The organism is Micromonospora sp. DT63 (genome assembly GCF_049841615.1).
In the GTDB taxonomy this organism is placed as follows: domain Bacteria; phylum Actinomycetota; class Actinomycetes; order Mycobacteriales; family Micromonosporaceae; genus Micromonospora.
Genome location: NZ_JBNCKQ010000002.1, coordinates 990,994 through 1,105,485, shown reverse-complemented (window position 1 = coordinate 1,105,485; position 114,492 = coordinate 990,994). Strand labels below are relative to the sequence as shown.

Here is a 114,492-nt window from a genome sequence, read left to right as displayed (position 1 = left end):
CCGTGGGCGCAGCCGACCCGCTGCGCCACCGATCGGCCCGAACTGCGCGACGTGGTCGGCGGCCACCGGGTGGCCTGCCACTTCGCCGAGGACATCGCCGCCGGCCGGATCCGGCCGCACGAGGTCGAGGTGGAGCTGGTGCGCCCGACCGATGGCACCGGTCCCGTCGACCCACCGGGCGAACTGATCCCCACCCCGTGACGCGGTCCGGGGCCGTCCGCGACGGACGGCCCCGGATCTGCGTACGGGGCCTCAGCCCTCGGGACGGTTCAGCAGGGCCACCGCGACGGCGTGCACGGCGTCCAGCCCCGCCGGATCGGCCAGCGCGACCGATCCGCCGGTCACCGCGTACCACTCGTCCGCGTCCTTGTACTGCACCCGCAGCGTGACCTTGCCGTCCGCGTACTCGGTGCGCAGGGTCAGCTCACCGGTGACGACGCCGACCTCGTCGGTCATCACCCCGCCCGGTCCGGGCACGATGTCGGCGGTCCGGCTCTGCGGCGCGCTCGCGCCGGTCGAGTCCGCGACCATGCCGGCGCCCGGCACCGCGGCCGGCGTGTCGCCGGTGCCGTCGGCGGTCATCCCGGCGGCGGACGGGGCCGTGTCCGCCGCCGTCTTGGCGTCTGTCGCCGGTTCCTCGCTCATCAACAGCCCTCCAGCATGTCGGTCAGGGCGCTCTTCTCGGCGCTCGTCACCGTCAGCTTCCAGTAGTGCTTCACCGTCACCCAGTCCTTGGCGTACTGACACCAGTACGACCGGTTTGCCGGCTTCCACTGGGACGGATCCTGGTCACCCTTTGCCCGATTGGAGGACGCGGAAACCGCGATGAGCTGCGGACGTGTCGTGTCGTTGGCGAAGTCACCCCGCTTGGCGTTGTCCCACTCGTCGGCGCCCGAGCGCCACGCGTTGGCCAACGGCACCGTGTGGTCGATGTCCACGTCGGAGGGATCGGTCGCGCTGCGGCCGTCGTACACGCTCTCCCAGCGGCCGCCGACGACGTTGCAGCCGGACAGCTTCACGTCCTTGCCGTCGCGTTGCAGGATGCTGTCCCGCACGTCGCAGTTCTTGCCGGTGTCCCGCCAGTGCGGGAAGCGCTCCCGGCTGTAACCCTTCATCGAGCCGGCGGTGGCGACGGTCAGCTGGCCCAACTGCTCGACGGCGTTGCCGCCGCCACCCGGTGCCGGCGTTCCCTCCGGCTCCTCGGGCGGGACGCAACCGGCTACGCCGAGCGCCAGCGCCGCGACGAGCGCGGTCACCGCCGCGCGCTGTCCTGATCTGGTACGCACAGACGACACCTCTCCAGCTTGCGGGCTCCCGGCGATTGCGCACAGTACCCGGGCATGGTTTCGGCGTTTCGTGGCGTCTCCCACATCCTGCAAGGCAGATTGGTGAGATGACCACTGCCGTACCATCGCCCGCTCTGCGGATGGGCACCGCCGCCGGCCGGGGGACGCTGCTCGCCGCGGTGCTCGCCTCCGGCATGGTCTTCCTCGACAGCACCGTCGTCAACGTCGCGCTGCCGAAACTCGGTCAGGATCTCGGGGCCAACGTGGCCGATCTCCAGTGGACCGTGAACGGCTACCTGCTGATGCTGGCGGCGTTCGTGCTGCTCGGTGGGGCTCTCGGGGACCGCTTCGGCCGGCGACGGGTCTTCCTGATCGGGGTGGTGTGGTTCACCGTGGCCTCGGTGCTGTGCGGGCTGTCCCAGGGCACCGGCACCCTGATCGCCGCCCGGTTCCTCCAGGGCGCCGGCGGGGCGCTGCTCACCCCCGGCTCCCTGTCGGTGCTCCAGGCCAGCTTCCACCCGGACGACCGGGGCAAGGCGATCGGCGCCTGGGCCGGGCTGTCCGGTGTGTCCACCGCGCTGGGCCCGTTCCTCGGTGGCTGGCTGATCGACGCGCTGTCGTGGCGATGGATCTTCTTCCTGAACCTGCCGCTCGCGGTGCTGGTGGTGTTGGCCACCGTCCGCTGGGTGCCGGAGAGCCGGGACGAGAACGCCTCCCGGACGCAGGGGCCGGACCGGACGCGACGCCGGTTCGATGTGGCCGGGGCGCTGCTCGGCGCACTCGCGCTCGCCGGCGTCACGTACGCATTGATCGACGCGCCCGCCCGGGGCTTCACCTCGGCGTCGGTGCTGATCGCCGCGCTGGTCGGGGTGGTGGCCGCGGTGACCTTCGTGCTGCTGGAACGGCGGCGCGGTGACACGGCGATGCTGCCCACCGGGCTGTTCAGCAGCCGACTCTTCTCCGTCCTGAACATCTTCACCGTGGTGGTCTACGCGGCGCTCGGCGGGTTCACCTTCTTCTTCGCGGTCTACCTGCAGAACGTCGTCGAGTGGTCGGCCTTTCGCACCGGGATCGCGCTGCTGCCGATGACGGTGCTGCTGCTCATCGGGTCGGCCCGGGCGGGCGCGCTGTCGGCGCGGATCGGCCCCCGGCTGCCGCTTGCCGTCGGGCCGGTGATCGCCGCCATCGGTCTGCTGCTGCTGCGCGGCGTCAGCCCCGGCGCGTCGTACTGGACCGACGTGCTGCCCGGGGTGCTGCTCTTCGGTCTCGGGCTGACCCTGGTGGTGGCGCCGCTGACCGCGTCGGTGCTCGCGGCGGTGCAGGACCGTTTCTCCGGGGTGGCCAGCGGCTTCAACAACGCCGCGTCCCGCGCGGGCGGTCTGCTCGCGGTGGCCGCGCTGCCGCTGCTGGTCGGCCTCTCCGGCGGGGGCTACGAGCAGAAGGCCGAGCTGACCGACGCGTTCCGGGGAGCGCTGGCCTGGTGTGCGGGGCTGCTGCTGGTCGGGGCGGTGCTGGCCCTCGTGCTGGTGCACCGGCCCCCGCGCGCGGCGCCGCCGTCGCAGCCCTGCCACCAGATGCCCGCCGCCACGCCCCCGAAGTAGACCGACTTCGGGGGCGTGGCGGGAACGTCAGCCGCGGGCGCGGTTGACGGCGCTGGTGACCGCCTTGATCGACGCGGTGACGATGTTGGCGTCGGTGCCGACACCCCAGACCGTCCGACCGTCCACCTCGCACTCCACATAGGCGGCGGCCTGCGCGTCGCCACCGGAGGACAGCGCGTGCTCGTGGTAGTCGAGCACCCGGACGCCCACCCCCACCGAACCGAGCGCGTTGACGTACGCGTCGATCGGGCCGTTGCCGACTGCGGCGAGCGAGCGCTGCTCGCCGCCCACGCCGACCTGTGCCTCGATCTCGACCTTGCCGTCGGTGGTGCCGATCGTGTAGCCGCCGAACCGGATCGCCGGGTCGGGCTGGTGGTCGAGCAGGTAGTGCGTCGCGAAGATCTCCCACATGGCGCGCGGGTCGACCTCGCCGCCGTCGTGGTCGGTGACCTGCTGCACGACCCCGGAGAACTCGATCTGGAGGCGGCGGGGCAGGTCCAGCTGGTGCTCGCTCTTCATGATGTACGCGACGCCGCCCTTGCCGGACTGCGAGTTGACCCGGATGACCGCCTCGTAGGTGCGGCCCAGGTCCTTCGGGTCGATCGGCAGGTACGGCACCGCCCAGGTGTGCTCGTCCATCGGCACGCCGGCCGCCTTCGCGTCGGCGGCGAGGGCGTCGAAGCCCTTCTTGATGGCGTCCTGGTGGGAGCCGGAGAAGGCGGTGTAGACCAGGTCGCCCGCGTACGGGTGGCGCTCGTGCACCGGCAGCTGGTTGCAGTACTCGACGGCCCGCCGGATCTCGTCGATGTTCGAGAAGTCGATCATCGGGTCGATGCCCTGGGAGAAGAGGTTGAGCCCCAGGGTCACCAGGTCGACGTTGCCGGTGCGCTCGCCGTTGCCGAACAGGCAGCCCTCGATCCGGTCCGCGCCGGCCAGCAGGCCCAGCTCGGCGGCGGCGACCCCGGTGCCCCGGTCGTTGTGCGGGTGCAGGCTCAGCACCACGCTGTCGCGACGCGGCAGGTGCCGGTGCATCCACTCGATCGAGTCCGCGTACACGTTGGGGGTGGCCATCTCGACCGTGGCCGGCAGGTTGATGATCAGCGGCCGGTCGGGCGTCGGGTCGATCACGTCGATCACCCGGGAGCAGACCTCCAGCGCGTACTCCAGCTCGGTGCCCGTGTACGACTCCGGCGAGTACTCGTAGAAGATCTCCGTGTCCGGGGTGTGGATCTCCGCGTACTTCTGGCAGAGCCGCGCGCCGGTGGTGGCGATGTCGGCGATGCCGTCCTTGTCCAGGCCGAAGACCACCCGCCGCTGGAGGGTGGAGGTCGAGTTGTAGAAGTGCACGATCGCCCGCTTGGCGCCGCGCAGCGACTCGAACGTCCGGTCGATCAGGTGCTCCCGGCACTGGGTGAGCACCTGGATGGTGACGTCCTCCGGGATCATGTCCTGCTCGATGAGCTGCCGGACGAAGTCGAAGTCGGTCTGGCTGGCCGACGGGAAGCCGACCTCGATCTCCTTGTAGCCCATCTGGACCAGCAGCTGGAACATCCGCCGCTTGCGCTCGGGCGACATCGGGTCGATCAGCGCCTGGTTGCCGTCCCGGAGATCCACCGCGCACCAGCGCGGAGCGGCCTCGACGGTACGGGTGGGCCAGGTGCGGTCCGGCAGGTCGATCCGGAACTGCTCCCGGTACGGCTGGTAGCGGTGGTACGGCATCCGGCTCGGGCGTTGCCGGGCGATCGGATCGGTATCGGTATCGGTATCGGCGTCGGTGACAGGTTGAGCCATCTCAGAGTGCTCCCTGGAACATGTGGCGTCAGCAGATCGGAAGGTGTCGGCGAGGTGCCGGGCGACGGTGCGCGGCGGTGCCGAGAGGAAACTCAGATGTGCTGGACGGCGCGATGCGACTCCGCGACGAGGTGCCGGCCGGTCAGGCCTCGTCGCGGCGGCTAAGGAGAAGAAGCGCCCGCCACATGACCAGGTCACCCTACGTGATGGAACGGAGGGTGGAAAGGTCGGTCCGGATTATGGGACCGGAGTCATGGCCGGCTCCGGGACCTCGGCGCCCAGCCTCGGCGTCCGTAGAGCCCAGGCCACCGCGGGCACGATCGCCACTCCGACCAGCACGAAGATCGCTGCCGTCGGTAACCATCCCCAGCCGCCGGTGGTCACGCCGAGCGCGGTCAGCCCCGCCGGGGCGATCAGGTACTGCACCTGCTCGCCGAGCCGGAACGCCCCCACGTACGCGCCGCGTTGGCCGGCCGGCGGCAGGGTGGCGGTGAGCCCCCAGGTGCCCGCCGACTCGATCAGCTCGGCCAGGATCAGCACCGTCGCGGCGGCCACCAGCACCACGATGGTGAGCCAGCCCCGGGTGAACCCGGAGATCGGCAGGACCAGACAGAACGAGGCGATCAACAGCGCGCCCCGGCGGGAGGCCTTCGCCGCGTCCGCGGCGGTGTCGGCGCCCCGGCTCACGCGCACCTGGAGCAGCACGATCAGGACAGTGTTGAGCAGCACCAGGGCGGCGATCACCGTCTTCGGGGCGTCCGTGTGGGTGAGGATCCAGAGCGGCATGACCGTCAGGTAGAGCGCCTGGTGCGCGGTGAGCAGCCCGGAGAGCAGGGACACCGCCATGAACGGGCGGTCCCGCAGCACGGCGAGCCGACTCATCGGCTCCACCGGCCGGGTCACCTGCGGCAGCCGGGGCAGCCGCCGTACGAACAGGGCCGTCACCAGGATCACCGCCGCGATGAACCAGACCATCGCGCGGTACGCCTCGATCGTGTCCACCGCCAGCACCACGCCGCTGATCACCGCGCCCAGCCCGAAGCCGACGTTCAGCGACGAACGCTGGTACGCCATCGCGGTGACCCGCTCGGCCGGGGGGAGTGCGTTGATCGAGTAGACCTGCCGGGCCACGCCTGTCGACGCATCCACGGCCGCCAGTGCCACCACCACGGCGAGGAAGCTGGCGAAGCCGCCCACGAACGGGTACGTGGCGAAGAGCGCCGCGTCCAGCACCAGCCCGACGATCCAGACCCGCTGCGGTCCGTACCGGTCGGTGAGCCCGCCCAGCGGCACCGTGCCCAGCAGCGACACCCCCGCCGCGATGGACAGCCCCAGCCCGACCTGGGCGGCGCTGAGCCCGAGCGCCCGGGTGAAGAAGACGGCGCTGCCGGCATGGAACAGGCCGCTGCCGACGGCGTAGACCGTGGCCTGCACGGCCAGCGCGCGGATCAACCCGGCCGGCGGTACGACGTTTCGGACGGCAGTGCGGATGGTTTCTCTGGCCCCCATGGCCGGGAGTGAACCGTGCCCCCATGACGACGGTCGAGCCTTTTAGGCTGGACCGAATCCTGCTCCCGAGGGGGGTGTCAGTGTCCGAGTTGCGGTTCAGCCTGGCCGACGTCGCGGGGGTGCGGCTCGCCGTGTCGCCGGTCAACGAGACGGTCATGAGCATGTGGGCGATGGCCAGCCCGGTCCGCTACGCGGTGCACCTGCCCTGGATCGACCGGGCCCGGGTGACCCTGCGTCGCCCCGAGGTGGCCGCCCGGGTCGGCCCGCTGACGCAGCTGGTCGGGCGGGGGCGCTGGTTGCCCGACTTCCTCACCCCGGCGGCCCGGCCGAACGTGGAGATGGCCGAGCAGCTTGAGCAGATCGCCGCGACACCGCCGAGCGTGGTGGTCCAGGATCTGCTGGCGACCGTCCCGAGCCGGCCGCTCAATCCGTTCGGGCAGGCGCTGCTCGCCGACCCCCGTGGACTGCTGCCGCAGCTCGTCGACGCGGTGCGGGTCTGGTACGACGAGGCGATCGCCCCGGACTGGCCGCGGATGCGGGCGCTGCTCGACGCCGACGTGGCGTACCGCGCCGCCCAGCTCGCCGAGAACGGCGCCGGTCGGTTCTTCGAGCAGCTCCACCCGAGCCTGCACTGGCACGGGGACCGGGTGATCAGCGACGACACGTTCGGGCGGGACTTCGACCTGCGCGGTCGCGGGCTGGCGCTGAACCCGACGGTGTTCAGCGGGCGGCAGGTGCTGTGGAACCTGCTGGAGGATTCGCTGCCGGCCGGCGCGTACCCGGTCCGGGCGGTCGGGACGCTCTGGGAGGCGACCGCGCCACCGCCCGGCGACCCGCTGGCACGGGTGATCGGCCCCGGCCGCGCCGCGCTGCTGCACCTGCTCGACACGGCCACCACCACCACCGACCTGGCCCGCCGCACCGGGATGTCCGCGGGGAACGTCTCGCAGCACCTGGCCGCGTTGCATGCCGCCGGCCTGGTCAGCCGGTCTCGACAGGGTCGGCACGTCCTCTACCGCAACACCGACGCCGCAGAGGTTCTGCTGCGGGCCAGCGGGGCGGCCGACCCGGTCGGGTGATCAGGCGAGCAGCAGGTCGGCGACCGGCCGACGGTGCCGCAGGCCGGTCTCCCGGGCGCGCAGCTCGGCCGGGAGGGCGAACGGGTCGCCGAGCCGGCCGACGGCGGCGACCACCAGCGGTCGGACGCCGCCGGGCAGGTCGAGTTCGATGGCGAGGCCGGCCCGGTCGAAGCGGACGAGCTGGCGGACGTGCAGACCGAGCGCGGTGGCCTGGAGCGTGAGGTGGGCCATCGCCTGACCGAGGTCGTACGCGGCCCGCTCGGCGTCGCCGCCGGTGTGCGCGCCGACCACCAGGGTCGCGGCGTGCCGGGCCCAGCCCTGGTCGTCGGCGGGCAGGTTGATCAGGATCCGTTTCCAGTTCTGGTCGTCCCGGTGGCCGAGGGCGAACCGCCAGGGCTGCCCGTTGTCCGCCGACGGCGCCCACCGCGCGGCCTCCAGCAGCGAGGCCGCCTCGTCCGAGGTCAGGGTGGCGCCCGGGTCGAACGCCCGAGGGCTCCAGCGGAAGGCGAGCAGCGGGGTCAGGTCAGCCATGCCGAGAATTGTCCTGTATGGGTGATTCGCCACTCAACATGGGCTCGCCGGATGTGGGCAAAAGCACCCGTAACGGTATGAAGATCAGGGCGTTCCCGCGCTCGGGCTGAGTGTCGGATCGGGCGTCGGAGGGGCGGCGGTGTCGAGGGGCTCCGCGTCCACCACCACCGGCCCGGCGAGCTGCACGGTGGCGGGCGCCGGGCCGGGCGGGGCCGCCAACCGCAGCGTGCCGGCCTCGGTCCGGACGCCGGTAGGCGTGCCGTCGGTGTCGTAGCAGTAGATGCCGACGTCCAACGGCGCGTTCAGCGAGGCGGAGGTGGACTCCACCGAGTAGCAGGTCCCGGTCAACCCCTTGGGCGTGGCGGCCAGGGCCACCGCGAGCGGCGCACGCCGGTCGGTCAGCACGTCCAGCCAATCGGTGAGTGGATGCTGGATCCGGGGGTCCAGCCGGCGCGGGAGCGCGTCGTCCCGTTCGCCGAGGCGTACGCAGCGCGCCGGCTCCGGATGGCCGGTCGAGGGCAGCGCGCACTGGAACAGCCCGTCGCCGGTGGCGGCCAGCGAGACGTCGGCGGTGCCACCCAGCGCCCCGCCCGGCACGTCGACCCGCCAACTGCCGTCGTTCGCGCTGGTGAACACGATGCTGCGGTCCGGTTGGCCGGTCCGGCCGAACACGTACCGCGCCACCAGGTGGCGATCCTGTGCGGCGGCGGCCAGGGCGGCCAGCTCGTCCCGGGCGCCGTCCACCTCGACCGGCCCGGGATCGGCCGGCGGCGGAGGCGGCGGAGGTTGCTCGCTGGTGCAGGAGACCAGGACTACCGGCAGGGCGAACACGAGCGGCCCGAGCACGCGGCTGGCCGAGCGGTGAAGGACGGGCACCGGCCCATTCTGGTGGGTGCGGGCCAGGTGTGGGCAGCGGCGGGCAGCCGTCCGCCCGGCGTGTCGGGCACGGACTTTCGGCGTACCGCCCGAACTCGCGGACCTGGCCACCCGCGTTGCCCGGACGGCCGCGCGGGCCGGATGGTGGGATCACCCGACCCGCCGCCGTGACCCGCCGGATACCCTCATGGGGTCTGACACGCGCCGCCGGCCCCGGTTCCGGCGGCGTCGGCACGCTCAGGGTCACTGGGAGGGAGTGCACCGTCGTGGCACTCGTTGTGCAGAAGTACGGCGGGTCCTCCGTCGCCAACGCCGAGCGGATCAAGCGGGTGGCCGAGCGCATCGTCGCCGCCCGCAAGGCCGGCGACGACGTGGTGGTGGTGGTCTCCGCGATGGGGGACACCACCGACGAGCTGCTCGACCTGGCCAACCAGGTCAGCCCGCTGCCGCCGGGCCGCGAGCTGGACATGCTGCTCACCGCCGGGGAGCGGATCTCGATGGCCCTGCTGGCCATGGCGATTCACAACCTGGGGTACGAGGCCCGCTCGTTCACCGGCTCGCAGGCCGGTGTGATCACCACCTCGGTGCACGGCCGGGCGCGGATCATCGATGTCACCCCGGGGCGGCTCAAGGGCGCGCTCGACGAGGGCTCGGTGGTCATCGTGGCCGGCTTCCAGGGCGTCTCGCAGGACACCAAGGACGTCACCACGCTGGGCCGCGGCGGCTCGGACACCACGGCCGTGGCGCTCGCCGCCGCGCTGCACGCCGACGTCTGCGAGATCTACACCGACGTGGACGGCATCTTCACCGCCGACCCGCGGATCGTGCCCAACGCCCGCCACATCCGGGACATCACCTACGAGGAGATGCTGGAGCTGGCCGCGTGCGGCGCGAAGGTGCTGCACCTGCGTAGCGTGGAGTACGCCCGCCGGGCGGGGTTGCCGATCCACGTCCGTTCGTCATACTCGACCAACACCGGCACGATGGTCACCGGATCGATGGAGGACCTTTCCGTGGAGCAGGCACTGATCACCGGGGTCGCGCACGACCGCAGCGAGGCCAAGATCACGATCGTCGGCGTGCCCGACGAGCCGGGTGCCGCCGCGCGGATCTTCGACACCGTCGCCGGCGCCGAGATCAACATCGACATGATCGTGCAGAACGTCTCCACCGAGGGCACCGGCCGGACGGACATCTCGTTCACGCTGCCCAAGGCCGACGGCCCGACCGCGATGGCCGCCCTCAGCAAGATCCAGGAGCCGGTCAAGTTCAAGGGCCTGCTCTACGACGACCACGTCGGCAAGGTGTCCCTGATCGGCGCCGGCATGCGCTCGCACCCCGGCGTGGCCGCCGGCTTCTTCGCCGCGCTCGGCGCTGCCGGGGTCAACATCGAGATGATCTCCACCTCCGAGATCCGCGTGTCCGTCGTCTGCCGGGACACCGACCTCGACGCCGCGGTCCGCGCCATCCACGACCAGTTCGAGCTGGGCGGCGACACCGAAGCCGTGGTCTACGCCGGGACGGGTAGGTAGCGCCGATGACGGCGCTGCCCACCCTCGCCGTGGTCGGAGCGACAGGTGCCGTCGGCACCGTGATGTGTGAGCTGCTCAGCGGGCGTCGCAACGTCTGGGGTGAGATCCGGCTCCTCGCCTCCGAGCGTTCGGTCGGCAGGCGGGTGCGCTGCCGGGGCGAGGACATCGTCGTCCAGGCGCTGACCCCGGAGGCGTTCGACGGGGTCGACGTGGCGATGTTCGACGTGCCCGACGAGGTCTCCGCCGAGTGGGCGCCCATCGCCGTCGCCCGGGGCGCGATCGCCGTGGACAACTCCGGCGCCTTCCGGATGGACCGGGACGTCCCACTTGTCGTCCCGGAGATCAATCCCGAGCAGGTCCGCAACCGGCCCCGGGGCATCATCGCGAACGCCAACTGCACCACCCTCGCGATGATCGTCGCGGTCGCGCCCCTGCACCGCGAGTACGGCCTGCGGGAGCTGGTGCTCGCCTCCTACCAGGCGGTCTCCGGCGCCGGTAAGGCCGGCGTGGACATCCTGCACGACCAGCTCACCAAGGTCGCCGGGGATCGAGCGCTCGGCTCGCGTACCGGCGACGTCCGCCAGGCGGTCGGCGACGACCTCGGCCCGTTCCCGGCGCCGCTGGCGCTCAACGTGGTGCCCTGGGCGGGCTCGCCGGCCGACGGCGGCTGGTCGTCGGAGGAGATGAAGATCCGCAACGAGTCGCGGAAGATCCTCGGCCTGCCCGACCTCAAGGTGAGCGCCACCTGCGTGCGCGTGCCGGTGGTGACCGGCCACTCGGTGGCCGTGCACGCGGTCTTCGCCACCGAGGTCGACGCCGAGGGCGCCCGCGAGGCACTGCGCAACGCCCCCGGCGTGATCCTCGTCGACGACCCCGCCGCCGGTGAGTTCCCGATGCCGATCGACGCGGTCGGCACCGACCCGAGCTGGGTCGGCCGCATCCGCCGCGCCCTGGACGACCCGCGCGCCCTCGACTTCTTCGTCACCGGCGACAACCTCCGCAAGGGCGCCGCCCTCAACACGGCCCAGATCGCCGAACTCCTGGCCAAGGAACTCCGCACCCCCTAGCCCCGCCCCACCCGCACCCTCGCCCCCCGCCCCTCTCCGCGCCGATCTTGCACTTTCTGTCCCCGCATAAGGCGTGAAGGTGACGAAACGACGACCGAAAGTGCAAGATCGGCGGGGAGGTTCACGCCGCGGCCAGGTGGACTCCGTCTCGGCCCTGGCGTTTTACCGCGTAGAGGGCCTGGTCGGCCCTTCGTAGGGTGCGGTCGGGGGACTCGCCGGGGCGGGGGAGGGCGACGCCCACGCTGATCGTGCGACCGGTCCGGCGAGCAGCCTCGGTCAACCGCTCGGCGATCCGGACCGCCTCCTCCGGACGGCTCACCTCGATCACCGCCACGAACTCGTCGCCGCCGATCCGGTACAGCTCGTCGCCGTGGCGCAACGCCCCCTCCAGCGCCCGCGCCAACCCGACGAGCACCTGGTCGCCGGCCTGATGGCCGTACGTGTCGTTGACCGTCTTGAAGCCGTCCACGTCGATCGCCAGCAGAGCCGTACGCCCCGGGGTGGCCGCCGCGATCCGCTGCCCGAACGGGCCGGTGTGCCGCAGCCCCGTCAGCGGGTCCGAGCTGGCCTGCTCCCGCAGCCGGGCGAGCGTACGCAGCCGGTCCAGGCTGGTCCACACCTGCCCGGCGAGCAGCTCCATCAGGCTGACCGTGGTCGGGTCCGGCCGCAGCGCCCGCTCGTCGGCGACGAGCAGCGCCCCACCGACGTCCGATGGACCCACCGGAACGGCGATCAGCGTGCGTACCCCGGCCCGGGTCAGCGGCCGGTAGTCCTCGGTCGGCGGGTGGCCCGCCTCGCCCAGTGTGTAGCCGGCGCCGTACCGGTGCGCCCGGTCGATCATCCGGCCGAGAGCCTCCGGCCCCGCCTCGGCCAACTCGGCCCGGATGCGGGTCTCCAACTCGCACCCCGCCAGCGGCGGCGGCCCGAGCTGGGCGCCCTCCGGGCCGCCGATCAGCAGCACCGCGGTGGAGAGGGTGGACACCTCCCGGGCGGCCGAGGTCGCCGCGCTGATCACGGACTCCTCGGTCGGCGCGGCGGAGAGCGCGGCGGCGTGCCGGAGCAGCTTCTCGCTCCGGCTCTCCGACGGCGGGCCGCCCAGCGCGGCGATGCGCGCGCCGAGCCGGGCCGCCAGCCGCTGCGCGGTCTCCTGCCACGGCTCCAGGTCGACCGGCCCACTCCACTGCAGGTCCAGTACGCCGAAGACCCGGCCCGCCGGGTCGCGCACCGGCACGCACAGCTCAGCGGTCACGTCCGGGCGTACCGGAAGGTAGTCGGGGTCGGCGGTGACGTCCGGGACGACCGCCGCGACGTCGGTGGCGTACACCCGGCCGACGATCCCGGTGCGGGCCGGGACGGTCGCGAAGACCTGCCACGCGCCGGTCGCCGCCACGCACCGCAGCCGGTCGTGGGCCTCGAGCAGCACCGAGATGGTGGCCGGGGTGTGGCGCGACAGCGCGGCGACCGTCCGCCGGCAGGCCTCCGGCGCGGTCGACGCCATCGACAGGCCGACGGTGACGTCACGGATGACTCGCTGATGATCCACTCGCACGTCGTTCCAGGTAGGGGAGGGTTCTGCGCGATCAAGCGTACCCACGCCGACGGGACCGCCCCGAGCTTCGTACACATGTGCTATCCACAGGCTGTGGACGCAGCCTGTGGGAAGAAGCGGCGGGCGATAGCGTGGAACTCCCGTCGCCGAGGAGGCGAGCACTCATGCTCATCGCCCAGCTCAGTGATCCGCACGTGACCACCGGCCTGCTCGCCGCCGAGCCCGCCGCCGGGCTGCACCGGGCGCTCGGCCGGGTGCTGGCCCTACGCCCGCGACCCGACTGCGTGGTCATCACCGGCGACCTGGTCGACCACGGCCGACCCGACGAGTACGCGGCGCTGCGCGAGCTGATCGGCCGATTCCCGCTGCCGGTGTACCTGGCCGCCGGCAACCACGACGACCGGGAGTCGCTGCTCGACGCGTTCGGCGGCACACCCTGGCTCGGCGGCGGGTTCTCCGCCTACTACCACGTCGACCACGAGGCGGCGACTGTCGTCGTGCTCGACTCGCTCACCCCCGGCAGCGGCGGCGGCAACCTGGGCGAGGAGCAGCTCGCCTGGCTCGACGGCGTGCTCTCCGGTCGGCCCGACGTTCCCGCCGCGATCTTCCTGCACCACCCGCCGGTCGCGGTCGGCATCCCGGCGGCGGACGCCATCCGGCTCGCCGACGGGCCCGCGCTGGCCGAGGTGATCGGCCGGCACCGGCACGTCGTGCGGGTCGCCACCGGGCACCTGCACCGTCCGGTCACCATTGGGTACGCCGGCACGGTGCTCACCGTGGCACCCAGCACCTGGAAGCAGAGCACCCTCACGATGGCCGCCGACGAGGTGATCGGCTGGGTCGCCGAGCCGACCGCCTTCCTGCTGCACCGCATCGAGCCAGACGGCTGCACGACCCACGTCGTACAGGTCAGCCACTCGGCCGGCCAGACCTGCGGCTTCTGAGCCCGCCGCCCATGCCCGGCACCGTCTGGTACGTCGCGTACGGCTCGAACATGCACGCCGCCCGGCTGGCCTGGTACATCGTCGGCGGCTGCCCGCCCGGCGGTCGGCGGACGTACCCGGGTTGCCGCGACCCCCGCCCGCCGAGCCGGTCGGCGCCGGTGTGGCTGCCGGGCGGGATCTACTTCGCCGGCGAGTCCGGCGCGTGGACCGGCGGGATGGCGTTCTACGACCCGCAGCTGCCGGGCGAGGCCGCCGCGCGGGCCTACCTGGTCACCATCGAGCAGTTCACCGACATCGCCGCCCAGGAGATGTACCGCCCGACGGGCGACACCGCCGACCTCATTCCGGCGACCGGCGCGGCTGTCGACACCGCCGTCGCGAAGGGGCGGGCGACGCTCGGCCCGGGCCGCTACGAGACCCTGATCTGCCCCGGGCTGCGCGCCGGCGTTCCGATGCTCACCTTCACCGCCCCCGAGCCGGCGTCGGCCGTGCGCTGCCGGCCACCGGCACCGACCTACCTGCGCATGATCGCCCGAGGGCTGCGCGAGTCACACGGCTGGCCCGCCGAGCGGATCGTCGACTACCTGGCACAGCGTCCCGGAGTCGCGGGCGGCTGGCCGCCCGACGCGGTGACGACTCTGGTCCGCGACGCGCTCACCACCGGCTGATCGGCCAAGTCCAGCTTCCGCCCGGATCGGCGGCGATGATCCACCGGCCGGATCGACCGGTGGGATCATCGGACCGGATGGACCGGCCGGTGAGAGTCCGGACGCGTCCGAAGGTCGACCGGTCCGAACTGCCGGGCGGCGTCGCCGCGCACCGACCGGCGCACCACGCTCCACCGCCCGGATCGAGTTGGCGACGCGTCCTCTTCGCTGGCCACGCCCGCCCCGTCCCGCCGCTAGCGTCAGCGCTCCACGTCACACGTGGAACGACCGCGTCGGCGCTCGTCGGCCGGCGCACGGAGTGAGGAGACGGAATGACGAAGAAGATGATCGGTCTCGCGCTCGCGCTCGCCGGGACGCTCGCTGCCACGCTGGCCACCGCCGGACCGGCGCAGGCCGCGACTCCGTCGGTGCAGATCACCAAGGTCTACTACAACTCGCCCGGCAGCGACAACCGCTCCAACTCCAGCCTGAACGCGGAGTACGTCCGCCTCACCAACCGGCGGTCGAGCACCATCAACCTGAAGTCCTGGACGCTGCGGGACAAGGCGCGCCATGTCTACACCTTCAGTGGCGACGTCCGCCTCGCCGCCGGAGCGAGTGTCTACATCCACACTGGAAAGGGCCGGAACACCTCGACCCACCGCTACTGGGGATCCGGCGCGTACATCTGGAACAACACCGGCGACAGCGCGTACCTGCGCGACTCCGCCGGGAAGCAGATCGACTCCTGCTCCTGGGGCAGCAAGGGCAGTTACACCGCCTGCTGAGCAAGCGGACGCCGCCGACCGACCGGCCGGCGGCGTCCGCCGCGGACGTCGATCGAGGAGATCTGGTCGGTGACCGATGGTGGACCAATCGGTGTATTCGCAGCTCTGCTGTGCTCCTCGGCTCGACGGGTGAGCGTCCGGATGAGAGGCTGGCCGGGCGGGCGACGACCCAACCGCCGCCAAGCGTGATCGATCCTTCCGACGGCGTCGACAGCGGCCGCTCGACCCACAGGCCGGCCACCGCACGCGCCGATTCTCACGAGGAGTTCCATGTCCATACCCGGGATGCGTCGGGCCGCTGTCGGCCTGACCGCGCTCGCGGTGGCAGCGCTCGGCGCGGTCGCCACCACTCCCGAGCAGGCCGACGCGCGACCGAAGCCGGTCGACGTCACCCTGCTGGCCCTCAACGACTTCCACGGCAACCTCGAACCGCCGAGCGGGTCCAGCGGCACCATCGCCGGGCAGACCGCCGGAGGCGTCGAATATCTCGCGACCCACCTGGCCGAGCTGCGCGCCGCCGCCAAGAAGCAGAACACCATCACCGTCGCCGCCGGTGACCTGATCGGCGCGTCCCCCCTGCTCTCCGCGGCGTTCCACGACGAGCCGACAATCGAGGCGCTGAGCATGGCCGGGCTGGACTACGCCAGCGTCGGCAACCACGAGTTCGACGAGGGCGCCGCCGAGCTGCTGCGGATCCAGAACGGCGGCTGCCACCCGGTGGACGGCTGCGCCGACGGCACCCCGTACCGAGGCGCCGGCTTCCAGTACCTGTCCGCCAACGCCTTCAAGACCGCCACCGGCAAGCCGCTGATGGCGCCGTACGCGATCCACAAGGTGCAGGGCGTCAAGGTCGGCTTCATCGGGATGACCCTGGAGGGGACCCCGCAGATCGTCAGCCAGCAGGGCGTCGCGGGCCTCACCTTCGCCGACGAGGCGGAGACCGCCAACCGGTACGCCCGTGAGCTGCGCCGCAAGGGCGTGGAGACGATCGTCGTGCTGCTGCACGAGGGTGGTGCCCAGGCGGCGACCGGTGGCATCAACGACTGCGTCGGCATGACCGGGCCCATCGTGGACATCGCCAACCGGATGGACCCGTCGATCGACGTGGTCGTCAGCGGCCACACCCACCAGGCGTACAACTGCAACATCAACGGCAAGCTGGTCACCAGCGCCAGCTCGTTCGGCCGCCTGGTCACCGACATCGACCTGAAGATCGACCGCCGGTCCGGGGACGTGCTCTCGGCCGCCGCGAACAACGTGGTGGTCACCCGGGACGTCGCCAAGGACCCGAAGCAGACCGCGTTGATCGACAGGTACAAGACGGTGCTCGGCCCGGTCGCCGACCGCCAGGTCGGCGAGACCACCACCGCGATCACCAAGACCCAGGAAACCCTCTTCGGTACGACAGTGGGCGAGTCGCCACTGGGCAACCTGATCGCCGACGCGCAGCTCGCCGCCACCGACGACGAGCAGAACGCGGTCGCCGCCTTCATGAACCCGGGTGGGGTCCGGGCCGACCTCAACGCCGGCCCGGTCACCTACGAGGAGGCGTTCACGGTGCAGCCGTTCGCCAACAACCTCGTGACGCTGGACCTGACCGGCGCGCAGCTCTACTGCGTACTGGAGCAGCAGTTCGTCACCGGTCGGGTGCTGTACCCGTCGTCGACCGTCGGCTACGTGGTCGACCCGGCTGGCACCACCGGCACCGCCGCCGACCCGTGCGCCGGCACCCGCGTGGTCCGGGGCAGCCTCACCATCGGCGGCACCGCCGTCGACACCGCCGCCACCTACCGGGTGACGGTGAACAACTTCCTGGCCGGCGGCGGCGACGGCTTCAGCGCCCTCACCGCCGGGACCAACCTGGTCACCGGCCAGATCGACCTCGACGCGTTCGTGGCGTACCTGACCGCGCAGTCGCCGGTCTCCGCCCCGACGCTCGACCGCATCCGCACCACTGCCGAGGTCCCCGCCGCCTGACGGCGTACCCCGCAACGATCGGGCCCCGGAGCACCCGCTCCGGGGCCCGACCCGTCCCCGGGCACCGGCGACCGCCGCGCCCGCTTCCGCCCTGCGCGTTACCCGCGCCTGGCGGCCTGCCCACCCCGGCCCGCGCCTGGCGGCCTGCCCACCCCGGCCCGGGCAGCGCCGGCCTGCCCGGCCCGGGCAGCGCCGGCCTGCCCGGCCCGGGCAGCGCCGGCCGGCCCGCCTCCGCAAGATCGCGCTCGATCCTGGTTGTAGTGGCCTTCGGGCGCAGGGATGCCACTACATCCAGGTTCGAGCATGATCTTGCGGACGCGCGCGACGCCGCCCTGCCCGCGGTCCGGGCTGCCCGCGCCTTCGAACGTGGCTACCGCGTCGGGTCAGACGGAGGCGGGCGCCGGGGCGGGCGCGGTGATCGTCGGGCGGCCGTCCTGATCGGTGGTGAGGAGTCGGCGCAGGGAGCGCGCGATGAGCGAGGCGACCAGGCAGCCGCCCACCACCACCGCGACCCAGACCATGCCGTTGGCCGCGCCGATGAGCGGGCCGGCGGTCACCGGACCGATCACACCGCTGATCCCGAAGATCATCGAACTCATGGCGTTGTACCTGCCGCGCAGCTCGTCGGTGGCGAGCGCGTTGGTCAGCGCCGGCATCACCGGCGACAGCAGCGTCTCGCCGAGGCCGAAGATCGCCGAGCAGGCCACCACGCACAGGGCGGCCACCAGGGCGTTGCCGGTGCTGACCACACCGGCGACACCGAGGACCAGCCAGGCGGCGGCGAATACCGCCCCGACCACGGCGAGCGCGCCGGTGCGGCTACGCCCCTCGATCCGGCGGATCACCAGCAGTTGGGCGAGCACGATCATCACCGTGTTGGCCGCAAGCGCCCAGGCCACCACCCGGGGGTTCACCTCGGCGACGCGTACCGCGAACGCGGCGAAGCCGACCTCGACCTGGGCGTACCCGCAGGTGGTGAGGACCAGACCGAAGATCACCAGCCGGCGGAACGGACGATCCCGGAGCACTGTCAGGTAGCCGCCGCTCGACGGCCCGTCGCCGGCGGAGCGGTGGCCGAGTCGGTGGCCGACGCCGGGCAGGGTCAACAGGATCAGAGCCGGCATCAGGTAGCTGACCGAATCCAGCAGGTAGATCGTCTGGAAGGTGGCGGGTCGCGCCGTGTCGACGATCGCGCCGGACGTCATGCCGCCGATACCGATGCCGAGGTTGAGCAGCGCGAAGTTCAGCCCGAAGACCCGTTGCCGCTCACCGTCGTCGGTGAGCGAGGCGAGGATGGTGTTCTGCCCGGACCAGATCGCCGAGCTGCCGACGGCGATCACGGTCATCACGAGCAGGGCCGAGCCGGTCGAGTGGACCAGCGCCAGCGAACCGGTGCCGATCGCCTCGATCACGAGACACGGCACCACCACCCGGCGCGCGCCGAACCGGTCGATGAGCGTCCCGCCCAGCGGCGACAACGCCAGCGTGACGACGCCGTACCAGCCGATCACCAGACCGGCGCGGGTGTCGGTGAGCCCGCGTACGTCGGTGAGGTAGATGAACAGGAACGGCAGGGTCAGACCCCGCCCGATCGCCGACAGCAGGGTGCCGAGGAGGATCCGGCGGGCTTCCGGACGGCGGGGCAGGGATCGACGCAGCATGTCCGGCATTCTGTTCGGTGGGTGTGACGCCCCGCGAACCGTTTTGCAGCGGCGACGCTGTTCCCGGGCCGCCGCGTGACCAACCCCACGGCGATCGTCGGTGTCCGCCGGGTCTGCGATGCTGGCCCGATGACCGGCACCTGGCGCCACCTGCCCGCTACCGCCCGCGCCATCGCGGTGACCGCCACGGCGGCCGTCGCCGCCGCCCAGGCCCGCGACGATCAGGCGTACGACGAGGCGGTCGTTGATCTCGCGGCCGACGAGCGGTCCGGTCTGGTGCTCGGAACTGTGGTGCGGCTCCTGCTGGAGGAGGGCCACCCGGAAGGGCTGGCCGGCGACGACATCCGTCAGGTGCTGACCCGCTGCGTGCAGGACGCGACGCGGTGGCGTCGCGAGGTGGACCCGCACGTGGTGCTCGTCCTGCTCGCCGGAGCGCTCGGTGTGTACGACCCCGAGGGCGACGAGTCGCGGCCGGACGCGGCGGCCCTGGCCCGGCATGCTCCGCTGCTCGTGGCCGACCTGTTGGCGGTGACGGGCGTGCCGTTGGACGACTATCTGGCTGCCGCGTTCACCGAGATCGAGCGCACCGAACGGCAGGACTGACGGCACGGGTTGCCGTGGGCGGTGACCGTCGCCGACAGACACAAGAGGGCACATCCATTGATCGGATGTGCCCTCTTACCTCTGGTCGGGGTGGCCGGATTCGAACCGACGACCTCTTCGTCCCGAACGAAGCGCGCTACCAAGCTGCGCCACACCCCGAGGCGTGCCGACAAATAGTAGCCCACCCGCTCCGATGGTCAAACTCGGTACCCCCGCCGCCCGACCCGGCCGAATCACGCCCGCAGCCGCCAAGATCCGCGCAACTTCCCCGATGTTGCTGCCTCCCGGCACGGCGAGGCAGCAACATCCCCGATACTGCGCGGATCTTGGGGCGCGGCGGGGCGACGGCGGGGACGAGGGCGGGGCGACGGCGGGGCGGGCGGTCGGGGGCGGTCGGGGAGGCGCGGCGGGACAGGTCAGCGGGGGATGAGGGTCAGGATGCTCGCCTCCGGGGGGCAGGCGAAGCGGATCGGTGCGGTCGGGTGGGTGCCGAGGCCGGCGGAGACGTGCAGCCAGGAGTCCGATCCCGGCCACCGGTGCAGGCCACGTGCCATCGAGCGGGGCAGGCCGCAGTTGGTCACGAGCGCCCCGTACCCCGGGACGCAGACCTGGCCGCCGTGGGTGTGCCCGGCCAGCAGCAGGCCGAAGCCGTCGGCGGCCATCTGGTCGAGCACCCGTGGCTCGGGGGAGTGTGTCACGGCGATCGACAGGTCGGCGGAGGACGAGGCGCGGCCGGAGACGGCAGGGTAGTCGTCCCGGTCGATGTGCGGGTCGTCGACGCCCACGAGGTCCACTTCCCGGCCGCCGGCCTTGAGGGTGGTCCGGGCGTTGTTGACGTCGGCCCAGCCGGCGCCGGTGAACACCTGGCGCAGTTCCTCGTAGGGCAGGTTGACGCCCTCGGTGTACTCCCGGTCGGGCAGGAAGTAGGTGAACGGGTTCTTCAGCACCGGCCCGGTGTAGTCGTTGGAGCCGAACACGAACGCGCCCGGGTAGTCGAGCAGCGGTTGCAGCGCCCGCAGCACGCCCGGCACCGCGCCCGGGTGCGCCATGTTGTCGCCGGTGACCACGACCAGGTCCGGGTCGAGGGCGGCCAGCGACGCCACCCAGCGCTGCTTGCGCGCCTGGTCGGGCATCATGTGCAGGTCCGACAGGTGCAGCACGCGCAGCGGCTCCGCGTCGGCCGGCAGCGTCGGCACGTCGTACCGCCGGAGGGTGAACATGTTGCGCTCGACGAGCGACGCGTACGCGAGTGTGGTCGCGCCGACCGCTGCGGTTCCGGCGGCGAGGCGGAATAGTGTGCGCTTTCGCATGGCGTTCAGGGTAGTTTGACCGTCCATGAGCACGCTGAAGGACCGCCTCACCGCCGACATGCGTTCCGCGCTCAAGGCGCGCGACGAGCTGACCACCTCCACGCTGCGGATGGCCCTGGCCGCCGTGGGCAATGCCGAGGTCGCCGGCAAGGCCAAGCGCGAGCTCACCGATGACGAGGTGCTCGCGGTGCTGACCAAGGAGGCCAAGAAGCGTCGGGAGGCGGCCACCGCCTTCGCCGACGCGGGCCGCGCCGAGCAGGCCGCGAAGGAGACCGCCGAGGGTGAGGTGCTGGACCGCTACCTGCCCAAGCAGCTCTCGGACGCCGAGCTGACCGAGCTGGTCGCGGGGGCGCTCGCCGCGGGCGGCTTCACCGGCAAGGCCCAGATGGGCCCGGCCATGAAGGCGGCCCAGGCCGCGGTGGCCGGCCAGGCCGAGGGTGGTCGGGTCGCCGCCGAGGTACGCCGACAGCTCGGGCTCTGATCCCCAGCGCCCAGTCCGGACATGCGAACGGGCGGTCACCCCCACAGAGGGTGCCCGCCCGTTCGTGCGTACTGCTGCTGATCAGCCGCCCGGGCGGCCTGGCGGGTTGCCGGGCTGCCCCGGCTTCTTGGCCGGCGGCGTGCCGGCGGCGCCGCCGCCGGTGCTGATCTCGATGGTGACGGGGCCGCCCTTGATGGTGCGCCCGTCCGGGTTGGTACCGGCGGCGGTGCCCGCCGGGCAGGGGGAGGTCACCTTCGTCTGGGAGACGATCGGCTCGAAGCCCGCGCCCTTGATCCGGGACTTGGCGGTCTCCACCGGCTGGCACTTCACGTCCGGGATGCTGCGCTGGTCACCCTCGGAGATCTTCTGGCCCGGGGGCTCGAAGTTGATCCGCGGCTTGCCCTTCATGGCGTCGCGCAGCGTCTCGTACACCGGCGGGTTGATGCCGTCCTTCTCGGCGTGCTTCATCTTGACGTTGGTCTGCGGCCAGTCCGGGTCGGCCATGATGCCGGCCACCGCGTACTGCTTGGTCATCGCGACCAGGGCGGCGGTCTTCTCGGAGTCGGTGGTGCCGGACTTGCCGGCCACCGGCGCGTCGACGATGCCCTTCACGACGCCGGCCGTACGGCTGCTGCCGCACTTGCTGGTCTTGGAGTTGTCGCCGACCGGGCAGCGGGCGGCGTCCACGGCGGCGCGGGCCACGTCGGTGCTGAACCGCTTCTCGCAGCGCGGGTTGGCGATGTCCAGCTTCTTGCCCTCGGGGTCGCGGATCTCCTGCACCGGGATCGGCTCGCAGTACTTGCCGTCCGCCGCGAGCGTCGCGTACGCGTTGGCCAGGTCCAGCGGAGTGGTGGAGGAGACGCCTAGGGTGAAGGCGCCCCACTGGTGGGCCGAGTCCTTGGTGGCGGCGAACTTGGCGTCGTTGCTGGCCCGGAACTGGATGCCGGCCCGCTTGGCGACGTCGACCACGTTCTCCGCGCCGACCTGCTGCTGAAGCGGCACGAAGTAGGTGTTGATCGACTGGGCGAAGGCGCTCCACATGTTCTGCACGCCGCCGGCCTTCTTGCCCGAGTTGGTCGGGCAGTAGAAGTGGGTGCCGGAGCAGGCGGCAGGGCTGTTGCTGTCGATGATGTATTCCGACTTGAACTGCTGCGGCGCGTTGAACGAATAACTGAGGGGGATGCCCTTCTCCAGGGCGGCGACGATCGTGAAGATCTTGAACGTCGAGCCGGCCTGGTAGCCGGCGATGCCGTCGCCGCCGGTGAGCAGCGGGTTGACCGTCGCCGGGTAGTTGCCCTTGATGCCGCGCTTGCTCTTCGCCGGGTCGCTGGAGATCTTGTTCTTCGGGCTCTTCGGATCGTCCAACTTGAACTGCCGGTTGACCGCGAGCGCCCGCACCCGGCCGGTGCCCGGCTCCACCACGGCGACCATGGCGGCTTCCTTGCTGGTCTCCTTCTTGGCCCGGCGGACCGCCGCGTCGGCGCCCTTCTGTGCCTGGACGTCGATCGAGGTCACGACGGTGTAGCCGCCGCTCTTCAGGCGCCGCTCACGGTCGTACGAGGTCGAACCGAACGTCTCCTGCTGCATCCACCAGCGGTAGAAGTAGTCGCAGAAGAAGCCCCAGCTGTTGACGTTGGTGGCGACGCAGCCGTTCGGGGTGCGCTTGTCCTGCACCTTCAGCTTGACCGCCTTGGCGGCGTCGGCCTCCTGCTGGGTGATGGCCTTGGTGTCGACCATGTTCTGGATGACGTAGTTACGACGGTCCAGCGCCAGCGGGTAGCCGCTCTTGGTGGTCGGGTCGTTCGTCGTCGGGGCCTTCACCATGCCGGCCAGCAGCGCGGCTTCCTCGATCTTCAGCTTGCTCGGCGGCTTGCCGAAGTAGACCTGGCTGGCGGCGTAGATGCCGTACGCGCCGTTGCCGAACGAGGCGAGGTTGAGATAGCGGGTCAGGATCTCGTCCTTGGAGAACTCCTTGTCGACCTGCAGGGCCAGCCGCATCTCGCGGAGCTTGCGGGCGCTGGTGTCCTCGGTCGCGGCGACCACGTCGGCCGGGTGGGTGGCCGAGTAGGCGATGGCCAGCCGGACGTACTGCATGGTCAGCGTCGAGGCGCCCTGGCGCCCGGAGCCCTCGCTCTGGTTGTTGACGAACGCGCGGGCGACACCGTTGATGTCGACGCCGTTGTGCTTGTAGAAGTCGTGGTCCTCGGCCGCGATGATGGCCTTGATCATGTACGGCGAGATGTCGGCGAGCTTCACGTCGCGACGGTTCTCGTCGTACATCGTCGCGAGCGGCGTCTTGCCGTCCGACGCCAGCAGATAGCTGATCTGTGGCGCGCGGGCCACCGTCAGCTCTGTCGGCAGGTTGCCGAATGTCTCTGCCCCGGCCTTGGCGGCCAAGCCGGACATCGCCACCGCGGGGAAGGCCGCCGCAGCGACCACCACGCCAGCCAACAGGCCACATATGAGCAGCGATGCGGCGTTGGTCAGCACATTGTGGTCACGTTTCCGCATCCAGGTCACCTCGGCATGGTACGCGAGTAGGGAACGAGGGCCGCCTGGGCGTCTTTCCCCATTTCCTGCGTGCGCTGCCCTCGTTGTGCTAAACGCATGACCCCCCGTACGAGGTTGCGTGTGACCTGGCGCGAGTCTCCACCGTTTGGCGGAGGCTCCGCAGCGTTTTCGCCGACCTCGGCGGGGTAACCGGCGGTCGAGAGCCCGGGAAGCCGGGAGTGTCCGGAATGATGGATTTCGCCGACAACGTTGCGTAATCAGTCGACTACAGAGCATGATGATGGCGGCGACAGCGCCACATGTCGTCCGCACCGCCTTGGGGAAGGCGGCCGGGCGACCGGGGGGAAATTGCCGGCTGCCGTGCAACGAGGTCGGTAGGTACTGCAAGGGGGGACGTGTACACATGGGCATGATCACTGACTGGCCGTCGCTGGCGGCGTGTCAGAACGGGGACCCGGACGCGTTGTTCGTACAGGGCGCCGAACAGAACGTGGCGAAGCGGATCTGCCGGAGCTGCCCAGTTCGGTACGAGTGCCTGGCCGACGCGCTGGACAACCGGATCGAGTTCGGTGTGTGGGGCGGTATGACCGAACGCGAACGCCGGGCGTTGCTGCGTCGTCACCCCCAGGTGACGAGCTGGCGCAAGATGTTCGAGGCAGCGATGAAGAAGAACAGCAAGGACAAGGCTGGCAAGGACAAGATCCTCGTCAGCGCGGCCACCTGACGCCGGTCACGACCGGCTGATCGCCGCGCCGATCGTCCGCAGCCCGTCGACGTCGTGCACGTCGGCGGGCTGCGCCGTCACCGACACCGCCGGCACCGCCGGGAACGCCTCGGTGAACCGCGCGGCGACCTGCTGCTCGCGTACCGCCTGACGGGCCAGCGCGGCGTGCGCCCGCAGCACGTCGGCGGTGGCCTCGTGCCCACCCAGCTCGGCCAGCCGCTCCGCGGCGGCCCGACTCTGCTCGGCGTCCAGCTCCGGGACCGCCGGCCGGTGCACGCGGTTGAGCACCAGGCCGGCCAGGGGCATCTTCTCCTCCCGCAGCCGGCCCGCGAAATAGGCGGCCTCCCGGACCGCGTCCGGCTCCGGCGCCGCGACCAGCACGAAGGCCGTCTCCCGCGCCTGCAGGATGCGGTACGTCTGCTCCGCCCGTTGCCGGAAACCCCCGAACATCGAGTCGAGCGCGGCCACGAAGCCGGACAGGTCGGTGAGCAGCTGCGCGCCGAGCACCTTCTGCACCACCTTCGAGAACATCCCGAACGAGGCTGTGACGAGGTTGAACATGCTCCGTCCGCCGCTGCGCGCCGGTGCCAGCAGCAGGCGCAGCATCCGGCCGTCGAGGAAGCGGGACAGCCGGGCCGGCGCGTCCAGGAAGTCCAGCGCGGAGCGGGACGGCGGCGTGTCCACCACGATGAGGTCCCACTCGCCCCGGGCGTGCAGCTGGCCCAGCTTCTCCATCGCCATGTATTCCTGCGTGCCGGCGAACGTCGAACTCATCGCCTGGTAGAACGGGTTCGCGAAGATCTCCGCGGCCTTCGCCGGGTCGGTGTGCTGGAGCACCACGTCGTCGAAGGTGCGCTTCATGTCCAGCATCATGGCGTGCAGCTCACCGCCGCTGGCTTCGACGTCGATGCCCTTGACCTGGCGGGGTGTGTTGTCCAGCTCGGTCAGTCCCAGTGACTGGGCCAGCCGGCGGGCCGGGTCGATGGTGAGCACCACCGTGCGCCGGCCGTGGTGTTCGGCGGCCCGCAGCGCCAGCGCCGCGGCCGTGGTCGTCTTACCCACCCCGCCGGCACCGCAGCACACGACGATCCGCACGCCCGGGTCGGCGAGGATCTGGTCGACGTCCAGCTGCGGCGCCGCGTCTTCGGAAGGCACCAATCGAGCGTATCGGGCCGCGTCGGTCCATGCGCCCGTGCTGAGCTCAGGTGTGAGTCAATCGGCGCTGACGAGGGCACGGGCCAGTGCCGTGAGGCCCGCCCGGTCCACCCCGTCGGGCAGCAACGGCAGCTCGATCATCGGCAGCCCCAACTCCACCAGGTCGGCGCGCAGCGAATCCTCCAGTTCGCGCCGGATGAGCTGGTCTCGCGCCTCGTCGTGCAACCCGGCCACGATGTCCTGATCGGCAGGCAGCCCGGCGGCGACCAGACCGCGCCGGAGTTCCGCGGCGGTGACCGCCGGGCCGGCCGGCAGTGGAGGCCGGGCGCCGTTGACGATCACCTTCCCGATGCCGAAGCCGAGCGCGGTCAGGTCGGCGATGGCGTCCACCGTCTCCTGCACCGGCATCTCCTCCAGCAGCGTGACCACGTGGACGGCGGTCATCGGGGAGCGCAGCAGCGCGGACACCCCCTCGCTCTGGGTCTTGATCGGGCCGACCTTGGCGAGCCGCGCCGTCTCCGCAGTGACGTTGAGGAAGCGGCCGATCCGACCGGTGGGCGGCGCGTCCAGCACTACCGCGTCGTACGCGCGTCGCTGCCCCGTGGTGCGGGTGGTGGCCTCCTTCACCTTGCCGGTGAGCAGCACGTCACGCAGGCCCGGGGCGATGGTCGTGGCGAAGTCGATGGCGCCGAGCTTGCGCAGGGCCCGGCCCGCGGCGCCCAGCTTGTAGAACATGTCCAGGTATTCGAGCAACGCCTCCTCGGCGTCCACCGCGAGCGCGCGCACCTCACCGCCGTCCGGCGCGTCGGCGAGGCGACGCTCCTCGTACGGCAGCGGGTCGATGCCGAAGAGCTGGGCGATGCCCTGCCGGCCCTCCACCTCCACCAGCAGGGTGCGCCGGCCACCGGCGGCCAGCGCCAGGGCCAGCGCCGCGGCCACGCTGGTCTTGCCGGTGCCGCCCTTGCCGGTCACCACGTGGAGGCGGGCCGACCATCCGGTACCGGCCGGGTCGGACGGCCGCTCAGCTGCACGCACCCGTCGAGCCTATCCAGGCTCGCCGGTCAGGCGACCTCGCAGACCCACCAACCCGTCTTCTGCACCACAGTGAAGCGCAGGTCCTGGTCGGCCACCTTCTCGTCGGCGGTGGTCATGGTGATGCGGGTGGAGACGGTGGCCCGGTCGCCGGTCTGGTTGTCGACCTTCGGGGTGGCCCACTTGAACCGGGGGTTCTGGTACTCGGACGCGTACTTCTGCACCTCGGCCACCTTCGCCGCGATCTTCTTGTCGTCCCGGGAGGCGGCGCAGACGTGCTTGGCGGCCTTGGTCGCGTCCCGGTCCTTGTACACGGCCGTGAGGAACTCGTCGACGGCGACCGCCGGCTCCTTCGCGCCCTCGCCGGACTCGGCGTTGCGCAGGGTCAGGAACGCCACGACGCCGCCGCCCACGCAGAGCACCATGATCACGACCAGCGCGATTGCCGCGATCAGCAGACCGCGCTTCTTCTTCGGCTCGGCAGTGCCCTGGTACGGCGGGTAGCCGGGCGGGGGCGGCGGGAACGCGCCCGGGGCGCCGGGAGACTGCGGCGTGCCGGTCGGAACATCGGTCTGCGGAAGGCCAGCGGGCGGGCCGGGCTGGGTCGGCACGCCCGGCTGCGCGTGGAATCCCCCCGGCGCGGGCTGCCCGGGCAGAGCGGGCTGCCCCGGAAGGGCGAGCTGGCCTGGCTGGGCGGACGGGCCGGACGGGACCGCCGAGCCGGAAGGGGCGGCCGGGGCGGGAAGTGCGGGCTGGGCGACCGGGCCGGGTGAAGTGACTGTCGCCGCTTCGGGCTCGCCCACGGGGGTGCGCGGGTCGGGTTGCCCGGGGATCGGCTGGCCGGCGGACGTCGGATCCGGCTGGCCGGAAGCCGTCGGGTCGGGCTGTGCGGGGATGGCCGTCTTCTCGGGTTGACCGGTGGAATCCGGGGTCGCCGACGGAAGAGCGCGCGGGCCGGCCTGGTCGCCGCTGGGCGGTTGGGTCATCTCGTTCCCCCGGGGGTGCGGCGCCCGGCCGCCACCCCTGGCGCCGAGCGAGATCGAGCGGGCGGCCGGGCGCTGTGCGACCGTCCGACCGGAAGGGTAGCGGCCAGCCGACGGTTCGGTGTCGCCCCTATCGCGCGGTGTGTGGGCATGGCGTGCATCACGCAGACCGTGAGATCACTCGCAGTCGGGATTCCTGCCCGACATCTGTCACATATGTGACTCTCGGTGACTGATCGTGCGCGTCCTGTTGGCGGGACCGCCGCCGGAGACCTACCTTCGTCCGGGCGGGGGGGCCGGAACGGATGAATGGTCCGGGCCGGAAGCGTGGTCCGAGAGGTACGACCGGAGGCAGTTCATGCGCGACGCGGACAACATCCCTCGCACCCAGTTCCCGACGAACGAACGGCAACGCCGGCCCGCATCCGTGGGCGAGGTGGCCGGCGGGCCGTTGGGCAGCCTGCCCATCAACGAGCGGTCGTACCGTCGGGTTCCGGAGCCCCCGGAAGTGATCCGGATGTCGAGCCAGCCCGTCGAGCGGCTGCGGGACGACGACGAGCCCGGGTTCGTCATCCACCTGCCGATCCGGGTGCCCGACCTGGCCTCGGCGACCGTGCTGGCCGGTCGCGTCGCGGAGTCGCTGGGCTTCCTGCCGGAGCTGGACGCCGGCGAGACCACCGTGTCCAACGCCGACGACCAGAACAACCGCCACCGGGTTTTCTGCGACCTGCTGCTGCCCGACCGGTCGCGCTGCCCCCAGGGGTACGAGCACGAGGGCCCCTGTGGAGAGCTGCCGACCGCGCCGGAGCAGCGTCCCGCGCCTCGTCCGGCCAGCGGACCGTAGGCTGTGCCCGACGAAGTCCGCACCACGAGGGAGCCCTCCAGCGATGCAGAAGTGGGAATACTCCACGGTCCCTCTGCTGGTCCACGCGACCAAGCAGATCCTCGACAACTGGGGTGAGGACGGGTGGGAACTCGTCGCCGTGGTCCCCGGCCCCAACCCCGACCAGCTGGTGGCGTACCTGAAGCGGCCCAAGGCGTGAGCGCGGCGCGGCGCGGCACCGCGGTCGCGGGCCACGGGGTGACGCGATGAGCAACGGTCCCCACGCGAAGCTCGCCGAGCTGGGCCTCGAACTGCCCGACGTGGTGCCGCCGGTGGCCAGCTACGTGCCGGCAGTGCAGTCCGGGCAGCACGTGTACGTCTCCGGCCAGCTGCCGATCGCCGAGGGCAAGCTGCTGGCGACCGGCAAGGTCGGCGCCGGCATCTCCGCCGAGCAGGCGAAGGACCTGGCCCAGCGGTGCGCGCTCAACGCGCTGGCCGCCGTCGACTCGTTGGTCGGCCTGGAGAACGTGGTCAAGGTGGTCAAGCTGACCGGGTTCGTGGCGTCGGCCCCCGGCTTCATCGGTCAGCCCGCCGTGATCAACGGCGCCTCCGACCTGTTCGGCACCGTCTTCGGCGAGGCCGGTCGCCACGCCCGCAGCGCCGTCGGGGTGGCCGAGCTGCCCCTGGACGCCCCGGTGGAGATCGAACTGATCGTCGAGGTCGCCTGACCTGACCGCACCGCCACCGTCCCGCGATCATGCGCCGCTGGCCCGGAGGAAAGCCCTGAACAGGGACGAATCAGGGGCCGGACGTGCATGATCGCGGGACGTGGCGGGCAGGGTCGTACGATCGCAGCCATGAGCGGGCACGTGACGGGGGCGACTGCGGCGCTGGCCGACAGGCTGCCGAGCTGGGTGACACTGCTGCGCGCGCCGAACCCCGGCCCGATGACCCTCGACGGCACCAACACCTGGCTGCTGCGCGCGGCACCGGGTGACCCGGCGGTGGTCGTCGACCCCGGGCCGGCCGACGAGGGACACCTGGCGGCGATCGCCGCACACGGCCCGATCGGGCTGATCCTGATCACGCACGGCCACCCCGACCACACCGAGGGCGCCGCCCGGCTCAGCGAACTGCTCGGCGGGGTGCACGTCCTCGCCGTCGACCCGGCGCACGCCATCGGCGGCACGCCCCTGACCGACGCGCACCTGGGCGGCTTCGGCCTGGGCATCCGGCTGCTGGCCACCCCGGGGCACACCGCCGACTCGGTCTGCTTCCTGGTCGAGCACGGCGACGAACGCGCGGTGCTCACCGGTGACACCATCCTCGGCCGCGGCACCACAGTGGTGGCCCATCCCGACGGGCACCTCGGCGACTATCTGAGCAGCCTGGAGCTGCTGTCCGCGTACGCCGGAATCCCGGCGCTGCCCGGGCACGGCCCGGCGCTGGCCGACTGCGCTGCCGCAGCCACCTTCTATCTTGCCCACCGCCGGGCCCGGCTCGACCAGGTCCGCGCGGCGGTCGCCGCCGGCGCGCGGACACCCGCGGACGTGGTCGCGGCGGTCTACGCCGACGTGGACCGCTCGCTCTGGTGGGCTGCGGAATGGTCGGTCCGTGCCCAGTTGGAGTATCTGGGCGTCGACACCGGGGAATCTGCGCCTGGGGTCAGTGGGTTGGAGCACATGTGACCTGCCCGGTGTGCGGAACTGTCGCTGTCCCCGGCGCACGGTTCTGCCACAACTGCGGTGCCGCGCTGCCGGCCGCCGCCACGTTGCCGGCGGCCGAGCGTCGGGTCGTCACCGTGCTCTTCGGTGACCTCTCGGAATTCACGTCCTGGTCGGAGGACCTCGACCCGGAACGGGTCGGCGCGGTCACCGACCGGGTGCTCGCCTCCCTCGCGGGGGCGGTGAAGACGTTCGGCGGGCACGTCGACAAGCTGACCGGCGACGGGATCATGGCGGTCTTCGGGGCGCCGGTGGCGCACGAGGACGACGCCGAGCGGGCCATGCGGGCCGCCCTGTCCATGCAGCGGGCCGTCCGCCGGGTGCTCGACGACGAGCGCGGCGGCGGCGCACCGCTCGGCCTGCGGGTCGGCCTGAACACCGGCGACGTCATCGCCGGCATCCAGGCGGCCATCGAATACACGGTCATCGGCGACACGGTGAACACCGCCGCCCGGTTGGCCGACGCCGCCGCTGTCGGCGCGGTCTACGCCGGCGGGCGGACCGCCGCAGCGACCCGGCACGTCGCCTCCTGGCGGGCGCTGCGCCCGCTCCGGCTCAAGGGCAAGCGCGAGCCGGTCGAGGCGTACGAGCTGCTGGGCCTGCTGGACGCGCCGGGCACCCGGTCGGGTCTCGGCGACGAGGCGCCCTACGTGGGCCGGGAGACCGAGATCGGTCGGGTCGCCGGCCGACTCGCCGAGGTGATCGACCAAGGCGACCCGCGGGTGCTGCTGATGACCGCCGAGGCGGGCATCGGCAAGTCCCGGTTCGCCGCCGAGGTCGAGCGTCTCGCCGCCGGGTACGACGTGGGCGCCGGCCGGTACGCCGCGCACACCGGCGCCCGGGTGCTCTCGGTGCGTTGCGCCGCCTTCGGTGAGCGACGCAGGCTCGCGCCGTTGGCAGACCTGGTCCGCGCCGCGGTCGGTCTGCCCAGTGATGCGGCAACCGCGCTGACCCGGCCGGCTGTGGAGGAGCGGCTGCGCCGGCTCGGTCAGCGGCTCGCCCGCTCCGGCGGCGAGTCGCCCCCGATCGCCACCGACCAGCTGCTCGCCCTGCTCGGTTACGCCGAACTGCCCGCGCACGGCGGTGCCGACAACGGCGAGTGGGGCAGCTCCACCGCCTCGCCCGCCGATGCCGAGGCGGTGCCGAACGCGGTCGCCGACCTGCTCAGCGGGCTCGCCTCGGAGGCGCCCCTGGTCATCGTGGTGGACGACCTGCACGACGCCACCCCCGAGACCATCCGCGCTCTCGGGTTGGCGCTCTCCCGACTCACCGGTCCGGTGCTCGTGCTGCTGCTCGGCCGCCCCGAGCTGGTCCGTACCGCCGGCGCGCTGACCCGCGTCGCGGACGCCGAGGTGCACTCCCTGCCGCCGCTGCGCGGCGCCGACGCCGCCCGGCTGCTCACCAGCTACCTCGGCGGAGGGAAGCTGCCACCGGCCGACGCCGACCGGCTGCTCGCCACCGCCCAGGGCAACCCGTTCTACCTGGCGGAGCTGGTCACCCTGCTGATCGAACGCGGCGCGCTGACCGCGGAGCGGCAGGCGTCCGGTGACGGTGACCCGGCCACGCCGGCCGGCTGGCGCCTCGTGCCCGGTTCGCTGGGCAGCCGGCTGCTCTCCCGGGACCTCGCGGCAGTCCTCGCCGCCCGCATCGACGCGCTGCCACCGGACGCCCGTTCCGTCCTGCGGGACGCGGCGGTGGTCGGTGACACAGTGCCGACCGGCGCGCTGGAGGCGCTGCGCGAGCAGCGGGCCGGCCGCGACGGGAGGCCCTCGGCGGTGGTCGCCGTGGAGTTCGACCGGGCCGTCGAGGAGCTGCTGCAACGCCGCATGCTGCACCGCACCCGAGCCGGCTACGCGTTCGCCACCCCGCTCATGCGGGAGGCCGCGTACGCCGGGGTGAGCAAGGCGGAACTGGCCGAGCGGCACGCCGCGCTGGCCCGCTGGGCGGCGCCCGTCGACGGGGCCACGGCCGGTGCGGTGGGCGGGTTCACCGAAGAGGCACGCGACGACTTCGTCGCCGTGCACGTCCAGCGGGCCGCCACGCTCGCCGACGCGGTGAAACTGCGACCGGACGCGCCGGCCCGCGCCGTGGTCCCGCTCGGGATCGCCGCGCTCGGCCGGGCCGCCCGCCGGTCGCTGTCCGCCGGGGAGCCCGCGCTCGCCGTCGAGTACGCCGAACGCGCCAGCGAACTGGCCCGCGACGGGATACCGGCGATCGACCGGGTGGTGCACGCCCGTGCGCTGCTGCAGATCGGCCGGGTCGCCGACGCGCTCGCCTTCGCCGAGAAGATCGCCGCGAACGCGGGGGACGAAGCCACCCGTGCCAGCGCCCTGCTGCTCGCCGGGCAGGCCCAGCAGACCCTCGGCGACCAGGGTCGGGCGGAGGCCGCCTGGCAGGAGGCGTTGCAGGTGGCCACGGCCGGCGGGCTGCCCACGCTGCGCGCGTCCGCCATGCGTCGGCTCGGCATGGGCGACTTCGTGGCCGGCCGGCTCAGCCAGGCGAGCAGCCGGTTGGCCGCCGCGTACCAGGTCAGCCTCGGCGCGCAGGACCGGCGTGGGCAGGCCTGGTCGCTGCAGAACCTGGCCTGGGTGACCACGACCCGGGGTGACTTCGCCGGCACCGATGCCGTCCTCGGCCGGGCCGCGCGGCTCTTCGCCGAGCTGAAGGACCCGTACGGGCGGGCCTGGCTGCGGGGCACCACCGCGTTCGCCCGGCTGCTCGCCGGTCGGCTGCGGGAGGCGTGCCGGATGGCGCAGGTCTTCCTGCCCTTCGGCGAGCGGGTCGGCGAGGCGTGGGCGGTGGGCACGCTGCGCGCGGTCGCCGCGTTCGCCACCGCCGAGTTGGGCGACCTGGCCGAGGCCGACCGGGAGGCCCGCCGGGCGTACCGCGAATTCGCCGCCGCGTCCGACGACTGGGGTCGCGGGTTCGCGCTCGTCGTCCGGGCCGTCGTCGCTCGTGGACTGGGCGAGCCGGAGCACGCGGCCGACCTGCTCACCGACGCCCTGGTGTACGCCGACCAGACCTCGCACCCGCTGCTCACCGGAATGGCGGGCACGCTGCGCGGCTTCGTGGCGCTGGACATGGGCGACCACGAGACCGCCGAGCAGGCCGCCCGGGCGGTGCTGACGGCCGTCGAACCGCACAACCCGCAGGCGCCCGCGCAGGTCGCGCCCCGGGTGCTGCTGGCCACCGCCCGGCTGGCCGCCGGTGACCCGGCGACCGCGGTCGGGCTGCTCGCCCCGGTGGCGACGGCCGCCGCCAACGCGCCCTCGCTGCTCTTCTCCCGCCGCCAGACCATGGCCCGGTACGCGTCGGCGCTGCTCGCGCACGGTCAGCGGGAGCAGGCGCTGGACTGGGCGAGACGGGCGGTCACCGCGCCCGCCGAGGACGTACGCAGTCAGGTGATCGCGGCGAGCGTGCTCGCCGAGGCGCTGGCGGCCTGCGGCCACTCGGCGGAGGCCCGGTCCTGCGCCGACGAGGCGGTCCGCCTCGCGTACGCCACCGAACAACGCAGCGAACGAGCAGCCGCAAAGTCCCTACAAGCCCGCCTGACCCTCCCCTAACCCCACTCCACCCACCCGGCCCCTACCCGGGCCTCCCGCGGTTGATCATGAAGTTGTTGCGCCGACACGCCGGCGTTGGTGGCAACAACTTCATGATCACCGTGCGGTGAGGGTGGGGCCGCAAGGGGTGGGGTGGGGCGGTTTTGGCGGTTCTGGGGATGTGGTGGTCGGGGCGAGGGGCTAGCGTGTCACCACCGTGCGGTGGTCCACAGTGGCGACCGTCGCCGTGCCTGGGGAGGCCATCATGAAGCTGCCGCGTTCCGTCGCGGGCTGGACCATCGCGGTCTTCGGCGTACTGGCGCTGGTGATGGGCGCGGTCGGGTTGCTGTGGCCGGAGGCGCAGCTGCGTCTGCTCGGGTTCGAGGTGCCGGCGACTCGTGGCGCTGGCGACTACACCGGCACGTTCCTGCTGGCGTCCTCGATGGCGTCGTTCAACATGGGCGTCTACTACCTGCTCGCGACGGTCACCGAGTGGCGGGCGTTCTACCGTTTCACGGTGGTCTTCCGGCTGGTGACCTTCACCGTGTTCAGCATCGCCGTGCTGGCCGACATCGCCCCCGACCGGTTCTTCGGCGTGGCCGCGTGGGAGGGGTTGGGCGCGGTTGCCACGGCGATCGGACTGCGGATGGACGCCCGTCGGGGCACGCCGGCCGCCGTCGACACCGCTGCCGTGTCTCCCACTCCCGCCGCGTCTCCCGCCGCGGCGTCCGCTCCGCCTGCTCCCGCTCCCGCCTCCGCGCCCGCTGCGCCCGCCGCCTCCACGTCGGCCGATGCCGACGCGCCGGAAGGCACCGGAGAGGCGCCCGGCGCGGCCGGTGCCGCTCCGGCGGACGCGGCGCGCTGAGCCGCCGGCCGGGTTGGGTATTTTCGAGCGGTGACCGACACCCCGACCGGCGGCTTGCCGGTGCCGATCGTGCCCGGTCTGACTGATTTGCGGGTCTTTGCCCGAGGCGGCTACGCCACCGTCTACCAGGCCACCCAGATCTCGGTCGGTCGAGAGGTCGCCGTCAAGGTCGAGAACCGCACGCTGGACAGCGAACGCGATCAGGCCCGTTTCCTGCGCGAGGCGCGTGCCGCCGGGCGGATGTCGTCGCACCCGCACGTGGTGGACCTCTTCGACGTGGGCGTCACCGTCGACCAGCACCCCTACCTGATCATGGAACTCTGTGACGGGTCGTACGCCGAGCGGATGCGCAGCTCGCCGCTCGGCCCGGTGGAGGCCCGCGATCTCGGCATCAAGATCGCGGATGCGTTGGCGCACTCACACGGAGCCGGGGTGCTGCACCGGGACGTGAAGCCCGCGAACATCCTCTACTCGCACTTCAACTCGGCGGTGCTCGCCGACTTCGGGCTGGCCGTGCTGGCCGAGGCGCGCGACGCCTCGGTCACCCTGGAGGTGCTCACCCCGGCGTACGCGCCGCCGGAGATGTTCAGCCACAGCCCACCGTCGCCTGCCGTCGACGTGTACGCGCTCTGCGCCACCCTCTACGCGGTGATGCACGGCCGGCCGCCCCGCTGGCAGTCCGAGCGCAACCCCAGCCTGGTCACCGTGCTGGAGATGTTCAACCAGCCGCTTCCCGGCCTCCCGGGCGTACCGGACGAGCTCATCGACGTGCTGCGTCTCGGCATGGCCAACGACCCGGCCGAGCGGCCGTCCGCCCTCGAACTGCACGACCTGCTCGCCAACCTGCCGTTCGGCTCACCGTCCGCCCCGGTGAGCGGCGTCCCGACCAGCGGCTCACCGATCAGCGGAGCCCCGGTCAGTGGTGGCCCGAGCCGGTCCGGCCTGTACGGCACCGGCCAGCCAGCGCCCCGGCCGCCGGTCGAGGACTCCCGCCCCAGCGTTCCCGGCGGCCGGCGGTGGCGACGACGCTGGTTCCTCGGCGGCGCCGGGGTGCTGGCGCTCGCCGCCTCGGCCACCACCGGGGCCTGGCTGGCGAGCGGTGGCCCGCCGCCCGGCCCGTCCCCCTCGGTGACCCAGGTCGCGGCACCGGCGACCGGGCCGCTGCCCGGCTGCGCGTCAGGTGCCGGGGCGCCGACCGCGCTGCCCAGCGGCGCCCGTTGCCTGCCCGAGCTGGAGTGCTTCGGTCCGGTGCGCATCCGCGGTGCCCGCGCCGAGGCGGCCCGCGTCCCGTGCGACGGCCGGCACACCTGGGAGACGTACGCCGAGGGCATCCTGCCGGTGCCACTCGTCGGCGCGGCCTACGACGAGGTGATCGCCGCCGAGCCGGTACGACAGGTGTGCAGCGCCACGACGTTCCGACTGACCACGGAGATCGCCGAGCCGGTCGGCTGGCACCTGGAGGTGTTGCCGCCGGTGGACGGCAACGTCGACCGGGTCTACCGGTGCCTGGCGGGGCGGGGCGTCGACGCGCTCACCGCGCCCACGCTCACCGGTCGCTGAACCCGCCGCGCGCCCGTCCCCGGTCACGCACCGCACGCAACGCGTCCCGGCTGTCCAGGGCGTCGAGCGTGTCGGCGTCGATCCCGTACGGCATCAACTCCGGCGGTGCGGTGGCGTGTGGCTGGTCCGCCGGCTCCGGTTCGGCGCGCTGGCGGACGGCGGACACGGCGACCGCGGCGACCATGGCCAGCAGCACGCAGAGCAGTGCGAGAACCACGCCGAGAAGGTCCTGCCGGCGCAGAACGACCAGCAGGGCCAGCAGCGCGACGGCACCCGGCGCCGCGACCGCCGCCACCATCCGCGCATCGATCCTGGACAGTCGACTCACCCCTCCAGCATGTCGCGGCCTGGCCCGCTGTCAACCGGAGAGGCGATCCGCCGCGCCGATCAGTGTTGATCGAACGGACCATCCGACCTGACCGGTCGGCGTGCACACGCAGTGGACTCGTCTCGCTACTCTCGGTGTTCCGCAGGCTGCTCCGTCAGCGAGGTCGCCCATGAACGTACGCAGTTCCCAGTCCCGGCTCCGCTCGGTCGCGTCGACACTGGCGGTCGCCCTGACCCTCACCCTCTCCGCCGCCGCCGGCTGCGAGAGCCGCAAGGAACCGGACCTGCCGTCGGTGCAGGAGAAGTTGCGCGAGTCGCACATCTACGGGCAGTCGAAGCTGCGTATCGGCGTCGCCACCAACGAGCCGTTGATGGGCGACCTCCGCAACGGCCAGCACGTCGGCTTCGACGTCGAGATCGGCAGGTACATCGCCGCGTCCCTCGGTTACCAGGGCGAGCAGCAGTTGGAGTTCGTGTCGGCGGCCACCGAGGACCGGATCCCGTACCTGCAGGGCGGCACCGTCGACCTGGTGATCTCCAGCTTCTCGATGACCGAGGAGCGCAAGAAGCTGGTCAGCTTCGCCGGGCCGTACTTCGTCACCACGCAGGAGGTGTTGGTGCCGGTCCGGCTCAAGGACAGGATCCGCACCATCGAGGACCTGCGCGACCCGGCATACAAGGTCTGCACCACCGGCGGCTCCACCACCGAGGCCGAGCTGGAGAAGCGCCAGGTCAAGGCGCTTGTGGTGAAGGACGTCTGGGACTGCGTGACAGGCATCCGCGCCGGCCGGTACGACGTGGTCAGCTCGGACGAGACGATCCTCGCGGGCTTCCTGGCCACGTACCCCAAGGAGTTCGAGATCGTCGACCTGCCCTTCGGCACGAGCGAGCTGTTGGGCATCGGCGTGCCGATCGGCGATCCGGCGCTGCGTGACCTGGTCGCCTTTTTCCTCCAAAAGAGCTACCAGCAGGGCCGCAACGGGCAGGCCAGCCCGTGGCTGACGGCGTACAACCGGACCCTGGGCCCGTGGCTGCGCGTCGAGAAGACTCAGCCGCAGCCACTGGAGGTACCGAAGCTTGTCGACTTCGACGACAAGGCGCCCCGGCGGTGAGCACGGTGCCGACCACCACCGGTGACGCGAGCGCCGGCGGCTTGGTGCCGCCGCCCCGGCCCGCCGTGCCGACCGACCACGTCGAGGTGGACCCCGGCGGGTGGCCGGCCGGTGTGCCGCGGGCCGAACCCGCAGTGCCGGTCGCCGACGTCGAGCAGGTGCCGGTGCGGTGGGATCCGGCGGAGCGGCGGGCGCGGGCCAGCCAGTCGTTCTGGACGGCGGTCGTGGGCGTACCGGCGATCTTCTCGGTGCTCCGGCTCGGCGTCGAGGCGGGTGGGGAGCTGCAGACCACGCTGCTGCTGGTCGCCAACGTCGGGCCGGTCAACCTGCTCGCCGGGTTCCTGACCACCGCGGCCCGGCTGCTCTCCACCGGACTGGTCGCCGTCTTCGCGCTCGGCGCGGTGCTGGCCGTGAGCGTGGACCGACTGCCGCCGGGCACCCGCCGCCGCCCGCTCTTCGCCCGCTGGGCGGACCTCACCCCGGCCTGGGTCGTGGTGGCGAGCTTCCTGCTCGCCCTGCTCACCTGGCCGCTGCTCTACCTGCCGCTGCTGCTGCCGGCGTTCGCTGCCGCCTTCCAGCTTCGTCCGGACCGGCTGCACGAGTGGGTCGTACCCCGGTTGGCGGCGATCGTCGCGCTGCTCGCCGGGTACGGCTGGCTGCTGCTGCCGACGCTGCGCGACGCGGCCGGGCAGCGCGAGCTGCTGGTGCTCGCACTTCTCGTGGTGCCGCCGGTGTTGGCGCTGTTCATCGCCGGGCCGCTGCCCGGCATGGTGATCCGGCCGCTGGCGTCGCTGACCGAGGTGGCGGTGCTGGCCATGCTGGTCTGGGCCGCGCTGCCGGTGATCAGCACACCGGTGCTCCCGCTCACCGTCACCACCGTGGGCGTCGAGAACGGCCCGACCGAGGACGTCCGGGGGCACGTGGTGACCACCGACGACGTCAACATGGTGATCCTGCAGGAACGGGGCGGAGTCCGGTACGTGCCGGTAGACCTCGTCCGCGCGCAGGTGCTCTGCCCGAGCGAGGAGGAGTTGCCCCGGCACCGGCTGCGGATCCACGACTTCCACATCGAGGACTCGCTGCTGGAGGGGTTGGGCCGCCGCGTCCGCCCGGTGCACCGCATCGACGCGGCCTGCCGCGCCCCCGGCTGAGGTCAGTAGGACTTGTCCTGGCCGAGGACGTGCTGGGCGACGAAGTTCAGGATCATCTCGCGGCTGACCGGGGCGATCCGCCCGGCCCGGACCGCGCCGAGCAGGGTGGCCACCCCGTATTCCGTGGTCATGCCCGCCCCGCCGAGGGCCTGCACTGCGGTGTCCACGGCGAGGGCGGCGGCCTCCCCGGCCGCGTACTTGGCCATGTTGCCGGCCACCCCGGCCTCCAGGTCGCGGCCGGCGTCGTACAGGGTGGCCGCCTTCTGGATCATCAGGCGGGCCAGCTCCACCTGCACCGCCGCGTGGGCGAGCGGATGCGCCACCCCCTGGTGCGAGCCGATGCTCCGGCCACCCCACACCTTGCGGGTGGCGGTGTACTCGCTGGCCCGCTCGATGGCGTACCGACCGGTGCCGGCGCCCATCGCGGCCACCGTGATCCGCTCCGGGTTGAGCCCGGCGAAGAGCGCCGGCAGCCCGGCGTCCAGGGATTCGCCGACCAGCGCGTCGGCGGGCACCCGCACGTCGTCGAGGTAGAGCAGGAACTGGTTCTCCGGAGAGACGATCTCCATGTCCAGCTTGGACCGGGTCAGCCCCGCCGCGTCGGTAGGCACCAGGAACAGCGCGGGCTTGAGCTTGCCGGTGGAGGAGTCCTCGGTCCGGGCCACCACCAGGACGTGCCCGGCCTCGTCGACCCCGGAGATGTAGCACTTGCGGCCGTTGAGCAGCCAGTCGTCGCCGTCGCGGCGGGCCACCGTGCCGAGCCGGTGGAAGTTGGAACCGGCCTCCGGCTCGGTGATCGCGAAGACGATCTTCGCCGAGCCGTCCGCGAGGCCGGGCAGGTGCCGTTTGCGCTGCTCCTCGGTGCCGTGCCGGGCGAGCACCGTCGCCGCGATGGCGGGGGAGACCACCAGTAGCAGCAGCGGGCACCCCGCCGCCGCCAGTTCCTCGCAGACGATGGCCAGCTCGGTGATGCCGCCGCCCCCGCCGCCGTACTCGGTGGGGATGTTGACCCCCAGATAGCCGAGCCGTCCCGCCTCGGCCCACAACTCGGTGGTGTGCTCACCGGCCTTCGCCTTCTCGACGAAGTAGCCGTGGCCGTACCGGCGGCCCAGCGCCCGCACGGCGTCGCGGAGCTGGTCCTGCTCGGGGGTGAGGTCGAAGGTCATCGGGGGTCCTCCTCGGGGTTCGACGGCGTCGGGTCGTCGCTTGCGGGGGAGCCGTCGATGACGGCCAGGACGGTGCCGGTGCGCACCTGAGCGCCGGCCGGCACCGGGAGTTCGATGACCACCCCGTCGGTCGGGGCCAGCACCTGATGTTCCAGCTTCATCGCTTCCAGCGTGAGCAGTGGATCGCCGGCCGTGACCCGCTGGCCGACCTGGACGTGCACCCGGGTCACCGCGCCGGGCAGCGGCGCGAGCAGCGACCCGGCCGCCACCGCCGCCGTGGGCAGCGGGAGGCGCGGCAGCTCGACGAGGCTCGCCGCCCCGTCCGGGCCATCCACGAAGATCTCCGACCCCACCCGGTGTACGCGGTACGCGCGCCGAACGCCGTCGACGTCGAGCGCCACCCGGTCCGGGGTGACCTCCGCCAGCGCTACCGTCGGCGGCTTCCCCTCCAACGCCACCGTGTCGCCGGGCGGCGCTGCGGACCAGTCGGCGAGTCGGCCGGTGCGGTCCAGCCGGTAGCGGACCTCAATCTCGCCGTCCGGGCCGGTGAAGCGGCTGACCTGCGGTACGGCGGGCACGTTGCGCCAGCCGGAGGGCAGCCTGCCGAGCACCGGCGCGGTCGTTCGGCGTTGGGCCGCACCCGCCAGCGCGGCCGCCAGGGCGGTCAGCGGAAGCTGATCGGCGGGCAGCAGCGGCGCGAAGACCTCGGGGTGCCGGTCCAGGAAACCGGTGTCGATCTCCGCGGCCGCGAACGCCGGGCTGCGCAGCACCCGGACCAGCAGATCGCGGTTGGTGGCCACCCCGTGCAGCTCGGCCCGGGTCAGCGCGCCGGCCAGTGCGCGGGTCGCCTCGGCCCGGGTCGGCGCCCAGGCGATCAGCTTGGCGAGCATGGAGTCGTAGTGCACGCTCACCTCGGAGCCCGTCCCGACGCCGGAGTCCAGCCGCAGGCCGGCGTGCTGGAGGCCACCGAACTCCCGGTCCACCCCCGGCACCGCGAACCGGCGCAGCACACCTGTCGCGGGCCGCCAGCCCTGCGCCGGGTCCTCGGCGCACAACCGCACCTCGATCGCGTAGCCGCGTACACCCGGCTCGTGCAGGTGCTCCGGCAGCGGCACGCCCTCGGCGACGAGCAGTTGCCACCGGACCAGGTCGAGCCCGACGGGCACGGTCAGCTCGGTGACCGGGTGCTCCACCTGCAAGCGGGTGTTCATCTCCAGGAAGAAGAACTCACCGGTCGGAGCCAGCAGGAACTCCACAGTGCCGGCGCCCACGTAGTCGACGGCACGTCCGGCGGACACCGCCGCCTTGTGCAGCGCCGGACGCAACTCCTCCGGGAGCACCCCGGGGGCCTCCTCGATGATCTTCTGGTGTCGGCGCTGGATCGAGCACTCGCGCACCCCGAGGGCGGCCACCGTGCCGTGCGAGTCGCCGAAGATCTGCACCTCGACGTGCCGACCACGCTCGACGTACCGCTCGATGAAGACCGTGCCGTCGCCGAACGCGGCAGCCGCCTCCCGGCTGGCGCCGGCGACGGCCTCCGCCAGCTCGTCCGCGGACCGCACGATCCGCATGCCCCGGCCGCCGCCGCCAGCGGACGCCTTCACCAGCACCGGGAAGTCGGTGACCTCGTCGGCGTCGGTCCAGCTCGGCAGCATCGGCACGCCCGCCTCGGCGAGCAGCGCCTTCGCCGCCAACTTGTCGCCCATCGCGGCGATCACCTTGGCCGGCGGCCCGATCCAGGTCAGCCCCGCGTCGGTCACCGCCGCCGCGAACTCGGCGTTCTCGGCGAGGAAGCCGTAGCCGGGGTGGACGGCGTCCGCGCCGGCCTTGCGGGCCGCGTCCAGGATCAGATCCACCCGCAGGTACGTCTCGGTCGGTGAGCTTCCCGGCAGGCGTACGGCCAGGTCGGCCTCGGCGACGAACGGCGCGTCGGCGTCCGCGTCGGAGTACACGGCGACGGTCTGCACGCCCATCGCGCGGCAGGTGGCGAAGACCCGGCGGGCGATCTCGCCCCGGTTGGCCACGAGCAGTCTGTTGATCATGAGTGGCCTCTCTACATCCGGAAGACGCCGAAGCCGTCGGCGCCCTTCACCGGTCCGTTGTGGATCGCCGAGAGGCAGAGACCGAGAACGGTGCGGGTGTCCCGCGGGTCGATCACCCCGTCGTCGTAGAGCCGGCCGGAGAGGAACAGCGCCCCGGACTGCGACTCGATCTGCTGCTCGACCATCATCCGCATCGCCGCGTCGGAGTCCTCGTCGTAGTCGCGCCCCCGGGCGGCGGCGGCCTGCCGGGCCACGATCGACAGCACGCCGGCGAGCTGCGCCGGGCCCATCACCGCCGACTTGGCGTTCGGCCAGGTGAACAGGAACCTCGGCTCGTACGCCCGGCCGCACATGCCGTAGTTGCCGGCCCCGTACGAGGCGCCCAGGTTCACCGTCAGGTGCGGCACCGTCGAGTTCGACACCGCGTTGATCATCAACGCGCCGTGCTTGATGATGCCGCGCTGCTCGTACTCGGTGCCGACCATGTAGCCGGTGGTGTTCTGCAGGAAGATCAACGGGGTGTCCGAGGCGTTCGCGAGCTGGATGAACTGGGCCGCCTTCTGCGCCTCCGCGCTGAACAGCACCCCCCGGGCGTTCGCCAGCACCCCCACCGGGTACCCGTGCAGCTCCCCCCAGCCGGTGACCAGCGCGTCCCCGTACGCCGGCTTGAACTCGTCGAAGTCGCTGCCGTCCAGGATCCGGGCCAGGACCTCGCGCGGGTCGAACGGCACCTTCAGATCGGAGCTGACGATGCCCAGCAGCTCCTCCGGGTCGTACTTCGGCGGCTGCGGCACCGCAGTACGCGGCGACGGCCCCTGCTTGCGCCAGTTGAGCCGGCGGACGCACTGCCGGGCCAGCCGGATGCCGTCGCGCTCGTCCTCGGCCAGGTGGTCGGCGAGCCCGGACGTGCCGGCGTGCATCGCCGCGCCACCCAGCGACTCGTCGTCGGTGACCTCACCGGTCGCCATCTTCACCAGCGGCGGCCCGGCCAGGTAGACCTGCGACCGGTCCCGGATCATGATCACGTGGTCGGACATCCCCGGCACGTACGCGCCACCGGCAGTGGCGTTGCCGAAGACCACGCTGACCGTGGGGATGCCCGCCGCCGAGAGCCGCGTCAGGTCCCGGAACACCCGGCCACCCGGGATGAAGATCTCCGCCTGGGTGGGCAGGTCCGCCCCGGCCGACTCGACCAGGTTCACCATCGGCAGCCGGTTGGCCAGGGCGATCTCACCGGCCCGTCGGGTCTTCGCGAGCGACCACGGGTTGACCGCGCCGCCGCGTACCGTCGGATCGTTGGCGACGATCAGGCACTCCACGCCCTCGACCACGCCGATGCCGGTGACCACGCTGGCCCCGACCGGGAAGTCCGTGCCGTACGCGGCGACCGGCGACAGCTCCAGGAACGGGCTGTCGGCGTCCACCAGCAGCTCGATCCGCTCGCGGGGGAGCAGCTTGCCGCGCTTGTGGTGCCGGGACACGTACTTCTCGCCGCCGCCCGCCCGGGCCTGGTCCAGCGTGGCGTCCAGCTCGGCCAGCCGCTCCAGCAACGCCGTCCGGTTCGCGGCGTACCCCGGTGCGGCGGGGTCCACCCTGCTGTCCAGTGTGGTCACAGGCCCATGCCCTTCGCGATGATCTCGTTCATGATCTCGGTGGTGCCGCCGCCGATGCCGAGGATCCGGGCGTCGCGGTAGTGCCGCTCCACCTCGGCGTCCCGCAGGTAGCCGAAGCCGCCGTGCAGTTGCAGCGCCTGGTCGACGACCTGGTCGCAGGCGGCCACCGCGACGTTCTTCGCCATCGCCACCTCCGTCACCACCGGCTCGCCGGCCGCCACACGGACGGCCACCTCGTGCACGTACGACCGGGCCGCCTCGGCCCGCGTGTGCATCTCGGCCAGCCGGTGCCGGACCAGCTGCCGGCTGGCCAGCGGACGCCCGAAGGTCTCCCGGTCCCGGCACCAGCGCACCGCCAGCTCGACACAGCGCTGCGCGGTCGCGTACGCCTGGGTCGCCAGAGACAGTCGCTCGGCGGCGAAGTGCTGCATGATCGCCAGGAAGCCGGTGTTCTCCGCGCCGATCCGGTTGGCCACCGGCACCCGCACGTCCACGAACGACAGCTCCGCCGTGTCCGAGCAGTGCCAGCCCAGCTTCTCCAGTCGGCGCCCCACCGTGAACCCGGGCGACCCCTTGTCGATGACGAGCAGGGTCAGTTCACCGCTGCCGGGAAAGTCGGTGCACACCGCGGTGGTCACGAAGTCCGCCCGATGACCGCTGGTGATGTACGTCTTCGACCCGTTCACCACGTAGTGCTCGCCGTCGCGGCGGGCGGTCGTACGGATGCCGGCGACGTCGGAGCCGCCGTCCGGCTCGGTGATCGCCAACGCGCCGATCATCGTGCCGGCCAGGGTGGGCCGGACGTACCGTTCGATCAGGCCGCCGTCGGCCGGCGACGGGGTGCCGCCGAGCCGGCCGCCCAGCGACCCGCCGGTGCGGGCGCCGGCCGCGGCGACCATGTGCGGCAATGCGATGCCGTGCGTGAACAGGGCCGCCACCAGGCCGGACGAGCCGCCAGCGCGGATCAGCTCCTCCGTCACGATGATCGAGTCGAGCAGGTCACCGCCGCTGCCGCCCACCGACTCGGGAAAGCCGATGCCGAGCAGGCCGAGCTTCGCGGCGGTCGCGTGCAGGGCCCGGGGGACCTCGCCGGCCCGCTCCCAGTCGTCCAGGTGCGGCAGCACCTCCCGGGTCACGAAGGCCCTGGTCAGCTCGCGCAGCTGCCGCCGTTCGGGGGTGTCCACGATGCTCATCGCGCCGCCCCCGTCAGCACCTCGGCGGGCAGGTCGACGATCCGGGCGCGCAGCAGCTCGCCGAGCGCCTTGGCCTGCGGGTCGAACCGGGTGGACGCGGCCACCCCGGCCCCCAGCAGGCCCTCGATCACGAAGTTGACCGCCCGCAGGTTCGGCAGCTCGTAGCGCCGCACCGACAGCGACGCCGTCTCCGGCAGCAGCTCGGCCAGCCGCTCGACTGTCAACCAGGCGCGCAGCCACGCGTACCCGGCGTCGGTCCGGGCCCAGACGCCGAGGTTGGCGTCACCGCCCTTGTCGCCCGAGCGCGCGCCGACCAGTTCGCCGAGCGCCCCGCGCCGGGTCGGACCGTCGACCGCCGCACCGCCGCACGGCACGGTCTCGTCCCGCACCGTGGGGGCGGTACGGACCGGCGGGGCGATCGGCACCCGTTCACCGCCGGGCCGGACCGCGACGTGCGCCACCGCGTCCTGCGGCACGGTGTCGGCGGTGAAGACGCCGTACGGTGTCGCGTCGCCCGGGAGGGTGGTCAGCGTGCAGCCCGGGTAGGAGGCCAGGGCCAGCTCCACCGCGGCGGCCGAGAAGGCCCGCCCGGCCCGTGCCTTGTCGCCGTCGCGCAGGTGTACGTGCAGCAGGGCGCTCGCGACCTCGGTGTCGGCCGCGTCCGGGTGGTCGGTGCGGGCGAGCGTGAACTCCAGCCCGTCCTTGCCCACCGCCTCCTCGATCTGCCCCCGCACCAGGGCCGCCTTCGCCTCGATGTCCAACCCGCAGAGGACGAACGTCATCGAGTTCCGGAAGCCGCCGAGGTTGTTGACGCCGACCTTGAGCGTCGCCGGCGGCGGGGTGCCCCGGACGCCGGAGATCCGGACCCGGTCCGGCCCGTCGGGACGCAGCGTCACGGAGTCCAGCCGGGTGACCACGTCCGGTCCCAGGTACGCCGGCCCGCCGATCTCGTAGAGCAGCTGTGCGGTGACTGTCTCCACGGTGACCGCACCGCCGGTGCCGGGATGCTTGGTGACCACGGATGAGCCGTCGGAGTGCACCTCGGCGATCGGGAAGCCGGGGCGGTGCCCGCCGTCGGGCAGTTCGGTGAAGAAGCTGAAGTTGCCGCCGGTGACCTGGGCGCCGCACTCCAGGAGGTGCCCGGCGACTGTCGCCCCGGCCAGCTCGTCGAGATCGTCGCGACCCCACCCGTACCTGGCGATGGCCGGGCCGACCACCAACGACGCGTCGGTGACCCGGCCGGTGACCACCACGTCCGCGCCGGCGTCGAGGCAGGCGGCGATCCCGAACGCGCCCAGGTACGCGTTCGCGGTGAGCGCGTCGGGCCGCCGGAGCGCGTCGCCCTCGACGTACCCCACCTGGGCCGACAGGCCCAGACGGCCGGCGAGCGCCTCGATGGCGGCGGCCAGGCCGGCCGGATTCAGCCCGCCGGCGTTGGTCACGATCCGCACCCCCCGGTCGAGGGCCGTGCCCAGGCACGTCTCCAGCTGACGCAGGAACGTCTTCGCGTAGCCGAGGTCGGGGTCGCGCAGCCGGTCCCGACCGAGGATCAGCATGGTCAGCTCGGCCAGGTAGTCACCGGTCAGCACGTCCAGTTCGCCGCCGTCGAGCATCTCCCGCCAGGCCGTGAACCGGTCGCCGTAGAAACCGGAAGCGTTGCCGATGCGGATCACGCCGTGACTCCGCGTCGGCTCGACGGTTCGCGCCCGGTGCCCGGCGGGCCGGCGAACGCCTGCGCCACGTCGAGCCACTCGTCGGCGACGGGGCCGCTGGCCAGCAGGGCGAGGTCCGCGCGGTGGCGGCGGCGGGTGACGAGCAGGCAGAAGTCCAGGAGGGGACCGCTCAGGCGGTCGGCGGCGTCCGCCGGGCCCCAGGCCCACGTCTCCCCGCCGGGTCCGGTCAACTCGACCCGGACCGGTGCCGCCGGTGCCGGTCGGCCGTGGGCGGCGAAACCGTGCCCGAGAGTACGCACACCGAGGTGCGCCACGTGCCGGAGGCGGTCGGTGGCGGGGCGGACGACACCGAGGGCGTCGGCCACGTCTTCACCGTGCGCCCAGGTCTCCATGATCCGGGCGGTCGCCATCGACGCGGCCGACATCCGGGTGCCGTACCAGGGCAGCTTCTCGCCGGCCGGGACCGCGAGGAGCGCGTCGTTGAGCGCCGCCCGTCCGGCCCGCCAGCGGGCGAGCAGGTCGGCGGGCGGGGCGAGGAACGCCTCGGCGCCCGCGTCGACCATCCGGTTCGGGTCCGGCGCGGCCGTCACCGTCGCGTAGAAGGCGTCGGCGTCGGTGGCGGCCAGCAGGGCCACGTGGTCGGTCCAGGCGAGGTGGGCGATCTGGTGCCCGATGCTCCAGCCCGCCGCCGGGGTCGGGCGGGCCCAGTCGGCCGCCGGCAGGGGCGCCACCAACGCGTCCAGGTCGGCGGACTCGGCGGCCAGATCCGCGAGCAGGTCACTGAGGTCGACCATGATGCCTCCGGTCGGTGCTGGGCCGGTGTGGCCGGGGTCAGGGCGTGAGGAGGGTGGCGAGCTGGCGTTTCCAGGTGGCGAGCAGGGCGGCGCGGCGGGCCGAGTCGTCGCTGAGCAGGTTGGCCACCCCGAGCCCGCGCAGCAGGTCGAGGGTGGCCTGCACGGCTTCGCGGACGCCGGGACGGCGCTCGTCGACCCCGAGCAGGGCGACGGTGAGGCGGTGCATCTCCCGGCCGACCGTCGCCTCCAGCGGGACCAGGGCGTCGCGCAGCTCCTGGTCGGTGCGGGCGGCCACCCACAGTTCGAGCGCGGCGACGAAGAGCGGCCCGGTGAAGGCCACCCCGAGCAGGTCGATCACGCGGTCGAGCCGCTGCGGGCCGGCCGGCAACGCCTCGGCCTCGGTGCGCAGCTCGTTGGCCCGGCGCTCGGCCAGATGAGCGACGGCGGCCGTGACCAGCGCGGCCTTGGTCGGGTAGTGGTGCAGCTGCGCACCCCGTGAGACACCGGCCCGCGCCGCCACGACTGTGGTCGTGGTGCCCGACCAGCCGTGATCGATCAGGCAGTCAACTGTCGCCTCCAGCAGGCGGGCCTGGGTGGCACGACTGCGTTCCTGCTGAGGAACACGCGTCGCGCCGGCAGATGTCGATGCGGCGGACGTTGATGTGGCGGACGTTGATGTGGCGGACACGGCAACAGCCTGCGGCCTCCGAAACAAACAGTCAAGACTGACTTTTTATGGCGGAGTCGGCGGCCGTGCTCCGGTCGAGCCGACCTCGACTGCCCTACCCGTGCCCTGTCGAGCTGCCCCACGAGTGGGACGGCGGCGGTGCGCCATCTGCCCCTTCCCGTGCCCTGTCGAGCTGCCCCACGAGTGGGACGGCGGCGATGTGCCATCTGCCCCTCCCGTGCCCTGTCGAGCTGCCTCACGAGTGGGGCGGCAGTGACGCCCAGGTCTGCCCCACTCCTGGGGCAGCTCGACAGGTAGGAGAGCGGGTCCACGGGCCTCAGCTGACTCGCCGGATCAGCGGCTATCTGCGCGGCGAGGGATGCGCCGCGTTGAGGGGACGTGCGGGGTCGAGGACACGTGCACGGCCGAGGAAACGTGCGGGGTCGAGGGGATGTGCGGCGTCGGATCGGTGGGGGTCAGCGGCCGTCGCGCGGGCCGAAGACGGCGAGGGCGTCGGCGTCGCTGTGCTGGGAGCGCAGGTACTCGTCGGCCCAGGCGGCGGCGTCCGGGTACGTCGACTCCGCCGCCACCCGGGCGCAGGCCGCGTCCACGTCGAAGGCGGTGCGGCGCAGCTGTACGCCCGGCCCGAGCAGCGCCCACCACGCGCCCGCACCCCCGTACGGCATGCCGATGCTGCCCGGGTTGACCACCAGGCGCCGGTCGACCAGCCGGGTGAACGGCATGTGGGTGTGGCCGCAGACCACAGTCCCGACCTCGGCGGGCAGGCCCGCGAACACCTCCTCCCAGCGCGCCATCCGGGAGTCGACGAGCACCACCTCCTCGTCGTCGCGGGGTGTTGCGTGGCAGAACAGTGTCGGCCCGAGGCCGTCGATCTCCACCGTCACGGTCGCCGGCAGCGCGGCGAGCCGGGCCACCTGATCGTCGCGGAGCTGCCCGGCCGCCCAGTTGGACACCTCGAAAGCGGCGGGCCGTCCGGCCCGCGCGTCAACCAGCTCACGTTCGCAGTTGCCGCCCACCCAGCAGACCCGGTCACCCAGGTCGGCGAGCACGTCCAGCACCTCGACCGGCTGCGGGCCGGACGCGATGTCGCCGGTCAGCACGATGAGGTCGGCGGCGGCGACGTCCGGCTCGGCCAGGACGGCCTCCAGCGCGGGCAGTACGCCGTGGATGTCGGAGAGCACCGCAACTCTGTTCACCATGGCCCCACCCTCACCACTTCGGCCGCCCCGAGCCAGCATTTCTGCGCCGGGCAGACGAAACGTCCCCGCCTCCCGTCGATGAGGGAAGGCGGGGACGGGACGTACCGCTCAGACGCGGGCGCGGCGGGCCAGGCGCTCCGGGTCCAGGATGATGATGCTCTTGCCGTCCAGCCGCAGCCAGCCGCGCGAGGCGAAGTCGGCGAGCGCCTTGTTCACCGTCTCCCGGGAGGCGCCGACGAGCTGGGCGATCTCCTCCTGGGTGAGGTCGTGCGTCACGCGCAGCACGCCGCCGTCGCGCGTGCCGAACCGGCCGGCCATCTGGAGCAGGTTCTTCGCGACCCGGCCCGGCACGTCCGTGAAGATCAGGTCGGCGAGCGAGTCGTTGGTCCGGCGCAGTCGCCGGGCGAGCACCCGGAGCAGCTGCTCGGCGATCTCCGGGCGGTTGTTGAGCCACGGCCGCAGTGCCTGCTTGCGCAGCCGCACCAGCCGGGTGTCGGTCACCGCGGTGGCGGTCGCCGTACGCGGACCCGGGTCGAAGAGCGACAGCTCACCGACCATGTCCGACGGCCCCATCACCGCGATCAGGTTCTGCCGGCCGTCCGCCGCCCGGCGGCCGACCTTGATCTTCCCGGACAGCAGGATATAGAGGCTGTCGCCGGGCTCGCCCTCATTGAAGACGATCTCGCCCTTGCGGACCTCGATCGTCTCCATCTCCTTGGCGAGCGCCTCGGCAGCTTCCGGGTCGACACCCTGGAAGATCCCGCTGCGGGCCAGTACCTCATCCATCGCGCACCTCCGGTTACGCGTGCCGTCCGTCGGCCGGGGCCGCCGTCCGCTGATCCCCTCGCGCGCCGCCAAGTCTAGGCGCATGTGAGCACGAATCAGAGGTCGGCCCTGGAATCTTGATCGGTGGGCGTAACCTGCCCGACGTGCTGAGCGACCCGACCCTGACCAGCCGCGCCGAAGACGGGCGGCACATTCCGCTGCTCGTCTGGCGGCCCGACAGGCCCCTGCGAGCGGTCAGCAGCGGCCCGCTCGGCGGTGGCGTCGGCGTCCGGCACTGGGTGCTGAACGCGACAGTGCCCATGTCGTACGACCGGGACGACCCCGCCGCCCACCTGACCGCGCTCGCCGCGGACCTGGCCCTCGACGGGCCCGGGGTGGGCCTGCTGACCGGCGTCGACGTGACCGAGGTGGTCGCCCGGACCGACAGCGGCGTGCGGGTCTGGGCGACGGTCGGGCTCGGCACCCCGGTGCCCGCCGCCGCGCCGGAACCGGCCGCCCTCGCCCAGCGGGTGGGCACGGTGAACATCGTGGTGTACGTGCCGGTCCGGCTCGCCGACTCGGCCCTGGTCAACGCCGTCGCCACCGCCACCGAGGCGAAGACCCAGGCGATCGTCGAGCTGGGCTTGCCCGGGACCGGCACCCCCACCGACTCGGTCACCGTGCTCTGTCCGGTGGACGGCCCCCCGGCCGCGTACGGCGGGCCGCGCTCCACCTGGGGCGCCCCGCTGGCCCGAGCCGTGCACGCCGCCGTACGCGCGGGCGGGGACCGGCCGGTGGTGCCCTGGTCGGACCGGGTGACCGGCTGAACTTCCGACCGATCGGCCCTCGTCGGCGCGTTGAGCGGCCGGTAGGGTCGCGGACGATGTACGCTTCCGCCCCCCTCGCGTCCCGCCCGTTCCGCCGCGTCGCCATCGGCCTCGCGGCGCTGCTGGCCGCCCTGCTCGTCGCCGGCTGTGCCGACAGCGGGGAGGCCCCGGTGTGGCAGCCCGGCGCCGGTGGTGGTGGCACCGGAGCGCCGGTGAGCACGGCCGGCCCCAAGGCCAGCGGCGGTGCCTCGGCGTCGGGCGGGGGCGGCGCCATCTCGCTCTCCGCGACCGGCGACATCATCATGGGCAACGCGCCGAGCCGGCTGCCCGCCGCCGGCGGCAAGGGCTTCTTCGACTCGGTCAAGCAGGCGCTCAAGGCCGACCTGGTGATGGGCAACCTGGAGGAGCCGCTGACGGTGGACACCGGCACCGGCAAGTGCGGGGCCAACTCGACCCGCTGCTACCAGTTCCGGGCCCCGCCGGAGTACGCCGCGCACCTGCGCGACGCCGGCTTCGAGGTGCTCAACCAGGCCAACAACCACGGCTACGACTACGGGCCGAAGGGCTACGAGAATACGCAGAAGGCGCTGGAGAAGTACGACCTGAAGCACACCGGCGCCCCGGACGAGACCACCGTGGTCGACGTCAAGGGCGTCAAGGTGGCCGTGGTGGGTTTCTCGTCGTACGTCTGGTCCAACAGCCTGGTCGACATCGCCAAGGCCAAGACGGTGGTCGCCAAGGCGGCCACCATGGCCGACCTGGTCGTGGTGCAGGTGCACATGGGCGGCGAGGGCGCGGACAAGACCCGGGTGAAGCCGGGCACCGAGATCTTCCTGGGTGAGAACCGGGGGGACCCGGTCAAGTTCTCGCACGCCATGATCGACGCAGGCGCGGACCTGATCGTCGGGCACGGGCCACACGTGCTGCGCGGCATGGAGTTCTACCAGGGCCGCCTGATCGCGTACAGCCTGGGCAACTTCGCCGGCGGTAGCAACACGTTGATCAATACCGGCCGGCTCGGCTGGGGCGGGGTGCTGAAGGTGTCGCTCAAGCCCGACGGGAGCTGGGCCGGCGGCTCGTTCACCTCGACGTACATGAACTCCGCAGGCAAGCCGACGATGGACCCGGACGACCGCGGCCTGGGCCTGGTCACCGAGCTGAGCCGCGCCGACTTCCCCAAGGGTGGGGCCCGGTTCGACGGGCAGGGCAGGATCACCGCGCCGACGGCGGGTTGACCCGAGGAGGAACGTCCGGGGCGCGACGTAGGCTGACCGTCGTGACCAGTAGCTCTCCCGGTGCCAGCGAGACCGACCTCGGGCGCACACGTCGTGCCCGCAAGATCGGCCGGGTGCTGGCCGAGACGCACCCCGACGCGCACTGTGAACTGGACCACTCCAACGCCCTGGAGCTGGCCGTCGCCACCATCCTCTCGGCGCAGTGCACCGACAAGAAGGTCAACGAGGTCACCCCGAAGCTCTTCGCCCGCTACCCGAGCGCCCCCGCGTACGCCGGGGCCGACCGGGGCGAGATGGAGGAGCTGATCCGGCCCACCGGCTTCTACCGCAACAAGACCGACTCGCTGCTCAAGCTGGGGCAGGCCCTCGTCGACAGGTACGACGGTCAGGTCCCCGGCCGGCTCGTCGACCTGGTGACGCTTCCCGGGATCGGCCGCAAGACCGCCAACGTCATTCTCGGCAACGCCTTCGACGTCCCCGGCATCACTGTCGACACGCACTTCCAGCGGCTGGCGCACCGGTGGCAGCTGACCACCGAGACCGACCCGGTCAAGATCGAGCACGCGATCGGCGCGCTCTACCCGAAGCGCGACTGGACCATGCTGTCGCACCGGATCATCTTCCACGGGCGACGGGTCTGCCACGCCCGCAAGCCCGCCTGCGGGGCGTGCACGCTCGCGAAGCTGTGCCCCTCGTACGGCACCGGCCCGACCGAGCCGGCCGCCGCCGCCAAGCTGCTCAAGGGCCCCCGCGCGCGTGACCTCGCGGTGGCCGCCGGGGTCGACCCGGAGCTGGTGCCGGCGCAGGCGGTCGCCGCGGAGGTGCCGTGAACCGCCGCCTCGCCCTCGCCGTCCTGCCGCTGCTGCTGGCCGTTGCCGGCTGCACGGGCAACCCGGCCGACGACGCACCAGCGACCCGCCCGGCCGCGGCCGAGCGGCCATCCCCGTTCCGGGACTGCGCCGCCCTGAACACGGCACCCACGGCCGGGGCACCCGGCTCCGGCCCGGCGACCCCTGCGTCGCCCGGTTCGGGCACAGCGGCCTCTGGCACGTCCGGCACGCCGACCCCCACCGCCGGTGGGCAGCAGCTGCCGGAGCTGACGCTCTCCTGCTTCACCGGCGGGGCGCCCGTCGCGCTGCGCGACGTGGCCGGGCCGGCCGTGATCAACGTGTGGGCCTCCTGGTGCCCGCCGTGCCGCAAGGAGTTGCCCGCTTTCCAACGCCTCAGCGAACGGGCCGCCGGTCAGCTCCAGGTGGTCGGGGTCAACAGCCGGGACAGCCGCAGCGGCGCCCAGTCCATCGGTGAGGACTTCGGCGTCCGGTTCCCGATCCTGGTCGACCAGGGCGAGGCGCTACAGCGCGAACTGAAGCGCAACGCCATTCCGCTGACCCTCTTCGTCGACGCGCAGGGCCGCATCCGGCACATCGACGCCACCGGGGCCCTCGATGACGTCCAGATCGCCAAGCTGGTCCGCCAGCATCTCGGCCTGACGGTGCCGGCATGACCCGCCGACCGCCGGAATGGATCGAGCCGTTGCTGACCCGGCTGGGCACCGCCCGCGCCGAGGACTTCACCCGGCTGACCACCCCCGCCGAGGGCGGCCGGGAGAGCGCCGTGCTGGTGCTTCTCGGTGAGCAGCCCGACCTCGGCCCCGACGTGCTGGTCCTGCAACGGGCCGCCACCCTGCGCAACCACGCCGGTCAGCCGGCCTTCCCCGGCGGGGCGGCCGACCCGGAGGACGCCGACGTCCGGGCCACCGCGCTGCGCGAGGCGAACGAGGAGGTCGGCCTCGACCCGGCCAGCGTCACCGTGCTTGCCGAGCTGCCGAAGTTGTGGATCCCGGTCAGCGACTTCGTGGTCACCCCGGTGCTGGCCTGGTGGCACGACCCGCACCCGGTGCACCCGGCCGAGCCCGCCGAGGTGGCGCACGTGGCGCGACTGCCGGTCCGCGAGCTGGTCGACCCCGCCAACCGGCTGCGGGTCCGCCATCCCAGCGGCTGGGTGGGGCCGGCGTTCTCGGCGCGCGGCATGCTCGTCTGGGGCTTCACCGCCGGGGTGCTGGCGACCCTGCTGGACATGGGTGGTTGGGCCCGCCCGTGGTCGCCCGGCCGGCTGGTCGATCTGCCGCCCACGGGGGCCACTCCCGCGCCGTCGGCCGGCACCGAAGACGTCGACGAGACCGCCCTGCGCTGACCACGCGGTCACCTTCCGCAAGCGGTGGTCATCCGGCGGGCGCACTGCCCGTACGCTGGACCCCGTGTCCGTCGTGGATCTCGTCCTGCTGCTGCTCATGCTCGTGTTCGCGATCAGCGGATACCGCCAGGGTTTCGTCATCGGCATCACGTCGCTGTCCGGCTTCTTTCTGGGGCTGCTGCTCGGCCTGCAACTCGGGCCGCTGTTCGCCCGGCAGTTCGTCGACGCCGGCACCCGGGTGCTGATCTCACTGGTGGCGATCTTCGGGTTGGCAGTGATCGGGCAGGCGCTCGCCGGCTGGCTCGGCTCGCACCTGCGCAAGACGATCACCAGCGACGTGGGTCGGCGGATCGACGACATCGGCGGGGCGTTCGTCTCACTGTTCGCGGTGCTCCTGCTGGCCTGGCTGGTCGCCGTGCCGCTCGGGTCGTCGTCGGTGCCCTGGCTCGCCTCCGCGGTGCGCAACAGCGCGCTGATCGGCGTGGTGAACGGGGTCCTGCCGGAGGAGGCGCACCGCCTCTCCACCGCCCTGGAGGACACCGTCGACACCGACGGGTTCCCGGACGTCTTCGGTGGTCTCACGCCCACCCGGGCCCGCCAGGTCGACCCGCCCGACCCGGCGCTGGCCGGCTCGCAGGTGGTGGTCAACGGTCAGCGTTCGGTGGTCAAGGTGCTCGGCTCCGCGCCCAGCTGCTCGCGCCGCATCGAGGGCTCCGGCTTCGTGTACGCCGACGACCGGGTCATGACCAACGCCCACGTGGTCGCCGGCACCCGTTCGGTGGCGGTGGAGCTGGGCGGGGAGCGGTACGACGGTCAGGTGGTGGTCTACGACCCGAACCGCGACCTGGCGGTGCTGCTCGTGCCGGGGCTGCCCGGCCCGTCGCTGCGGTTCGCCGCCGGCAACGCGGGCAGCGGCTCGGACGCCATCGTGCTCGGCTTCCCGCTGGATGGCCCGTACAACGCGCAGTCGGCCCGCGTTCGTGACGTCGACAAAATCAAGGGGCCGGACATCTACTCCTCCGGCGACGTCACCCGGGAGATCTACACCATTCGTGCGCTGGTGCGCAGCGGCAACTCCGGTGGACCGCTGCTCTCGGCCAACGGTCTGGTGCTCGGCGTGATCTTCGCGGCGGCGGCGGACGACCCCAACACCGGGTTCGCCGTGACCGCCGCCGAGGCCAGGCCGGTGGCGCTGGCCGGGGCCGAACGCAACCGGGCCGTCGCCACCGGCGAGTGCACCTGAGCGGTCCGCCGGATCAGGTCCGGGCCGTGGCGGCCATCGGCAGCTTGGCGCGTCCCCAGCGCAGTCCCCGGTCCAGCACCGCCCGGGCCATGATCGCGACGCAGGTGCCGCCGTTGATGAAGGACGCCACCACGTCGCTCGGGTGGTGCATCCCCCGGTACATGCGGGTCAGCGCCACACCCACCGGCACCAGCAGCAGCGTCCACCAGGCGACCTTCGCTCCCGTGCTGCGTGCCCGTAGGGCCATCAGCACCGCGATACCGACGTAGAGGGCCACCGCCGCCGAGGTGTGCCCGGACGGAAAACTCGACGTGGGCGGCGAGGTGTCCATGTGCTCCACCGCCGGCCGCTGCCGGTCGATCACCATCGTGGTGAACAGGAACACCAACGCCTGGGCGGTCACCGCCGCGCACAGGAACAGCGGCTCCCGCCAGCGCTTGAGCCAGAGTCGCAGCACCAGGGCCACCAGCACGGTGACCACGACGATCATCTGGGTGCTGGCCAGCGTGCTGAACACCAGCGAGACGTCGTTCCAGCCGCCGGTGCGGTCACCCGCGAACTCCCGATTCACCGAGTCCTCGACGGTGAACGGCCAGGTCCGTTCGAACACGCGGGTGATCAGCACCCCGAGCAGCACCATGAAACCGAACAGGAGGGACACCGGCAGCAGCACCCGCCGGAGGATCTGGACCACGGTGTCGGACATGAGCCGGCCAATACCCGATCGACGTCGTCGTCACGCCTCAGGTCTTGTCCGGCTGCCGCTCGACCTCGGGCGCGACGCCGTCGCGCACCGGCCGGACCGGTCGGAGGCCGGTGTGCGCCCGCCAACTGGTGAACGCGGCGGTGGTCGCCGCGATCACCGCCACGCCGAGCAGCCAACCGCCGAGCACGTCACTGGTGAAGTGCACACCGAGCGAGACCCTGCTCAGCCCGGTCACCAGGGTGAGCAGCAGTGCGGCGATCCAGAGCGCGACCCGCGCGGCCCAGCGCCGGACGTACGGCAGGAACACCAGCAGCAGCACCCCGGCGGCCAGGGTGGCGTTCAGGGCGTGCCCGGAGGGGAACGAGTAGCCGGCGGCCCGCGCCACCGGGTCGAGCAGTTCCGGCCGGTCCCGGCCGACGAGCAACTTGAGCAGCGGACCCATCAACCCGCCGACCACCATCGTCGTGGCCACCCAGAGGGCCAGCCGGCGGGCCCGGCGGCGCAGCAGCCAAATCACCACGAGCAGGGCCACGACCCGCAGCGGCAGGGGCGCGAACACCGCACTCCAGACGTCCATCAGCGCGACCCAGGCCGGGTGGCGCACCGCATGGTCGTGCAGCGCGTCGGTGATCGTCGTGTCCAGCCGGTGCAGCGGCCCCCACGCACCGAGCACCAGCAGTGCGAGCAGGGCGAACGGCACCAGCACCAGGAACGTCGCCGTCGCCGCCAGGGTCAGCCGCAGACCCAACGAGTGGTCCGGGTCGAGGCGGCGACGCCGCCAGGACGGGCGCCGGTCGGTGTCGAGGGTTCGTGCGGCGGGCGTGCTCATGCGGACGGTTCTACCCCACCCGCCGGGCCTTCAGGCCTGCCGTCCGCGACGCTCAGCGACTGCGCTGGCGGAACCGGCGCACCATCAGCGCCGCACCGGTCACCAGGGCGGCGAGGAGCGCGACACCGGTCCACAGTTGCTCCGGCACCGATTCGGCCGGAGCGCCCGCCGGTCGGGCCGTCCACCCGGTCTGCTGTCGTCCGGCGGTGAAACCGAGCGGGTCGCTGCCGGCGCCGCTGACCGGGCCGTTGTCCTCCGAACCGGGGGCCGGACCGAAGCCGACCACGCCCGGCGAGGTCAGATCGTCCAGCGGGTTGACGGTGACCGGGGGAACGTCCGCGGTCAGCGCCGCCACCGGGTCGACCACCCCGTACCCGAAGCGGTCGTCCCGGCCGGTCGGGCCGAGGTCACGGGCGGTGGCCAGCAGCCGGTTGACCACCTCGCCGGCGGGCATGTCCGGAAAACGGGACCGGACCAGCGCGGCGGTCGCGGCCACCAACGGCGCGGCGAAGCTGGTGCCCTGCACCCGCCAGTACCCGTCCGCCGGGCGGGCGCCGACCAGGCCGGTGGCGGGGGCGGTGAGCACCGTCGCCCGGCCGGTGATCGAGCCGGACCACAGGTTGTCGCTGCTGCGCTCCAGCCCGGCGACCGCGATCACGCCCGGCTCGCGAGCCGGGTACCAGACCTTGGAGTCGGTCGACGTGGCCAGGTTGCCGGTGCAGGCGACCACGACCACGTCCCGGGCGAACGCGTAGTCCAGAGCCGCGGCCAGGGCCGGGCTGTCCCCGCTGCCGCCCAGCGACAGGTTGATCACCCGGGCGCCGTTGTCGACCGCCCAGCGGACACCCTTCGCGACGATCAGGGCGTCGTCGTACTTGTTGCGCTCGTCCAGCACGCGGACCGGGAGGATCCGGGAATCCGGCGCCAGGCCGACCACGCCCCGCTTGTCGTCGTTACGCCCGGCGATCAGGCCGGCGACAGTGGTGCCGTGACCGACCGGATCCGGACCGGCGCCGCCAGCGGGCCCGACCAGGTCGAGGCCGGGCAGCACCTGGCCGGCCAGGTCGGGATGGTTGGCGTCCACACCGGAGTCGACCACCGCCACTGTCACGCCCCGGCCGGTCGAGCTGCGCCACGCCGTGTCGGCCCGCAATTCGTCGAGCTGCCACTGCTCGTCACGGACCTGGTCGGTGCGGGCCACGCTGTCACCGGGGGCGAGCGCCACCGGTGCGCCGGCGAGTTGCCCGCCGCTGCTGGGCGCGGCGACAGGTGCGGCGGCCGGGACCGCGACGGCGAGCATCGCCGCCACACCGAGCAGCGCCCGGCCGGCCCGTCGGGCCACTGCAGGACCGCTGTGCCGAACCCCTGTCACATCCTCAGCCATTCATCCCGACGGAACCACGACGATCGGAGATTACCGGTTTCCCCACCCGTCACGGGAGGAACTACGGAGACAGGTCATGGTGGCGGCAGATGTGCGAGCTGCACGAGGCGTACGCCCTCCCGTCGGGTGACCAGCCGACCACGGCCCGCCGGCAGCGGTCCGGGCCGCACCGGGCCGACCAGCGCACCCTCCTCGGGGCTGCCCGCCATCACCAGCCCGGCGGTGGAGAGCTCCCGCAGCCGCTGCACGATCGGCTCGTACTGGGAACGTCCCGCGCCTCCGGAGCGGCGGGCCAGCACCAGGTGCAGCCCGACGTCGCGGGCGTGCGGCAGATGCTCCTCCAGGGCCCGCAACGGGTTCGCCGGCCCCGCCGCCACCAGGTCGTAGTCGTCGACGAGCACGAACAGTTCCGGTCCCGACCACCAGGACCGGTCCCGCAACTGGGCCGGAGTGACCTCCGGCCCCGGAGCCCGCCGCTCCAGGTATCCGACGGCCGACTCGACCAGGTCGGCGGTGTGCGCGGCGGCCGTGCCGTACCCGATGAGGTGCGGCGTCTCGATGGCGCCGAGCAGACTGCGCCGGTAGTCGACCAGGATCACCCGGGCCTCCTCCGGCGCGAACCGGGTGGTGATCGAGGTGGCCAGCGCCCGCAGGAACGTCGACTTGCCGCACTCCGCGTCCCCGAAGACCACGAAGTGGGGCTCACTCGCGAAGTCGAGCAGCACCGGCCGCAGGTCCGCCTCGGCGATCCCGATCGGAAGCTGCAGCCCGGTCGTCGCGGCCAGATCCAGGTCGGCGTACGGCAGCACCGGCGGGAGGAGCCGGACCCGGGGGGCCACCGGCCCGGCCCAGCAGTCGGCGATCCGTTTGACGAGGTCGGTGGTGCCCCCGCCCGGGGCGGCGAGCTGCGGGAGCGCGGTGAGGAAGTGCAGGCTCTCCGCCGTCACCCCCCGGCCGGGGCGCTCCGGCACGTTCGCCGCCGCCCGCCGGGCCACCAGGGAGTCGGCCGGATCGCCGAGGCGCAGCTCCAACCGGGAGCCGAACAGGTCCCGGATCGCCGGGCGGAAGTCCAGCCAGCGCAGCGCCGTGGCGACCACGTGCACCCCGTACGACAGGCCCCGGGTGGCCAGGTCCGTGACCAGCGGTTCCAGGTCGTCGTACTCGCCGCGGACGGTGCTCCAGCCGTCGATCACCAGAAAGACGTCGCCGAACGGGTCGGTGCCCGGCTGGCTGGTCGTACCTGCCGCGGCGCGACGCTGCCGGTACGCGGCCATCGACTCCACGCCCAGCTCGGCGAACCGGCGCTCCCGCTCGGCCAGCACTGTCGTCATCTCGCCGACCGTGCGCCGCACGGCGGTCGGATCGGCGCGGCCGGCCACCCCGCCCACGTGCGGCAGGTCGCGCAACGCCGCGAGGCCACCGCCGCCGAAGTCGAGACAGTAGACCTGCGCCTCGGCCGGAGTGTGGGTGAGCGCCAACGCGCAGATCAGCGTGCGCAGCACGGTGGACTTTCCGCTCTGCGGCGCACCGACGACCGCGACGTGTCCGGCCGCGCCGTCCAGGGTCAGCCAGAGCAGGTCCCGGCGCTGCTCCAACGGCCGGTCCACCACCGCCACCGGCACCCCCAGCGCGCCGTGCAGCTCGGGGTTGCCCACGGTGAGTCCGCGCGCCTGGTCCACCTCGACGGGGCCCACCAGCTCATCCAGGGCCGGTGGCTCGCCGAGCGGCGGAAGCCACACCTGGTGGGCGGGCGGGCCCTGCCCGACGAGCCGGTCGACCAGCAGGTCGAGCAGGGTCTCCCGATCGCCCTCGTCCTCGGCGACCATGGTCAGGGCCGGGGTGGCCGGCTCGGGCAGCGGCACGGCGTGGGTGGTGAACGTGAGCAGGCGGGCGCCGCCGCCGGCCGAGGCCCCCGCCGTCGCGGCGCGGCGGCGCACCGTTCCGGAGACGTACGCGGCCTTGAAACGGGCCAGCGGATCGGTGCCGGCCCGTAGGTAGCCGTGGCCCGGCGAGCGGGGCAGCTCGTGCGCGTCCGGCACACCGAGCACCGTCCGGGACTCCAGCGCGGAGAAGGTGCGCAACCCGATCCGGTACGACAGGTGGGTGTCGAGCCCGCGCAGCCGGCCCTCCTCCAGGCGTTGGCTGGCGAGCAGCAGGTGCACGCCCAGCGACCGGCCCAGTCGGCCGATCTGCACGAACAGGTCGATGAAGTCCGGCTTGGCGGAGAGCAGTTCGGAGAACTCGTCGCAGATCAGCAGCAGCGACGGCAGCGGCGCGAGTGGACTGCCGGCCGCGCGGGCCCGCTCGTAGTCGCGCACGCTGGCGAAGTTGCCGGCACGGCGCAGCAGCTCCTGCCGGCGGACCAGCTCCCCGTTGATCGCGTCGACCATCCGGTCGACCAGGGGCAGCGCGTCGGCCAGGTTGGTGATCACGGCGGCGGTGTGCGGCAGCCGGTCGAACGGCGCGAAGGTGGCGCCGCCCTTGAAGTCAACCAGGACGAAGTTGAGCTGCTCGCTGCTGTGCGTCGCCGCCAACCCCAGCACCAGCGTGCGGAGCAGCTCGGACTTGCCGGACCCGGTGGCCCCGATGAGCAGGCCGTGCGGGCCCATCCCGTCCTGGGCGGACTCCTTGAGGTCCAGCTCGATGGCGCCGCCGTCGACACCCACCCCGATCGGCACCCGCAGTCGGTCCCGGGCCGAGCGCGGCGCCCAGCCCTGCTCGGCGGTGAAGCTCTCCGGATCGCCGAGGCCGAGCAGCTCCGGCAGGCCCAGCTCGACCTGGAGCGGGGCGTCCGGGCCGCGGGCCGCGCCGGCCAGCCGCAGCGGCGCCAACCGCCGGGCGACCGCCTCGGCGTCGGCGAGGTCGAGGTGGTCGGCGGTGCCGACCTCCGCGTGCCCCTCCACCGACCACGAGTGCAGCCGCCGACCGCGCAGCTCCAACAGCAGCGCGTACCGGTCGAGCAGGCGGGGCGGCGGAGTGTCCAGGTCCAGCACGGTGACCGCGTCGATGCCGCCGTCGCCGGTCAGGTCGGTTGCGCCGGTCAGGTCACCGCCGTCGAGGACCACCACCACGTGCGGGCCGTCGGTGGCCGGTCCGGCAGGGCTGAACCGGGACCGGCTGGCCAGCACGTCGCCGAGCAGCCGTTCCAGCTCCGCGCCCGACGAGGTCACCAGCCGCACCGGCCCGAGCGCGTCCGTACGAGAGGGATGGTGCGCGTGCGGGAGCCACTTCACCCACTCCCAGTCGGCCCGGCGTTCCGGGCCGGCGCAGACCGCGATCAGCAGCTCGTCGGGGGCGTGGAACACGGCCAGCTGGGTCAGCACCGCCCGGGCCAGGGCCTGGGCGGCCCGGTCGCCGATGGGCGGCTCACCGCCGGCCGGACCACCGGCGGCGGTCCGCACGTGCACCCGGGCGAAGCTGCGCAGCGACAGGGCCACCGGCAGCTCCGGCACCACGGAGTACGCGTCCAGGAAGCGGCGCAGCGCGCCGGCGGTCATCGGCTCCAGCTCCTCGAGCGGCCGGGTGACCGGTCCGACGAGCGGGGTGGCCAGGGTCTGCGGCCCGACGGCGACGCGTACGACCGCGAAGTCCGGGTCGGCGGGACGGCGTTCCCAGACCCGGCGGCTGTCCACCGTCGACCACAGCCGACCCGGGTCGGGGTGTCGATAGTAGAGGCCGGCCCGCTGCTGCCCGGCGGTCTGCCGGACCCGGCGACGCAGTGTGGCCAGGTGGCGCAGGTACTCCCGGCGGGCCGCCATCATCTCGGACTTCTTCGGGGTGCCCGAGGCGCTGCCCCACGAGGTGACCAGCATCGCCAGCGACGAGAGCCCGAACATCCCGCCCACCACGTACGAGTAGGCGCCGCCGCCCCGGCCGAACATCATCGCCATCGCCACCGTGCCGCCGAGCATGGGCAGCACCATCAGCATCTGCTGCCACCGGCCGCCGGCCACCGCGGGGATCTCCGGCGGCGCCTCGACGGGCAGCTCGCCGACGGGGATCTCCGGCGCCGGCCGGCGCGGCGGACGCTTGATGACGACTGTGGACACTCGGCCTCCTGACAGCGCTGGGTAACCCGAGCCTGGCTCATCGTAGGTAAAGTCCTGTCGTCCGCGCAGCCTCCGATCCCCGTCGATATGGAGATCCCTCGATGACAACCGGGCTGGCCCGCGTCACCATCAGCGCGCCGCAACGGCGGGTCGACGTCGCACTGCCGGAGCAGGTGCCCCTGGCCGAGCTGCTGCCCGACGTACTGCGACACGCCGGCGAGGGCCTGGCCGACGACGGCGAGCGGCACGGCGGCTGGGTGCTGCGTCGTACCGACGGGGCGCTGCTGGCGACGGCGCAGGCGCTGCTGCCGCAGGGGGTCCGCGACGGCGAGGTGCTGCACCTGGTGCCGGCCCGCGCCCACTGGCCCGAGTTGGAGTACGACGACGTGGTGGAGGCGATCGCCGACGGCGCCCGCCGCCGGGGTGGGGCGTGGTCACCGGACGCCACCCGGGTGGCCGGTCTGGCCGGTGCCGCCGTGCCGCTCGCCGTCGGGCTGTTCGCGCTGCTCGCGGGCGGTCCGACGCTGCCCAGCGGCTGGTTCGCGGCGGCGGTGGTGGCGCTGCTGCTCACGGTTGCCGGCGCGGTCGCCTCCCGCGCCAACGGCGACGGCGCCGCGGGAGCGACGCTCGGCGGCTACGCCCTGCCGTACGCCTTCGTCGCCGGCGCCCTGGCGATCGGCTCCGGTGATCCGGTCGGCCCGCTCGGGCCGGTGCGCTGGGTCGGCGCACCCGAACTGCTGACCGGCTCGGTGGCGTTGCTGCTGGCGGCGCTGGTCGGTCTGCTCGGGGTGGCCAGCCGGCTGCGGGTCTTCGTGGCCGGCGTGACTGTCGGTCTGCTGGGTGCCTGCGCGGCGCTCGGCGCGCTGCTGCTGACCCCCGCCGGCACGGCGGCGGTGCTGCTCAGCGCTCTGGTCTTCGCCCTGGGGGCGATCCCGTTGCTCGCCATCCGGTTGGGCAAGCTGCCGTTACCGCCGATCACCCTGCCGGCCGCCGTGTCGGGTGCCGAGCCGGAGCGCCCCCGGGACCTGCCGGACCGGGGTCGGGTGCACGCGGCCGTCACCCGCACCGAGGAGGTGCTCACCGGGATGCTGCTCGGGCACGCCGTGCTGGCGGTGGGCGCGGCGGTCATCCTCGGGGTGGCCGGTGGGACCGCCGGCCCGGTGCTGGTGGCGGTGGTCTCGGCCGTGCTGCTGCTGCGGTCGCGGCTGTTCGTGGCGCTGCGGCACCGGGTGCCGACGGTGCTCGCCGGCCTCGCCGGCTACGCGGTGCTGGGTGCGGTGCTTCTCGACCGGGCCGACGACACCGGCCGATTGGCCCTGGTCCTCGGTGGCGCGGCGCTGGGCCTGGTGACCGTGGCCGCCGGCACCGGGTACGCCCGGCGAGCGGTCTCGCCGTACCTCGCAAGGGTCGCGGACCTCACCGACACGGCCCTGGTGGTCGCCGTGGTGCCGGTCGCCTGCGCGGTGCTCGACCTGTACGACCGGGCCCGGGGGCTGCTCGGTTGAGCGGCTCCCGGGCCCGGTCGGTAAGCGATCGTCAGTGGGCGGACTCGCCGCGCGCCTCGGCGTCGCGGGCCCGCTGGTAGGAGGCCCGGATCTCGGCCTCGGCCTCGGTGCGGCCGACCCAGGTCGCGCCCTCGACCGACTTACCGGGCTCAAGGTCCTTGTAGACCTCGAAGAAGTGCTGGATCTCCAGGCGGTCGAACTCACCCAGGTGGTGGATGTCGCGCAGGTGCTCCTGGCGGGGGTCCTCGTAGGGCACGCAGAGGACCTTGTCGTCGCCGCCCTTCTCGTCGGTCATCCGGAACATGCCGATGGTCCGGCAGCGGATGAGGCAGCCCGGGAAGGTCGGTTCGGGGACCAGCACCAGCGCGTCCAGCGGGTCGCCGTCCTCGCCCAGCGTCTCCTCGATGAACCCGTAGTCCGCCGGGTACTGCGTGGACGTGAACAGGGTGCGGTCCAGCCGGATGCGGCCGGTCTTGTGGTCCACCTCGTACTTGTTCCGGTGACCCTTGGGGATCTCAACCGTCACGTCGAAATCCATCTGCACGCTCCCTCGTCTGCCCACGCTGGCTAACGGAACCACTGGCGACCCTCCGGACAGGTGAATGCCCACCCGCCGACTCCGGCCGCCGCATAGTCTTCGGACCGAAGTAGTGTCACCCAAGCCGATTTTCGCTGGGGGAGGAGGGGGTCGTGGGGAGGGAAGATTCACACTACCGCCCGGACGGGGGCACCGCGCGTGGTACCGGACGATCCGGCTCCGGCGGCGCCACCGGGCGGGTGCCGGTGCCCGACGCCCACCTTCCCCGGCCGCCCGAGGAGTCGGTGCCCGAGCGGCCTCCGCCGCTGCCGTGGCGCCCGTCGGAGGCGAATTCCGCCGGGCCGAACAGCGGTCGCTTCCCGGTCCTCGGCGGTGGAGACCGTCCCACGAGCGCCCCGCCGAACGGCGCACAGCCGACCAGCCCCGCCCCGGCAGGTTCCGCCCCGGCCAGCCCTGCCCGGGCTGGCGCACCGTCCGGTGACGGCCCGACTGTCCGCATTCCGACCGGCGCACCGCCGCTGGGCCCGCCGATCTCCGCGCTGCCGGCGTCGGCCGGCGCCGAGCCGCCGCTGGCGCCGTCCCCGCCACGCCGCCGACGGCGGCTGGTGACCGTGCTGGCACTGGTGGTGCTGCTCGTGCTGACGGGTGTCGGCGTCGTGGTGACCCGGCCCGGCCCGGTCGCCGGCTGGTTGGGTGAGGAGGCGGCGTCCACGCAGGCCGCCGCCGGCCCCGCCGCGGAACCCGACCCGGCGGACGTGCTGGACGGGCCCGACCCGAACGCCCCGCTGCCCGCGCCCGACGGCGTACGGGCCGCGCTGGACCCGTTGGTCGGTGTCCCCGCCCTGGGCGACCGGGTGAACGTCTCGGTGGCCGACGTGACCACCGGTCAGACGCTGTTCGCCAAGGGGGCGGACGACGGGACGGTGCCCGCCTCGGTGACGAAGCTGGCGACCGCGGTGACCGTGTTGGCCGCCCGTGGGCCCGGGTACCGGATCCCCACCCGGGCGGTGGCCGGCGCCAAGCCCGGCGAGGTGGTGATCGTCGGTGGTGGCGACCCCACGCTCGCGGTCGACAAGAAGGGCTACTACCCCGGCGCGGCACGCCTGGACGACCTGGCCGCGCAGGTGCGCACCGCGCTCGGCGGCACGGCCCCGACCAGCGTCACCGTCGACGGCACGATCTACTCCGGCCCGGTGTACGGCCCCGGTTGGGACGACGACATCCCGACCGGCGGGTACGGCGGCGCGGTGACCGCGCTGATGACCGACGGTGCGCGCAAGGACCCGGGCGCCGAGCCCGGCGGCGCCGAGCGGGTCGCCGAGCCGGACCTCGCCGCCGGCCGGTCGTTCGCCCGGCTGCTCGGCGTACCCACCAGCACCGTCAAGCGGGGCACGGCCCCGGCCCTGGCCACCGCCGCCGGTGGCACCCCGCCTCCCGGTACGGAGCTGGGCGCGGTGCAGTCGCCGCCGTTGATCCGGCTGGTCGACATCATGATCAGCGAGAGTGACAACCTGCTGGCCGAGGCGCTGGCCCGCCAGGTGGCGCTGGCCCGCAGCCAGAAGGCCTCGTTCGACGGCGCCGCCGCCGCGATGGACGCCGAGGTGGCGGCGCTGGGCCTGCCCGCCGAGGAGATCACCCTCTCCGACGGCAGTGGGCTGTCCCGCAAGAACCGGATCAGCCCGTCGCTGCTCACCGACCTGATCCGGCTGGCCGCCAGCCCGGACCACCCGGAGCTGGCCGGCGTCTTCGGCGGTCTGCCCGTGGGCGGCTGGTCCGGCACGCTGGGCGAGCGGTACCGGGGTGCTCCCGGCACCGCCGCCGGGGCGGGCGCCGTCCGCGCCAAGACCGGCACCCTGACCGGGGTGCACGCCATCGCGGGCCTGGTCACCACCGCCGACGGCCGGCTGCTCACGTTCGCGGTGCTCACCGACAAGGTGCCCGGCGGGACGGACACCGCCCAACCGGCGCTGGACCGCATCGCCGCCGCGCTGGCCGGCTGCGGTTGCCGCTGACGGGCGTCGGGGCGGGTCTCACCCCCGGCGGGCGATGGCGTGCCGTGGCTACCGCTGACCTCGTCCGGGCCGGTCACCCGGCCGGTGCGGGGGCCGCGACCGGCGTCGATCGCCGACGCGAGCCCGGGCCGGGGTGTCGCGACGCGGGTACGGTGGGTTCATGGCGCAGTTCGTGGACTGGGATCTGGCCGCCGCGACCGCGGGGGCGTTGAGCAAGTCGGGCCCCCGGGTGTCGTACTCCGAGGCCACCGACGTGGTCGGCGACCTGCGTCGGCTGACCGAGGAGGCGGCCGGGCACGTGGCCGACTACACGGGGCTGCGGGCGCAGGTGGCGCACCCGCCGGTGCGGGTCGTCGACCGCCGGGACTGGGCGGCCACCAACATCGCCGGGCTGCGTGAGGTGATCACTCCGCTGGTCAGCCGGCTGTCCGGTGACAAGCCGCCCGGCGCGCTCACCGAGGCGATCGGGTCCCGGCTGACCGGGGTGCAGGCCGGCACCGTGCTGGCCTACCTCTCCGGCCGGGTGCTCGGCCAGTACGAGGTCTTCTCCGCCGACCCGGGCCAACTGCTGCTGGTGGCGCCGAACATCGTCGAGGTGGAGCGCAAGCTCGGCGCCGACCCCCGGGACTTCCGGCTGTGGGTCTGCCTGCACGAGGTCACCCACCGGACGCAGTTCACCGCCGTGCCGTGGATGCGGGCCTACTTCCTCAGCGAGGTGCAGGCGTTCGTCGACGCCTCGTCCAGCGGCGGCGAGCACCTCGTCGAGCGGCTGCGACGCGGGGTGGCGACGCTGTCCGAGGCGGTCCGCGACCCGGAGAGCCGCACGAGCGTGCTGGACATCGTGCAGACCCCGGCGCAGCGGGCCGTCCTCGACCGGCTCACCGCCCTGATGACCCTGCTGGAGGGGCACGCCGAGTTCGTGATGGACGGCGTCGGCCCGCAGGTGATCCCGAGCGTGGAGCGCATCCGGTCGTCGTTCAACAGGCGTCGCGAGGCAGGTAACCCGTTGGAGAAGGCGATCCGTCGGCTGCTCGGGGTGGACGTCAAGATGCGTCAGTACGCCGAGGGCCGCAAGTTCGTGCACGGTGTGGTCGAGCGGGTCGGCATGCCGGGCTTCAACTCGATCTTCAACTCACCGCTCACCCTGCCCCGGTTGTCCGAGCTGGGCGACCCGGACGCCTGGGTGGCGCGCGTGCACGGGCCGGCCGGCACCGTACCGGCCGCCGGCTGACCGTCAGTCGATGGGCGCGCTCGCGCCGCCGGTGGCCGCGATCCGGGTGGCGGTCCGTCGCGCGCTGACTCACCTGCCGGCCGGCGGCCCGGTGCTGGTCGCCTGTTCCGGTGGGGCCGATTCGCTGGCCCTGGCGGCGGCGGCCGTGTTCGTGGCGCCCCGGCTGGGTCGGCCCGCCGGTCTGGTGACCGTCGACCACGGCCTGCAGGCCGGCTCGGCGCAGCGCGCGGAGGCGGTGGCCGGCTGGGCCCGCGAGTCCGGGTTCGCGCCCGTGACCGTCGCCCGGGTCGAGGTGGCCGGCCGGGTGGGTGGCCCCGAGGCGGTGGCCCGGGAGGCCCGCTACGAGGCGTTGACCGAGGCGGCTCGGCGGCACGAGGCGGTCGCGGTGCTCACCGGGCACACCCGCGACGACCAGGCGGAGACCGTGCTGCTCGCGCTTGCCCGGGGCGCCGGTCCACGCGGGCTGGCCGGCATGCCCGGCCGACGTGACCTGGGCGGGGTGCCGCTGCTGCGGCCGCTGCTGGAGATCGGTCGGGAGCAGACCCGCGCCGCCTGTGCCGCGCTCGGGCTCAGCCCGTGGCAGGACCCGCACAACACCGACCCGTCGTACGCCCGCTCCCGGGTGCGCGCCGACGTGCTGCCGGCGTTGGTGCGGGCGCTCGGGCCGGGCGTGGTGGACAACCTGGCGCGTACCGCCCGGCTGGTGGCGGCGGACAACGCCGCCCTCGACGAGACGGCGGCGGCGGCGCTGGCGGCGGCCCGGCACGCCGCCGGTGGGCTCGCGGTGCCGGAGCTGGCCGGTCTGGGCGCCGCCGTACGCACCCGGGTGCTGCACGCCTGGGCACGGGAGCTGGGCGCGGTGCCCGGGGCGCTGTCGCATCGGCACGTCGCCGCGCTGGACGCCCTGGTCACCGACTGGCACGGTCAGGGTCCCACCGACCTGCCCGGGGGTGTCCGCGTACTCCGTCGTGGCGACCGGCTGACGGCCCTCAGCTCGGGCTGAGCGCCCCGGCGGCGTCGGCCCGGTCCCGGAAGGTGGTCCGGTAGCTGTGCGGGGTGGCGCCGACCCGGCGGCTGAAGTGGTGGCGCAGCGCGGCGGCGTCGCTGAAGCCGGCCTGGTCGGCGACGGCCTCCACGCTCAACGGGGTCTCCTCCAGCAGTCGCCGGGCGAGCAGCACCCGCTGGTTGGTGAGCCAGTCGTGCGGGGTGGTGCCGGTCTCGGCGCGGAACCGGCGGGCGAACGTGCGCGGGGCCATGCCGGCGCGGGCGGCCAGCTCCTCCACTGTGATCGCCCGGTCCAGGTGCCCCATCAGCCACTCCAGCACCGGTTCGAGCGTGGGCGCCTCGGGGGCCCGGGGGATGGGTGCCTCGACGTACTGCGACTGGCCGCCGTCGCGGTGCGGCGGGACCACCATCCGCCGGGCCAGCCGGGTCGCGGTGGCCGAGCCGTGCACCTGGCGGATCAGGTGCAGGCAGGCGTCGATGCCGGCCGCGGTGCCGGCGCTGGTGAGCAGCCGGCCGTCCTGGACGTAGAGCGAGTTGCAGCGCACCCGGGCGCGGGGATGCCGGCGCTGCAGCTCGTCGACGTAGCGCCAGTGGGTGGTGCACTCCCGGTCGTCCAGCAGGCCCGCAGCGCCGAGCAGGAAGGCGCCGGAGCAGACGCTGAACAGGTGCGCGCCGCGCGCGTCGGCGCGGCGCAGCGCGTCGAGCACCGCGTCGGGGATGACGGTGCCCGCGCTGTGCGCGGGGACGGCCACCAGGTCGGCCTCCTCCAGCGGGCCGAGGTCGGCGTTCGGGGTGAGGTGGAAGCCGGCGGACGTCCGGACGGCAGCGCCGTCGGGGCTGCACACGTCGAACCGGTACCCCGGGAAGCCGTCGGCCGTCCGGTCGGTGCCGAACACCTCGGCCAGCACGCCGAGCTCGAAGGGGGCGACCTGGTCGAGGGCGAGGACGGCGACGGATCGGAGCATGTGACGAGGGTAACCCCAGAGGTGGCAGTAAATCGATGCCCAGTGGCATCTCTGCCACTGTCCGGCCGGCGGGAGTCGGCGGAGACTGGTCTCAGTCCGGTGCGCACCGGCGGCGAAACCGACAGCAACCGTGCGAAAGTGAGCGCCGCCATGGAGTTCCTGCTCTTCCTCCTGTTCCTCGTCCTGCTCGTCGCCGCCTCGGCGGCCGGCCTCACCGCGGACAGCCACGACTCGGCCGACTGGAAGCCCAGCGAGGACGGCCGCCGCTGGCGGTCTCGCACCAGCTGATGCGTTTGATGTCCTTTGCGCCGAAGATCCCCGGCGGGACCGCGCCGAAAGGTGCGGCCCCGCCGACGGAGGCCATCGGACGTACGGCAGGCTAGGAGTCATGGCTGACGGCTCCTGGTACGACGCCGACATCGACCACGTGATCATTTCCGAGGCGCAGATCCGCGAGAAGACAGCGGAGCTGGCCAAGCAGGTCTCCGCCGACTACGCCCACGTGGGCGACGGACTGCTGCTGGTCTGCGTGCTCAAGGGTGCGGTGATGTTCATGGCGGACTTCGCCCGGGCGTTGGGCCGCAACGGCCCCCCGGCCGAACTCGACTTCATGGCCATCTCGTCCTACGGCCAGGGCACCACCTCCTCCGGGGTGGTCCGCATCCTCAAGGACCTCGACCGGGACATCGCCGGTCGGCACGTCGTGGTCGTGGAGGACATCGTCGACTCCGGCCTGACGCTCTCCTGGCTGCTGCGCTACCTGGAGTCGCGCTCGGCGGCGAGCGTCGAGGTGGTCGCGCTCTTCCGCAAGCCGGACGCGGTCAAGGTGCCGGTGCCGGTGAAGTACGTCGGCTTCGACATCCCCACCGAGTTCGTGGTCGGGTACGGCCTCGACTTCGGCGAGCGGTACCGGGAGCTGCCCTACGTCGGGGTGCTCAAGCCCGAGGTCTACGCCCGGTCCTGACGGCCGGCAGCCGGTTCTGGCTGCCGCTCGCCTGGTCCTGGCGCCGCCCGGCCCGGCCCCGACGGGTCGCGCCCCGGCCGAGTGAGAGCAACTCGCATCGGTATTCGTCAAGCCGACGTTCAGCGGGCTCTCAGCTGTTCCGGTTACCGTGGAGCCCGGTGGCGCGGAGGCAACTTCGCGCCCGGCCCCTCGACCGCGTGACCGGGCGTGCGGGTGGCCGGGCCGGATTCCCCGCCACGCCGGTTCTTGCCCGGACCCGCCGTACGCCTGGTGCGGGGCTGGCGAGGCCGCTCACGGAGCCCGTCGTCGATGGCGACGGACAGCCGGGGGTGGGACTCGCGGGCCTGCTCCTCACGTGCACGGGCCTTCGATTGATGCACCACTGCGGGGCTCGCAAGCTCACTCCTCGCGTACACGGTGTACCGTCGAATGACCGCGGCGCGGCAGTTTTCGCGCCTCGGGGTCGAGGCCGGCCCGCACGGCGGCTCCGACGCCGCCCAGGGCGGCGACACCATCAGACGGTCAGGACGTCGATCAGGAGGATGCGGGCGCTCCGGCGCTCGACAACAGTATGGAACGTACGCGTTTCTTCCGCCGACCGGTGGTCTGGATCATCCTGGTCATCCTCGGCGCCGTTGTGCTCAGTCAGCTGTTCACCGCTGGTCCCAGCTACCACCGCGTGGACACTTCCGTTGCGCTCGACCAGCTCCACACCGCCCAGATCAACAAGGTCGTCTTCCAGGACAAGGAGCAGACGCTCCAGCTGGACCTGAAGAACAAGACCAAGTTCGGTGACACCAACACCGACCGGATCGAGGCCCAGTTCCCGTACCAGGCTGGGGACGAGATCTGGAATGAGGTGCTGGACGCCAAGGCGGCCAACCGGGTCACCGGCCCGGCCGACGCCAAGGTCTCGTCGGACAGCATCTGGGTGAGCCTGCTGGTCAACCTGCTGCCTATCGCGCTGCTCGTGCTCCTGCTGCTGTTCTTCATGTCGCAGATGCAGGGCGGCGGCTCCCGGGTGCTCAACTTCGGCAAGTCCAAGGCGAAGATGATCACCAAGGACACTCCGAAGACGACCTTCGCGGACGTCGCGGGTGCCGAGGAGGCCGTCGAGGAGCTGCACGAGATCAAGGACTTCCTGCAGAACCCCGCGAAGTACCAGGCCCTGGGCGCCAAGATCCCGAAGGGCGTGCTGCTGTTCGGCCCGCCCGGCACCGGCAAGACCCTGCTGGCCCGCGCGGTCGCCGGCGAGGCCGGGGTGCCCTTCTACTCGATCTCCGGCTCCGACTTCGTCGAGATGTTCGTCGGTGTCGGCGCGAGCCGGGTCCGCGACCTCTTCGAGCAGGCCAAGTCGAACGCCCCGGCAATCGTCTTCGTCGACGAGATCGACGCCGTCGGCCGCCACCGCGGCGCCGGCATGGGCGGCGGCCACGACGAGCGGGAGCAGACGCTCAACCAGCTGCTCGTCGAGATGGACGGCTTCGACACCAAGGGCGGGGTCATCCTGATCGCGGCCACCAACCGGCCGGACATCCTCGACCCGGCGCTGCTGCGCCCGGGCCGGTTCGACAGGCAGATCCCGGTGGACGCCCCCGACATGGAGGGCCGCAAGGCCATCCTGCGGGTGCACGCCAAGGGCAAGCCGTTCACCCCCGACGTCGACCTCGACTCGGTGGCGCGGCGTACCCCGGGCTTCAGCGGCGCCGACCTGGCCAACGTGATCAACGAGTCGGCCCTGCTCACCGCCCGCAAGGACCAGCGGGCGATCACCAACGACTCCCTGGAGGAGTCGATCGACCGGGTGATCGCCGGTCCGCAGCGACGGACCCGGGTGATGAGCGACCAGGAAAAGAAGATCACCGCGTACCACGAGGGTGGGCACGCGCTGGTCGCCTGGGCGCTGCCGCACGCCGCGCCGGTGCACAAGGTGACGATCCTGTCCCGCGGCCGCTCGCTGGGCCACACCCTGGTGCTGCCGACCGAGGACAAGTACACCCAGACCCGCGCCGAAATGATCGACACCCTGGCGTACGCGCTGGGCGGCCGGGCCGCTGAGGAGCTGGTCTTCCACGAGCCCACCACCGGTGCCGGCAACGACATCGAGAAGGCCACCCAGCTGGCCCGCGCGATGATCACCCAGTACGGCATGAGCTCGAAGCTCGGCGCGATCAAGTACGGCACGAGCGGGGACGAGCCGTTCCTCGGCCGCAACATGGGCCACGAGCGGGACTACTCGGACTCGGTGGCCGCCGAGATCGACGGCGAGATGCGGGCACTTGTCGAGCTGGCGCACGACGAGGCCTGGGAGATCCTGGTGGAATACCGGGACGTCCTGGACAGCATCGTGCTCGAGCTGATGGAGAAGGAGACCCTCTCCACGGCCGACATGGCGCGGATCTGCGCGCGGGTCGTCAAGCGCCCGCCGCTGGCTCCGTACAACGGCTTCGGCAAGCGCCAGCCGTCCACCGAGCCGCCCGTGCTCACCCCTGCGGAGAAGGACAAGCTCAAGGCGCAGGCCCAGGCCGACGGCGCGCAGGCGTCCGTTGGTGGCGGCACGCCGTCCAACAACTCGGACGGTACGCACTGAGCGACGACCCGACGGCCAGCTCCCCGCACCGGGAGCTGGCCGTTTCCGCGACCGAGCCCGACGGCGACGACGGGCTGGACTACGTTGCCGCCCGGCTGATCAGCGGCCGGTTGACCGGTCGCCCGGTCGAGGACGCAGTCGACCTCGGCCGGATCGAGAAGGCCGTCCGGGAGATCCTGATCGCCGTCGGCGAGGACCCGGACCGCGACGGGCTCCAGCAGACCCCGGCCCGGGTGGCCCGCGCGTACGCCGAGCTCTTCGCCGGCCTGCGCGTCGACCCGGCCCAGGTGCTCAGCACCACCTTCGAGGCTAACCACGAAGAGCTGGTGATCGTCCGGGACATCGACGTGATGAGCCTCTGCGAGCACCACCTGCTGCCGTTCCGGGGCAGCGCGCACATCGGCTACATCCCCGGCCCGGACGGGCGGATCACCGGCCTGTCCAAGCTGGCCCGCCTCGTGGAGGTCTTCGCCCGCCGACCCCAGGTGCAGGAGCGGCTCACCTCGCAGGTCGCCGACCTGCTGATGAGCAAGCTAGCCCCGCGCGGCGTCGTCGTCGTGCTCGAATGCGAGCACATGTGCATGGCGATGCGGGGCATCCAGAAGTCCGGTGCCAAGACCATCACCTCGGCGGTGCGCGGCATCCTGCAGTCCGACTCCAAGTCGCGGGCCGAGGCGATGGCGCTGATCATCCCCCGCTGACCTGGCGAACGCGACAACGGCCGGCCGTCCCCTCCCGGGGTGGCCGGCCGTCGCATCTCCGGGTGTCGCCTCTGCGGTGGCCGGCGCTCGCTTCGGTTTGACCTGCGCGGCGGCGGGTCAGCCGGCCAGCAGGGCCAGCAGCAGGCCGGCCGTGACCAGCACAGCCGGCACCAGACAGACCAGCGCACCGAGGCGTACCGTCCGGTCCAGCCGCTCGCCGGGGCTGGCGTGGAACACCCGACCGACACCCACCCAGCCGACGACGAAGGCGACCGCCGGCATCGGGAGCCCAGCGATCAGGGCTGTCACGCTGGCCGGGCCGGTACCCGTCGTCGCGTACACGATGACCTGGATCAGCGGCACCAGCAGCGCCAACGGCCCGTACACCAGGAGGTTGCGCGCCCGCGCGGGCCAGGAGGCCGGCCGGACGCCGCGACGTGCGGCCAACGCCGCGTCCGCGGCCTCGGCCTGACCCCGCGCGGCCCGCAGCGCCGCCAGCACGGCGGCCGGACCGCCGGCCATCGACCGGGCCGCCTCGGTCAGCTCCGGCGGCGACGGCACCAGCGAGATCGCCGGTACGCCGCGCTCCCGCAGCCGCTCCTGCTGACTCGCCAGCCCGGCACGCACGACAGTCAGTTCCTCCCGGGCGGCCTCCGCCGAGCGGGCCTGCTCACCGGCAGCGGCAGCCGCGCCGCGCCGGATCGCATCGAGTTGCCGCGCCGCCGCCAGATACTCGGCCCACCCGCTGACGGGTTCGGCAGCCGCCGGCGTGCCATCGCCGTCCGACCCGGCGGTCCGCTGCCGCCCCGGCCCGGTCACCGTAGCGTTCGACCCCACACCGACACCTCCCGCGCGCACCGCCCGCTCACCCCACCCCGTCGGCGAACGGCACCAGGACCGTGCCCCGCTCGTCCGGACCGTCCCACAGCGCCGCCCGCTCCGGGTGCGCCCGCCACTGGACCGGCCGGCCGAAGACGGCGGCGAGCTGCGCCGCCGGCACGTCCAGCACCACGACGGCGGCGAGCTTGTCGACCTCGCCGTCCGGCTCCAGCAGCGCGGCGAACGGCGGCACCGCCCGCCACCAGCCCAGCAGGTGCCGGCCCGCCGGCGGCCCGTCCCGCAGCAGCGCGCGCAACCGGTCGGCCGGCAACTCCCGCGGCCCGGGCCGATCCAACCCGAAGACCACCAGGTACGTCGGCAGCTCCCCGTCGGTGTCCGCGAGCAGCGTCGGCACGTCCACCAGGCACGCCGGATGGCGGGCGGCCAGCTCGGCCGTCAACTCCTCCGCCAAGGGGCGTGCCCCCTGGTCCGGCGCGGCCACCAGGAACCGGGCGGTGCCCGGCGGGTGATGAGCCGCGGTGCTCCGGGCCGCCGTCGCCAACAGGCCACCCGCCGCCGGTCCCGAGCCCAGCACGGCGAGGTTCCGACCGGCCGCCGGCCCCATCGGAACGGCAACCGTCGTACGGGCCACGTCCACCGCCCGGCCGAGCAGAGCCGCCGGCCCGTGCGCCTGGCCCGCCAGGGCCGCCCGGTGACGCGGATCGTTGCTCAGCAGCGGGCGAGCGTAACCGGCGAACACCACAGGTGGCGCCGACCCGGCCGGCCGGGCCGCCCACAGCTCGTGCCGCAGTTGCTCGACGACCTCCGGATGGTCCAGCGGATCCGGGTGCCGGATCAACCGCTCGTGGCCACGGATCGCGCCCCGGGGACCACCCAGCCCTCCGGCGGTGTTCACCACCGCGCTGCCCACCGGCAGCCCTGCGGCCGAGTCGTTGGTCGGCTCCAGCACCGGGCCGCCACCCGGCAACGCCACCCGCACCGGGAACTGTCCGAGAACCGAATCCCGGTGCCCGGCGTCCGCGCGGCCACTCAACCCCAACTCACCCGCGCCGGCCAGCACCAGGTGTACGCCGTACGCCCGACCGGTGCGGGCCAGCTGGTCCACCTGCGCGGTCAGCTCGCCGGCCAGCCGATCGCGCTCAGCGAAGAGCAGCGGCACATTGTCCACCACACAGACGATGCGGGGCAGCGACCGGTGCTGGCGCAGCTCCGCGAAGCGCTGCCCGCCGGCCCGCCCGGCCGCCTCCGCACGGCGCTGCACCTCGGCCGTCAACTGGTCGAGCAGATCCCGGACGTACTCCCGGTCGGCCGCCATCGCCGCAGCCCGCACGTGCGGGATCCAGGAGCGGTCCCGCTCGGTCTGCAGAAACTCCACGAACGACTCACCGTCGCCCAGATCCGCCAGGTACAGCGCCAGGTCGTCCGGGCCGTACCGCGCAGCGAGCCCCAGCAGCGCGGTGGTCAGGAACGCCGCACGTCCCGCCCCGGAACGGCCGCTGACCAGCCAGTGCGGGGTCAACTCGGTGAAGCCCAGCGGCACCGGCCGGCCCCCGGCGTCACCCACCATCGTGGTGAGGCTGTCCGAGGAGTCCGCCTCCCAGAGTTGCTCACCCGTCGCCGGCAGGAGATCGGCCAACGCCAGCCGGGAACCCGCCTCCACCTGGGCTGCGAGCCGTCGACAGACCGCGTCGACGAGATCCGCCGGCGGGTCCGTCTCCACGAAGACCGGTGAGTTCAACCCGCCCGGTGGCTCGGCACCGGGGCTCGCGAACGACGCCCCCGGCGGATCGCCGAGCAGCGCGTACGCGTTGCGCAGCACCAGCGAGGTCGCCTGCGGCAACGGCGCCCGGGACGCGTACGGGCCCGGTGGCGGCCAACCGGCCACCACCAGGTGCAGGCCGGCCGCGGGCCCCTGCTCGGCCAGCGCCTCGATCCGGGCCAGGTCGGTCGGGCCGGTCAGCTCCGGCAACGCGGCGACCACCAGCAGCAGGGTGCGATCGTGGCGACGACGCCCGCTCGCACCCGGGGTCACCCACTGCTCCGCCTCCGTCAACACCGCCCGCAGACCCGCCACGTCCACCGCCGGTGGCGGCAGCAGCCCGGCATCGGCCAGCGCGCCGAACGGCGTCAGCACCGCACCCGTGGCGTCCACCGCGCGCACCAGCAGCGCCCCGGCCGGCGCCCCGCCCAGCAACCGCAGCAGCACGGCCCGCAGCAACCCCGCCACCCGGGGCTCCCGCGCATCGGCGTCCACGCTCAGATGGCCGACCCCGATCAGCGGCACGAGCGCCGGGAAGCGGGCGTCATCCAACGGCGCCGCCGTACCCACCCGCACGAAGGGCGGCGGGCCGTCACCCGCCGGCGAATCCACGGTGAGCGAGTCCAGATCGGCGCCCGACCAGCCCGGCGCCAGCCGCGCGGCAACCACCCGCAGCCGGTCGGCCAACTCGTACTGGCGGCGCTGATCCGCGGGGGCCGGTCGAGTCTCATCGAGGATGCCGGCCGCGGCGGTCACGACAGCTGCGGCCCGGCGGTGCAGCGCCGCCGCCCGGTTCGTGCGTGCCTTCGGACCGGCCACCGTGTCCACCCCCTCACCCGAGGTTGGCAACCCCTCCCCGAGCAGTGACGGTATCCCAGCCCGAGCCGCTCCTCCGGGAGGTACCACGGCGGTGCGCCGGTGTTGTCGCGGATCTCACCGGTGGGGAGGGGTCCGTCACGATCCGCTGGATCTGAGGCATTGGCTCCGGGCCGTCCAGCCGATAACTTCAGGAGGTGGAATCAGTGCAGCCCCCCGCCGGTTCCCAGGTCTCCCGCGTACCGGCCCAACGGACACCGTCCGAGCAGCTGCCGCCGGCCCCGCCAGCGCCGGCACCACAACCGCGCCGTCGCCGACTGCGAACCGTCCTCACCGTGGTCGGTGGGGTGCTCGCCCTGCTCTGCCTCGGTGCGGTGGCGACGGGGTACGTGTTGTACAACCGGGCGGCCGCTCCCGACCGCAGCGCCCCCGACGTGGTTGTCGACAACTACCTGCGGGCATTTCTCGTGGACCGCAACGACGCACGAGCTGACCAGTACACGTGCGAGGGCGGAACACAACTGGAGCCACTTCGCGCGCTACGAGCCGACCTGCTCTCGCGTGAGGATCGCTTTAAGGTCACGATCTCGGTCAGTTGGGGCAGCCTCGGCTTTCAGAAAGAAGGCGGCACTGCTGACGTTCAGGTCACTCTGATCATTTCCGCTTTGGTGGACGGCATACGGCAAAGTGAGCGACAGTCCTGGCGATTCAACACCCGGTTAGACGAAGGGTGGCGAGTATGCAGCGGGCAACCTGCGACTTAATCACTCGATCCACAGCAGATGGACCGGAACCTCCAGGGTGGTGGGTGACTGGCCACGCCAGGCCCAGCGGTACCACTCGACTTCGGGCGTGATCCGCACGCAGATGTCGCCCTCGGCCCCGGAGTAGGTCTCGGTGACGGCCCGTATGTCCCGGTGCTCCAGCCCACCCTCGACGTGCACCACCCGGCGGCCGGTGACCGCGTCCGCCTCGAACACCGGCGTGGGGGACCGGTGGGACGGCCCGTCCAGCGAGACCAGCCGGATGCCGCTGTCCCGGGTGTCGTCCGATCCGGGCCGTTCACCGACCGTCTCCACCCAGACCCGCTCCACCGGCACCAGCGGCGCGAACACCTCGACCTGGTCGGCCTCGGCCCGGTACCACTCGTGCTCGGGGATGACCGGCACGTAGGTCCGGGCACCCTGCACGACGCGGTCGTCCGCGCGCAGGTCCCCTCGCCAGCCCAGCCCGGGTAGCCCGACCAGCACCCGCTGCCCGCGTAATTCCACACGGCCGGTGGCGGGCACGATGGCGAGTGGGCGGGGTGGCCGGGGCGCCCAGTCGGGCTGGTCGGCGAACGGGTCCGGCATCGGTCCGGTCATGCCCGCGACAGCCTCACTCCGCGGCGCGCAGCGGGGCGCCCCGCGCGCGCATGAACGGAATCGGGTCGGTCGCGCCCCGGCTGGACCTGTCGTTTCGCAGGTGCACCTCGAAGTGCAGGTGTGGACCGGACGAGTTACCGCTGCTGCCCACCTGCCCGATCACCTCGCCGGCCGGCACGATCTGATCGGGTGTGACCCGGGGGCGGACCACCATGTGGCAGTACCGGGTGATGTAGCCGCCGGCGTGCAGGATGTCGACGAACCAGCCGCAGCCGCCCTTGCCGGGGTACCCGTCCACGTCGCAGCTCCGCCGTCCGCGCTTGTCCGGGTCGCAGCGGGCTACGAGCACCCGGCCGGCGGCCGCGGCACGGATCTCGGTGCCCTTGCCCGCTCCGATGTCGACGCCGTTGTGGCTGGGTCGGTCGGCGGTCTGGAAGCCGGAGCCCACGTCACCGGAGATCGGCGCGGTCCAGCCGGAGGCGGCGATCTGGCCGCGCTCGGCCGCATCGCACACCGCCTTTCCGTTGATCTCGACGGTGCGGGCCGCGCCACCGGCCAACGCGTCCACGATCTTGCTGGCCAGCTCCTCGTGCTTGGCGTACGCGTCCGGATAGGCGCTGACCTGGACCTGCTGGGCCACGACGGTCAGCGGTCGGCGCTGCCAGCTGCGCACCTTCACGAGCTTTTCGTAGAACTTCCGGGCCGTGTAAGCGGGAGTCATCCGCTCGGCGACCGAGCCCCATCCCGGCCGCTGCTGGAACAGGCCCAACGAGTCGTGGTCCGCGCCGACGCCCTCGTGCGGCAGGGCGAGCGAGGCGGGCACCCCGGTGTTCGCCAGATTACGCAGCGCGGACTCCTGCATGGCGGTGGCCAGGGCGATCACCCAGCCACGCGAGGGCACCCCCATGTCCTGGCCGACCTTGATGATGATCGCCGCGTTGCGGACCTGAGCGTCGCCATACTCGGCGAACCGGGGCAGCTCGCCGACAATGTCCACCGGGCGCACTGGTCCGCAGCCCCAGCCGGCCAGGGCGTCCCCGTTCTCCGCATCGCCGCCGAGACCGCTGAGAAAGAACGCCGCGGTGCCTCCGGTGCAGCAGAGCAGGAGCAGCACCCCGGTGAGCACCGAGGCGATCACGCCGACCCGTATCGGGCGGCGAAGAGCGCGGCCCGCTCGGCCGGCGGTCACTGTCGCTCCCAGTCGATCACGTCGACCAGCCAACCCTCGTCCGCAACCACCAGCTCCAACCGGAGCCGCCCGGTGTCGAGCGGTAGCAGCACCTCGACGAACGTGTCGGTGCGCGATCGCACCGATGGTGGGCCGGTCACCTCCCCGTCCGGCACGCCACCGGGCTCGGCGCCGGCCAGCTTCTCGGTCAGCGCCGGGGTCGACAACGGCCGCAGGCCGGCCTGCCACTGTTCGGTGCTCATGCCGGGTCGACCGAGCCACGCCGAGGCGAACCGGTCGGCGGTCTGCTCCGGCGTGCGGGCGCCGGGCCGGGTGACCGGCGACGGCGGAGCCTCGGTGGAGATCACCCCGTCGTCACCGGCCGTCGGGTCGACGGTGGTGATCGGCCGGTTCGGTCGGCTGCTCAAGCCGTCCGCCGGGTCCATCGGGCCGGACGCGAGGCGGGCCGCCCCGATCACCCCGAAGACCAGTACCGCGATCACCACCGCCACTCCCAGCCGAGACCGCAACGCCCGGGTGAAGAGGAATTCCAGGGCCCGTCGCATCGCTGTCACCGAGCCTCTGAGCGCACCCGAGGTCCGGTGCGGTCCGGCACACGTTCGGTGGAGCCCGGCCGGTAGACCACGAACGACGGGTTCTCCGACGGTACGTCCGGTTCGGTCCAGGTCGCCGGCTGCCGTCGACGCGGCTGCGGCGGCACCTGACGACCTCTGTTGCCGGTCTCCTTCGCCGGCGCCTCATCGGCGCGTTCCTGACCGTCCGGTCGACCGTCGCTGCCGCGTCCGCCCGCGACCGGGGTTGGCGTCGGCGCCGGGGCCGGGTCTTCCCGGCGGGCCTCCGGGCGCAGCCGGGTCTGCTCGGCGACCGGCGACCGGCGGCGTCCGCCCACCGGTTCCATCGTCCCCCCGGGCTCGGCCACGTCGAGCCGGGCCGCCGTCCGCATGTCCCGGAAGAACCGGCGGTGCCAGGACCCCGCCGAGCTGACCGCCTCGCTGCTGTCCTTGCCGCCGAGCTGGGTGATCCGCCGGTACGGCCGCAGCAGCAACCAGCCAACCACTCCGCACAACCACACCAGCACCACCTGGAGCCAGCCGGGCAGCGTGGGCGTACTCATGATCAGATCGACCGCGAACAGGTAGATGGCGGCCCCGGTGCCGAAGATGGCGATGTTGAAGATCGCGGCGACCACGGCGTTCGCGAGCCGCCGCAGGCCGGCACTGGCTGGTCGGAGCAACCCGACAGTGCCCAGGATGGGTGCCGCGATCACTGCCCATCGGAAGATCAGGAAGCCCAGCAGAACCAGCAGCGACGCGGTCAGGTCGAACATGGCGAACAGGATCGAGGCCAGCACCGCGATGAACCCGGCGCCGACCCGGTCCATGTCCCGGACACCCTGGAGGTACTCGTAAGCCTCCGGGTCCTCGGTCTGAATCTGCTCGGCCACCCGCGCCCACTGCTGCTGCTTGGCCTTGATCGTCGCCTCCCGGGTAGCCGGGTTGGCGCGCATCTTCTCGACCTCGTCCCACGAGAGCGCCTTGGCGTCATACAGCGCCGGCCCGTACTTGCGGGCCGTCTCACTGTCGGCCGAACCGAGCACACCCCGTAGCCAGTTCCGATAGAGCATCGCCTCGGTGGCGGTGTCGCTGGCTCGTACGGCTGGTGGACGCTTGTCAACACACGCGTCCGGGTTGGGGAGAGTGCAGCGGTCCGGCGGGGTATCCCGGGCTGCCGGGCCCACCGCATCGTGCACCACGCCCAGCGAAGTGACCAGAGTGCCGTCTGCGATGTTCGCCGATTTCACCGGCCATGCGGCGAGTGCGGTGACCGCGACCATCACCAACAGAGCCCAGCCGGCGGTGGTCATGGCGTTGCTCATGTCCGACTGCCGGGATCGCCAGAGCAGATAGAGCCCCACCACGCACAGCGTGACGATCCCGAAGACGCTGAACACCTTCTCGTAGACGGCCTTGGTCGCCTTCTCGACCAGCGGGTCGGCCCAGCCCCACATAGACCGGGGGTCCCAGGCGCGTTCCCGTAGCGCATTGGAGGCACCGACGATCGCGGTGGCCACCATGAACTCGCCGTTCGCCACGGTGGTGGTGAACTTGTAATCCGGATGCAGGACCGACGACGCGCAGCCGCCGGGGATGTCGTACGTCGGATAGCTGTATCCGGCGTAGCCGTAGTCGCTGTAGAGCCCCTTCGGCCCGGGTTGCTTCGCGGAGTCCGGACGACCGGCGAACCAGCCGGCGAGGCCGGAGTCCGGTGCGCCCGGGGTCGGCGCGTTGCGGCACTTGACCTCGTCCTCGCTGACCGCCTGGAGCTTCCCTACGCAGGCCCGGAAGTCCGCCTGCCATTCGGCTGTCGTGCAGAGGTCGGCGCGGGCCTGGGCGACCGGTGGGGCGGCCGCGGCCGCCTCCGCGCCGATCAGCGGCCAGCTGAGGGTGGCCCCGGCCAGCACGCCGAGCGCGAGCAGGAACGACGCGATCCGTGCCCGGGGCCCAGCCATGTCACGCCTCCAGATCCGGCAGGGAGATGCTCGGCAGGACTCCGGCCGCCGCGGCGATCGCGGCGGGCGTCGTGTCCAGGTGGTCCAGCAGGCCCTCGACGTACGAGACGTCGACGCGAACCTTCTGCACGCGGCCGTCGACGTCGCGCATCACGAACTCGCGGAATCCGAGGCGGTTGGCCGAGTTGGTGTCGGCGGTGGAGAGCGAGGCCAGGGTGGCCTCGTACCCGTCGTTGACCGGCACCCGCAGCAGTCGCAGCGCTTCGGAGGCGATCTCGGCGTCTTCGGCGATCCGGCCGACGAAGACGGTGGAGACCAGGTTCTGCACGTCGAGGCCGAGGATGTCGCGGGGGTTCTGCGAGGCGACCAGCGCGGCGAGGTTCCACTTGCGGGAGTCCCGGGCGAGCCGGACCAGGAACGACCGGCCCGACCGCCAGCCCTCCATGAAGTGCGCCTCGTCGAGGCCGACGAGCTTGCGGGAGGACATCGACCCGCCGTAGCAGCGGCGGACGGCGAGCCGGTGCGCGGTGTGCAGCATCGGCAGGGCGAGGGCCTCCTCGGCGGACCAGTACTCTCGTTCGATCTTGAGGTCGGGCAGCCGGAGCCCGGCCATCGTGATCACCGTGAGCGCCGCGTCGGCACCGAGCAGACCCTCCGGCGGCCGGCCGAAGAAGAGCATGGCCAGCGGCATCTCGGCGGTGTCCAGGAGCAGGTTCGCCAGCTCCTTGCCGGCGTCGTCGTCGAGCCGCCCGAGGCAGCTCACGACGTCGTCCAGGGTGGACGTCTCCTCGGCGGGGACCTGCCGAACGGCGTGCCGGAACAGGGTGGCGGTCGACGCCTCGCGGGCCACCTGCGGCGGCACGAGCATCATGCAGATGTCCTGGACCAGCATGCGTCGCTCGGCCCGGGCGTTGGAGACCGCGATCTCGAACTCGCGGTCACCGGCGGCGCCGGTGGCGAACTCACTGCGCAGTGGCGTCGGGATGAGTGAGTAGGGCGCCAGGGTGCCGTGCTCCGAACCGGTCAGGTTCAACACCCGGGAGTACGGCCGCAGCTCGGGCATGGCGCAGAGCCGGGCCAGCGGCCCGGACGGGTCGAGCAGGGTCACCTGGACCCCTCGTCGGGCGGCGAGGTAGCCCAGCGCGCCGAGCAGCGTCGACTTGCCACCGCCCGGCTCGGCCACGAAGACCGCGAGCCCGGAGCGTTCGCGTACCTCCATGGGGAAGTGCAGGTCGAGGAAGACCGGGCGGCGGCAGGTGCCGGCGGTACGCCCGATCAGGTCGCCCCTGCGGTCACCGACGGTGGACGCGGCCTGGGGGAGCGCGGCGGCGAGCAGCGGCACCGGCATCCGGCGGACGTAGCCGGTGTTGGCGATGGGTTCGCCGGGGATGAACTCGCGAGCCAGCCAGTCCTGGTTCTTCGGGTGCTGCAGCGAGATGCGCAGCTCCCGGGAGTAGAGCTTGGATGAGCCGGCGGGCCCGCTCCAGGCACTCCTCCCTGGTCCGGCCGCCGACAGCGATCCGGTGCCAGCCGTGCGCGCGGGCCGAGTCGACCGGCAGCCCGGTGGTCATCTCGTCGCCGATCACCAGCGCCCGCTTGGCGAGGCGTTCCAGCTCGGGTGGCGCGTCGATGCCGTGCTCGGCGTAGTCGAGCTGCTGGGAGCGGATCATCCGCAGCCGGTGTTCGAGATTGCGGAACGAGTCGCCGGAACCGAGGATGTCGACCCGGGTGGAGATCTCCATCGGCCAGGGCAGCCGCTCGTGGAAGTGCAGCCAGGGCTCGTGCCGCTCCGGGATCTCCAGCGGCTCCATCCGGCCGACGGCGAGCACGGCCACGTGCCGTTCCTCGCCGGTCATCCGGTTGACCAGTTTCACTGTCGAGCCGTACGGGGTGCGGTAGCGCTCGACCTGCTCGGTCAGGGCGAGCAGGTCACCGCGCTCCCATTGCCCGTCGGTCACCGGGGAGAGCCGGCCCGGGGGTGCCATGCACAGCGCCACCGAGCGGTAGAGCAGCCACTCCAGCTCCTGGGCGGTGACTCGTCGGCCCCGCATGCCGAATGCGCCGAGCACCTCGTCGAACTGTTCCACGGTGCGGCCCAGCTTGCGGCGCTCGCCCTCGGCGGTGCCCCGGCCGAAGGTGCGGAGCAGGCGTTCGGTCATGGAGTCGCCGAGGGAGCGGCGGGCGAAGGTGACGCCCAGGTAGGTCTGCCCCTCGGCGTGGTTGACGGCCATCAGGTGCCGCTGGGCGGCGACCAGGTGGTCCGCCCAGCCGGTGGTGCCGGCCACGTCGGGCAGCGGTGCCGGGGTGTGCGCGTCGATGGTGCGTGCCCACTCGTCGGCGGGGAACGGTCGGGTGGTCCGGCGCAGGTGGAGCCGGAAACCGGCCAGGCCGGCGTACTGCTCGGAGATCGCCGACAGCAGCGCCTCACGCTCGGCGTCCGGGCGGAAGGCCCAGCGGACCTCGGGCAGCCAGTACCAGGCGGTGACCGTGTTGGGGGTGAAGGTCAGGTGGCCGGCGATCTCGGTGATGGCCAGCTCGACCGACGGATCCCGGTCTCCGAATTTGATCTTCGGAGCGCGGACCCGGGTTGGCTTGATCGGCCGGTCCTGGTTGCTCGCGGCCTGCTGGCGGGGCGGGGCGACTTCCTTCCCGGCCTCCCTGGATCGCTCCGACCCGGAGCGGCGCGGCGCCCGCTCCAGCGCCGGCCGGTCGCTCGGGGCGGCGGTGGCCGGCCGTTCCGCGGGCGCGGCCGGCCGTTCCGCCGGGGCGGTCGGTCGCCGCACCGATGCCGTCGGTTGGACGACGGGCGCGGTGGACGTCCGGGGTGCCGAGCCGGTGGCCGTCGACACCGACGCGCCCACGTCGGTCGACTCGGGGTCGTCCGAGGGGTGCGGCATCGGGTGTCGGTCGCCCGCCTGGTGCGGCACCCGGGATTCACTGGCCGGGTAGGCGTCCGTCCGCCGTGGCTCGACGGCCTGTCGGTCTCTGGTGGACCGGTCGTCGGGCGTCCACGGTGGCTCCAGCTCGGGAGTCGGTCGGGCCGGGGCCGGGGCGACCGCGGGCGGCTGCTGCGGGATGGCCGGCTGGCTTCGGGTCGCAGGGCCTGCCGTCACGGCCCGTGGACCATTGGGTCGCGCGCCACCGAACAGGTCCAGGAACGGCGAGTCGATGTCGGCGTTCTCGCCGGCCGAGACCGCGCTGGGCTCGGCGGGCGGCGTCCGACGGGTGACCGGTCGAGGCGCCTGGAACACACCTACCGCGCCGTGGCCGGGTGAGGTCACCAGCGCGGGGTCGAGCGCCACCTCGTCCTCGGCGTCGGGGTAATCAAATGACTGCGCACGGTGACTGGCCGGCACGGCCGGGCGGCCGGCCGGGGGACCCGGCGTGGAAGAGCGACTCATGCGACCGCCTCACCCGCATCGTGCAACAGACCGCTCGGCGTACGCCCGGTCATGCCAGCTCCTCCCGGATCCTGATCCGGCTGCCGACCAGGCGCGGGTCGCGCTGCTCGATCGCCGGCTCCCGGGTGCGTCGCCAGTCGGTGAGCGCGGTGCGGATGACCACCCGCGCCGGCCGGTCGGGGTCGACGTGCCGGAAGATGAACGACGTGGTCACGATGGCGAGCGCGATCTCCCAGGCTGGGAAGAGTTCGACAGTCAACGTGAACAGCCAGTGGATGAACATGTAGAGGGGGACGAGCAGCATGAAGAGCCCGTACTGGGCGTAGGGCAGGTGGACCGGAAGGGTGTAGCCGGGCGGCCCGAGGTAGACCAGGCGGGCCCGGTAGATGTCGTCGTCGGTGCGTAGCCGCATCTGGTGAACGCGCCTATTCGAAGATCAGGTCGATCAGGTAATCGCCGACGAAGAAGAGTGTTGCCGCGCCGGCGATGAAGGCGAGCCCGACGATGGCGATCGCGGAGCTGGTCAGCACCTTGGAGATCTCGCCTCGGCTGGCGCGACCGATGAAGATGACGCCCAGGACGGCGAGCAGGATCGGCGCGATCTTGCTGGCGAAGAAGGTGACGACACCGCTGGTGTCGATCCCCTTCGGTGCCGGCTCCGCGAGTGGAGCCGACGCCAGAGTGGAGAGCGCGTGGGCGACGCCGGAAGACGCCGTCTCCATGAGCTCGAAGGCGATCACTGGAACCTCCCCATAGCGCGGCCGGCGGTGCCGCAGCGGTGCAATGGACGAGCCTGGCGGGAAATGTGCTCCACAGGGCGCAGCGTTCTTGACCCTGCGTTCGTTACTCACCACGGAGGGTGGCGAGGTTTTGGGCGGTTTTCCCCCGCTTCGGCCCTCCCTCCTAGCGTCGCCATCTCGATGCTGGCCAATTCCAAAGCGTACGGGCCGCCCCGGATTGCGACAAGCCGCGAAGGGACTGCCTGATGCTGCCCGGATGACCGATCGTACACCTGTTCTAACGAGCACGTCAGGGGTGGTCGACCCGGGCCGCCGGGTGCCGCCGCCGCGACCGGTACCGTCTAGTCGTGACCGATCTGGTACGGGCTCCGGGCCCGGTGGTGATGGGCGTCCTCAACGTCACGCCGGACTCCTTCTCCGACGGCGGACGGTACGCCGACCTCGACGCGGCCGTCGGACACGGCGTGCGTCTGCGCGAGGCCGGGGCACACCTGATCGACATCGGCGGCGAGTCGACACGCCCCGGCGCCGAGCGGATCGACGCGGTGACCGAGGCCGAGCGGGTGCTGCCGGTCATCCGCGAGCTGACCTCCGCCGGTGTGCCGGTCAGCATCGACACCAGCCGGGCGCGCGTGGCCGAGGCCGCGTTGGGTGCCGGCGCCGCAGTGGTCAACGACGTCTCCGGTGGGTTGGCCGACCCCGACATGGCCCGCGTCGTCCGCGACGCCGGCTGCCCCTGGGTCCTGATGCACTGGCGTGGCCATTCGCGGCAGATGCGCGACCTGGCGAGCTACACCGACGTGGTGACCGATGTGCGGGACGAACTGGCCCAGCGGATCGACGAGGCGCTGGCCGCCGGGGTCGGGGCGGACCGCATCGTCATCGACCCCGGCCTCGGCTTCGCCAAGACGGCCGCCCACAACTGGGAACTCAGCGCGCGCCTGCCGGAGTTGCTGGACCTCGGGTACCCGCTGCTCTTCGGTGCCAGCCGTAAGTCCTACCTCGGTCGACTGCTCGCCGGCGCCGACGGCGCACCGCGACCCACCGCCGAGCGGGAGGCCGCCACCGTGGCCACCAGTGTGCTGGCCGTCGCGGCGGGCGCCTGGGGCGTACGCGTGCACGACGTGCGGGCCACCGTGGACGCGCTCGCCGTCTGGGCCGCCACCGGCAGCCCGCGCCTGGTGCCGGCCGGCCCGGCTGGGCCGACCGTGCGCGCAGCCGCCGGCCGACGAGAGGGAGACCGATGAGCGACCGGATCCAGTTGACCGGCCTGCGGGCCCGCGGCCGGCACGGGGTGTACGACTTCGAACGGGCCCAGGGGCAGGACTTCGTGGTCGACGCCGTCCTGGAGTTGGACCTCGCCCCGGCGGCGGCCAGCGACGACGTCACCGCCACGGTCCACTACGGCGAGCTGGCCGAACGTCTGGTGGCGGTGGTGACCGGCGAGCCGGTCAACCTGATCGAGACCCTCGCCGACCGGCTGCTCGCCGTCTGCCTGGCCGACGAACGGGTCCGCACCGCCACGGTCACCGTGCACAAGCCGGAGGCGCCGGTGCCGCACACGTTCACCGACGTGGCAGTCACGATGACCCGGACGCGTACCCGATGACCCGGGCCGTGCTCTCGCTCGGCAGCAACCTCGGCGACCGCCTGGAACACCTCCGGACGGCAGTCGCCACGTTCGGCGACACCGTACTTGTGGTCTCCGGCGTGTACGAGACTCCACCGTGGGGGGACGCCGACCAGCCCGCGTACCTCAACGCCGTGCTGCTGGCCCAGGACGCCGCCGCCACGCCCCGCGACTGGCTGGAGCGGTCCCGGGTCGCGGAGCGTGCGGCCGGCCGGGTCCGTGACCCGGGGCGGCGGTTCGGGCCGCGGACCCTCGACGTGGACGTGATCGCGGTCTGGGGCGACGACGACGAGCCGGTGCTCAGCGACGACGAGGAGCTGACCCTGCCGCACCCCCGGGCGCACCTGCGCGCGTTCGTGCTGCGACCGTGGATCGACATCCAGCCGTACGGGCGACTGCCCGGCCACGGCTGGTTGACCGACCTGCTCACCGCCGGTCCGGTCGCCGACGACGCGCTGGAACTGCGTCCCCGGCCCGAACTGGCGTTAGAGTCGACGGCATGACCCAGTGGAGCCGGCGGGCATGACGCAGGCGAAGTCCCCACCACCGGGCGGGCCGGGCCGGATGGGCCCCACCCGGATATCGACTCTCGTCGTGGCTGCCCTCGGCGCGGCGGCGTTGGCCTGGCTGCTGATCAGCACCCTCTACTACAGCGGCATCCCCCGTCTGCCGTGGCTGCCGGTGGTGACGCTGGCCGCGCTCGCGGTGCTGGAGGCCTACGCGGCCGTCAACACCCGTGGTCGCATCGAGCGCAAGCCCGGCCGGGATCCGGTGAACCCGCTGATGGTCGCCCGGTTCGTGGTGCTGGCCAAGGCGTCGGCGCTGGCCGGGGCCATCTTCGCCGGTTTCTACGCCGGTCTCAGCGGCTGGCTCTTCGTCGAGACCACCCGGGCCGCCATCGAGGACCGGCCGGCCGCCGGGGGCGGGTTGCTGGCGTCGCTGGCGCTGGTCGGGGCCGCGCTCTGGCTGGAGCGATCCTGTCGGGTCCCGGAGCGCCCGGACGACGAGCACGAGCCCGACCAGCGTCAGAGCCGTCCCGGCCAGCGCTGAGCAGGGGGTTACGCCCGGCTCCGGGCGCGGGTACGGTGCCTCCGATCGGAGAGCAACGGCCGCCCCCGATCCGTCCGTGCGCCGGACCGGGGGCGGCCGGCCACTGGGGAGGCGGTGCCATGGGGTACGAAGACACGGGCCGGGACCGGTCGGTCGAACCCTCGTCCGGGGTTCCTGCCGCCGTCCTGGAGAACGTCTTCGACGATCCCACCCACGGCGAGCCGGGCCGGGACCGCGTCGGCGTGCACATGATCTGGGAATTCCTGCTGCTGGTCGGTCTCGCCGCCCTGGGCTGGCTACTCTGGCGGGTCGACCCGGACGCGCTGCGCGGCGCCGGCCTGCGTGCGTTGCTGGTCGGCGCGGTCGGCCTCGGGCTGCTCGCTCTCGCCGCCGGGCTGAGCCTGCGCACCTCCACCCCCAACCTGGCCGTCGGACCGGTCGCGGTCGCCGCAGCGCTGCACTACGCGGAGCAGGGCGACCGGGGTCTGACGGCGTCAGTCGGGTCGGCTGTCGTGGTCGCCGCGGTGGGCGGTCTCGTGTTGGCGCTGGCCGTGGTGGTGTTACAGGTGCCCGCCTGGGCGGCGAGCCTGGCCGCGGCGGCCGGGGTCGTGGTGTACATCGAGCGCCGTTCGACGTCGATTCTGGTGCAGGGGGACTACGACCCTCGGCGCACCGCCGGCTACCTCTTCGTCGGGTTCGCCGCCGTCGCGGTCCTCGGCGGTCTGTTCGGCACGATCAGGTCGATCCGCCGGCTGGTGGGTAGGTACCGGCCGGTGGCCGACCCGGCCCGTCGCCGGGGCACGCTGGCAGCCGTGGTAGCCGCCGTCGCGCTTGTCGGTTCCACGGTGCTGGCCACGCTCGCCGGTGTCCTGCTCGCCGCCAACGGCCCCGGGGCGGTCACGCCCACCTCCGGGCTGGACTGGACCGTCCTGGCCATCGGCGTGTCCCTGCTCGGCGGCACCAGCGCGTACGGCCGCCGCGGCGGGGTGTTCGGCACGGTGCTGGCCGTCGGCCTGGTCACCGTCTTCCAGGCGTACGCGCCGGAGCGCGACTGGACGGTGAGTCGCTGGGCGCTCGGTGGCGTGGCCCTCGGCGTCGGGTTGCTGGTGACCCGGCTGGTCGAGACGTTCGGGCGACCCCGGCCGGGCAGCGCGGAGAGGATCGAGCCGGTGGGCGACGGCACGATCAGCACGGGATGGAACGTGCCCCGGCAACCGCCGGCCGAAAACTGGCCTCCGACGCTGCCGACACCGCCCGCACCGGAACCGGCCGACCCGTGGCGTGACCCCCGCTGGGAGACCGGCCCGCGGCACTGGGACGCCGACGGCAGGTGAGCCGTGTCCCGTCCGCCGAGCCGGCGCTGATCTCGACCGTTAGGCTCGCCGCATGACCGACACACCTGCCGCCACCCCCGGCGGAACCTCGTTCGAGGAACTCGACGCGCTGTCCACGGAGGAACTGCGGGAGCGGGCGTTCGCCCGGGCCCGGGAGCGTCGCGACGTGGGCTTCTACTGGTCGGTGCTGCGGCACCTGCCGAACGCGGACGAGGCCACGGTGCTGGACGGTGCGCCGAACTCGATCGGCCCGACCATCGACGAGGCGAACGCCCTGTGGCGGGAGCTGACCGGGCACGGCTACGAGGAGTCGGCGCCGCTGCTGCGGGCCGCCTTCATCGACTACCTGCTGAAGCACTGAGCCGTTCGGGGCAGCCCAGGTCCGCCCGGCCGGCCGGCACGGGACCTGGGCGGATCATGGGACTCGTCCGTACGGGCCCGGTGAGCGGCTACGGGACGGCCGCCGGCACCGGCGCGCTCGCCGTGCTGCTGCTGGTCGGCATCTGTGGCAGTCCGGCGTACACCGGCTGGGCCGCCGCCACGCTCACCGACCCGGACTCGGCAGGTGGCTTCTATCTGCGCCTGCTCGCCTGGCCGGCCTGGCGGCTGGACGCGGACGGGCAGGCCGGCGGACTGTTCGCCGCCGACCTGCGGGCCGTGGCGCTGGTGGTCCTCGCGGTGGCGCTGCTCTATCTGCTGCCGGCCGCCCAGGTGGCCCGGGTGCCCGGTCCGGTCAGCCAGTTCTTCTCCGGCTGGGCCGCGTACGTGCTGGCCGGCGGGCTCGCCGCCGTGCTGGCGGCGCTGCTCGGCCCGGACCCGTCGCTGCTGGCAGCACTGCGCGACGCCAGCAGCGGCGCCGGCTACGGCTTCCTCACCGGCTGGATCATCGGCACCGCGAGCCTCGGTGGTCGCGCCTGAGAAGAGTGACACCCGGGCGGGCGGGTGCCGCCGACGCCGGCCGGGTCACGGGCCCGGGTCAGCTCGGCGAGCGGCCCAGGTCGAGCAGACGTTGGCGGCTGAGCGCGCCCACCGGACGGCCGTCGTCGGTCACGACGAGCTGGTCCCGTCCCGACGTGAGCAGCACCGCCAGCGCGTCGTACGCCGTGCCGTCCAGCGCCACGGTGGGCAGATCCGCGGCGGCGCCTGAGGGCACCGGCTCCAGGGACTCCCGGTCGAGCGGGGTGACCGCCAGCCGGCGGATGCCCCGGTCGGCTCCGACGAATTCGCGGACGAACGGGGTGGCCGGTGCGCCGAGCAGGGCGGCCGGCGTGTCGTACTGCTCGAGATGCCCGCCCTGGGACAGCACGGCGATCCGGTCGCCGAGCCGGACGGCCTCGTCGAGGTCGTGGGTGACCAGCACGATCGTCTTGCGGACCTCGGCCTGGAGGCGGAGGAACTCCTCCTGGAGGCGGGCCCGGACGATCGGGTCGACTGCCGAGAACGGCTCGTCCATCAGCAGCACCACCGGGTCGGCGGCGAGCGCGCGGGCCACGCCGACCCGCTGCCGCTGGCCGCCCGACAGCTCGTGCGGATAGCGGCGGCCGAACTGGCTCGGATCCAGACCGACCAGGTCGAGCAGCTCGTCGACGCGGGCCCGGGTCCGATCCCGGGACCAGCGGAGCAGGCCCGGGACGGTTGCCACGTTCGCGCGGACGGTCTGGTGTGGAAAGAGGCCGACGTTCTGGATCACGTAACCGATCCGGCGGCGTAGCCGCACCGGGTCGACGTCGGTGACGTCCTCGTCGCCGAGCATGATCCGCCCGGCCGTCGGCTCGATCAGCCGGTTGACCATGCGGAGCACTGTCGACTTGCCGCAGCCGGACGGGCCGATCAGCACCACCAGCTCGCCGGCCTTGACGTCCAGGCTCAGGTCCCGCACGGCCTCGGTGCCGTTCGGGTAGCGCTTCTGGATGCCCTGCAGGGAGATCGACGCCGCGCGAGGGGATTCGGCCACGCTGGCGGCCTCCGGGGTAACGTCCACGTATGTCCTTCCGCCTGAGCTACCGGGCCGACCCGGGTAACCCCTGGTTCTCCTGGCAGTACGTGCGGGACAACTCTGACACGATCCTCGCCGCCGTGCGCGAACACGCCTCCCTCACGGGACGCGCGGTGCTGATCGCGGTGCTGATCGCCCTGCCGTTGTCCGTGCTCGCGTACTGGGTCCGCCCGCTGGCCGGCCCGATCCTCGGCGTCACCGGCGTGATCTACACCATCCCGTCACTGGCGCTGTTCGCGTTCATCGCGCCGTACCTGGGCACCGGCGCCACCACGGTGCTGGTCGGGTTGGTCCTGTACGCGCTGCTGCTGATCGTCCGCAACGTGGTGGCGGGGCTCAACCAGGTGCCGCCGGAGGTCGGCGAGGCCGCCGAGGGAATGGGTTACGGCCGCTGGCGGCGGCTCTTCCGGATCGACCTGCCGCTGGCGATCCCCGGCATCCTGACCGGCTTGCGCCTGGCCACCGTGTCGACTGTCGCGCTGGTCACCGTCGGTGTGCTGGTGGGGCACGGCGGCCTCGGCCAACTGATCTTCGCGGGCTTCCAGAACAACCTTTACAAGGCCGAGATCATGACCGGTACGGTGCTCTGCGTGGCGCTGGCGGTGCTGCTGGACCTGCTGCTGGTCCTCGTCGGCCGGCTGATCACCCCCTGGTCCGCCCGGGGTGTCCGGTGAGCGCCGCGGCCAACCCCGTGCACCAGGCCGTGCTCTGGCTCAACGACCCCCTGAACTGGAGCAACCCGGGCGGCATCCTGGACCGGCTCGGCGAGCACCTGACGATCTCCGCCCTGGCCGTGGCGCTGGGCTGCCTGGTGGCCTGGCCGGTCGGGCTGTGGCTCGGGCACACCGGCCGCGGCGGTGGCCTGGTGGTGCTGGTGTCCAACGCCACCCTGGCCATTCCCACCCTGGCGCTGCTGACCATCCTGCCGCTGACCTTCCTCGGCTTCGGGCGTACGCCGGTGGTGGTGGCGCTCGCCGTCTTCGCCGTCCCACCGCTGCTGGCCAACGCCTACACCGGCGTACGTCAGGCCGATCCGGAGGCGCGCGACGCGGCCCGCGGGATGGGCCTGTCCGGCGGGCAGTTGCTGCGTCGGGTGGAGCTGCCGCTCGCGGTGCCGTATCTGGCTGCCGGCTTCCGGACCGCCGCCGTGCAGGTCATCGCGACGACCGCGCTGGCCTCGTTCGTCAACGGTGGCGGTCTCGGCGAGATCATCCGTACCGGATTCGGTCTGAGCATCGCCGCCGGTGGCGGGCAGATCGTGGCCGGCGGGGTGCTGGTGGCCGGGCTGGCACTGCTGGCCGAGCTGCTCCTCGGGATCGTCGAACGACTGGTCACCCCCCGTCCGCTGCGGCGCGGGCGGCAGCGCGCCGGCCGGCCGCGGCCCGCCGACGCCACCGGCCGCGCCTGACACCCCGTCGTGATCCGTCCGGGTGAGTGGACGCCGAAGCGGCGACCAGCGGCGGGCCGGTCGGTGACGATGCGGTGACGAAGCCCATCTCAGGTTGTCGGTCGCTCGCGGACCATGTTGGGTGGAAGACGCGGGCGGCCACAGTCAGGTTCGCCCGTCGGACACGCGGCCGGCCCGGGACGGGTCGCGCCGGGACACGGAAGGCGGGCGACACATGCGCGCACGTACACGTCTGGCGATGGGCGCCATCGGCGCCGTCGCCGGGGCAGCACTCCTCACCGGGTGTGGTGATGCCGGCTCGTCCGGCACCGACGCCCCCCAGACGAGCGCCTCCGGCGCCGGGTGCGCCCCGGTCGCCGGTCAGCAGCTCATCGCCCTGACGGACGACAAGAAGCTCCAGAACTCCGACAACGTCATTCCGGCGGTCAACAGCAAGGTGGCCAACCCGCAGTTGATCGCCGCGCTGGACAAGGTCTCCGCGGCGCTCGACACCCCGAAGCTGATCCAGCTCAACAAGGCCGTCAACGAGGAGCGCAAGACCGCCAAGGTGGCGGCCGAGGAGTTCGCCAGCGCGAACAACCTCACCGCGGGCATCGCCAAGGGCCCGGGCGGCGACATCACTGTGGGCGCCGGCAACTTCGCCGAGAGCCAGATCCTGGGCGAGCTGTACCGGATCGTGCTCACCGCCGCCGGTTACCAGGTCAAGGTGCAGCAGATCGGCAACCGGGAGCTGTACGAGCCGGCGCTGGAGAAGGGCGAGATCCAGGTCGTCCCGGAGTACGCGTCGACCATGGCCGAGTTCCTCAACACCAAGGCCAACGGCAAGAACGCCCAGCCGGTGTCCTCGCCCGACATCAACGCGACGGTGACCAAGCTCAAGGCCGAGGGCGACAAGGTGGGCATCACCTTCGGCACCCCGGCCGCCGCGCAGGACCAGAACGCGTTCGCGGTCACCCAGCAGTTCGCCGACAAGTACGGCGTGCGGACCCTCTCCGAGTTGGCCGCGAAGTGCTCCGGCAGCGCGACGGTGCTGGGCGGGCCGCCGGAGTGCCAGCAGCGTCCGTTCTGCAAGCCGGGCCTGGAGAAGACGTACGGGCTCTCGGTTGGCTCGTTCTCCTCGCTGGACCAGGGCGGGCCGCTGACCAAGAACGGTCTGCGTGAGGGCAAGATCAGCGTCGGTCTGGTCTTCTCCTCGGACGGTGCCTTCGCCACCAGCTGAGGCCCTCCTCGGGTGTGCCGCGGACGCCCCCTCCCCAGCTTGGGGCGGGGGCGTCCGCGCGTCCGGGGACCCGTTCCCTCCGCTGGGGATCGTCGGTAGGCTGCACACCCATGCCAGCCCCGGTCACCCCCGACGCCCGGCGTCAACCGCTGCTGCTGACCGTGCTCTTCTGGGGCGGCGTGGCCCTGGCCCCGGTGGCGGCGCTGATCCTTCTGGTCGCCGACGGTAACGGCCCGCTGCGCTTCGCGGCGGTGCTCGCCATCGTGGCGGTGGTCCTGATCGGTCTCTCCATCGCGTTGCGCCCCGACGGTGACGACGCTCGGGCCGATGAGCTGCTGGACGAGATCGAGGAGTTGCGCCGGGAGTTGCGCGCCGAGATCGTGGCCGCCGCGCAGCGCGGCAACCAGGCGCTCGACCAGGCGCAGCGAGCCCAGGAGGGGATCGCGGCGGTCCGCCGTCGCCTCGATGCCACCGGAGCGGCCCTCGCCGGCGCCGCCCCGTCGGCCGAGCTGGCGGGAGCCGGTCGGGTGCGGGTGCCGGCCGCCGACCAGGTGGACGAAACTCCGCCCGCCCGCAGCCGCGTACCGGTCCCCGGCGACGCTCCGGTCGCCCGGGTCCGGGTGCCCGCTCCGGATGACGCCGGCCGGGTTCCGGGACGCGGGCCGGACGAGGTGGCCGGTCGGGTTCGGGCGCCGGCCCCGGACGAGGTCGCCGGTCGGTGGGGTCGCGACGAGCGCGTCGACGAGGAACCGGCGTACCGCCACCGCGCCGCCGCCGACGTGCCACCCGAGCCGACCGCCGGCGGTGTCTACGGCGCCGAACGGCCCACGCCCGGGTACGCCGCCACTCCCCGCCCCCGTGAGCACGACCGCCCGCGCGAGCACGACCGCCCGCGCGAGCACGACCGCTCCCGTGAGCACGACCGCCCGCGTGAGCACGACCGTCCGGAGCCGGCGCACCGGCCGGTCGGCGTGGTCCGGCACACCGAGACCGTGCATGTCACCACCCGGCACACAGTCGTCGACGGCGGACCGGCCGAGCCGGGCGGGCGCTACGGCGGCGGGTACGCCGGCCAGTGGAACCCGCCGGCCCAGGAGTGGACCCGGGGCGGTGGCACGGAGGGACGTGCCCGCCCGGCCGACCGCTCGTGGGGCGACCCGGAGAACCCCCGTTCCACGTACGCCGACGACCGTGCCCGCCCAGCCGACGACCGGTCCTGGGGCCAGCAGCCCGCCGCCCGGGGTGAGTCCGGTTTCGGGGGCGCACGGGACGGCTCGGGCTCCGACCGGAACGGGCCCGACCGCGGCGACGAGAAGCCGGGCTGGACGACTCGCCGCGACGAGCCGGAGTGGACCGGGCAGCGCGACGGGTACGCCCAGGCCGACCAACCCGCCTGGGGCGGCCGTTCGCCGCGCGACGACCGTGGCTGGTCGGAGCAGGCCGAGCCCGACCACGCCGGTGCGCCGCAGCCCGGTCCGGCCCTGCGAGCTGACGACACCGGCGAGTACTGGTCGCAGCTGCGGGCCGGCGACCGGTGGGCGGCCGTCCGGGACGACGAGAACGGCAGGGAGCTGCACGTCGGGGAACGCCGGGCCGAGGTGCACGCCGACGCCACGGGGACCGAGTACCGGATGGCGGACCGTTGGGCGTCCGTCCGGCACGAGGACCCGCGCCGCCACGAGGACCCGCGCCGGCAGGACGACCCACGCCGGCACGAGGATCCCCGCCGCCACGACGAAGCCCGCTGGCAGGACGAGCGCGAGTCGTACCACCGGTCCGAGCCGAGCGGCCGGCCGGCGCTGCCGGTCGGCGGCGTGCCCGTGCCGGACGAGTGGCGCCCGCCGCGCCAGCGCGGTCACGAACCGGAGCCGGCCCCCGAGCGGGCCGGCCGACGCCGGGTCGAGGAACGCTACGGCTACCCGCCGCAGGACGACGTGCCGCGTGCCGGCGGCGCCCCGCCCGGCGACCGCTGGCGCTGACGCCCCGACCGGCGCCCGTCACTTGTCGATGTCGCCGACCACGAAGAACATCGAGCCGAGGATGGCGATCAGGTCCGGCACGAGGCAGCCGGGGAGCAGGGTGGCAAGCGCCTGCACATTCGCGTACGAGGCGGTACGCAGCTTCAACCGCCACGGGGTCTTCTCGCCCCGCGACACCAGGTAGTAGCCGTTGATGCCGAGCGGGTTCTCCGTCCAGGCGTACGTGTGCCCCTCCGGCGCCTTGAGCACCTTCGGCAGGCGGGTGTTGATCGGCCCGGTCAGCTGGTCCACCCGGTCCAGGCACCGCTCGGCGAGATCCAGCGAGACGTACACCTGGTCGAGCAGCACCTCGAAGCGGGCATGGCAGTCCCCGGCGGTCTTGGTCACCACCGGCACGTCCAGCTCGTCGTACGCCAGATAGGGGTCGTCCCGGCGCAGGTCCAGGTCGAGCCCGGAGGCGCGGGCCACCGGCCCGGACGCCCCGAACGCGGCGGCGTCGGCGGCGGACAGCACGCCCACGCCCACCGTGCGGGCGAGGAAGATCTCGTTACGCCGGATCAGGTGGTCGAGATCGGGCAGCCGCCGACGGACCTCGCCGATCGCCGCGCGGGCCCGCCCGGTCCAGCCGTACGGCACCTCCTCCTTCAGCCCGCCCACCCGGTTGAACATGTAGTGGATCCGGCCGCCGGAGACCTCCTCCATCACCGCCTGGATGGTCTCTCGTTCCCGGAAGGCGTAGAAGACCGGCGTGATGGCCCCGATCTCCAGCGGGTAGGAACCGAGGAACATCAGGTGGTTGAGCACCCGGTTCAGCTCGGCGAGGGCCATCCGCAGCCAGGTGGCCCGCTCCGGCACCTCCATGCCCATCAGGCGTTCTACCGCGAGCACCACACCCAGCTCGTTCGAGAACGCCGAGAGCCAGTCGTGCCGGTTGGCCAGCACGATGATCTGCCGGTAGTCGCGTACCTCGAAGAGCTTCTCCGCGCCCCGGTGCATGTAGCCGACGATCGGTTCGCAGGCGATGACCCGCTCGCCGTCGAGCACCAGCTTCAGGCGCAGCACGCCGTGCGTCGAGGGGTGCTGCGGGCCGATGTTGAGCACCATGTCGGTGCCGAGCTGCTGATCGCCGGTGCCGGCGACCAGGCCGGCCCCGGTGCCGACGGTCAGTTCACGAAGGGCCCCGGCGTCGGTGGTCATGCCCGTCATCGTGCCACGGCCGGCGGTAGCCCGATGCCGACCGGTTGGTGCAGCCACAAGTGTCCGCCGAGCCCGGCCGGGTCGGTCAGCTCGGCCACCGCCGACGCGGCGGCCAGCGCCCGCACGTAGCCGGCCGGGTCGGTGCCGGCCAGGCTCAGCGGCGGTCGCCCACCGTCGGCCCCGAGCGCCCGCAGCGCCTCGGCCTGAGAGATCAGGGAGTACGCACACCTGGCGACCGCCGCACCGGCGGAGGCGACCGAGTCCATTGCCACGTGCGCTGTCACATCACTCGATCCGTCCGGCACCGGAGGCACCTGCCGTCCACCCCGATACCCGGTCAACGTCCCGTCCACCGGCCGACCCTCCCGCAGATGCCCGTAGTCGACAGCGACCGCCAGCCCTCGGCTGATCTGTCGCACCGCGTTGGCCCAAGCCTCGTCTCTGCTTCGGCCGATCTCGGCTCGTTGGTAGTCGCTGTGGGGGGTTTCGGGGCAGCCCGGCCGGCTCCGGGCGGTCAGGCTTGATCCCTGCGCCGGCCGGGCTGCCCCGAAACCCGACTCGTCCCGGCTGGTCGCGTCTGACCGGGTCAACCCCAGATCCGGGTCACCGCTAGCACTCGAAGGGCTCGCGGGACTGGGCCACCAGGTGTTCAGCCAGTCAACATCAGCAGCGTTGGCCAACTCGCCAACCGTCTCCACACCGCTGTCGGGGTCGACCAATACATATCGCCAGCCCTCGGGGGTGTGCACCGCCACGTCCAACGGGACGTTGTCCAACCATTCGGTAGCGATCAACAGTCCGTTGATCTCGTCGGGTATCTCAGCGGTCCAGTTGATCTCTTCCGGCAGGTTCTCGGGGCGGTGGGCGTACTCGACTGCTGTGAACCGCACGCGTTCCGCGAGCGAGCGACGGACGGTGCCGGACGACGGACCGTCGGGCGACCGACGGACGGAGGCCGTGGAAGTCGGGGTTTCCGGGGAGCCCACCCACGCAGGGATCAAGCCTGACCGCCCGGAGTGGGTGGGCTCCCCGGAAACCCCCACCGCAACCCCGACGGCCGGTGCCGCTGCGACGAGCCTGAGCAGGCTGTGCAGGAGTTCCCCTCGCCCGGCCCCGACGTCGACCACGTCAAGCCGTGGCGGATGGCCGAGGGTCGAGTCCACCTGGTCGAGCAGTCGCAGCAGCGCGGTGGCGAAGGCGGGGGAGGCGTGCACGCTGGTCCGGAAGTGATCGGCCGGACCGCCGCCGGCCACGAAGAAGCCGTCCGGCCCGTAGAGGGCGTGGCTCATCGCGTCCCGCCACGGGATCGGCATCAGCTCACTCCGGGTTCAGGAGGCGTCACCGTGCCGACCCTACGGCCACCCGGCGGGGCGACGACTCCCGATCCCCGCCGGGCGGCTTCCTCGCTCATGCCGTCCGGAAGTAGTGCCCCTCGTGCAGGTCGGCGATCAGGCGGGGGTGGGTGGGGGTCCAGCCCAGCAGTTCGCGGGTGAGGGCGGACGACGTCGGGTTGTCGAGCTGGACGAACGATCCGAGGAAGCCGAAGTGGTCGTCGGCCTCGGCGGGGCTGATGCTCCGGACCGGGATGTCGAGCTTGTGGCCGATGGCCTCGGCGATCTCCCGGAAGGGGACTCCTTCGTCGTCGGCGCCGTGCAGGCGCGTGCCGGCCGGGGCCTTTTCGAGAGCGAGTCGGTACAGCACGGCCGCGTCGAGTGTGTGGACGGCCGGCCATCGGTTGGCGCCCTCGCCGACGTAGGCGGAGTACCCCGTGCGTCGCGCAGCGGCGATGACGGCGGTGATGAAGCCGTTGTGGTCGAGCGAACTGTGCACCGTGGGCGCGAGTCGGACGACGGACGAGCGCACATCGCGGGAGGCGAGGCCGGCCACGAAGTTCTCCGCGTCGATCCGGTAGCCGCCGCCGGGGAAGATGTCGCGTTCGGTGCCGGGGCGGCCGACGACGCCGCCCATCACGAGCATGGCCGTCCCGCCGGTGCCGACCAGGGGCTTGCCGGAGCCGGCCAGGCCGTCGGCGAGTGCCGTGAGGGCGTCCAGGTCGGCCTTGGCGGCGCTGGCCAGGTCGCCGTTGACCATGAGGTCGTGACGGAACGCCAGGTGGATCACTCCGTCGGCGGCAGCCGCCTCTTCCCGGAGCACGTCGAGGTCGGAAAGGTCGCCGCGGTGCGCTTGGGCGCCGAGCTTCTCGATGGCGGCGGCGGACGTGTCGGAGCGGGCGAGGCCGACGACGTCGTGCCCAGCGGAGAGGAGTTCCGGGACGACTGCGGAGCCGACGTGGCCGGAGGCGCCTGTGACGAATACGCGCATGGTGGTTCCTTAGTGAGTGCCGATGTCACCTTGCGACATCACGCTACCTCGCATGATGTCGCGGCGCGACATCGCGACGGAAGTAATGTCGCAGTGTGACGTCGGATACCATCGCCGCATGGCCCGCTGGCAACCCGACGCGCGCGGCCGCCTGGAGGCGGCCGCCTTCGAGCTGTTCCGCGAGCGCGGCTTCGAGCAGACCACCGTCGCCGACATCGCCGGCCGCGCGGGCCTCGACAAGCGCACCTTCTACCGGCTCTTCGGAGACAAGCGCGAGGCGCTCTTCAGCGGCAGCGCGCACCTGGAGGAGGTCCTGGCCAAAACGGTGGCCGAGACGGACGCCGGCCCGTTCGAGGTGGTCATCGCCGCCTTCCGCCGGGTGGCGGAGGAGATCTTCGCCGACCGCCTCGAACTGGTCCGGGCGCGACAGGCCATCATCGAGAGCAGCCCGGAGCTCCAGGAGCGTGAGCTGCGCAAGACGGGCTCGCTGGTGGCCGCGGTCACCGCCGCCCTGCGTGCCAAGGGCCTCGACGAGAGCACGGCCACCCTGGCCACCGAGTCGGGTGCCACGGTCTTCCGGGTCGCGTACGCCCGCTGGGTCGCGCCCGGCGGTGACGTTCCGCTCACCGACCTGATCGCCGAGGTGGCCAGCGAACTACGCGCGATCACGTCGGCCTCCGGCTGAGCCCGACCGACCTGCGCCGAGCCCCTTGCTTCGGCGGTGAACGTTTTCACACATCCTGTCTCGCTCTGTGGCGCGGGCGCATACTTGCGATCGACCGGTACCCCTTCTCGAGGACTGGATCGTCGTCATGAGCGCACCGCTGCGCCCGCGTCCGGCCGCCCAGCTTGGGCCTGCCGCACCGCGGGATTCCGCCGTCACCGGCACCCCCACGTCCCGCCTGCTCACTGTCGGCGTCGTCGGCGCCGGCCGGGTCGGTGCCGTCCTGGGCGCGGCGCTCGCCGCCGCCGGGCACCGGGTGGTGGCTGTGGCGGGTGACTCCGGGACCAGCCGGGCACGGCTGGCCCTGCTGCTGCCCGAGGTGCCCCGCCGCCCGGTCACCGCCGTCGCGCGCGCCGCCGCCGACCTGCTGCTGATCGCGGTGCCGGACGACGCGCTGGCCGCAGTGGTAGCCGACCTCGTCGACCGGGGTGCCCTGCACCCGGGCCAGGTGGTCGCGCACACCTCGGGCGCGCACGGTCTCGCCGTGCTGGCGCCGGCCGCCGCGGTCGGCGCCCGGCCGCTGGCCCTGCACCCCGCCATGACCTTCACCGGTACGCCGGACGACCTGCCCCGGCTGGCCGGCATCTCGTACGGGGTGACCGCCCCGGCTGACCTGCGTCCGCTGGCCGCCCGGCTGGTCGCCGACCTCGGTGGCGTCCCCGAGTGGGTGGCCGAGGGGGATCGCCCGCTGTACCACGCCGCGCTCGCACACGGCGCGAACCACCTGGTGACCCTGGTGAACGAGGCGACCGACCGGCTGCGCGACGCCGGCGTGGCTCGTCCGGAGAAGGTGCTCGCCCCCCTGCTGCGGGCCGCCCTGGAGAACGCGTTGCGCCTCGGCGACGACGCGCTGACCGGTCCGGTGTCCCGGGGCGACGCGGGCACCGTCGAGCGGCACCTGGCCCGGCTGGCCGCCACCGCGCCGGAGTCGGTCCCCGCGTACCTGGCGCTGGCCCGGCGTACCGCCGACCGGGCGATCGCCGCGGGCCGCCTGCGTCCGGTGGACGCCCAGCCGCTGCTCGGTGTGCTCGCCGGGACGAGCCGGGAGGTGGCCGCATGACGCAGCTTGTCCACACGCGCGCCGAGTTGGCCGAGGCCCGGGCGGCGTTGAAGGGCACCGTCGGCGTGGTGATGACCATGGGCGCCCTGCACTCCGGCCACGAGACGCTGCTGCGCGCCGCCCGGGAGCAGGCCGACCACGTACTGGTGACGATCTTCGTGAATCCGCTGCAGTTCGGGCCGAACGAGGACTTCGACCGCTATCCGCGCACCCTCGACGCCGACCTGGAGGTGTGCCGGCGGGCCGGCGCCGACCTCGTCTTCGCGCCGTCGGTGGCCGACATGTATCCGGACGGCCAGCCCCGCGTACGCCTCGACCCGGGTCCGCTGGGCGGGGAGCTGGAGGGCGCGAGCCGTCCCGGCTTCTTCCACGGGGTGCTCACCGTGGTCCTGAAGCTGCTCCAACTCACGCGTCCTGACCTGGCCTTCTTCGGTGAGAAGGACTATCAGCAGCTCACCCTGGTGCGGCGGATGGCCCGGGACCTGGACGTGCCGGTCGAGGTGATCGGCGTACCGACCGTCCGGGAGGCGGACGGGTTGGCGCTGTCCAGCCGCAACCGTTACCTGAGCGAGCCCGAGCGGGCGGCGGCGCTGAGCCTGTCCGCCGCGCTGCGGGCGGGTGCCCGGGCCGCCGACGACGGCCTGGACGCGGGGGAGGTGCTGTCCGCCGCGCACGCCGCGTTCGGCGCCGGTACGCCCGGCGCTCAGCTCGACTACCTGGTGCTCACCGACCCCGAACTGGAGCCGGGGCCGGTGTCCGGGCCGGCCCGACTGGTGATCGCCGCCTGGGTCGGCGCCACCCGGTTGATCGACAACGCGGCGATCCACCTCGCCCCTCGTCCCTGACCCGGCCGCACCCCACCACCACTTCTTTCGCGAAAGGCGAGCCCGATGCTGCGGACCATGCTCAAGTCGAAGATCCACCGGGCCACCGTGACCCAGGCCGACCTGCACTACATCGGTTCGGTGACTGTGGACGAGGACCTGCTCGACGCCGCCGACCTGCTCCCGGGGGAGCAGGTCGCGATCGTGGACATCACCAACGGCGCCCGGCTGGAGACGTACGTCATCCCGGGGGAGCGGAGCAGCGGCGTGATCGGCATCAACGGGGCCGCCGCGCACCTCGTGCACCCCGGTGACCTGGTCATCCTGATCTCGTACGGGCAGATGGACGACGCCGAGGCCCGGTCCTACCGGCCGCGGGTGGTGCACGTCGACACCGACAACCGGATCGTCGAGCTGGGGGCGAACCCGGCGGAGGCGGCCCCGGGCACGGCAGGCGACCCGGTGCCGAGCCCGTTCGCCGTGTCCGGAGTCTGATCGCGCGCGAGCCGATTCCGGTCTGTCACCGGAAGGTCATTTGCGGTTACCCTGGGCACGCTGGCGGAAGCCGGTAGGTGGCTGGGGGAGGCCGCGATGCGCCGTGCCATGACGACCCTGTTCGCCACTGCCGTCACGGCAGTGCTGCTGGTCGGCTGCGCCGGGTCCGGCGGTCTGGACGGTGACCTGACCGACGACTGGGCGGCACTGCCACCGGCCATGGCGTTCACGCCGGCCGTCGGGGTGTGTCAGGCCGCCGACTTCGTCGAGGTGGTGACGCTGGCCGCCTATCAACCGATGGACTGCGCCGGCCCGCACCGGGTGGAGACCGTGCACGTCGGGGTGTTCCCGCCGGAGCGGGCTGCCGCCCCGGCGAACGGGTCGGTGGAGCTGCGCGGGGCGTTCACCGAGTGCGACACCCGGGCCTCGGCGTACGTGGGCGACGACTGGCGGGCCGGGCGGCTGCGGCTGTCGGTGGCGCTGCCCTCCGGGCCGGGCTGGGCAGCCGGTTCCCGCTGGTTCCGGTGCGACCTGACCGAGTTGACGACCGTCGAGGCGGCCGCCACGGTGGTGGTCCGGTCGGGCAGCCTGCGGGACGCGTTGAAGGGGGCCTCCGGGCTGCGGTTGGGCTGCCAGCAGACCCGCTCCGGGGCGGGCCGGGGTGTGCAGACGCTGGTCCCGGTGGAGTGCGGCGGTCGGCACGACGCCGAGTTCGTCGGGGTGTGGCGCGCGCCGGACCGGCCGTACCCGGCCAAGGATGCCGACTGGGCGCCGCTCTACACCGGCTGCCGCACCGTCCTCGGCCGCTATGTCGGCGTGCCTGACGACTCCGACCTGCGGTTCCGCAGCGGGGTGGTGGTGCGCCCGCCGGGTGCGGGGCGTTGGCGGGTCGGTGACCGGGGAGTCCGCTGTTACCTGTGGCTGAGCGACCGTACGGTGACCGCGTCGTTGAAGGGCGCCGGTCCGGCCGGCCTGCCGGTGCGGACGAAGTGAGCGGCGCGGCACGGTTCGGGCCGGACGGGGTAGCCCAAACCACTCGTTGAGCCCCCGCCTCCCCCGGCGAGGATCCTTCGGGTTGACTGGTGGGATGGACGTTCCGACGGTCGATCTGCCGGCCCTGCCCAGACTGCTGGCCGCGCCCGAGCCCGGCTGGGTGGAGACCACCGACGTGATCGTGGTGGGGTCCGGGGTCGCGGGGCTGACCGCCGCGTTGCACCTGCGTGAGGCGGGCCTGCACGTCACCGTCGTCACCAAGGTCAACATTGACGACGGTTCGACCCGGTGGGCGCAGGGCGGCATCGCCGCCGTGCTCGACCCGGCGGACACCCCCGCGGCGCACGCCCGGGACACCGAGATCGCCGGTGTGGGGCTCTGCGACCCCGCGGCGGTCCGGGTGCTCGTCGAGGAGGGGCCGACCCGGCTGCGGGAGCTGATGCGGATCGGGGCCGAGTTCGATCGCCACCCGGACGGTTCGCTGATGCTGACCCGGGAGGGTGGACACCGGGCGGACCGGATCGTGCACGCGGGCGGGGACGCCACCGGCGCCGAGGTGCAGCGGGCCCTGCACGCCGCCGTGCAGCGCGACCCGTGGATCCGGCTGGTCGAGCACGCCCTGGTGCTGGACCTGCTGCGGGCGCCCGGCGACGGCCCGGACGGGCTCGGTCCGGCCTGCGGGATCACCCTGCACGTGCTCGGTGAGGGCAGCGAGGACGGCGTCGGCGCGTTGCTGGCGCGGGCGGTGGTGCTGGCCACCGGCGGGATGGGGCAGATCTTCGCGGCCACCACCAACCCGGCGGTCTCCACCGGCGACGGGGTGGCGCTGGCGATGCGGGCCGGCGCGGCGGTGACCGACGTGGAGTTCGTCCAGTTCCATCCGACCGCCCTGATCACCCCGCCCGGCGCGGGGGTGCCCGGCGCCGGGCACGCGCAGCAGCCACTTGTCTCCGAGGCGCTGCGCGGCGAGGGCGCGTACCTGGTGGACTCCGATGGCAAGCGGTTCATGGTGGGCCAGCACGAGCTGGCCGAGTTGGCCCCCCGGGACGTGGTGGCCAAGGGCATCCACCGGGTGCTGATGGCCAGCGGCGCGGACCACGTCTTTCTCGACGCCCGCCATCTGGGCGGCGATTTCCTGGCCGGGCGGTTCCCGACCATCGTGGCGTCCTGCCTGGCGATCGGCGTGGACCCGGCCACCGACCTGATCCCGGTCGCCCCGGCCGCCCACTACGCCTCCGGCGGCGTCCGCACCGATCTGCGCGGCCGCACGTCGATCCCCGGCCTGTACGCCTGCGGCGAGGTCGCCTGCACGGGCGTGCACGGCGCGAACCGGCTGGCCAGCAACTCGCTGCTGGAGGGGCTGGTGTTCTCCCGGCGGATCGCCGACGACATCGCGGCCGGCCTGCCCGAGCAGGCCCAGCCGGCGGACGTCGGCGCATGGCGCGGCGGTGCGGGCTGGGTCGTGCCGGCCGGGGTGACGCCGACGCTCCAGCGGGCGATGACCCGGGGGGCCGGGGTGCTCCGGTCCGCGGCGACGCTGGCGGAGACGGCCGGGACGCTTACCGAGCTGGGCGCGGCCCGGGGCCGACCGCGCACCGCCGACTGGGAGGCGACCAACCTGCTCACGGTGGCGTCGTCGCTTGTCGCGGCGGCGTACGCCCGCGCCGAGACCCGGGGCTGCCACTGGCGGGAGGACTTCCCGACGGCCGACGAACGGTGGCTGGGCCACCTGGTCGGGTCGGTCGGGGCGCAGGGCCTGGTGACGGAGCAGTGGGAGGGGAGTGCACAGTGAGCGCGAGGAGTGAGCCGGGGTTGCGAGCCCCGCAGTCGCGAACGGAGATGGCCCAGTGAGCGCGAGGAGTGAGCCGGGGTTGCGAGCCCCGCAGTCGCGAACGGAGATGGCCCAGTGAGCGCGAGGAGTGAGCCGGTTTCGCGAGCCCCGGAGTCGCGAACCAAGGTGGCGTTGACGGGGTCGACCGAGGCGGCGTTGCGGGCGACCGGGCTGGACCCGGAGCAGGTGCGGCGGGTGATCGAGGGCGCGCTGGTCGAGGATCTGGGGCCCGATTTCCTCGACGTGACGAGCGTGGCCACCATTGGAGCCGAGCAGACCGACACCGCCGACCTGGTGGCCCGCGCCGACGGCGTGGTGGCCGGGATGGCCGTGGCCGCCGCCGTGTTCGAGCTGGTGGGCGAGGTGACCGGCTTCGGTCGTACCGTCGAGGTGTCGGTGCTGGCCCGCGACGGTGAGCGGGTGGCGCGCGGCGACGTGCTGGCGACGGTGACCGGCCCGACCCGGCTGCTGCTGACGGCCGAGCGGACGGCGCTCAACCTGCTCTGCCGGATGTCCGGGGTGGCCACCCACACGCGTGCCTGGGCGGACGCCCTGGCCGGCACGAAGGCGATGGTGCTGGACACCCGCAAGACGACGCCGGGCCTGCGGGCGCTGGAGAAGTACGCGGTGCGGGCCGGTGGGGGCACCAACAAGCGGATGGGCCTCTACGACGTGGCCATGATCAAGGACAACCACAAGCTGGCGGCCGGGGGCATCACTGCGGCGTACCGGCGGGTCCGGGAGGCGTTTCCGGAGGTTCCGGTGCAGGTCGAGGTGACCACTGTCGCCGAGGCGGTGGAGGCGGTGGAGGCGGGGGCGGACTTCCTGCTCTGCGACAACATGACGCCGGAGGTGCTGGCCGAGGCGGTGGCTGCGGTGGGCGACCGGGCGGAGCTGGAGGCGACCGGCGGGCTGACCTTGGAGGTGGCCGCCAGGTACGCGGCGACCGGCGTCGACTTCCTCTCGGTGGGCGCGTTGACCCACTCGTCGCCGATCCTGGACATCGCGATGGACCTGCGCACCGAGTAGTTGTCTAGGCTGCGACAGTGCTGCTCTGCATCGACATCGGAAACACCAACACCGTGCTGGCGACCTTCGACGGCGACAAGCTGGTGCACTCCTGGCGGATCAAGACCGATGCCCGCTCGACGGCGGACGAGCTGGGCCTGATGTTCCGGGGCCTGCTCGCCGGGGACAACGTCGAGATCACCGGTGTGGCCGCCTGCTCCACGGTGCCGGCCGCGCTGCGGTCGCTGCGGACCATGCTCGGCCGCTACTACGCCGACCTGCCGAGCGTGATCGTCGAGCCGGGCGTGCGCACCGGGGTGCAGCTGGCGATCGACAACCCGAAGGAGGTGGGCGCCGACCGGGTGGTGAACACGCTTGCGGCGTTCACCCTCTACGGCGGGCCGTCGATAGTTGTGGACTTCGGCACCACCACCAACTTCGACGTGATCAGCGGCCGGGGCGAGTTCCTGGGCGGGGCGTTCGCCCCGGGCATCGAGATCTCCTTCGACGCGCTGGCCGCCCGCGCCGCCCAGCTGCGCAAGGTTGAGGCCACCAAGCCCCGCTCGGTGATCGGCAAGAACACCGTGGAGTGCCTGCAGGCCGGTCTCTACTTCGGGTTCGCCGGGCAGGTGGACCGGATCGTCGAGCGGATGACCGAGGAGTTGGGCGAGGTGAAGGCGGTGATCGCCACCGGCGGCCTCGCCTCCCTGGTGATCAACGAGTGCAGCACCATCACCCACCACGAGCCGATGATCACGCTGATCGGCCTGCGGATGGTCTACGACCGCAACCTGTGACCCCCGGCCGCCGCCGGGGCCGGCCTGCGGGCAGGCCCTCAGCGCCGCCGGGCCCGCAGCACGACCGTGCGGTACGGCAGGTCGACGGTTTCCCGTCCGGCCAGCTCGGGATGGCCCGCGAAGAGGTCGCCCAGTTCCCGGTCGATGCGCTCCCGTCGCTCGGGTCCGGCGGTGAGCCAGTACGAGCGGGTGTGCAGCATCGCGATCACCTCGTCGGGTGTGAGGGTCGTGTGGTGCGTGAACTCGCCCAGCTCGACAGGTGTGAACGCGGAGCCGAAGTCCTCGTACCGTCCGACGACGTCGCCGGCGTTGTCACCGAGGTGGGCGATCCGACCCAGCTCGGCCACCCAGTCGACCCGTTCGTCCCGCATGTTCCAGATCGGGGCGAACGTCCCGCCGGGCCGCAGCACCCGTGCGATCTCGGCGTGCGCCAGCTCCCGGTCGAACCAGTGGTACGCCTGGCCCACCACCACGGCGTCGGCGAGCCCGTCGGGCAGCGGCAGCGACTCGGCGCCGCCGGCCAGAGCGGTGACGCCTGGGGTGGCGGCGTCCAACTGGGCGCGCATCTTGGGGTCCGGCTCCACCGGGGTCACCCGGTGGCCGAGAGCGAGCACTCCCCGGGTGAGGATGCCGGTGCCGGCGCCCAGGTCGACGACCTCGGCGGAATCGTCCAGCCCGTCGAGCGCCCACCGCACGGCCTCCACCGGATAGCGGGGCCGGAACCGGTCGTAGTCGGCCGCGGCCACGCCGAACGAGAGCGCCTGAGTGTGATCCGCCATGGCGGGCAGGTTATCCGATAACGACCACCTGAGCGCTTGAGTACGCTCGGGCCTGACCCCCCGTAGTCTTCGTGACGAGGAAGCGTGCCGTGACCGAGCAGAACGCCGTGCCAGTGGACCCCGCCGACGACCTTCCCGAGCAGATGAAGGTCCGCCGGGAGAAGCGGGACCGGATGCTCGCCGAGGGCGTGGAGCCGTACCCGGTCGGCTTCCCCCGCACCACGACGCTCGCCGAGATCCGCGCGAAGTACGCGGACCTGCCCACCGACACCGCCACCGGCGACCAGGTGTCGGTCACCGGCCGGGTGATCTTCGTACGCAACACCGGCAAGCTCTGCTTCGCCACCCTGCGCGATGGCGACGGCACCGAGTTGCAGGCCATGCTCTCCCTGGACCGGGTCGGTCCGGAGGGGCTGGAGGCGTGGAAGCGCCTGGTCGACCTGGGCGACCACGTCGGCGTGACCGGTGAGGTGATCACCAGCCGGCGGGGCGAGCTGTCCGTGCTCGCCCAGCGGTGGGAGATGACGGCCAAGGCCCTGCGGCCGCTGCCGGTGGCCCACAAGCCGCTCTCCGAGGAGGCTCGGGTCCGGCAGCGCTACGTCGATCTGATCGTCCGGCCGCAGGCCCGGCAGATGGTCCGCACCCGGGCGGCGGCGGTGCGCAGCCTGCGCGATTCACTGCACGGCCAGGGCTTCATCGAGGTGGAAACGCCGATGCTGCAACTCCTGCACGGTGGCGCGGCGGCCCGACCCTTCGTGACCCACAGCAATGCGTTGAGCACCGATCTGTATCTGCGAATCGCTCCGGAACTGTTTTTGAAGCGCGCGGTCGTTGGTGGTGTGGACCGCGTCTTCGAGATCAACCGCAACTTCCGTAATGAGGGTGTCGACTCCTCGCACTCGCCGGAGTTCGCGATGCTGGAGACGTACCAGGCGTACGGCGACTACGACACGATGGCCGAGTTGACCCGCAATCTCGTGCAACAGGCGGCGATCGCGGTCAGCGGGTCGACGGTGGTGACCCATGCCGACGGGCGGGAGTTCGACCTGGGCGGCGAGTGGCGATCGGTGACCCTGTTCGGTGTCCTTTCCGAGGCACTCGGCGAGGAGGTCACCGTCCGCACCGACCGTTCCCGGCTGGTGGAGTACGCGGACAAGGTGGGATTGGCCGTGGACCCGAAGTGGGGCCCGGGCAAGCTCGCCGAGGAACTGTTCGAGGAACTGGTCGTCCCGGGCCTGCAGGCGCCCACCTTCGTACGCGACTACCCGGAGGAGACCAGCCCACTGACCCGGGCGCACCGCAGCGAGCCGGGGCTGGCCGAAAAGTGGGACCTCTACGTTCTCGGCTTCGAGCTGGGCACCGCGTACTCCGAGCTGGTCGACCCGGTGGTACAGCGGGAACGGCTGGTGGCCCAGGCGCAGTTGGCCGCCCGTGGCGACGACGAGGCGATGCGTCTCGACGAGGACTTTCTCCGGGCCATGGAGTACGGAATGCCGCCGGCCGGGGGTATGGGAATGGGAATCGACCGGCTGTTGATGGCCCTGACCGGCCTCGGAATTCGGGAAACGATCCTCTTCCCGTTGGTCCGCCCGGAGTAGTCGCCCGCCGACTCCCAGCGAGTCGTAACGGCATCCTATTGACGGGGCGAGCAGCGCGGGGGTTATTGTGCTCTCGTTAGCAGGAGCGCCCTGCTCGAAAGGAATGTGGGACGTGGCCAAGCAGATCATTCACAAGCTGGTCGATGACCTGGACGGTGGGGACGCTGACGAGACCGTCAAGTTCGCGCTCGACGGCGTTCAGTACGAGATCGACCTGTCCGGTGCCAACGCCGCGAAATTGCGCGACGTATTCGCTCCGTACATCGGCGCCGGCACCAAGGTGGGTCGCGGTGGCGTGGTGATCGGTGGGCGGGCCGCCCGCGGTCGGGGTGGCGCCACCGCCGACCGGGAGCAGAACAAGGCGATCCGGGAGTGGGCCAAGAAGTCCGGCAAGGACATCTCGGACCGGGGCCGTATCCCGCAGGAGATCGTCGACGAGTACCACGCCAAGCGCTGATCCGTTCAGCTGACCGGTGGCAGCCGCCACCGCAAGGGCGACACCGACGCCGGGCCGGAGCATCCTCCGGGCCGGCGTCGCCGTATCCGCGCCCGGGACGGGCCGGCCGGAATGTTTCCCGGACCGGCCGGCGTTGTCCACAGGCGGTGGAGTAACTATCCACAACCTGTGGACAACTTCCCGAAAGGGGTCGGGTGCGGCAGCCCGAACGGTGCCGACGACCGGCGCTCGCCCCCACGACACCCGCTGGAGGCCGTCGAAGGCCCTCCCCCGGCCCTGCGGAGCCTTCCGTGGGGTCGGTCGGATTTCGCTCTGCGCGTAGCGCCAGGGGTACCGGAACACCTCCTGAGCGCGGACGGTTGTGCAAAACGACGTGGAACTGACCCAGACCGGAGAGACACGACCTCAGCTGAGTCGGTCAGCGACGATAGAGTAAGGAGGCACGGACGCCCGTCCCGGACGTTCGTGCACCGGCCCCGCCAAGATCTTGACCATCAAGGCGCACGGCACGTGAGGAGCACGAGGGCATGTTCGAGCGGTTCACCGACCGAGCGCGACGGGTTGTCGTCCTGGCCCAAGAAGAGGCCCGGATGCTCAACCACAACTACATCGGTACGGAACACATCCTGCTGGGCCTGATCCACGAAGGTGAAGGCGTCGCGGCAAAGGCCCTGGAGAGCCTCGGCATCTCCCTGGAGGGCGTCCGCCAGCAGGTCGAGGAGATCATCGGCCAGGGCCAGCAGGCGCCGAGCGGGCACATCCCGTTCACGCCGCGGGCCAAGAAGGTGCTGGAGCTGTCGCTGCGCGAGGCGCTGCAGCTCGGCCACAACTACATCGGCACTGAGCACATCCTGCTCGGGCTGATCCGTGAGGGCGAGGGCGTCGCCGCCCAGGTGCTGGTCAAGCTCGGCGCCGACCTCAACCGGGTCCGCCAGCAGGTGATCCAGCTGCTCTCCGGCTACCAGGGCAAGGAGCCCGCCGCGGCGGGTGCCGCGCCGGGTGAGGCCGCGCCGTCGACCAGCCTCGTGCTGGACCAGTTCGGCCGCAACCTGACCCAGGCCGCCCGCGAGGGCAAGCTCGACCCGGTCATCGGGCGCGAGAAGGAAATCGAGCGGGTCATGCAGGTGCTCTCCCGCCGTACCAAGAACAACCCGGTCCTGATCGGTGAGCCCGGCGTCGGTAAGACCGCCGTGGTGGAGGGGCTTTCCCAGAAGATCATCAAGGGCGAGGTGCCCGAGACTCTCAAGGACAAGCAGCTCTACACGCTCGACCTCGGTGCCCTGGTCGCCGGTTCCCGCTACCGCGGTGACTTCGAGGAGCGCCTCAAGAAGGTGCTCAAGGAGATCCGCACCCGCGGCGACATCATCCTGTTCATCGACGAGATCCACACCCTGGTGGGTGCGGGTGCCGCCGAGGGCGCGATCGACGCCGCAAGCATCCTCAAGCCGATGCTGGCCCGTGGTGAGCTGCAGACCATCGGCGCCACCACGCTCGACGAGTACCGCAAGCACCTGGAGAAGGACGCCGCTCTCGAGCGCCGGTTCCAGCCGATCCAGGTGGGTGAGCCGTCGCTGGCGCACACCATCGAGATCCTCAAGGGCCTGCGCGACCGCTACGAGGCGCACCACCGGGTGAGCATCACCGACGCCGCCCTGGTGGCTGCGGCGACGCTTGCCGACCGGTACATCTCCGACCGCTTCCTGCCGGACAAGGCGATCGACCTGATCGACGAGGCCGGCGCCCGGATGCGGATCCGTCGGATGACCGCACCGCCAGACCTGCGTGACTTCGACGAGCGCATCGCCCAGGTGCGTCGCGACAAGGAGTCCGCGATCGACGCGCAGGACTTTGAGCGCGCCGCCCAGCTGCGCGACAAGGAGAAGCAGCTCCTCGGCCAGAAGGCTCAGCGGGAGAAGGAGTGGAAGGCCGGTGACCTGGACGTCGTCAGCGAGGTTGACGACGAGCAGATCGCCGAGGTGCTCGGCAACTGGACGGGCATCCCGGTCTACAAGCTGACCGAGGAGGAGACCTCGCGCCTGCTGCGCATGGAGGACGAGCTGCACAAGCGCGTCATCGGCCAGGAGGACGCGGTCAAGGCGGTCTCGAAGGCGATCCGGCGTACCCGGGCCGGCCTGAAGGACCCGAAGCGCCCGTCGGGCTCGTTCATCTTCGCCGGCCCGTCCGGTGTCGGTAAGACCGAGCTGTCCAAGGCGCTCGCCGAGTTCCTCTTCGGCAGCGAGGACGCCCTCATCCAGCTGGACATGTCCGAGTTCCACGACCGGTACACGGTGTCCCGCCTCGTGGGTGCCCCTCCCGGCTACGTCGGCTACGACGAGGGCGGGCAGCTGACCGAGAAGGTGCGGCGTCGGCCGTTCTCGGTGGTTCTCTTCGACGAGATCGAGAAGGCCCACCCGGACGTGTTCAACACGCTCCTGCAGATCCTGGAAGACGGTCGGCTCACCGACGGTCAGGGTCGGATCGTGGACTTCAAGAACACGGTCATCATCCTGACCACCAACCTGGGCACCCGCGACGTGGCCAAGGCGGTGTCGCTGGGCTTCCAGGCGTCGGAGGACTCCGAGTCCAACTACGACCGGATGAAGCAGAAGGTCAACGACGAGCTCAAGCAGCACTTCCGGCCTGAGTTCCTCAACCGGATCGACGACACCATCGTCTTCCACCAGCTGCGCCAGACCGAGATCCTCTCCATCGTGGACATCATGATCCAGCGGATCGAGACGCAGCTGCGCAACAAGGACATGGGTCTGGAGCTGACCGACAACGCCAAGAAGTACCTGGCGGCGAAGGGCTTCGACCCGGTGCTTGGTGCCCGTCCGCTTCGTCGCACGATTCAGCGCGACATCGAGGACAATCTCTCCGAGCGGATCCTCTTCAACGAGCTGACCCCCGGTCAGATCGTCGTGGTGGACTGCGAGGGCGACCCGAACGACATCGACAAGTCCAAGCTCGTCTTCCACGGTGCGGACAAGCCGGTCGAGGTTCCGGACGCCGTCCCCGCCGACCTCGGTGGCACCGCCGCCGGCACCGCTGCGGCGGGCGCCGACGAGTAGCACGACCAGCAGCAGGGGGCGGGGCCCCGGTGGCGCAAGCCACCGGGGCCCCGCCTTTGTGCGCTACCCGCACAGGCAACACCCGCCGGCCCCGCTCGACACCCCCCGCGACCACCCCGGCCAGCCACCGCCGACGACCGGCCGGAACCCAAGGCTCGGGTGATCGGCGAGGAGCAGGCCGTCGCCGAAGCCGATCTCCAAGCCCGCCCTCCCCGACGCGCAGCACCCACCCACCCGCCATCGCCCGCTCG

The 114,492-nt window shown here is 72.7% G+C and carries 99 protein-coding genes, 1 tRNA gene and 2 pseudogenes (1 of these 102 only partly in view); 58 read left to right on the top strand and 44 right to left on the bottom strand.

The annotated features are described in order from the left end of the window. Positions 1–201, top strand: the final stretch of a protein-coding gene (locus tag ACLQ27_RS11995) for an ABC transporter ATP-binding protein (protein ID WP_357574932.1). The gene continues 900 nt to the left of window position 1, outside the view; only the last 201 of its 1,101 coding nucleotides appear in the window; its start codon lies beyond the left edge, outside the window; the stop codon is at positions 199–201. A 51-nt stretch (positions 202–252) separates the two neighbouring features. Here the strand turns inward: ACLQ27_RS11995 and ACLQ27_RS11990 are convergent, their stop codons facing one another. Both ACLQ27_RS11990 and ACLQ27_RS11985 read right to left on the bottom strand, forming a co-directional pair. Next, positions 253–645 carry a hypothetical protein gene (locus ACLQ27_RS11990; RefSeq protein ID WP_234583252.1) on the bottom strand — a complete coding sequence of 131 codons (393 nt, stop codon included), beginning with the start codon at positions 643–645 and terminating at the stop codon, positions 253–255. Further along, the gene (locus ACLQ27_RS11985; protein ID WP_234583253.1) at positions 645–1,286 is read right to left on the bottom strand and encodes an HNH endonuclease family protein; all 642 of its coding nucleotides are present in this window, start codon (positions 1,284–1,286) and stop codon (positions 645–647) included. Before ACLQ27_RS11985 ends, ACLQ27_RS11990 begins: the two co-directional genes overlap by 1 nt. Positions 1,287–1,393: 107 nt before the next feature. Between ACLQ27_RS11985 and ACLQ27_RS11980 the strand changes: the two genes are divergently transcribed. Continuing rightward, a complete protein-coding gene (locus ACLQ27_RS11980; protein ID WP_234583254.1) occupies positions 1,394–2,887 on the top strand; it encodes an MFS transporter in 1,494 nt (497 codons plus the stop codon). A gap of 27 nt (positions 2,888–2,914) precedes the next feature. Here ACLQ27_RS11980 and leuA read toward each other — a convergent pair whose 3' ends face one another. Continuing rightward, complete coding sequence (gene leuA / locus ACLQ27_RS11975) at positions 2,915–4,678, bottom strand: 2-isopropylmalate synthase (protein ID WP_425866742.1); 1,764 nt, start codon at positions 4,676–4,678, stop codon at positions 2,915–2,917. Between the two features lie 237 nt (positions 4,679–4,915). Further along, a complete protein-coding gene (locus ACLQ27_RS11970) occupies positions 4,916–6,187 on the bottom strand; it encodes an MFS transporter (protein WP_357498727.1) in 1,272 nt (423 codons plus the stop codon). 80 nt (positions 6,188–6,267) lie between these two features. Here ACLQ27_RS11970 and ACLQ27_RS11965 point away from each other — a divergent pair, with 80 nt between their 5' ends. Beyond that, the gene (locus ACLQ27_RS11965; RefSeq protein WP_425866738.1) at positions 6,268–7,266 is read left to right on the top strand and encodes an ArsR family transcriptional regulator; all 999 of its coding nucleotides are present in this window, start codon (positions 6,268–6,270) and stop codon (positions 7,264–7,266) included. Here ACLQ27_RS11965 and ACLQ27_RS11960 read toward each other — a convergent pair whose 3' ends face one another. Next, complete coding sequence (locus ACLQ27_RS11960) at positions 7,267–7,797, bottom strand: nitroreductase family protein (RefSeq protein ID WP_357498731.1); 531 nt, start codon at positions 7,795–7,797, stop codon at positions 7,267–7,269. An 84-nt stretch (positions 7,798–7,881) separates the two neighbouring features. Beyond that, on the bottom strand, positions 7,882–8,673 hold the full coding sequence (locus tag ACLQ27_RS11955; protein ID WP_357498733.1) for a hypothetical protein: 792 nt from the start codon (positions 8,671–8,673) through the stop codon (positions 7,882–7,884). Between the two features lie 266 nt (positions 8,674–8,939). Here ACLQ27_RS11955 and ACLQ27_RS11950 point away from each other — a divergent pair, with 266 nt between their 5' ends. Both ACLQ27_RS11950 and ACLQ27_RS11945 read left to right on the top strand, forming a co-directional pair. Further along, positions 8,940–10,205 (top strand): aspartate kinase, encoded by a 1,266-nt coding sequence (locus ACLQ27_RS11950; protein ID WP_234583260.1) that lies wholly within the window; start codon positions 8,940–8,942, stop codon positions 10,203–10,205. A 5-nt stretch (positions 10,206–10,210) separates the two neighbouring features. Beyond that, a complete protein-coding gene (locus ACLQ27_RS11945; RefSeq protein ID WP_357498735.1) occupies positions 10,211–11,272 on the top strand; it encodes an aspartate-semialdehyde dehydrogenase in 1,062 nt (353 codons plus the stop codon). 121 nt (positions 11,273–11,393) lie between these two features. Here ACLQ27_RS11945 and ACLQ27_RS11940 read toward each other — a convergent pair whose 3' ends face one another. Further along, entirely contained in the window at positions 11,394–12,815 is a 1,422-nt protein-coding gene (locus tag ACLQ27_RS11940; protein WP_425866736.1) for a diguanylate cyclase, read from the bottom strand. A 170-nt stretch (positions 12,816–12,985) separates the two neighbouring features. On the opposite strand from ACLQ27_RS11940, the gene ACLQ27_RS11935 reads away from it, so the two are divergent. The 4 genes from ACLQ27_RS11935 (at position 12,986) to ACLQ27_RS11920 (ending at position 17,177) form a co-directional block, all read left to right on the top strand. Continuing rightward, on the top strand, positions 12,986–13,765 hold the full coding sequence (locus tag ACLQ27_RS11935) for a phosphodiesterase (RefSeq protein WP_425866735.1): 780 nt from the start codon (positions 12,986–12,988) through the stop codon (positions 13,763–13,765). An 11-nt stretch (positions 13,766–13,776) separates the two neighbouring features. Next, positions 13,777–14,433 carry a histone deacetylase gene (locus ACLQ27_RS11930; protein ID WP_357498741.1) on the top strand — a complete coding sequence of 219 codons (657 nt, stop codon included), beginning with the start codon at positions 13,777–13,779 and terminating at the stop codon, positions 14,431–14,433. A 311-nt stretch (positions 14,434–14,744) separates the two neighbouring features. Then, complete coding sequence (locus ACLQ27_RS11925) at positions 14,745–15,200, top strand: lamin tail domain-containing protein (RefSeq protein ID WP_357498743.1); 456 nt, start codon at positions 14,745–14,747, stop codon at positions 15,198–15,200. A gap of 270 nt (positions 15,201–15,470) precedes the next feature. Next, positions 15,471–17,177 (top strand): bifunctional metallophosphatase/5'-nucleotidase, encoded by a 1,707-nt coding sequence (locus ACLQ27_RS11920; RefSeq protein ID WP_357574939.1) that lies wholly within the window; start codon positions 15,471–15,473, stop codon positions 17,175–17,177. A gap of 383 nt (positions 17,178–17,560) precedes the next feature. Here ACLQ27_RS11920 and ACLQ27_RS11915 read toward each other — a convergent pair whose 3' ends face one another. Next, positions 17,561–18,838, bottom strand: a complete 1,278-nt coding sequence (locus ACLQ27_RS11915) for an MFS transporter (RefSeq protein WP_425866732.1) — start codon at positions 18,836–18,838, stop codon at positions 17,561–17,563. A gap of 129 nt (positions 18,839–18,967) precedes the next feature. Here ACLQ27_RS11915 and ACLQ27_RS11910 point away from each other — a divergent pair, with 129 nt between their 5' ends. Continuing rightward, a complete protein-coding gene (locus ACLQ27_RS11910) occupies positions 18,968–19,441 on the top strand; it encodes a hypothetical protein (RefSeq protein ID WP_425866730.1) in 474 nt (157 codons plus the stop codon). Between the two features lie 82 nt (positions 19,442–19,523). Here the strand turns inward: ACLQ27_RS11910 and ACLQ27_RS11905 are convergent. Then, a tRNA-Pro gene (locus ACLQ27_RS11905) sits at positions 19,524–19,600 on the bottom strand. A gap of 257 nt (positions 19,601–19,857) precedes the next feature. Further along, positions 19,858–20,751, bottom strand: coding sequence for a metallophosphoesterase (locus ACLQ27_RS11900; protein ID WP_425866728.1), 894 nt, complete (start codon positions 20,749–20,751; stop codon positions 19,858–19,860). 25 nt (positions 20,752–20,776) lie between these two features. Here ACLQ27_RS11900 and ACLQ27_RS11895 point away from each other — a divergent pair, with 25 nt between their 5' ends. Continuing rightward, positions 20,777–21,232 (top strand): GatB/YqeY domain-containing protein, encoded by a 456-nt coding sequence (locus tag ACLQ27_RS11895; protein WP_234583270.1) that lies wholly within the window; start codon positions 20,777–20,779, stop codon positions 21,230–21,232. A gap of 81 nt (positions 21,233–21,313) precedes the next feature. Here the strand turns inward: ACLQ27_RS11895 and ACLQ27_RS11890 are convergent, their stop codons facing one another. Next, the gene (locus ACLQ27_RS11890) at positions 21,314–23,743 is read right to left on the bottom strand and encodes a penicillin-binding protein (protein WP_357498101.1); all 2,430 of its coding nucleotides are present in this window, start codon (positions 23,741–23,743) and stop codon (positions 21,314–21,316) included. 403 nt (positions 23,744–24,146) lie between these two features. On the opposite strand from ACLQ27_RS11890, the gene ACLQ27_RS11885 reads away from it, so the two are divergent. Beyond that, on the top strand, positions 24,147–24,467 hold the full coding sequence (locus tag ACLQ27_RS11885) for a WhiB family transcriptional regulator (RefSeq protein WP_007466209.1): 321 nt from the start codon (positions 24,147–24,149) through the stop codon (positions 24,465–24,467). 6 nt (positions 24,468–24,473) lie between these two features. On the opposite strand, the gene ACLQ27_RS11880 is transcribed toward ACLQ27_RS11885, so the two are convergent. From ACLQ27_RS11880 to ACLQ27_RS11870, 3 genes are read right to left on the bottom strand one after another with little or no spacing between them, the layout of a single operon-like run. Continuing rightward, on the bottom strand, positions 24,474–25,625 hold the full coding sequence (locus ACLQ27_RS11880) for an ArsA family ATPase (RefSeq protein WP_234583272.1): 1,152 nt from the start codon (positions 25,623–25,625) through the stop codon (positions 24,474–24,476). Between the two features lie 54 nt (positions 25,626–25,679). After that, complete coding sequence (locus tag ACLQ27_RS11875; protein WP_357498104.1) at positions 25,680–26,657, bottom strand: ArsA-related P-loop ATPase; 978 nt, start codon at positions 26,655–26,657, stop codon at positions 25,680–25,682. A 26-nt stretch (positions 26,658–26,683) separates the two neighbouring features. Continuing rightward, on the bottom strand, positions 26,684–27,310 hold the full coding sequence (locus tag ACLQ27_RS11870; RefSeq protein ID WP_425866840.1) for a hypothetical protein: 627 nt from the start codon (positions 27,308–27,310) through the stop codon (positions 26,684–26,686). 685 nt (positions 27,311–27,995) lie between these two features. Here ACLQ27_RS11870 and ACLQ27_RS11865 point away from each other — a divergent pair. From ACLQ27_RS11865 to ACLQ27_RS11835, 7 genes and pseudogenes are all read left to right on the top strand, one after another. Beyond that, positions 27,996–28,481 (top strand): hypothetical protein, encoded by a 486-nt coding sequence (locus ACLQ27_RS11865; RefSeq protein WP_357498106.1) that lies wholly within the window; start codon positions 27,996–27,998, stop codon positions 28,479–28,481. 43 nt (positions 28,482–28,524) lie between these two features. After that, the gene (locus tag ACLQ27_RS11860) at positions 28,525–28,680 is read left to right on the top strand and encodes a DUF4177 domain-containing protein (RefSeq protein ID WP_007466198.1); all 156 of its coding nucleotides are present in this window, start codon (positions 28,525–28,527) and stop codon (positions 28,678–28,680) included. 46 nt (positions 28,681–28,726) lie between these two features. Then, the gene (locus ACLQ27_RS11855) at positions 28,727–29,188 is read left to right on the top strand and encodes a RidA family protein (protein WP_007466196.1); all 462 of its coding nucleotides are present in this window, start codon (positions 28,727–28,729) and stop codon (positions 29,186–29,188) included. Positions 29,189–29,317: 129 nt separating this feature from the next. Further along, entirely contained in the window at positions 29,318–30,148 is an 831-nt protein-coding gene (locus ACLQ27_RS11850) for an MBL fold metallo-hydrolase (protein WP_425866726.1), read from the top strand. Then, positions 30,145–33,747 carry an adenylate/guanylate cyclase domain-containing protein gene (locus ACLQ27_RS11845; RefSeq protein ID WP_357498110.1) on the top strand — a complete coding sequence of 1,201 codons (3,603 nt, stop codon included), beginning with the start codon at positions 30,145–30,147 and terminating at the stop codon, positions 33,745–33,747. Before ACLQ27_RS11850 ends, ACLQ27_RS11845 begins: the two co-directional genes overlap by 4 nt. 244 nt (positions 33,748–33,991) lie before the next feature. Continuing rightward, positions 33,992–34,456, top strand: a pseudogene (locus ACLQ27_RS11840) (hypothetical protein); the annotation flags it as partial. 165 nt (positions 34,457–34,621) lie between these two features. After that, positions 34,622–36,151, top strand: coding sequence for a serine/threonine-protein kinase (locus tag ACLQ27_RS11835; RefSeq protein WP_425866725.1), 1,530 nt, complete (start codon positions 34,622–34,624; stop codon positions 36,149–36,151). On the opposite strand, the gene ACLQ27_RS11830 is transcribed toward ACLQ27_RS11835, so the two are convergent. Next, complete coding sequence (locus ACLQ27_RS11830) at positions 36,138–36,479, bottom strand: hypothetical protein (protein ID WP_357498114.1); 342 nt, start codon at positions 36,477–36,479, stop codon at positions 36,138–36,140. The genes ACLQ27_RS11835 and ACLQ27_RS11830 overlap by 14 nt on opposite strands. A gap of 169 nt (positions 36,480–36,648) precedes the next feature. Between ACLQ27_RS11830 and ACLQ27_RS11825 the strand changes: the two genes are divergently transcribed. Together ACLQ27_RS11825 and ACLQ27_RS11820 are read left to right on the top strand one after the other, a co-directional pair. Further along, positions 36,649–37,590 (top strand): transporter substrate-binding domain-containing protein, encoded by a 942-nt coding sequence (locus ACLQ27_RS11825; protein ID WP_234583280.1) that lies wholly within the window; start codon positions 36,649–36,651, stop codon positions 37,588–37,590. Further along, positions 37,587–38,741, top strand: a complete 1,155-nt coding sequence (locus ACLQ27_RS11820; RefSeq protein WP_425866723.1) for a hypothetical protein — start codon at positions 37,587–37,589, stop codon at positions 38,739–38,741. The genes ACLQ27_RS11825 and ACLQ27_RS11820 overlap by 4 nt, the downstream gene beginning before the upstream one ends. A gap of 2 nt (positions 38,742–38,743) precedes the next feature. On the opposite strand, the gene ACLQ27_RS11815 is transcribed toward ACLQ27_RS11820, so the two are convergent. From ACLQ27_RS11815 to ACLQ27_RS11775, 9 genes are all read right to left on the bottom strand, one after another. Next, positions 38,744–39,907 carry an acyl-CoA dehydrogenase family protein gene (locus tag ACLQ27_RS11815; RefSeq protein ID WP_425866722.1) on the bottom strand — a complete coding sequence of 388 codons (1,164 nt, stop codon included), beginning with the start codon at positions 39,905–39,907 and terminating at the stop codon, positions 38,744–38,746. Further along, positions 39,904–41,949: a biotin carboxylase N-terminal domain-containing protein gene (locus ACLQ27_RS11810; RefSeq protein ID WP_357498122.1), complete on the bottom strand. Its 2,046-nt coding sequence runs from the start codon at positions 41,947–41,949 to the stop codon at positions 39,904–39,906. Before ACLQ27_RS11810 ends, ACLQ27_RS11815 begins: the two co-directional genes overlap by 4 nt. Positions 41,950–41,960: 11 nt before the next feature. Continuing rightward, positions 41,961–43,562: an acyl-CoA carboxylase subunit beta gene (locus ACLQ27_RS11805; RefSeq protein ID WP_425866720.1), complete on the bottom strand. Its 1,602-nt coding sequence runs from the start codon at positions 43,560–43,562 to the stop codon at positions 41,961–41,963. Next, positions 43,559–44,755: an acyl-CoA dehydrogenase family protein gene (locus tag ACLQ27_RS11800; protein ID WP_357498126.1), complete on the bottom strand. Its 1,197-nt coding sequence runs from the start codon at positions 44,753–44,755 to the stop codon at positions 43,559–43,561. The genes ACLQ27_RS11805 and ACLQ27_RS11800 overlap by 4 nt, the downstream gene beginning before the upstream one ends. Then, positions 44,752–46,368, bottom strand: coding sequence for an acyclic terpene utilization AtuA family protein (locus tag ACLQ27_RS11795; protein WP_425866839.1), 1,617 nt, complete (start codon positions 46,366–46,368; stop codon positions 44,752–44,754). The genes ACLQ27_RS11800 and ACLQ27_RS11795 overlap by 4 nt, the downstream gene beginning before the upstream one ends. A 56-nt stretch (positions 46,369–46,424) precedes the next feature. After that, complete coding sequence (locus ACLQ27_RS11790; RefSeq protein ID WP_425866718.1) at positions 46,425–47,222, bottom strand: TIGR03084 family metal-binding protein; 798 nt, start codon at positions 47,220–47,222, stop codon at positions 46,425–46,427. A 37-nt stretch (positions 47,223–47,259) separates the two neighbouring features. Then, positions 47,260–47,910 carry a TetR/AcrR family transcriptional regulator gene (locus tag ACLQ27_RS11785; protein ID WP_357574947.1) on the bottom strand — a complete coding sequence of 217 codons (651 nt, stop codon included), beginning with the start codon at positions 47,908–47,910 and terminating at the stop codon, positions 47,260–47,262. A 455-nt stretch (positions 47,911–48,365) separates the two neighbouring features. Then, positions 48,366–49,109, bottom strand: coding sequence for a metallophosphoesterase family protein (locus tag ACLQ27_RS11780; protein ID WP_425866716.1), 744 nt, complete (start codon positions 49,107–49,109; stop codon positions 48,366–48,368). Positions 49,110–49,217: 108 nt separating this feature from the next. Next, positions 49,218–49,895: a Crp/Fnr family transcriptional regulator gene (locus ACLQ27_RS11775; RefSeq protein WP_007466162.1), complete on the bottom strand. Its 678-nt coding sequence runs from the start codon at positions 49,893–49,895 to the stop codon at positions 49,218–49,220. Between the two features lie 143 nt (positions 49,896–50,038). Here ACLQ27_RS11775 and ACLQ27_RS11770 point away from each other — a divergent pair, with 143 nt between their 5' ends. The 6 genes from ACLQ27_RS11770 (at position 50,039) to ACLQ27_RS11745 (ending at position 55,372) form a co-directional block, all read left to right on the top strand. Beyond that, a complete protein-coding gene (locus tag ACLQ27_RS11770; RefSeq protein WP_357498134.1) occupies positions 50,039–50,701 on the top strand; it encodes an adenosylcobinamide amidohydrolase in 663 nt (220 codons plus the stop codon). Between the two features lie 56 nt (positions 50,702–50,757). Next, complete coding sequence (locus ACLQ27_RS11765; protein ID WP_357498136.1) at positions 50,758–51,936, top strand: CapA family protein; 1,179 nt, start codon at positions 50,758–50,760, stop codon at positions 51,934–51,936. A 41-nt stretch (positions 51,937–51,977) separates the two neighbouring features. Then, positions 51,978–52,766 carry an endonuclease III gene (gene nth, locus ACLQ27_RS11760; RefSeq protein WP_425866713.1) on the top strand — a complete coding sequence of 263 codons (789 nt, stop codon included), beginning with the start codon at positions 51,978–51,980 and terminating at the stop codon, positions 52,764–52,766. Further along, complete coding sequence (locus ACLQ27_RS11755) at positions 52,763–53,440, top strand: redoxin domain-containing protein (protein WP_425866712.1); 678 nt, start codon at positions 52,763–52,765, stop codon at positions 53,438–53,440. The genes nth and ACLQ27_RS11755 overlap by 4 nt, the downstream gene beginning before the upstream one ends. Further along, positions 53,437–54,129: an NUDIX hydrolase gene (locus tag ACLQ27_RS11750; protein ID WP_234583293.1), complete on the top strand. Its 693-nt coding sequence runs from the start codon at positions 53,437–53,439 to the stop codon at positions 54,127–54,129. The genes ACLQ27_RS11755 and ACLQ27_RS11750 overlap by 4 nt, the downstream gene beginning before the upstream one ends. 64 nt (positions 54,130–54,193) lie before the next feature. Continuing rightward, entirely contained in the window at positions 54,194–55,372 is a 1,179-nt protein-coding gene (locus ACLQ27_RS11745) for a MarP family serine protease (protein WP_234583294.1), read from the top strand. Positions 55,373–55,385: 13 nt separating this feature from the next. On the opposite strand, the gene ACLQ27_RS11740 is transcribed toward ACLQ27_RS11745, so the two are convergent. The 4 genes from ACLQ27_RS11740 to eccCa all read right to left on the bottom strand — a co-directional run bounded on the left by ACLQ27_RS11740 (position 55,386) and on the right by eccCa (position 62,340). Next, the gene (locus ACLQ27_RS11740) at positions 55,386–56,078 is read right to left on the bottom strand and encodes a phosphatase PAP2 family protein (protein ID WP_357498141.1); all 693 of its coding nucleotides are present in this window, start codon (positions 56,076–56,078) and stop codon (positions 55,386–55,388) included. A gap of 37 nt (positions 56,079–56,115) precedes the next feature. After that, the gene (locus tag ACLQ27_RS11735) at positions 56,116–56,907 is read right to left on the bottom strand and encodes a phosphatase PAP2 family protein (protein ID WP_357498143.1); all 792 of its coding nucleotides are present in this window, start codon (positions 56,905–56,907) and stop codon (positions 56,116–56,118) included. A gap of 52 nt (positions 56,908–56,959) precedes the next feature. After that, positions 56,960–58,291 (bottom strand): type VII secretion-associated serine protease mycosin, encoded by a 1,332-nt coding sequence (gene mycP, locus ACLQ27_RS11730; protein WP_357498145.1) that lies wholly within the window; start codon positions 58,289–58,291, stop codon positions 56,960–56,962. 74 nt (positions 58,292–58,365) lie between these two features. After that, complete coding sequence (gene eccCa / locus ACLQ27_RS11725) at positions 58,366–62,340, bottom strand: type VII secretion protein EccCa (protein ID WP_425866709.1); 3,975 nt, start codon at positions 62,338–62,340, stop codon at positions 58,366–58,368. A 101-nt stretch (positions 62,341–62,441) separates the two neighbouring features. On the opposite strand from eccCa, the gene eccD reads away from it, so the two are divergent. Then, positions 62,442–63,845 carry a type VII secretion integral membrane protein EccD gene (gene eccD, locus ACLQ27_RS11720; RefSeq protein WP_425866707.1) on the top strand — a complete coding sequence of 468 codons (1,404 nt, stop codon included), beginning with the start codon at positions 62,442–62,444 and terminating at the stop codon, positions 63,843–63,845. Between the two features lie 31 nt (positions 63,846–63,876). Here eccD and ACLQ27_RS11715 read toward each other — a convergent pair whose 3' ends face one another. Next, entirely contained in the window at positions 63,877–64,383 is a 507-nt protein-coding gene (locus ACLQ27_RS11715; protein WP_234583300.1) for an inorganic diphosphatase, read from the bottom strand. A gap of 539 nt (positions 64,384–64,922) precedes the next feature. Between ACLQ27_RS11715 and dacB the strand changes: the two genes are divergently transcribed. The 3 genes from dacB (at position 64,923) to tilS (ending at position 68,629) form a co-directional block, all read left to right on the top strand. Continuing rightward, positions 64,923–66,395, top strand: a complete 1,473-nt coding sequence (gene dacB / locus ACLQ27_RS11710) for a D-alanyl-D-alanine carboxypeptidase/D-alanyl-D-alanine endopeptidase (RefSeq protein ID WP_425866838.1) — start codon at positions 64,923–64,925, stop codon at positions 66,393–66,395. Between the two features lie 160 nt (positions 66,396–66,555). Continuing rightward, positions 66,556–67,626, top strand: a complete 1,071-nt coding sequence (locus tag ACLQ27_RS11705; RefSeq protein ID WP_357498152.1) for a zinc-dependent metalloprotease — start codon at positions 66,556–66,558, stop codon at positions 67,624–67,626. 10 nt (positions 67,627–67,636) lie between these two features. Continuing rightward, positions 67,637–68,629 (top strand): tRNA lysidine(34) synthetase TilS, encoded by a 993-nt coding sequence (gene tilS, locus ACLQ27_RS11700; protein WP_425866705.1) that lies wholly within the window; start codon positions 67,637–67,639, stop codon positions 68,627–68,629. Here tilS and ACLQ27_RS11695 read toward each other — a convergent pair. Further along, a complete protein-coding gene (locus tag ACLQ27_RS11695) occupies positions 68,616–69,596 on the bottom strand; it encodes a GlxA family transcriptional regulator (RefSeq protein ID WP_357498156.1) in 981 nt (326 codons plus the stop codon). The genes tilS and ACLQ27_RS11695 overlap by 14 nt on opposite strands. Positions 69,597–69,734: 138 nt before the next feature. Between ACLQ27_RS11695 and ACLQ27_RS11690 the strand changes: the two genes are divergently transcribed. The 4 genes from ACLQ27_RS11690 (at position 69,735) to folE (ending at position 73,851) form a co-directional block, all read left to right on the top strand. Beyond that, the gene (locus ACLQ27_RS11690; RefSeq protein WP_234587421.1) at positions 69,735–69,884 is read left to right on the top strand and encodes a hypothetical protein; all 150 of its coding nucleotides are present in this window, start codon (positions 69,735–69,737) and stop codon (positions 69,882–69,884) included. Between the two features lie 100 nt (positions 69,885–69,984). Next, entirely contained in the window at positions 69,985–70,560 is a 576-nt protein-coding gene (gene hpt / locus ACLQ27_RS11685; protein WP_030328005.1) for a hypoxanthine phosphoribosyltransferase, read from the top strand. A 571-nt stretch (positions 70,561–71,131) separates the two neighbouring features. Beyond that, complete coding sequence (gene ftsH, locus ACLQ27_RS11680; RefSeq protein ID WP_234587425.1) at positions 71,132–73,150, top strand: ATP-dependent zinc metalloprotease FtsH; 2,019 nt, start codon at positions 71,132–71,134, stop codon at positions 73,148–73,150. Between the two features lie 35 nt (positions 73,151–73,185). Continuing rightward, complete coding sequence (folE, locus tag ACLQ27_RS11675) at positions 73,186–73,851, top strand: GTP cyclohydrolase I FolE (protein WP_234587526.1); 666 nt, start codon at positions 73,186–73,188, stop codon at positions 73,849–73,851. 117 nt (positions 73,852–73,968) lie between these two features. Here folE and ACLQ27_RS11670 read toward each other — a convergent pair whose 3' ends face one another. Together ACLQ27_RS11670 and ACLQ27_RS11665 are read right to left on the bottom strand one after the other, a co-directional pair. After that, a complete protein-coding gene (locus ACLQ27_RS11670) occupies positions 73,969–74,670 on the bottom strand; it encodes a hypothetical protein (RefSeq protein ID WP_357498262.1) in 702 nt (233 codons plus the stop codon). Positions 74,671–74,716: 46 nt separating this feature from the next. Further along, positions 74,717–77,278, bottom strand: a complete 2,562-nt coding sequence (locus ACLQ27_RS11665; RefSeq protein ID WP_425866701.1) for an FtsK/SpoIIIE domain-containing protein — start codon at positions 77,276–77,278, stop codon at positions 74,717–74,719. A 194-nt stretch (positions 77,279–77,472) separates the two neighbouring features. Between ACLQ27_RS11665 and ACLQ27_RS11660 the strand changes: the two genes are divergently transcribed. Beyond that, the gene (locus tag ACLQ27_RS11660; protein WP_425866835.1) at positions 77,473–78,030 is read left to right on the top strand and encodes a hypothetical protein; all 558 of its coding nucleotides are present in this window, start codon (positions 77,473–77,475) and stop codon (positions 78,028–78,030) included. Here ACLQ27_RS11660 and ACLQ27_RS11655 read toward each other — a convergent pair whose 3' ends face one another. The 7 genes and pseudogenes from ACLQ27_RS11655 to ACLQ27_RS11625 all read right to left on the bottom strand — a co-directional run bounded on the left by ACLQ27_RS11655 (position 78,031) and on the right by ACLQ27_RS11625 (position 86,469). Beyond that, positions 78,031–78,630 (bottom strand): hypothetical protein, encoded by a 600-nt coding sequence (locus ACLQ27_RS11655; RefSeq protein WP_425866699.1) that lies wholly within the window; start codon positions 78,628–78,630, stop codon positions 78,031–78,033. It lies immediately after the preceding gene. A 13-nt stretch (positions 78,631–78,643) separates the two neighbouring features. Further along, positions 78,644–79,819, bottom strand: a complete 1,176-nt coding sequence (locus ACLQ27_RS11650; protein WP_357498167.1) for a M23 family metallopeptidase — start codon at positions 79,817–79,819, stop codon at positions 78,644–78,646. Beyond that, positions 79,816–80,373: a hypothetical protein gene (locus tag ACLQ27_RS11645; RefSeq protein ID WP_425866697.1), complete on the bottom strand. Its 558-nt coding sequence runs from the start codon at positions 80,371–80,373 to the stop codon at positions 79,816–79,818. The genes ACLQ27_RS11650 and ACLQ27_RS11645 overlap by 4 nt, the downstream gene beginning before the upstream one ends. Then, on the bottom strand, positions 80,370–82,328 hold the full coding sequence (locus ACLQ27_RS11640; RefSeq protein WP_425866695.1) for an MFS transporter: 1,959 nt from the start codon (positions 82,326–82,328) through the stop codon (positions 80,370–80,372). The genes ACLQ27_RS11645 and ACLQ27_RS11640 overlap by 4 nt, the downstream gene beginning before the upstream one ends. Position 82,329: 1 nt before the next feature. Then, positions 82,330–85,729, bottom strand: a pseudogene (locus ACLQ27_RS11635) (ATP-binding protein). A gap of 49 nt (positions 85,730–85,778) precedes the next feature. Then, complete coding sequence (locus ACLQ27_RS11630; RefSeq protein ID WP_007466101.1) at positions 85,779–86,141, bottom strand: hypothetical protein; 363 nt, start codon at positions 86,139–86,141, stop codon at positions 85,779–85,781. A 13-nt stretch (positions 86,142–86,154) separates the two neighbouring features. Continuing rightward, positions 86,155–86,469 carry a hypothetical protein gene (locus ACLQ27_RS11625; protein WP_007466099.1) on the bottom strand — a complete coding sequence of 105 codons (315 nt, stop codon included), beginning with the start codon at positions 86,467–86,469 and terminating at the stop codon, positions 86,155–86,157. 347 nt (positions 86,470–86,816) lie between these two features. Between ACLQ27_RS11625 and folP the strand changes: the two genes are divergently transcribed. From folP to ACLQ27_RS11590, 7 genes are all read left to right on the top strand, one after another. Continuing rightward, positions 86,817–87,716, top strand: coding sequence for a dihydropteroate synthase (folP, locus tag ACLQ27_RS11620; protein WP_425866693.1), 900 nt, complete (start codon positions 86,817–86,819; stop codon positions 87,714–87,716). After that, positions 87,713–88,078: a dihydroneopterin aldolase gene (folB, locus tag ACLQ27_RS11615; RefSeq protein WP_234587444.1), complete on the top strand. Its 366-nt coding sequence runs from the start codon at positions 87,713–87,715 to the stop codon at positions 88,076–88,078. Before folP ends, folB begins: the two co-directional genes overlap by 4 nt. Continuing rightward, a complete protein-coding gene (folK, locus tag ACLQ27_RS11610) occupies positions 88,075–88,602 on the top strand; it encodes a 2-amino-4-hydroxy-6-hydroxymethyldihydropteridine diphosphokinase (RefSeq protein ID WP_357498178.1) in 528 nt (175 codons plus the stop codon). The genes folB and folK overlap by 4 nt, the downstream gene beginning before the upstream one ends. Before the next feature lie 19 nt (positions 88,603–88,621). Continuing rightward, on the top strand, positions 88,622–89,149 hold the full coding sequence (locus ACLQ27_RS11605) for a DUF3180 domain-containing protein (RefSeq protein ID WP_425866691.1): 528 nt from the start codon (positions 88,622–88,624) through the stop codon (positions 89,147–89,149). A 119-nt stretch (positions 89,150–89,268) separates the two neighbouring features. Then, entirely contained in the window at positions 89,269–90,483 is a 1,215-nt protein-coding gene (locus tag ACLQ27_RS11600) for an ABC transporter permease (RefSeq protein ID WP_425866689.1), read from the top strand. 52 nt (positions 90,484–90,535) lie between these two features. Continuing rightward, positions 90,536–90,844 carry a hypothetical protein gene (locus ACLQ27_RS11595; RefSeq protein ID WP_234587453.1) on the top strand — a complete coding sequence of 103 codons (309 nt, stop codon included), beginning with the start codon at positions 90,536–90,538 and terminating at the stop codon, positions 90,842–90,844. 56 nt (positions 90,845–90,900) lie between these two features. Further along, positions 90,901–91,401 carry a hypothetical protein gene (locus ACLQ27_RS11590; RefSeq protein ID WP_354861103.1) on the top strand — a complete coding sequence of 167 codons (501 nt, stop codon included), beginning with the start codon at positions 90,901–90,903 and terminating at the stop codon, positions 91,399–91,401. A 58-nt stretch (positions 91,402–91,459) separates the two neighbouring features. Here ACLQ27_RS11590 and ACLQ27_RS11585 read toward each other — a convergent pair whose 3' ends face one another. After that, positions 91,460–92,464, bottom strand: a complete 1,005-nt coding sequence (locus tag ACLQ27_RS11585; RefSeq protein WP_357498183.1) for an ABC transporter ATP-binding protein — start codon at positions 92,462–92,464, stop codon at positions 91,460–91,462. Positions 92,465–92,466: 2 nt separating this feature from the next. On the opposite strand from ACLQ27_RS11585, the gene ACLQ27_RS11580 reads away from it, so the two are divergent. The 4 genes from ACLQ27_RS11580 (at position 92,467) to ACLQ27_RS11565 (ending at position 97,085) form a co-directional block, all read left to right on the top strand. Next, on the top strand, positions 92,467–93,153 hold the full coding sequence (locus ACLQ27_RS11580) for an ABC transporter permease (protein ID WP_425866687.1): 687 nt from the start codon (positions 92,467–92,469) through the stop codon (positions 93,151–93,153). Next, on the top strand, positions 93,150–93,887 hold the full coding sequence (locus ACLQ27_RS11575) for an ABC transporter permease (protein ID WP_234587463.1): 738 nt from the start codon (positions 93,150–93,152) through the stop codon (positions 93,885–93,887). The genes ACLQ27_RS11580 and ACLQ27_RS11575 overlap by 4 nt, the downstream gene beginning before the upstream one ends. A 214-nt stretch (positions 93,888–94,101) precedes the next feature. Further along, complete coding sequence (locus ACLQ27_RS11570) at positions 94,102–95,106, top strand: glycine betaine ABC transporter substrate-binding protein (RefSeq protein WP_425866685.1); 1,005 nt, start codon at positions 94,102–94,104, stop codon at positions 95,104–95,106. Positions 95,107–95,216: 110 nt separating this feature from the next. Next, complete coding sequence (locus ACLQ27_RS11565) at positions 95,217–97,085, top strand: hypothetical protein (protein WP_425866683.1); 1,869 nt, start codon at positions 95,217–95,219, stop codon at positions 97,083–97,085. An 18-nt stretch (positions 97,086–97,103) separates the two neighbouring features. Here ACLQ27_RS11565 and ACLQ27_RS11560 read toward each other — a convergent pair whose 3' ends face one another. The 3 genes from ACLQ27_RS11560 to ACLQ27_RS11550 all read right to left on the bottom strand — a co-directional run bounded on the left by ACLQ27_RS11560 (position 97,104) and on the right by ACLQ27_RS11550 (position 100,604). Further along, positions 97,104–98,291, bottom strand: coding sequence for an NADH-quinone oxidoreductase subunit D (locus ACLQ27_RS11560; protein WP_357498193.1), 1,188 nt, complete (start codon positions 98,289–98,291; stop codon positions 97,104–97,106). After that, positions 98,288–99,595, bottom strand: coding sequence for an SAM-dependent methyltransferase (locus ACLQ27_RS11555; RefSeq protein WP_425866680.1), 1,308 nt, complete (start codon positions 99,593–99,595; stop codon positions 98,288–98,290). Before ACLQ27_RS11555 ends, ACLQ27_RS11560 begins: the two co-directional genes overlap by 4 nt. Positions 99,596–99,689: 94 nt before the next feature. Further along, on the bottom strand, positions 99,690–100,604 hold the full coding sequence (locus ACLQ27_RS11550) for an SDR family oxidoreductase (protein ID WP_425866678.1): 915 nt from the start codon (positions 100,602–100,604) through the stop codon (positions 99,690–99,692). A 118-nt stretch (positions 100,605–100,722) separates the two neighbouring features. Between ACLQ27_RS11550 and ACLQ27_RS11545 the strand changes: the two genes are divergently transcribed. The 8 genes from ACLQ27_RS11545 (at position 100,723) to ACLQ27_RS11510 (ending at position 108,336) form a co-directional block, all read left to right on the top strand. Then, a complete protein-coding gene (locus tag ACLQ27_RS11545) occupies positions 100,723–101,289 on the top strand; it encodes a TetR family transcriptional regulator (protein ID WP_425866676.1) in 567 nt (188 codons plus the stop codon). A 127-nt stretch (positions 101,290–101,416) separates the two neighbouring features. After that, a complete protein-coding gene (locus tag ACLQ27_RS11540) occupies positions 101,417–102,388 on the top strand; it encodes a Rossmann-like and DUF2520 domain-containing protein (RefSeq protein WP_425866674.1) in 972 nt (323 codons plus the stop codon). Then, positions 102,385–103,233: a pantoate--beta-alanine ligase gene (panC, locus tag ACLQ27_RS11535; RefSeq protein WP_234587482.1), complete on the top strand. Its 849-nt coding sequence runs from the start codon at positions 102,385–102,387 to the stop codon at positions 103,231–103,233. Before ACLQ27_RS11540 ends, panC begins: the two co-directional genes overlap by 4 nt. A 45-nt stretch (positions 103,234–103,278) precedes the next feature. Next, on the top strand, positions 103,279–103,707 hold the full coding sequence (panD, locus tag ACLQ27_RS11530; protein WP_425866672.1) for an aspartate 1-decarboxylase: 429 nt from the start codon (positions 103,279–103,281) through the stop codon (positions 103,705–103,707). A gap of 96 nt (positions 103,708–103,803) precedes the next feature. Then, positions 103,804–104,700, top strand: a complete 897-nt coding sequence (locus ACLQ27_RS11525) for a septum formation family protein (protein WP_234587486.1) — start codon at positions 103,804–103,806, stop codon at positions 104,698–104,700. Between the two features lie 94 nt (positions 104,701–104,794). After that, positions 104,795–106,492, top strand: a complete 1,698-nt coding sequence (locus ACLQ27_RS11520; protein ID WP_357498205.1) for an L-aspartate oxidase — start codon at positions 104,795–104,797, stop codon at positions 106,490–106,492. A 171-nt stretch (positions 106,493–106,663) separates the two neighbouring features. Further along, positions 106,664–107,560, top strand: a complete 897-nt coding sequence (gene nadC / locus ACLQ27_RS11515; RefSeq protein WP_234587494.1) for a carboxylating nicotinate-nucleotide diphosphorylase — start codon at positions 106,664–106,666, stop codon at positions 107,558–107,560. A gap of 17 nt (positions 107,561–107,577) precedes the next feature. Continuing rightward, positions 107,578–108,336, top strand: a complete 759-nt coding sequence (locus ACLQ27_RS11510; protein ID WP_234587497.1) for a type III pantothenate kinase — start codon at positions 107,578–107,580, stop codon at positions 108,334–108,336. Positions 108,337–108,374: 38 nt separating this feature from the next. Here ACLQ27_RS11510 and ACLQ27_RS11505 read toward each other — a convergent pair whose 3' ends face one another. Then, a complete protein-coding gene (locus tag ACLQ27_RS11505) occupies positions 108,375–109,115 on the bottom strand; it encodes a class I SAM-dependent methyltransferase (RefSeq protein WP_425866669.1) in 741 nt (246 codons plus the stop codon). 89 nt (positions 109,116–109,204) lie between these two features. Here ACLQ27_RS11505 and lysS point away from each other — a divergent pair, with 89 nt between their 5' ends. The 3 genes from lysS (at position 109,205) to ACLQ27_RS11490 (ending at position 114,241) form a co-directional block, all read left to right on the top strand. Then, complete coding sequence (lysS, locus tag ACLQ27_RS11500; protein WP_357498211.1) at positions 109,205–110,713, top strand: lysine--tRNA ligase; 1,509 nt, start codon at positions 109,205–109,207, stop codon at positions 110,711–110,713. Positions 110,714–110,825: 112 nt separating this feature from the next. After that, the gene (locus ACLQ27_RS11495; RefSeq protein ID WP_357498213.1) at positions 110,826–111,170 is read left to right on the top strand and encodes a histone-like nucleoid-structuring protein Lsr2; all 345 of its coding nucleotides are present in this window, start codon (positions 110,826–110,828) and stop codon (positions 111,168–111,170) included. Between the two features lie 527 nt (positions 111,171–111,697). Then, positions 111,698–114,241, top strand: a complete 2,544-nt coding sequence (locus ACLQ27_RS11490; protein ID WP_234587510.1) for an ATP-dependent Clp protease ATP-binding subunit — start codon at positions 111,698–111,700, stop codon at positions 114,239–114,241. The last annotated feature ends 251 nt before the right edge of the window (positions 114,242–114,492 follow it).

Bases quoted from the DNA above. Each gene is read 5' to 3' on its own strand.
- ACLQ27_RS11930 (WP_357498741.1), top strand. From the start codon at position 13,777: ATGCCCGGCACCGTCTGGTACGTCGCGTACGGCTCGAACATGCACGCC.
- ftsH (WP_234587425.1), top strand. From the start codon at position 71,132: ATGGAACGTACGCGTTTCTTCCGCCGACCGGTGGTCTGGATCATCCTG.
- ACLQ27_RS11605 (WP_425866691.1), top strand. From the start codon at position 88,622: ATGACGCAGGCGAAGTCCCCACCACCGGGCGGGCCGGGCCGGATGGGC.
- ACLQ27_RS11525 (WP_234587486.1), top strand. From the start codon at position 103,804: ATGCGCCGTGCCATGACGACCCTGTTCGCCACTGCCGTCACGGCAGTG.
- ACLQ27_RS11925 (WP_357498743.1), top strand. From the start codon at position 14,745: ATGACGAAGAAGATGATCGGTCTCGCGCTCGCGCTCGCCGGGACGCTC.
- ACLQ27_RS11570 (WP_425866685.1), top strand. From the start codon at position 94,102: ATGCGCGCACGTACACGTCTGGCGATGGGCGCCATCGGCGCCGTCGCC.
- ACLQ27_RS11890 (WP_357498101.1), bottom strand. From the start codon at position 23,743: ATGCGGAAACGTGACCACAATGTGCTGACCAACGCCGCATCGCTGCTC.
- ACLQ27_RS11735 (WP_357498143.1), bottom strand. From the start codon at position 56,907: ATGAGCACGCCCGCCGCACGAACCCTCGACACCGACCGGCGCCCGTCC.
- ACLQ27_RS11505 (WP_425866669.1), bottom strand. From the start codon at position 109,115: ATGGCGGATCACACTCAGGCGCTCTCGTTCGGCGTGGCCGCGGCCGAC.
- ACLQ27_RS11815 (WP_425866722.1), bottom strand. From the start codon at position 39,907: ATGACCTTCGACCTCACCCCCGAGCAGGACCAGCTCCGCGACGCCGTG.
- ACLQ27_RS11800 (WP_357498126.1), bottom strand. From the start codon at position 44,755: ATGAGCATCGTGGACACCCCCGAACGGCGGCAGCTGCGCGAGCTGACC.
- ACLQ27_RS11640 (WP_425866695.1), bottom strand. From the start codon at position 82,328: ATGGCTGGGCCCCGGGCACGGATCGCGTCGTTCCTGCTCGCGCTCGGC.
- ACLQ27_RS11795 (WP_425866839.1), bottom strand. From the start codon at position 46,368: ATGCTCGACGGCGGCGAACTGGACGTGCTGACCGGTGACTACCTGGCC.
- ACLQ27_RS11705 (WP_357498152.1), top strand. From the start codon at position 66,556: ATGGCGCAGTTCGTGGACTGGGATCTGGCCGCCGCGACCGCGGGGGCG.
- ACLQ27_RS11630 (WP_007466101.1), bottom strand. From the start codon at position 86,141: ATGCGGCTACGCACCGACGACGACATCTACCGGGCCCGCCTGGTCTAC.
- ACLQ27_RS11970 (WP_357498727.1), bottom strand. From the start codon at position 6,187: ATGGGGGCCAGAGAAACCATCCGCACTGCCGTCCGAAACGTCGTACCG.
- ACLQ27_RS11595 (WP_234587453.1), top strand. From the start codon at position 90,536: ATGACCGACACACCTGCCGCCACCCCCGGCGGAACCTCGTTCGAGGAA.
- leuA (WP_425866742.1), bottom strand. From the start codon at position 4,678: ATGGCTCAACCTGTCACCGACGCCGATACCGATACCGATACCGATCCG.
- panD (WP_425866672.1), top strand. From the start codon at position 103,279: ATGCTGCGGACCATGCTCAAGTCGAAGATCCACCGGGCCACCGTGACC.
- ACLQ27_RS11765 (WP_357498136.1), top strand. From the start codon at position 50,758: ATGTACGCTTCCGCCCCCCTCGCGTCCCGCCCGTTCCGCCGCGTCGCC.
- ACLQ27_RS11860 (WP_007466198.1), top strand. From the start codon at position 28,525: ATGCAGAAGTGGGAATACTCCACGGTCCCTCTGCTGGTCCACGCGACC.
- ACLQ27_RS11695 (WP_357498156.1), bottom strand. From the start codon at position 69,596: ATGCTCCGATCCGTCGCCGTCCTCGCCCTCGACCAGGTCGCCCCCTTC.
- ACLQ27_RS11825 (WP_234583280.1), top strand. From the start codon at position 36,649: ATGAACGTACGCAGTTCCCAGTCCCGGCTCCGCTCGGTCGCGTCGACA.
- ACLQ27_RS11490 (WP_234587510.1), top strand. From the start codon at position 111,698: ATGTTCGAGCGGTTCACCGACCGAGCGCGACGGGTTGTCGTCCTGGCC.
- ACLQ27_RS11565 (WP_425866683.1), top strand. From the start codon at position 95,217: ATGCCAGCCCCGGTCACCCCCGACGCCCGGCGTCAACCGCTGCTGCTG.
- ACLQ27_RS11715 (WP_234583300.1), bottom strand. From the start codon at position 64,383: ATGGATTTCGACGTGACGGTTGAGATCCCCAAGGGTCACCGGAACAAG.
- ACLQ27_RS11775 (WP_007466162.1), bottom strand. From the start codon at position 49,895: ATGGATGAGGTACTGGCCCGCAGCGGGATCTTCCAGGGTGTCGACCCG.
- eccD (WP_425866707.1), top strand. From the start codon at position 62,442: ATGACAACCGGGCTGGCCCGCGTCACCATCAGCGCGCCGCAACGGCGG.
- ACLQ27_RS11920 (WP_357574939.1), top strand. From the start codon at position 15,471: ATGTCCATACCCGGGATGCGTCGGGCCGCTGTCGGCCTGACCGCGCTC.
- ACLQ27_RS11895 (WP_234583270.1), top strand. From the start codon at position 20,777: ATGAGCACGCTGAAGGACCGCCTCACCGCCGACATGCGTTCCGCGCTC.
- tilS (WP_425866705.1), top strand. From the start codon at position 67,637: ATGGGCGCGCTCGCGCCGCCGGTGGCCGCGATCCGGGTGGCGGTCCGT.
- ACLQ27_RS11885 (WP_007466209.1), top strand. From the start codon at position 24,147: ATGGGCATGATCACTGACTGGCCGTCGCTGGCGGCGTGTCAGAACGGG.
- ACLQ27_RS11855 (WP_007466196.1), top strand. From the start codon at position 28,727: ATGAGCAACGGTCCCCACGCGAAGCTCGCCGAGCTGGGCCTCGAACTG.
- ACLQ27_RS11810 (WP_357498122.1), bottom strand. From the start codon at position 41,949: ATGATCAACAGACTGCTCGTGGCCAACCGGGGCGAGATCGCCCGCCGG.
- mycP (WP_357498145.1), bottom strand. From the start codon at position 58,291: ATGGCTGAGGATGTGACAGGGGTTCGGCACAGCGGTCCTGCAGTGGCC.
- ACLQ27_RS11740 (WP_357498141.1), bottom strand. From the start codon at position 56,078: ATGTCCGACACCGTGGTCCAGATCCTCCGGCGGGTGCTGCTGCCGGTG.
- ACLQ27_RS11655 (WP_425866699.1), bottom strand. From the start codon at position 78,630: ATGACCGGACCGATGCCGGACCCGTTCGCCGACCAGCCCGACTGGGCG.
- ACLQ27_RS11750 (WP_234583293.1), top strand. From the start codon at position 53,437: ATGACCCGCCGACCGCCGGAATGGATCGAGCCGTTGCTGACCCGGCTG.
- ACLQ27_RS11910 (WP_425866730.1), top strand. From the start codon at position 18,968: ATGACCGGCACCTGGCGCCACCTGCCCGCTACCGCCCGCGCCATCGCG.
- ACLQ27_RS11900 (WP_425866728.1), bottom strand. From the start codon at position 20,751: ATGCGAAAGCGCACACTATTCCGCCTCGCCGCCGGAACCGCAGCGGTC.
- ACLQ27_RS11865 (WP_357498106.1), top strand. From the start codon at position 27,996: ATGCGCGACGCGGACAACATCCCTCGCACCCAGTTCCCGACGAACGAA.
- ACLQ27_RS11780 (WP_425866716.1), bottom strand. From the start codon at position 49,109: ATGGTGAACAGAGTTGCGGTGCTCTCCGACATCCACGGCGTACTGCCC.
- folB (WP_234587444.1), top strand. From the start codon at position 87,713: ATGAGCGACCGGATCCAGTTGACCGGCCTGCGGGCCCGCGGCCGGCAC.
- ACLQ27_RS11935 (WP_425866735.1), top strand. From the start codon at position 12,986: ATGCTCATCGCCCAGCTCAGTGATCCGCACGTGACCACCGGCCTGCTC.
- ACLQ27_RS11550 (WP_425866678.1), bottom strand. From the start codon at position 100,604: ATGCGCGTATTCGTCACAGGCGCCTCCGGCCACGTCGGCTCCGCAGTC.
- ACLQ27_RS11540 (WP_425866674.1), top strand. From the start codon at position 101,417: ATGAGCGCACCGCTGCGCCCGCGTCCGGCCGCCCAGCTTGGGCCTGCC.
- ACLQ27_RS11545 (WP_425866676.1), top strand. From the start codon at position 100,723: ATGGCCCGCTGGCAACCCGACGCGCGCGGCCGCCTGGAGGCGGCCGCC.
- hpt (WP_030328005.1), top strand. From the start codon at position 69,985: ATGGCTGACGGCTCCTGGTACGACGCCGACATCGACCACGTGATCATT.
- ACLQ27_RS11790 (WP_425866718.1), bottom strand. From the start codon at position 47,222: ATGGTCGACCTCAGTGACCTGCTCGCGGATCTGGCCGCCGAGTCCGCC.
- ACLQ27_RS11850 (WP_425866726.1), top strand. From the start codon at position 29,318: ATGAGCGGGCACGTGACGGGGGCGACTGCGGCGCTGGCCGACAGGCTG.
- ACLQ27_RS11960 (WP_357498731.1), bottom strand. From the start codon at position 7,797: ATGGCTGACCTGACCCCGCTGCTCGCCTTCCGCTGGAGCCCTCGGGCG.
- ACLQ27_RS11520 (WP_357498205.1), top strand. From the start codon at position 104,795: ATGGACGTTCCGACGGTCGATCTGCCGGCCCTGCCCAGACTGCTGGCC.
- ACLQ27_RS11990 (WP_234583252.1), bottom strand. From the start codon at position 645: ATGAGCGAGGAACCGGCGACAGACGCCAAGACGGCGGCGGACACGGCC.
- ACLQ27_RS11580 (WP_425866687.1), top strand. From the start codon at position 92,467: ATGTCCTTCCGCCTGAGCTACCGGGCCGACCCGGGTAACCCCTGGTTC.
- ACLQ27_RS11600 (WP_425866689.1), top strand. From the start codon at position 89,269: ATGGGGTACGAAGACACGGGCCGGGACCGGTCGGTCGAACCCTCGTCC.
- ACLQ27_RS11980 (WP_234583254.1), top strand. From the start codon at position 1,394: ATGACCACTGCCGTACCATCGCCCGCTCTGCGGATGGGCACCGCCGCC.
- ACLQ27_RS11555 (WP_425866680.1), bottom strand. From the start codon at position 99,595: ATGCCGATCCCGTGGCGGGACGCGATGAGCCACGCCCTCTACGGGCCG.
- folK (WP_357498178.1), top strand. From the start codon at position 88,075: ATGACCCGGGCCGTGCTCTCGCTCGGCAGCAACCTCGGCGACCGCCTG.
- ACLQ27_RS11945 (WP_357498735.1), top strand. From the start codon at position 10,211: ATGACGGCGCTGCCCACCCTCGCCGTGGTCGGAGCGACAGGTGCCGTC.
- ACLQ27_RS11560 (WP_357498193.1), bottom strand. From the start codon at position 98,291: ATGACGGGCATGACCACCGACGCCGGGGCCCTTCGTGAACTGACCGTC.
- ACLQ27_RS11590 (WP_354861103.1), top strand. From the start codon at position 90,901: ATGGGACTCGTCCGTACGGGCCCGGTGAGCGGCTACGGGACGGCCGCC.
- panC (WP_234587482.1), top strand. From the start codon at position 102,385: ATGACGCAGCTTGTCCACACGCGCGCCGAGTTGGCCGAGGCCCGGGCG.
- ACLQ27_RS11915 (WP_425866732.1), bottom strand. From the start codon at position 18,838: ATGCTGCGTCGATCCCTGCCCCGCCGTCCGGAAGCCCGCCGGATCCTC.